97 protein-coding genes, 3 pseudogenes and 1 riboswitch are annotated in these 115343 nt (G+C 43.5%); of the genes and pseudogenes, 55 read left to right on the top strand and 45 right to left on the bottom strand.

Annotation, left to right across the window (positions count from 1 at the left end):
• Positions 1 to 611: 611 nt before the first annotated feature.
• The 7 genes from ABMY45_RS08115 (at position 612) to rmuC (ending at position 9027) form a co-directional block, all read left to right on the top strand.
• Positions 612 to 1844, top strand: coding sequence for an AAA family ATPase (locus ABMY45_RS08115; RefSeq protein ID WP_102058137.1), 1233 nt, complete (start codon positions 612 to 614; stop codon positions 1842 to 1844).
• Positions 1845 to 1857: 13 nt separating this feature from the next.
• Positions 1858 to 2820 carry a ParB N-terminal domain-containing protein gene (locus tag ABMY45_RS08110; protein WP_102058138.1) on the top strand — a complete coding sequence of 321 codons (963 nt, stop codon included), beginning with the start codon at positions 1858 to 1860 and terminating at the stop codon, positions 2818 to 2820.
• 170 nt (positions 2821 to 2990) lie between these two features.
• Positions 2991 to 6083: a DEAD/DEAH box helicase gene (locus ABMY45_RS08105; protein WP_174169153.1), complete on the top strand. Its 3093-nt coding sequence runs from the start codon at positions 2991 to 2993 to the stop codon at positions 6081 to 6083.
• 264 nt (positions 6084 to 6347) lie between these two features.
• Positions 6348 to 6569: a hypothetical protein gene (locus ABMY45_RS08100; protein ID WP_081489954.1), complete on the top strand. Its 222-nt coding sequence runs from the start codon at positions 6348 to 6350 to the stop codon at positions 6567 to 6569.
• Positions 6570 to 6587: 18 nt separating this feature from the next.
• Positions 6588 to 6791 (top strand): hypothetical protein, encoded by a 204-nt coding sequence (locus ABMY45_RS08095; RefSeq protein WP_010376203.1) that lies wholly within the window; start codon positions 6588 to 6590, stop codon positions 6789 to 6791.
• 5 nt (positions 6792 to 6796) lie between these two features.
• Positions 6797 to 7483 carry a response regulator gene (locus ABMY45_RS08090; protein WP_174169152.1) on the top strand — a complete coding sequence of 229 codons (687 nt, stop codon included), beginning with the start codon at positions 6797 to 6799 and terminating at the stop codon, positions 7481 to 7483.
• 62 nt (positions 7484 to 7545) lie between these two features.
• Positions 7546 to 9027, top strand: a complete 1482-nt coding sequence (gene rmuC, locus ABMY45_RS08085) for a DNA recombination protein RmuC (RefSeq protein ID WP_174169151.1) — start codon at positions 7546 to 7548, stop codon at positions 9025 to 9027.
• 75 nt (positions 9028 to 9102) lie between these two features.
• Here the strand turns inward: rmuC and ABMY45_RS08080 are convergent, their stop codons facing one another.
• The gene (locus tag ABMY45_RS08080) at positions 9103 to 9588 is read right to left on the bottom strand and encodes a hypothetical protein (RefSeq protein ID WP_174169150.1); all 486 of its coding nucleotides are present in this window, start codon (positions 9586 to 9588) and stop codon (positions 9103 to 9105) included.
• Between the two features lie 356 nt (positions 9589 to 9944).
• Here ABMY45_RS08080 and ABMY45_RS08075 point away from each other — a divergent pair, with 356 nt between their 5' ends.
• Positions 9945 to 12488: a TonB-dependent receptor gene (locus ABMY45_RS08075; protein ID WP_174169149.1), complete on the top strand. Its 2544-nt coding sequence runs from the start codon at positions 9945 to 9947 to the stop codon at positions 12486 to 12488.
• Positions 12489 to 12537: 49 nt separating this feature from the next.
• Here ABMY45_RS08075 and ABMY45_RS08070 read toward each other — a convergent pair whose 3' ends face one another.
• Positions 12538 to 14586: an ATP-binding protein gene (locus ABMY45_RS08070; RefSeq protein WP_174169148.1), complete on the bottom strand. Its 2049-nt coding sequence runs from the start codon at positions 14584 to 14586 to the stop codon at positions 12538 to 12540.
• A gap of 488 nt (positions 14587 to 15074) precedes the next feature.
• The gene (locus tag ABMY45_RS08065; RefSeq protein WP_174169147.1) at positions 15075 to 16679 is read right to left on the bottom strand and encodes an isocitrate lyase; all 1605 of its coding nucleotides are present in this window, start codon (positions 16677 to 16679) and stop codon (positions 15075 to 15077) included.
• 247 nt (positions 16680 to 16926) lie between these two features.
• On the opposite strand from ABMY45_RS08065, the gene ABMY45_RS08060 reads away from it, so the two are divergent.
• On the top strand, positions 16927 to 19104 hold the full coding sequence (locus ABMY45_RS08060; protein ID WP_349288723.1) for a malate synthase G: 2178 nt from the start codon (positions 16927 to 16929) through the stop codon (positions 19102 to 19104).
• 130 nt (positions 19105 to 19234) lie between these two features.
• Here the strand turns inward: ABMY45_RS08060 and ABMY45_RS08055 are convergent, their stop codons facing one another.
• A complete protein-coding gene (locus tag ABMY45_RS08055) occupies positions 19235 to 19750 on the bottom strand; it encodes a cysteine hydrolase family protein (protein ID WP_349288722.1) in 516 nt (171 codons plus the stop codon).
• A gap of 103 nt (positions 19751 to 19853) precedes the next feature.
• Between ABMY45_RS08055 and ABMY45_RS08050 the strand changes: the two genes are divergently transcribed.
• The 11 genes from ABMY45_RS08050 to ABMY45_RS08000 all read left to right on the top strand — a co-directional run bounded on the left by ABMY45_RS08050 (position 19854) and on the right by ABMY45_RS08000 (position 30217).
• Positions 19854 to 20765, top strand: a complete 912-nt coding sequence (locus ABMY45_RS08050; protein ID WP_349288721.1) for a helix-turn-helix domain-containing protein — start codon at positions 19854 to 19856, stop codon at positions 20763 to 20765.
• Positions 20766 to 21070: 305 nt separating this feature from the next.
• Positions 21071 to 21571: a hypothetical protein gene (locus tag ABMY45_RS08045; protein WP_239421520.1), complete on the top strand. Its 501-nt coding sequence runs from the start codon at positions 21071 to 21073 to the stop codon at positions 21569 to 21571.
• Entirely contained in the window at positions 21564 to 21776 is a 213-nt protein-coding gene (locus ABMY45_RS08040) for a helix-turn-helix transcriptional regulator (RefSeq protein WP_349288720.1), read from the top strand. Before ABMY45_RS08045 ends, ABMY45_RS08040 begins: the two co-directional genes overlap by 8 nt.
• 214 nt (positions 21777 to 21990) lie before the next feature.
• Complete coding sequence (locus tag ABMY45_RS08035) at positions 21991 to 22842, top strand: transporter substrate-binding domain-containing protein (RefSeq protein ID WP_349288719.1); 852 nt, start codon at positions 21991 to 21993, stop codon at positions 22840 to 22842.
• A gap of 299 nt (positions 22843 to 23141) precedes the next feature.
• Complete coding sequence (betI, locus tag ABMY45_RS08030) at positions 23142 to 23732, top strand: transcriptional regulator BetI (protein WP_102058151.1); 591 nt, start codon at positions 23142 to 23144, stop codon at positions 23730 to 23732.
• A gap of 1 nt (position 23733) precedes the next feature.
• Positions 23734 to 25197 carry a betaine-aldehyde dehydrogenase gene (gene betB / locus ABMY45_RS08025; RefSeq protein WP_239421518.1) on the top strand — a complete coding sequence of 488 codons (1464 nt, stop codon included), beginning with the start codon at positions 23734 to 23736 and terminating at the stop codon, positions 25195 to 25197.
• A gap of 9 nt (positions 25198 to 25206) precedes the next feature.
• On the top strand, positions 25207 to 26874 hold the full coding sequence (gene betA / locus ABMY45_RS08020) for a choline dehydrogenase (RefSeq protein ID WP_239421517.1): 1668 nt from the start codon (positions 25207 to 25209) through the stop codon (positions 26872 to 26874).
• 151 nt (positions 26875 to 27025) lie between these two features.
• Positions 27026 to 28243, top strand: a complete 1218-nt coding sequence (locus tag ABMY45_RS08015) for a BCCT family transporter (protein ID WP_239421516.1) — start codon at positions 27026 to 27028, stop codon at positions 28241 to 28243.
• Between the two features lie 12 nt (positions 28244 to 28255).
• Positions 28256 to 28957: a TorF family putative porin gene (locus ABMY45_RS08010; RefSeq protein WP_206473723.1), complete on the top strand. Its 702-nt coding sequence runs from the start codon at positions 28256 to 28258 to the stop codon at positions 28955 to 28957.
• A gap of 106 nt (positions 28958 to 29063) precedes the next feature.
• Positions 29064 to 29447 (top strand): VOC family protein, encoded by a 384-nt coding sequence (locus ABMY45_RS08005; protein ID WP_102058155.1) that lies wholly within the window; start codon positions 29064 to 29066, stop codon positions 29445 to 29447.
• Positions 29448 to 29908: 461 nt separating this feature from the next.
• A complete protein-coding gene (locus ABMY45_RS08000) occupies positions 29909 to 30217 on the top strand; it encodes a cupin domain-containing protein (protein ID WP_102058156.1) in 309 nt (102 codons plus the stop codon).
• A 12-nt stretch (positions 30218 to 30229) separates the two neighbouring features.
• Here the strand turns inward: ABMY45_RS08000 and ABMY45_RS07995 are convergent, their stop codons facing one another.
• Positions 30230 to 31165 carry a LysR family transcriptional regulator gene (locus tag ABMY45_RS07995; protein WP_102058157.1) on the bottom strand — a complete coding sequence of 312 codons (936 nt, stop codon included), beginning with the start codon at positions 31163 to 31165 and terminating at the stop codon, positions 30230 to 30232.
• Between the two features lie 122 nt (positions 31166 to 31287).
• On the opposite strand from ABMY45_RS07995, the gene ABMY45_RS07990 reads away from it, so the two are divergent.
• Genes ABMY45_RS07990 through ABMY45_RS07980 form a run of 3 tightly spaced genes read left to right on the top strand, consistent with a single transcriptional unit; the run spans position 31288 to position 35203 of the window.
• A complete protein-coding gene (locus ABMY45_RS07990) occupies positions 31288 to 33282 on the top strand; it encodes a ligand-gated channel protein (protein WP_239421599.1) in 1995 nt (664 codons plus the stop codon).
• Positions 33282 to 34373, top strand: a complete 1092-nt coding sequence (locus ABMY45_RS07985) for a PepSY-associated TM helix domain-containing protein (RefSeq protein WP_010605556.1) — start codon at positions 33282 to 33284, stop codon at positions 34371 to 34373. The genes ABMY45_RS07990 and ABMY45_RS07985 overlap by 1 nt, the downstream gene beginning before the upstream one ends.
• Before the next feature lie 2 nt (positions 34374 to 34375).
• A complete protein-coding gene (locus ABMY45_RS07980; RefSeq protein WP_010605557.1) occupies positions 34376 to 35203 on the top strand; it encodes a DUF4198 domain-containing protein in 828 nt (275 codons plus the stop codon).
• A 129-nt stretch (positions 35204 to 35332) separates the two neighbouring features.
• Here the strand turns inward: ABMY45_RS07980 and ABMY45_RS07975 are convergent, their stop codons facing one another.
• From ABMY45_RS07975 to ABMY45_RS07965, 3 genes are all read right to left on the bottom strand, one after another.
• Entirely contained in the window at positions 35333 to 36868 is a 1536-nt protein-coding gene (locus ABMY45_RS07975; protein WP_349288718.1) for an ATP-binding cassette domain-containing protein, read from the bottom strand.
• Positions 36869 to 37481: 613 nt separating this feature from the next.
• Entirely contained in the window at positions 37482 to 38237 is a 756-nt protein-coding gene (locus tag ABMY45_RS07970) for a DUF3307 domain-containing protein (protein WP_174169137.1), read from the bottom strand.
• A gap of 38 nt (positions 38238 to 38275) precedes the next feature.
• Positions 38276 to 38884, bottom strand: a complete 609-nt coding sequence (locus ABMY45_RS07965) for a hypothetical protein (protein WP_235367134.1) — start codon at positions 38882 to 38884, stop codon at positions 38276 to 38278.
• A gap of 315 nt (positions 38885 to 39199) precedes the next feature.
• On the opposite strand from ABMY45_RS07965, the gene ABMY45_RS07960 reads away from it, so the two are divergent.
• Complete coding sequence (locus ABMY45_RS07960) at positions 39200 to 41329, top strand: winged helix-turn-helix domain-containing protein (RefSeq protein WP_239422321.1); 2130 nt, start codon at positions 39200 to 39202, stop codon at positions 41327 to 41329.
• A 13-nt stretch (positions 41330 to 41342) separates the two neighbouring features.
• Positions 41343 to 41570, top strand: a complete 228-nt coding sequence (locus tag ABMY45_RS07955; RefSeq protein WP_239422320.1) for a hypothetical protein — start codon at positions 41343 to 41345, stop codon at positions 41568 to 41570.
• A 56-nt stretch (positions 41571 to 41626) separates the two neighbouring features.
• On the opposite strand, the gene ABMY45_RS07950 is transcribed toward ABMY45_RS07955, so the two are convergent.
• From ABMY45_RS07950 to ABMY45_RS07940, 3 genes are all read right to left on the bottom strand, one after another.
• On the bottom strand, positions 41627 to 42001 hold the full coding sequence (locus ABMY45_RS07950) for a PH domain-containing protein (protein ID WP_010605565.1): 375 nt from the start codon (positions 41999 to 42001) through the stop codon (positions 41627 to 41629).
• 146 nt (positions 42002 to 42147) lie between these two features.
• On the bottom strand, positions 42148 to 42516 hold the full coding sequence (locus tag ABMY45_RS07945; protein WP_010605566.1) for a nuclear transport factor 2 family protein: 369 nt from the start codon (positions 42514 to 42516) through the stop codon (positions 42148 to 42150).
• Positions 42517 to 42541: 25 nt separating this feature from the next.
• Complete coding sequence (locus ABMY45_RS07940; RefSeq protein ID WP_130165607.1) at positions 42542 to 43177, bottom strand: glutathione S-transferase family protein; 636 nt, start codon at positions 43175 to 43177, stop codon at positions 42542 to 42544.
• Between the two features lie 112 nt (positions 43178 to 43289).
• Here ABMY45_RS07940 and ABMY45_RS07935 point away from each other — a divergent pair, with 112 nt between their 5' ends.
• The 4 genes from ABMY45_RS07935 to ABMY45_RS07920 all read left to right on the top strand — a co-directional run bounded on the left by ABMY45_RS07935 (position 43290) and on the right by ABMY45_RS07920 (position 48713).
• The gene (locus ABMY45_RS07935) at positions 43290 to 43649 is read left to right on the top strand and encodes a MerR family transcriptional regulator (protein WP_102058166.1); all 360 of its coding nucleotides are present in this window, start codon (positions 43290 to 43292) and stop codon (positions 43647 to 43649) included.
• A gap of 280 nt (positions 43650 to 43929) precedes the next feature.
• Positions 43930 to 44502 carry an NAD(P)H-dependent oxidoreductase gene (locus tag ABMY45_RS07930; RefSeq protein ID WP_349288717.1) on the top strand — a complete coding sequence of 191 codons (573 nt, stop codon included), beginning with the start codon at positions 43930 to 43932 and terminating at the stop codon, positions 44500 to 44502.
• Between the two features lie 102 nt (positions 44503 to 44604).
• Positions 44605 to 45555 (top strand): cytochrome c peroxidase, encoded by a 951-nt coding sequence (locus ABMY45_RS07925; protein WP_349288716.1) that lies wholly within the window; start codon positions 44605 to 44607, stop codon positions 45553 to 45555.
• Positions 45552 to 48713, top strand: coding sequence for an EAL domain-containing protein (locus ABMY45_RS07920; protein WP_239422316.1), 3162 nt, complete (start codon positions 45552 to 45554; stop codon positions 48711 to 48713). The genes ABMY45_RS07925 and ABMY45_RS07920 overlap by 4 nt, the downstream gene beginning before the upstream one ends.
• A 136-nt stretch (positions 48714 to 48849) precedes the next feature.
• On the opposite strand, the gene ABMY45_RS07915 is transcribed toward ABMY45_RS07920, so the two are convergent.
• Together ABMY45_RS07915 and ABMY45_RS07910 are read right to left on the bottom strand one after the other, a co-directional pair.
• Positions 48850 to 49137 carry a hypothetical protein gene (locus ABMY45_RS07915; RefSeq protein ID WP_019647463.1) on the bottom strand — a complete coding sequence of 96 codons (288 nt, stop codon included), beginning with the start codon at positions 49135 to 49137 and terminating at the stop codon, positions 48850 to 48852.
• The gene (locus ABMY45_RS07910) at positions 49134 to 49781 is read right to left on the bottom strand and encodes an HAD-IA family hydrolase (RefSeq protein ID WP_239422315.1); all 648 of its coding nucleotides are present in this window, start codon (positions 49779 to 49781) and stop codon (positions 49134 to 49136) included. The genes ABMY45_RS07915 and ABMY45_RS07910 overlap by 4 nt, the downstream gene beginning before the upstream one ends.
• Before the next feature lie 144 nt (positions 49782 to 49925).
• Between ABMY45_RS07910 and ABMY45_RS07905 the strand changes: the two genes are divergently transcribed.
• Positions 49926 to 50681 (top strand): DeoR/GlpR family DNA-binding transcription regulator, encoded by a 756-nt coding sequence (locus ABMY45_RS07905; protein ID WP_010605574.1) that lies wholly within the window; start codon positions 49926 to 49928, stop codon positions 50679 to 50681.
• Between the two features lie 64 nt (positions 50682 to 50745).
• Here the strand turns inward: ABMY45_RS07905 and ABMY45_RS07900 are convergent, their stop codons facing one another.
• Positions 50746 to 51237 carry a GNAT family N-acetyltransferase gene (locus ABMY45_RS07900; RefSeq protein ID WP_349288715.1) on the bottom strand — a complete coding sequence of 164 codons (492 nt, stop codon included), beginning with the start codon at positions 51235 to 51237 and terminating at the stop codon, positions 50746 to 50748.
• A gap of 570 nt (positions 51238 to 51807) precedes the next feature.
• On the opposite strand from ABMY45_RS07900, the gene ABMY45_RS07895 reads away from it, so the two are divergent.
• Positions 51808 to 52227, top strand: a complete 420-nt coding sequence (locus ABMY45_RS07895) for a nuclear transport factor 2 family protein (protein ID WP_010605576.1) — start codon at positions 51808 to 51810, stop codon at positions 52225 to 52227.
• A 37-nt stretch (positions 52228 to 52264) separates the two neighbouring features.
• Positions 52265 to 52501 carry a helix-hairpin-helix domain-containing protein gene (locus tag ABMY45_RS07890; RefSeq protein ID WP_010605577.1) on the top strand — a complete coding sequence of 79 codons (237 nt, stop codon included), beginning with the start codon at positions 52265 to 52267 and terminating at the stop codon, positions 52499 to 52501.
• Between the two features lie 62 nt (positions 52502 to 52563).
• Here ABMY45_RS07890 and ABMY45_RS07885 read toward each other — a convergent pair whose 3' ends face one another.
• Both ABMY45_RS07885 and ABMY45_RS07880 read right to left on the bottom strand, forming a co-directional pair.
• Positions 52564 to 53073, bottom strand: a complete 510-nt coding sequence (locus ABMY45_RS07885; protein WP_102058171.1) for a hypothetical protein — start codon at positions 53071 to 53073, stop codon at positions 52564 to 52566.
• Between the two features lie 213 nt (positions 53074 to 53286).
• Complete coding sequence (locus ABMY45_RS07880; protein WP_349288714.1) at positions 53287 to 54159, bottom strand: LysR family transcriptional regulator; 873 nt, start codon at positions 54157 to 54159, stop codon at positions 53287 to 53289.
• 94 nt (positions 54160 to 54253) lie between these two features.
• Between ABMY45_RS07880 and ABMY45_RS07875 the strand changes: the two genes are divergently transcribed.
• On the top strand, positions 54254 to 55627 hold the full coding sequence (locus ABMY45_RS07875; RefSeq protein WP_349288713.1) for an MATE family efflux transporter: 1374 nt from the start codon (positions 54254 to 54256) through the stop codon (positions 55625 to 55627).
• A 40-nt stretch (positions 55628 to 55667) separates the two neighbouring features.
• Here ABMY45_RS07875 and ABMY45_RS07870 read toward each other — a convergent pair whose 3' ends face one another.
• Complete coding sequence (locus tag ABMY45_RS07870; protein WP_239422310.1) at positions 55668 to 56201, bottom strand: dihydrofolate reductase family protein; 534 nt, start codon at positions 56199 to 56201, stop codon at positions 55668 to 55670.
• An 86-nt stretch (positions 56202 to 56287) separates the two neighbouring features.
• Here ABMY45_RS07870 and ABMY45_RS07865 point away from each other — a divergent pair, with 86 nt between their 5' ends.
• Complete coding sequence (locus ABMY45_RS07865; RefSeq protein WP_102058175.1) at positions 56288 to 56845, top strand: TetR/AcrR family transcriptional regulator; 558 nt, start codon at positions 56288 to 56290, stop codon at positions 56843 to 56845.
• 58 nt (positions 56846 to 56903) lie between these two features.
• On the opposite strand, the gene ABMY45_RS07860 is transcribed toward ABMY45_RS07865, so the two are convergent.
• The gene (locus ABMY45_RS07860) at positions 56904 to 57698 is read right to left on the bottom strand and encodes a helix-turn-helix domain-containing protein (protein ID WP_349288712.1); all 795 of its coding nucleotides are present in this window, start codon (positions 57696 to 57698) and stop codon (positions 56904 to 56906) included.
• 144 nt (positions 57699 to 57842) lie between these two features.
• On the opposite strand from ABMY45_RS07860, the gene ABMY45_RS07855 reads away from it, so the two are divergent.
• On the top strand, positions 57843 to 58223 hold the full coding sequence (locus ABMY45_RS07855) for a DUF3224 domain-containing protein (RefSeq protein WP_211865420.1): 381 nt from the start codon (positions 57843 to 57845) through the stop codon (positions 58221 to 58223).
• Positions 58224 to 58242: 19 nt separating this feature from the next.
• On the opposite strand, the gene ABMY45_RS07850 is transcribed toward ABMY45_RS07855, so the two are convergent.
• From ABMY45_RS07850 to ABMY45_RS07840, 3 genes are all read right to left on the bottom strand, one after another.
• Positions 58243 to 58860, bottom strand: a complete 618-nt coding sequence (locus ABMY45_RS07850) for an HAD-IA family hydrolase (RefSeq protein WP_010605585.1) — start codon at positions 58858 to 58860, stop codon at positions 58243 to 58245.
• A gap of 159 nt (positions 58861 to 59019) precedes the next feature.
• Positions 59020 to 61521, bottom strand: coding sequence for an FtsX-like permease family protein (locus tag ABMY45_RS07845; RefSeq protein WP_349288711.1), 2502 nt, complete (start codon positions 61519 to 61521; stop codon positions 59020 to 59022).
• Positions 61511 to 62224, bottom strand: a complete 714-nt coding sequence (locus tag ABMY45_RS07840) for an ABC transporter ATP-binding protein (protein WP_010376092.1) — start codon at positions 62222 to 62224, stop codon at positions 61511 to 61513. The genes ABMY45_RS07845 and ABMY45_RS07840 overlap by 11 nt, the downstream gene beginning before the upstream one ends.
• On the opposite strand from ABMY45_RS07840, the gene ABMY45_RS07835 reads away from it, so the two are divergent.
• The gene (locus ABMY45_RS07835; protein WP_010605587.1) at positions 62223 to 62843 is read left to right on the top strand and encodes an arylesterase; all 621 of its coding nucleotides are present in this window, start codon (positions 62223 to 62225) and stop codon (positions 62841 to 62843) included. The two genes, ABMY45_RS07840 and ABMY45_RS07835, sit on opposite strands and share 2 nt — an antisense overlap.
• 101 nt (positions 62844 to 62944) lie before the next feature.
• Here the strand turns inward: ABMY45_RS07835 and ABMY45_RS07830 are convergent, their stop codons facing one another.
• The 6 genes from ABMY45_RS07830 to ABMY45_RS07805 all read right to left on the bottom strand — a co-directional run bounded on the left by ABMY45_RS07830 (position 62945) and on the right by ABMY45_RS07805 (position 69520).
• Entirely contained in the window at positions 62945 to 63685 is a 741-nt protein-coding gene (locus ABMY45_RS07830; protein WP_010605588.1) for a reprolysin-like metallopeptidase, read from the bottom strand.
• Positions 63686 to 63701: 16 nt separating this feature from the next.
• Complete coding sequence (locus tag ABMY45_RS07825) at positions 63702 to 64403, bottom strand: hypothetical protein (RefSeq protein WP_349288710.1); 702 nt, start codon at positions 64401 to 64403, stop codon at positions 63702 to 63704.
• A 334-nt stretch (positions 64404 to 64737) separates the two neighbouring features.
• Positions 64738 to 65331: a 1-acyl-sn-glycerol-3-phosphate acyltransferase gene (locus ABMY45_RS07820; protein ID WP_206471867.1), complete on the bottom strand. Its 594-nt coding sequence runs from the start codon at positions 65329 to 65331 to the stop codon at positions 64738 to 64740.
• Between the two features lie 278 nt (positions 65332 to 65609).
• Positions 65610 to 66497 (bottom strand): hypothetical protein, encoded by an 888-nt coding sequence (locus ABMY45_RS07815; RefSeq protein WP_010605591.1) that lies wholly within the window; start codon positions 66495 to 66497, stop codon positions 65610 to 65612.
• Between the two features lie 111 nt (positions 66498 to 66608).
• Positions 66609 to 67097, bottom strand: coding sequence for a DUF6702 family protein (locus ABMY45_RS07810; protein ID WP_010605592.1), 489 nt, complete (start codon positions 67095 to 67097; stop codon positions 66609 to 66611).
• Positions 67097 to 69520, bottom strand: a complete 2424-nt coding sequence (locus ABMY45_RS07805; protein WP_349288709.1) for a M1 family metallopeptidase — start codon at positions 69518 to 69520, stop codon at positions 67097 to 67099. The genes ABMY45_RS07810 and ABMY45_RS07805 overlap by 1 nt, the downstream gene beginning before the upstream one ends.
• A 458-nt stretch (positions 69521 to 69978) precedes the next feature.
• Here ABMY45_RS07805 and ABMY45_RS07800 point away from each other — a divergent pair, with 458 nt between their 5' ends.
• From ABMY45_RS07800 to ABMY45_RS07785, 4 genes are all read left to right on the top strand, one after another.
• Positions 69979 to 70218 (top strand): hypothetical protein, encoded by a 240-nt coding sequence (locus tag ABMY45_RS07800; protein WP_010376069.1) that lies wholly within the window; start codon positions 69979 to 69981, stop codon positions 70216 to 70218.
• Positions 70219 to 70299: 81 nt separating this feature from the next.
• Positions 70300 to 71499 carry an exonuclease subunit SbcD gene (gene sbcD / locus ABMY45_RS07795; RefSeq protein ID WP_010605594.1) on the top strand — a complete coding sequence of 400 codons (1200 nt, stop codon included), beginning with the start codon at positions 70300 to 70302 and terminating at the stop codon, positions 71497 to 71499.
• 4 nt (positions 71500 to 71503) lie between these two features.
• Positions 71504 to 75163: an AAA family ATPase gene (locus tag ABMY45_RS07790; RefSeq protein WP_349288708.1), complete on the top strand. Its 3660-nt coding sequence runs from the start codon at positions 71504 to 71506 to the stop codon at positions 75161 to 75163.
• 10 nt (positions 75164 to 75173) lie between these two features.
• The gene (locus ABMY45_RS07785; protein ID WP_039495434.1) at positions 75174 to 75839 is read left to right on the top strand and encodes a class I SAM-dependent methyltransferase; all 666 of its coding nucleotides are present in this window, start codon (positions 75174 to 75176) and stop codon (positions 75837 to 75839) included.
• Between the two features lie 301 nt (positions 75840 to 76140).
• Here the strand turns inward: ABMY45_RS07785 and ABMY45_RS07780 are convergent, their stop codons facing one another.
• Positions 76141 to 76683, bottom strand: coding sequence for a hypothetical protein (locus ABMY45_RS07780; RefSeq protein WP_349288800.1), 543 nt, complete (start codon positions 76681 to 76683; stop codon positions 76141 to 76143).
• A 173-nt stretch (positions 76684 to 76856) separates the two neighbouring features.
• On the opposite strand from ABMY45_RS07780, the gene ABMY45_RS07775 reads away from it, so the two are divergent.
• The 3 genes from ABMY45_RS07775 (at position 76857) to ABMY45_RS07765 (ending at position 81240) form a co-directional block, all read left to right on the top strand.
• Positions 76857 to 77393 carry a lipocalin family protein gene (locus tag ABMY45_RS07775; RefSeq protein ID WP_102058187.1) on the top strand — a complete coding sequence of 179 codons (537 nt, stop codon included), beginning with the start codon at positions 76857 to 76859 and terminating at the stop codon, positions 77391 to 77393.
• A gap of 196 nt (positions 77394 to 77589) precedes the next feature.
• Complete coding sequence (locus tag ABMY45_RS07770) at positions 77590 to 79518, top strand: alkaline phosphatase PhoX (RefSeq protein ID WP_206471871.1); 1929 nt, start codon at positions 77590 to 77592, stop codon at positions 79516 to 79518.
• A 66-nt stretch (positions 79519 to 79584) separates the two neighbouring features.
• A complete protein-coding gene (locus tag ABMY45_RS07765; protein WP_227387981.1) occupies positions 79585 to 81240 on the top strand; it encodes a hypothetical protein in 1656 nt (551 codons plus the stop codon).
• Positions 81241 to 81725: 485 nt separating this feature from the next.
• Here ABMY45_RS07765 and ABMY45_RS07760 read toward each other — a convergent pair whose 3' ends face one another.
• From ABMY45_RS07760 to ABMY45_RS07750, 3 genes are read right to left on the bottom strand one after another with little or no spacing between them, the layout of a single operon-like run.
• The gene (locus ABMY45_RS07760; protein ID WP_010605600.1) at positions 81726 to 82058 is read right to left on the bottom strand and encodes a DUF3325 domain-containing protein; all 333 of its coding nucleotides are present in this window, start codon (positions 82056 to 82058) and stop codon (positions 81726 to 81728) included.
• Positions 82058 to 83641 (bottom strand): PepSY-associated TM helix domain-containing protein, encoded by a 1584-nt coding sequence (locus tag ABMY45_RS07755; protein WP_349288707.1) that lies wholly within the window; start codon positions 83639 to 83641, stop codon positions 82058 to 82060. The genes ABMY45_RS07760 and ABMY45_RS07755 overlap by 1 nt, the downstream gene beginning before the upstream one ends.
• Positions 83638 to 83943 (bottom strand): hypothetical protein, encoded by a 306-nt coding sequence (locus ABMY45_RS07750; RefSeq protein ID WP_349288706.1) that lies wholly within the window; start codon positions 83941 to 83943, stop codon positions 83638 to 83640. Before ABMY45_RS07750 ends, ABMY45_RS07755 begins: the two co-directional genes overlap by 4 nt.
• 200 nt (positions 83944 to 84143) lie before the next feature.
• On the opposite strand from ABMY45_RS07750, the gene ABMY45_RS07745 reads away from it, so the two are divergent.
• Positions 84144 to 84710 carry a uracil-DNA glycosylase family protein gene (locus ABMY45_RS07745; protein ID WP_239422301.1) on the top strand — a complete coding sequence of 189 codons (567 nt, stop codon included), beginning with the start codon at positions 84144 to 84146 and terminating at the stop codon, positions 84708 to 84710.
• Positions 84711 to 84909: 199 nt separating this feature from the next.
• Positions 84910 to 85272, top strand: coding sequence for a hypothetical protein (locus ABMY45_RS07740; RefSeq protein ID WP_239422300.1), 363 nt, complete (start codon positions 84910 to 84912; stop codon positions 85270 to 85272).
• 50 nt (positions 85273 to 85322) lie between these two features.
• On the opposite strand, the gene ABMY45_RS07735 is transcribed toward ABMY45_RS07740, so the two are convergent.
• Positions 85323 to 86168, bottom strand: a complete 846-nt coding sequence (locus ABMY45_RS07735) for an SDR family oxidoreductase (protein ID WP_239422299.1) — start codon at positions 86166 to 86168, stop codon at positions 85323 to 85325.
• Positions 86169 to 86271: 103 nt separating this feature from the next.
• On the opposite strand from ABMY45_RS07735, the gene ABMY45_RS07730 reads away from it, so the two are divergent.
• Complete coding sequence (locus ABMY45_RS07730) at positions 86272 to 87168, top strand: LysR family transcriptional regulator (protein ID WP_349288705.1); 897 nt, start codon at positions 86272 to 86274, stop codon at positions 87166 to 87168.
• A gap of 473 nt (positions 87169 to 87641) precedes the next feature.
• Complete coding sequence (locus ABMY45_RS07725) at positions 87642 to 87905, top strand: DoxX family membrane protein (protein WP_349288704.1); 264 nt, start codon at positions 87642 to 87644, stop codon at positions 87903 to 87905.
• 65 nt (positions 87906 to 87970) lie between these two features.
• On the opposite strand, the gene ABMY45_RS07720 is transcribed toward ABMY45_RS07725, so the two are convergent.
• The 3 genes from ABMY45_RS07720 to ABMY45_RS07710 all read right to left on the bottom strand — a co-directional run bounded on the left by ABMY45_RS07720 (position 87971) and on the right by ABMY45_RS07710 (position 90243).
• Positions 87971 to 88696 carry an ABC transporter permease gene (locus ABMY45_RS07720; protein WP_174169110.1) on the bottom strand — a complete coding sequence of 242 codons (726 nt, stop codon included), beginning with the start codon at positions 88694 to 88696 and terminating at the stop codon, positions 87971 to 87973.
• A 2-nt stretch (positions 88697 to 88698) separates the two neighbouring features.
• Complete coding sequence (locus ABMY45_RS07715) at positions 88699 to 89586, bottom strand: ABC transporter ATP-binding protein (RefSeq protein WP_349288703.1); 888 nt, start codon at positions 89584 to 89586, stop codon at positions 88699 to 88701.
• Positions 89587 to 89733: 147 nt separating this feature from the next.
• Entirely contained in the window at positions 89734 to 90243 is a 510-nt protein-coding gene (locus tag ABMY45_RS07710; RefSeq protein WP_010376030.1) for a DUF2141 domain-containing protein, read from the bottom strand.
• 348 nt (positions 90244 to 90591) lie between these two features.
• Here ABMY45_RS07710 and ABMY45_RS07705 point away from each other — a divergent pair.
• The 3 genes and pseudogenes from ABMY45_RS07705 to ABMY45_RS07695 form a co-directional block, all read left to right on the top strand.
• Positions 90592 to 90801 (top strand): annotated as a pseudogene (locus ABMY45_RS07705) (pirin-like C-terminal cupin domain-containing protein); the annotation flags it as partial.
• Between the two features lie 9 nt (positions 90802 to 90810).
• On the top strand, positions 90811 to 91794 hold the full coding sequence (locus ABMY45_RS07700) for a glutathione S-transferase family protein (protein WP_349288702.1): 984 nt from the start codon (positions 90811 to 90813) through the stop codon (positions 91792 to 91794).
• A gap of 154 nt (positions 91795 to 91948) precedes the next feature.
• Complete coding sequence (locus tag ABMY45_RS07695; protein WP_349288701.1) at positions 91949 to 95347, top strand: ATP-binding protein; 3399 nt, start codon at positions 91949 to 91951, stop codon at positions 95345 to 95347.
• A 46-nt stretch (positions 95348 to 95393) separates the two neighbouring features.
• On the opposite strand, the gene ABMY45_RS07690 is transcribed toward ABMY45_RS07695, so the two are convergent.
• Positions 95394 to 95969 (bottom strand): DJ-1/PfpI family protein, encoded by a 576-nt coding sequence (locus ABMY45_RS07690; protein WP_211865402.1) that lies wholly within the window; start codon positions 95967 to 95969, stop codon positions 95394 to 95396.
• A gap of 238 nt (positions 95970 to 96207) precedes the next feature.
• On the opposite strand from ABMY45_RS07690, the gene ABMY45_RS07685 reads away from it, so the two are divergent.
• Positions 96208 to 98373: a M3 family metallopeptidase gene (locus ABMY45_RS07685; protein ID WP_349288700.1), complete on the top strand. Its 2166-nt coding sequence runs from the start codon at positions 96208 to 96210 to the stop codon at positions 98371 to 98373.
• A gap of 62 nt (positions 98374 to 98435) precedes the next feature.
• Here ABMY45_RS07685 and ABMY45_RS07680 read toward each other — a convergent pair whose 3' ends face one another.
• From ABMY45_RS07680 to ABMY45_RS07665, 4 genes are all read right to left on the bottom strand, one after another.
• Positions 98436 to 99113 (bottom strand): LiaF domain-containing protein, encoded by a 678-nt coding sequence (locus ABMY45_RS07680; RefSeq protein WP_349288699.1) that lies wholly within the window; start codon positions 99111 to 99113, stop codon positions 98436 to 98438.
• Positions 99114 to 99556: 443 nt separating this feature from the next.
• A complete protein-coding gene (locus ABMY45_RS07675; RefSeq protein ID WP_349288698.1) occupies positions 99557 to 100120 on the bottom strand; it encodes a manganese efflux pump MntP family protein in 564 nt (187 codons plus the stop codon).
• 19 nt (positions 100121 to 100139) lie between these two features.
• A riboswitch (yybP-ykoY riboswitch) is annotated at positions 100140 to 100298 on the bottom strand.
• A 93-nt stretch (positions 100299 to 100391) separates the two neighbouring features.
• Positions 100392 to 101693, bottom strand: a complete 1302-nt coding sequence (locus tag ABMY45_RS07670; RefSeq protein ID WP_349288697.1) for a HAMP domain-containing sensor histidine kinase — start codon at positions 101691 to 101693, stop codon at positions 100392 to 100394.
• On the bottom strand, positions 101680 to 103056 hold the full coding sequence (locus tag ABMY45_RS07665; protein ID WP_349288696.1) for a sigma-54 dependent transcriptional regulator: 1377 nt from the start codon (positions 103054 to 103056) through the stop codon (positions 101680 to 101682). Before ABMY45_RS07665 ends, ABMY45_RS07670 begins: the two co-directional genes overlap by 14 nt.
• 175 nt (positions 103057 to 103231) lie before the next feature.
• On the opposite strand from ABMY45_RS07665, the gene ABMY45_RS07660 reads away from it, so the two are divergent.
• The 3 genes from ABMY45_RS07660 to ABMY45_RS07650 are packed head-to-tail and all read left to right on the top strand — an operon-like array spanning position 103232 to position 107610.
• Positions 103232 to 104479, top strand: coding sequence for an HlyD family efflux transporter periplasmic adaptor subunit (locus ABMY45_RS07660; RefSeq protein ID WP_349288695.1), 1248 nt, complete (start codon positions 103232 to 103234; stop codon positions 104477 to 104479).
• Positions 104480 to 104501: 22 nt separating this feature from the next.
• On the top strand, positions 104502 to 105191 hold the full coding sequence (locus tag ABMY45_RS07655; protein ID WP_349288694.1) for an ABC transporter ATP-binding protein: 690 nt from the start codon (positions 104502 to 104504) through the stop codon (positions 105189 to 105191).
• Complete coding sequence (locus tag ABMY45_RS07650; RefSeq protein WP_349288693.1) at positions 105184 to 107610, top strand: ABC transporter permease; 2427 nt, start codon at positions 105184 to 105186, stop codon at positions 107608 to 107610. The genes ABMY45_RS07655 and ABMY45_RS07650 overlap by 8 nt, the downstream gene beginning before the upstream one ends.
• 44 nt (positions 107611 to 107654) lie before the next feature.
• Here ABMY45_RS07650 and ABMY45_RS07645 read toward each other — a convergent pair whose 3' ends face one another.
• Positions 107655 to 109115: a dihydrolipoyl dehydrogenase gene (locus ABMY45_RS07645; RefSeq protein ID WP_349288692.1), complete on the bottom strand. Its 1461-nt coding sequence runs from the start codon at positions 109113 to 109115 to the stop codon at positions 107655 to 107657.
• 293 nt (positions 109116 to 109408) lie between these two features.
• Entirely contained in the window at positions 109409 to 110137 is a 729-nt protein-coding gene (locus ABMY45_RS07640; RefSeq protein ID WP_069021877.1) for a glutathione peroxidase, read from the bottom strand.
• 186 nt (positions 110138 to 110323) lie between these two features.
• On the opposite strand from ABMY45_RS07640, the gene ABMY45_RS07635 reads away from it, so the two are divergent.
• The gene (locus tag ABMY45_RS07635; protein ID WP_010605623.1) at positions 110324 to 110857 is read left to right on the top strand and encodes a DinB family protein; all 534 of its coding nucleotides are present in this window, start codon (positions 110324 to 110326) and stop codon (positions 110855 to 110857) included.
• 137 nt (positions 110858 to 110994) lie between these two features.
• Here the strand turns inward: ABMY45_RS07635 and ABMY45_RS07630 are convergent, their stop codons facing one another.
• From ABMY45_RS07630 to ABMY45_RS07620, 3 genes and pseudogenes are all read right to left on the bottom strand, one after another.
• Positions 110995 to 111258, bottom strand: a complete 264-nt coding sequence (locus ABMY45_RS07630; RefSeq protein ID WP_045989826.1) for a hypothetical protein — start codon at positions 111256 to 111258, stop codon at positions 110995 to 110997.
• A 529-nt stretch (positions 111259 to 111787) separates the two neighbouring features.
• A pseudogene (locus ABMY45_RS07625) lies at positions 111788 to 112045 on the bottom strand (hypothetical protein); the annotation flags it as partial.
• A gap of 1911 nt (positions 112046 to 113956) precedes the next feature.
• Positions 113957 to 114859, bottom strand: a pseudogene (locus ABMY45_RS07620) (phage late control D family protein); the annotation flags it as partial.
• Between the last annotated feature and the right edge of the window lie 484 nt (positions 114860 to 115343).

Raw genomic sequence — 115343 nt, 5'->3', positions numbered from 1 at the left:
AACTTTTTTTGTTGGGATCATTGTTTTACTAAGTAAGGCTCATTTTCAGATCAAGTTTTTACTAACAAAGGTAAAATGATCGCTGAAAAACCTTTGTTTAAGGCATATTTAGCGGATTTACAACGGCAAATCCGACGCCCTTGTGGAAAACTAGGTCCTTAATTAGTAAAGATCTGATCTATGCTAGGTAGAGATCAGATCTATACATACCTTAAAGCACTTGATCTTATATCACCTGTGCATAACTGTTTGATCTTACTTGGTAAAAAATCGATCCCAACCACCATACCTGTGAGTAATTCTGTGTATAAGCTGTTTATATATAACTTTTTGAAATAGTAGTTAGTAAAATTTCGATCTGGGAGTTATAAGAGATCAGATCTTAACCTAGTAAAAAGTAGATCTATGAAAATTAAAAAAAGTTATGTAAAACAGTAGGATATAATATAATTTCTTGGCCTTAGCCTTTAATACCTATATATCTAACCATATCTAAACTTTCTTATTTATACTTAGATGTAAATCAAAATTACAAATGTCTTTGTTTTTTTGTGTTTACAGCAAAATATATGGACATTATAATAATCGTTATCAAATAAAGGATAATGTGTATGTCTATAAATAACAATGCGCTATCAACGTACCGGCTGTTGAAAGCTACAGCAGAAGTAGCAGAACAATCACTTGCTGGTCGTATTCAACATTATAGAGCTCATCTTAAAACTGAAGAAAAAGAGCTTAGAACTTACACGCAAAAAGCTGCTGCAGATCTACTTGGTGTGAATAATAGAACACTCAAAAGACGTCATGACCAAGGTGACTTTGATACCATCAATATAAAGAAAGGCGCAAACGGTCATTATGCATACACATTAGCAAATATCTTTGCGATGGCAGATGTTCTGGGTGTAAATGCTGATCAACGAAAGCCTAGCGATAAATTACAAGTCATTGTGATTAATAGTTTGAAAGGCGGTTGTGGTAAAACAACAAGTTTGGTGAATATTGCAGCAGCTCTAGCTACAACGAATATTAAGCGCTATCGCATCGGGATCATTGATCTTGATCCGCAAGGATCATCATCAAGCTTTTTTCCATCTAATGATCATGAACCGATCACAGTTGGTGATCTGATGAGAGATTGCATCGAATTAGATGAAGGTGAAACATGGAAAGATCTTGTCTCTAATTCATTCCAAGAAACCCACATTCCAAATATTCGCGTATTACCTTCTGGTATGGATGACTTTTACTTTGAACACGAAACAGCAACAGAGTTAAAAGAAAGTTCAAGCTACGAAAAGACACGTCATTACCATAAGCTTAAAGAGAAGGTTATAGAGCCCGTACAAGACGAGTTTGATATTATCCTAGTAGATACCGCGCCTTCACTTAATTTTATGTTCTATAACGCATTGATGGCGTCTACGGCTATGTTAATACCTGTACATCCAGAGGCCGTAGACTTCGACGCTAATAATAAATATCTGAAACGTCTTGGTGAGATATACCATACCGTTGCAGCTCTTGGTCACGAAGGCTGGGACTTTATGCAATTTTTAGTCACTAACTATGTTAAAGGCAATCATTCTCAGCGCGATATCGTTAAAGATGTACGTAGTGCTTTTGGCCGTCAAGTAATGAGTTATCCAATTAATCACAGCTCTGCAATTACGGCGAGCTCTTCATCGTTTAACACTATTTTTGATCAAAAGACTTCTGATAGCTTAGCAAGTCGCGAAGCATTGCTAAAAGCGCAAGAAAATATCAAAGACGTGGTTGATGAATTAGAAATGCTGATCCGTTCAAATTGGCCTTCAACACAGTCTTCGCTAGCAGAATAAAAGGGTATTAATAATGGCTAGAAAACGTAAAAATGACACTCGAATAGATCCTTTTGCTACTGCGGTTGAAGGCAGTAGCCTCGACGATCTTTTAGATCAGGCGAAAGTAGGTGATGTGGTTACTATGCCTGCGCCAAGCGATCCGACAAAAACCATAGTACTGACCTGTGAAGTGGTACCGTTTAGCGAAATTGAGAGTAAAACCACAGTTTATGGGCAGAATCGTCGTGAGCAATCCCTATTAAGCGAAAAAGCGGTCGCAGATATATTACCTGCCATTAAAAAAGATAAACGTAATCTCCACCCTGCCCTATGTTGGCAGCACAATGGCAAACTTCACGTTTTATCGGGTTCTAGACGCCGTAAAGCCTGTATGCTGGCCGAAGCGGATTATGTGGTGTTGAGCTCGAAAGACTTTAGTGATGAAGATGCAAAAACATTAGCGGTATCTTCCGATCAATACATCGCCCCGAGCCTTTGGGAATTGGGTAAAGCCTATTTTGATACTAAGCATAACTTGATCAAACAGGGCCAAAAAGGATCGTATCGAGAAATCGCTGCCGTGGAAGGTGTTTCTCACACAGCTATCGCAGACGCGTTGAAAGCTTATGAAAGTATTCCGGTCGAAGTATTGCAGTTGTATCCAACGGCAAATCATTTAGGCCGTGAAGCAGCTAAAAAGCTCATCACAGCAAAACAAGAACAGCCTGAGCAGTTTTCAGAGCAAATTGCTGCACTAAAAGCGCAAGACTTTATGACAGAAGAGATGTCGGACGAGAAACGTGCTGTTCAGATCACTAAATTCTTGACCACATTCGGAAGTAGCGATTCACGTGTCGAATCCATGCTAGAGAACGACTACATTCGAGTACAGAGAAATCTAAAGAGTGGTGATGTTACCGTGAAAATAGATAATCGAGTATTGACTGATAAGCGTCTGGAACAATTGCAAAAGCTGCTAAGCAGTTATAATTAAGGTTCGTTCAAAAATTGCCGCGTTGGTTGAATTATCAAGCAACTCGGCGCTTTTTCTAGTCAGTTGACCTCCAACCAGTCCTTTTTTAGCGAATTTCTTACATTTCTCTCTTTAGCTCAAATCACTAATTTCATATACTGGCTTTTTATTTTAATTTTGACGTGCACTTAATGTCTTCGCAGTTATCTAAAGAGCAACTTTTCGCCTTATTTGAAGAGATCAAACAGGAGCAGGCTAATCAATTTCCTTTGTCTGAACGTTTTCTTCGTCAATACTTCAATTCAGCTTTACTTGCGAAAGCTAAGGAGTATTTGAAAGACGAGCAAGTCTGTTACCTTCAACACAGCGAAAACTTCGCGCAAATTGATGCACAGGTATTGGGAAATTACGGCAATACCTTCACCCAGCACATCAAAATAAACCAAACGCAAAGTAGCGTTTCGGTCGAAGCAAACTGCTCGTGTTCAAATAATCCTAAATGTCGGCACATTGCTGCGGTATTACTCAAACTTAAAATTGAACATTCTGGCGGCTTTGGTGAGGCTTATTTAGTTAATGACTGGTTTAACGAACTAGGGCAGTTGCAGCAAATTGATAAAGCAGATGCAGAAAACGTCTTACTCTTCGTGTTAGAGCCTCGAGCAAACGAAATCCTTGTAAGTCCAAAGGTATCGCCAAATCGGCCCGACGGTGTTTACCCCTTAGGCCGAGTGTTAACCGAGCAACAGCTCAATAGCCAGGTCGCTCCAGCTGGTCTATTAGAAAACGATTTTCGCTTATTTAGCTGGATCCGCTCGCAAAATACACCGGGTCATTTTGAGTTATTTGGCGTCTGGGGCTTTAATGCACTCACACAACTTGTGCATACCCATCGCTGTTTTTATCGTAACCAGCGCCAACCTTTGGAGCTAGGGCATAAGCAAACGCTTGATTTTTACTGGCATCAAGAAGGCAATGAATACCAACTTAAAAGCCGTCTAGCGAATGTTGAACACTGGCGCTTGATTAAAACCGAACCTCCGGTGTATCTAGATACTGAAAACTTGGTCGTTGGCAGAATTGAGTCAGAGCTTACCGCGCAGGAAATCGCCCATCTTCATACTATGCCTACCATCACGGCTGAAAAGCTAGAGCAGGTGATGGCGCGTTTCCAAGATATCTTTACGGATGATGTCATTGCGCCTCCTGCTGGGTTTTCGCAGTTAGCGAGTAAGCAATCTAATGTTGCTAAGCTTATAAAACTAGATAGGCCAAATAAAATTCGCTTTGCAATTGAGCCGCTTGGAAAAGGCGCGACGAAAAAGCAATTAGCAAGGCTGGAGCAGGTACTCACTGGTCTCGGCTTTATCCATGAGGGCGACGAATTTTTATTACCAACTGAGGATGGCGTTGAAGTCCATTGGTTTAACAGGGAGATCAGGCCGCTTTTGCAGGGTAAACGTTGGATTGTTGACGAGCTGCCAAGCAATGGCCTCGTTGTTACACCAAAAGTGCTGTTAAGCCTTAAGAGAGATAAGCAACATCATGTGCTTGGAAAGGTGATGTTAGATGACAAGCCCGTTACGCTCAACTGGGATAAGCATCCGGTTCATGAGCTTAACAACCTCGCCCATGAATATCGCTACGTCGAAATTGGCGAGCAGTTCTATGCCATTAGCAAATCCATATTTGATGAATTGCTGGAGCTGAAATCTCGTTTTAGTTATTACCTTTCGAGCTCACAATTTAAATTTCCGTTGTCGTATGCCAAAAAGCTGTTTGAACTGACGCATATTCATGCTGACTCAGACGATCAAAAGCTACTTGAGTATCTCGCTGAGCTAGATAAACCGATAGAAAATCTTGACGTGATCCCTGCCAGCGAAGGACAGAGCTTCACCCTACGAGATTATCAAGTGCAAGGTGTTAACTGGCTTAAGTTCCTTAATCGTCACCAGTTAGGTGGCATTCTGGCCGATGATATGGGCCTTGGAAAAACGCTTCAGGTTATTGCTTACTTTATTTCTCAGCATAATACGCTAGTGACACAACCAAGTTTAATTGTCTGTCCGACGAGTTTAGTGGGGAACTGGCGTGACGAATTTAAACGTTTCGCACCGCATCTACCTCTCACTATTATTCATGGTTCCAATAGAGAGGAAGCACTCACTAACTTGTCAGGTGCACGATTTATTCTAACGACGTATCCGCTACTTAAGCGCGATGTGGCGTATTATAAAGGGCTAGATTTTGATTCTATTGTGTTGGATGAGGCGCAATATATTAAAAACGAAAGCGCACAAATATCTAAATGCGTAAAGAGCCTATCCGCGCGTTTTAAACTTTGTTTAAGTGGCACACCGGTAGAGAACAATTTACTCGAGCTTAAATCGCTGCTCGATTTTGTCATGCCTGATGTGCTGGGTACTAAGCAGCAGTTTAAGCAACACTTCCAGATCCCAATCGAAAAAGAACAAGATCGCCCTAGAGCTCGAGAACTCAGATCGCTGATCGCACCTTTTATTCTTCGTCGTACCAAAGCTGAGGTAGTGAAAGAGCTACCCAATAAGACAGAACTCATCAAAGAATTAGAGTTCTCTGATGAACAACATAAGCTATATCAAGGTGTTCAGCACCAAGTAGAAAGCAAATTGCTCAATCTATTTCAGGAGCAAGGCGTTGAAAGAAGCAAGCTGGCATTTCTCGATGCCTTGTTAAAGTTACGTCAGATCTGCTGTCACCCACAATTGGTTGATAAATCACTGACCGACCAACATGGCGCTAAATTTGAGTGGCTTGCACAACACCTGCCTGTGCTACTCAGTGAGGGCCGTAAGATAATTATCTTCAGCCAGTTTACCAGCGTGTTAGATCTCATTGCTGAGCAGTGTCAACAGCAACAGTTGAAATACACTATGCTGACAGGGCAGACCAGACAACGGGATAAAGCCATTGAGGCGTTTACTCAAGGCAAGTGCAATGTCTTTTTGATAAGCCTAAAAGCAGGGGGAACTGGTTTGAATTTGACTCAAGCAGATACGGTTATCCATTTCGACCCTTGGTGGAATCCTGCGGTAGAAAATCAAGCAACAGATCGCGCCTATCGTATCGGACAAGATAAGCCGGTGTTCGTGTACAAGTTGATTATGGCGAATTCTATCGAAGAGAAAGTGTTTAAGATGCAGCGCGATAAGCAAGCCCTTGTTGACGCCCTATTTGCAGACTCTGGAGTCAATCTTGGTCAGTTTGATGAGTCGCAAATGCTAGCGCTGATAAAAAATTAAAAATAATTTGGAACTAATCAACAAAGGTGAAGGTCTATGATAGTGCTTGTTGTGACATTGTTGAAACAGTAGGCATATGTTGATTTTCCCCCTTTGTTACTGATTGTAATAAGCCAGCTTAATTAAGTTGGCTTTTCTTTTTTCTGGCTCTAGGGCCTGTTTATCTTTCAAGTTTGTTTTTGCAGCAGTTTGACTGGTGTTTATACAAGGCAGAGCCTGCGTAGCATAGTCATTCTATGTAAGTCTGGCGATAACATAGTAGAAATGCCAATCAAGCGCTGCCCTTTGGGTTCACCTGAGTGCGCTTTGTTCATTGTTGCTCAACTTTTGCCTAGATTACTAGGCGGCAAGTCGAGCGTCGCGATCAAAACACACTCAGAAGAACAAAAATCAAACAGCAAAGGTCAACAGGCCCTAAAACATCTTTCACTCCATTTTTATTCCATAATCTCGCGCTTTAATAACTACAACGGAGAAACGCCATAGACCAATTAGGATAACGTTATGCTTTGCTACGACGCGACAATTTCACACTTAAACTTTATTGAGACGCAATCAGAATCTGACTATGATCTACTTAATGAAGTTGCGAGTTCAGAAGACTTGTCTAGTATACTTACCATGTTACTGTTCGATGACACGCTTTCAGATAAGTTAAAGCGCCAAGTTAGACAACAATTGAAGAAGTTAAAAGCAAAGAGTAAATAAATCCTATGTCTACCTCATCAAGAATTTTGCTTGTCGAAGACGACCAAGATATTGCAGAGCAGGTGCTGTTGTTTTTTAGAGCATCCGGTTTTGAAATGTTTCATATTGCAGACGGTGCCGAAGTTGTACCTTGGGTAAAGTTAAATCAACCAGATGCAATCTTGATGGATATCATGTTGCCGAACCAAGATGGCGTAGAGTGTATGCGTCAAATTCGAGCATTTTCTGAAGTACCAATTGTGATGCTGACTGCCAAAGTGGCAGAAGCAGACCGTTTAAAGGGCTTAGAAGTCGGCGCAGATGATTATGTATGTAAACCTTTTAGCGCCGCTGAATTAGTGATGCGCATGAAAGCGATCTTACGTCGTTGTGTGAATACCAATGCGTATCAAAAGCCTATCGAAGTAAATCGGGAAGAATTAACGGTTAAACTGAATGGCAGTACATTAGGCTTAACCAAAGTTGAGTTTGACGTCTTTGCGCTTTTATATGACGCACCAAACCGTGTCTTTTCAAGACAGCAAATTCTTGATTATATTCAGCCGGATAACTTTGATATTTCGGATCGCGTAATCGACAGCCACATTAAAAATATCAGAAAGAAAATCAAAGGATTAGATTTATCTCCGAAAATTGTAGAGTCGGTATATGGCGCCGGATATCGCTACAATGGTCAACAGATCACTGAATGACTAAGTGATTGAAATTTATATCTAAGGTATTATCAAAGCAGAAGAACCGATGAGATCTCAATATGCTTTGGTCAATGCTCTCCAATACGCCTGCATGGTATAGTCTTGCGCTATTTGCAGGCGGTGCGGCTACCCTACTCCCCGTCGTTTGGGTTATGCGCAGCACTTTCAAGAATCAACTCAATAATCAACTCGCCTCCGAGCAAGCACTTAGGTCGCAACTAAGCCAAGCTGAGCAACTCACTGAGCAATTAAGAGCACAGCAACTACAAAGTCATGGCCAACAGCAGCAATTGCAAGCGAGATTAGCTGAGCGTCAACGGCAAGCCGCTGAATATCAGCAGCTGTGGCAGCGAGAGCTCGATGCCAAGGAAGAAATTCAAGTGCATGCTCATGAGCTAGAAGTTGAAATGGCCAATCTGCAAACCTTGCTGGAGCAAAAGCAACTGAGCTTTGAGCAGCAGCTCGCGCAGCTTGAGCAAGCGAAGGTCCAGCTGAAAGAAGAGTTTCACAATCTCGCGAATCAAATATTTGATGAGAAAAGCGAGCGCTTTAGTCATCAAAGCAAAGAAAAAATCCAGCAGTTGCTGCAGCCAGTACAAGGTGAATTAAAGGGCTTTAGAGATAAAATGGAAGCCATTCATAGTGAAGAGCTGAAGCAACGGGCGTCATTAAAAACCGAATTGCTGCACTTACAAGCCAACAATAAAGCCATGACCGAGCAAGCAGATCGTTTGACCACGGCGTTACAAGGGCAAAAGAAAGCACAAGGCAACTGGGGCGAACTCATGCTCGAAAATGTGCTAGATAGCGCTGGGCTACGTCCGGGTTACGACTATCAGCGAGAAGTCAACTTTAATACCGACGAAGGCAAGTTTCGCCCTGACGTCGTGGTTTACTTACCGCAATCTCGTCACCTGGTAATTGACGCTAAAACCTCATTGAATGCCTATACAAGGTATATTAATGCCACAACCGATAGTGAAGCGAATCAAGCCATTGTGGCACACACCGAAGCCATCACTGCACGGATCAAAGAGTTGGGTAGTAAATCTTATGAGCGCTTACCAGGTCTTAACTCCCCAGAGGTGGTCATCATGTTTATCCCTGTGGAATCTGCATTTGTTGAGGCGGTTAAGCATAAGCCAACGCTTTATCAGGACGCTTTACAAAACAATGTATTGGTGGCAACGCCAACAACGCTTTTAACCAGTCTTAATATCGTTAAACAGTTATGGCGTTTTGAAGAGCAAAGCAAGCATACCAGAGAGCTGGCGCTTCGAGCTGAGAAGTTTTATAACAAGCTCAATAGCTTCCTACATAGTATGGAAGGGGTGGGTAAACAGCTTGATAAAGCAAAAGAGAGCTACGAGCGAGCGTTTTCTCAGTTATATATGGGTAAAGGCAACTTAATTAAGCAAGCTTCTGAATTTAAAGAACTAGGCGTTGCCGTAGTCAAGGAGCTACCCGAAGAACTCGAAGAAAAAGCTAAACTTGAGCTCGAGCCGGTAAGTCAGCTTGGCAACCACGATAGCTCGAAATAACGCTTGAAATCCAAAAAAACAAAAAAGGCCCATTGGGCCTTTGAACGAAAGATAAAAGAATTTAACCTGAAATGATTAAGGTGTCTTGCACTTGGCATAGTCACTGTGGCGTGGCGTATCCGAATACAAGTGCATATAAAGCGCAAACTGGCTGACATCACGCCAAACATTGCTATTGGCCGGTGGGCATAGTGACTGCTCGATATAACCCTTCAGTGCCTGTCCCGTTAATGTTAATTTAGTCGGGATACGGATAAACACATTGATGTCATCTTTACTGGTTTTTAAATGTGAGAACTGCCAGCTTCCAACCATATACTGTTTGGTAAAGTAGCGGTTGATACGCATTTGGGATTCTTTACTAAGCTGCTGAGTGGGTGCCTCAGGCGTTTCGGTAACAAATGCCCATGCACTTATCAGTGAAATAATAGTGGCTAGTACAAAAGTCCAAATCACAGCTGGTGATAGTTTATTTTTTGGCTTTATTTGAAGTTGCTGCTGGTTCGCTCTAGATTCAACAATTTTCAACCATTCAGCATGTTTTAGCGTCCGTTGTGTCATTGGTACTCTCCGTTTCTGCATATTGGTATTTAAGCGCTTCAATGTGGAGTAAAGATGGAGTGAGTAAACATCAGACCAGTGCCCTTATGAGGTATAAGTTAGATCTAAAAATTCTTTATTGTCGATGAAAGAATAATTCTAAAATTCGCATCTTTTCTGATGAGAGTTGCTTAATCTTAGGGTGGTATTGAATTAGTAAGTACCAACATTTTAGTCTTAAGTCTAATGGGTGTCGTACCGAATTTGTGTTATTTACTTGGGTACCTATTCAGTCTTGATTTATCTTCATATCGACTAAATTAAGTAATAATCGGTCTTTTACAGACTCTGCGTTCAACATATTCACGGGACAAACTATGCAATTTATTAATAACAAGCTGGAAAACGCTGTTCGCAAGCCAATCTCGTTGGCTGTCGGTGCTGCGCTTCTTTCAACTATTTCAATTCATGCGCAAGCAGAAAGTAACAACACTGAAGCCAAAGAAAGTGTTGAAGTCATCGAAATCACTGGTACGCGAAGAAGTCTTCGTAGTATTGCCGAGAGCACGGTGCCGGTAGATGTGATTTCTTTAGAAGATATGCAAAGTACCGGTCAGCTGGAGCTGAGCCAAGTACTCACTACGCTCGTGCCAAGTTTTAACTTCCCAAATTCAACGCTGGCGGATAGTACGGATCACGCCCGTCCGGCAGTGCTTAGAGGTTTAGCACCGGATCACACCTTAGTGCTGGTTAATGGTAAGCGTCGTCATGCTGGCGCATTATTGAATTTAAATGGTACCGTTGGTCGTGGTTCAACGGCGGTTGATTTAAATACTATCCCAGCTGCCGCGATTAAGCGTATAGAAGTACTGCGTGATGGCGCTGCTGCTCAATACGGCTCAGATGCCATTGCTGGCGTTATTAATATTGTGCTTAAAGATGCCGAAGAAGGCGGCAGTATTAGTGTGACCTATGGTGAGCACGATACACAGATGGCAGGTGTCCCTGACTTATTACAAACCCGTGCAAACGCTGCGGGCGATTTAGATTTTGTGCTTGGAGATGACCGCAAGCGCAATGATGGCGGTACTACAACAATTGGTGCCAACGTTGGTTTTGCTTTAGGTAATGAAGGTTTTATTAATCTGTCTGCCGAATATAGAGATAAAAAACCGACTAATCGTTCAGGCTTTGATCCAAGAGAGCAATATACTCGTGATGAAAATGGTCAACTTGACTCAAGAGAGTTTTCATTCGATCGCTACAACCACCGTTTTGGTAAAGCTGAAGTGGAAGACTTTGCACTATTTTATAATGCGGGTTACAACCTAGATGCGGAAACCGAACTTTATTCATTTGGTAGCTACTCAACACGTGAAGGTAACTCCGGTGGTTTCTATCGTCGCGCAAATGACAGCCGCAACTTAACTGCGGTATACCCAGATGGTTTCTTGCCTCAAATCGTCAGCGATGTAGATGATTACTCTTTTGCGGTTGGTGTAAAAGGCACTCAAGGTGAGTGGGATTACGATATCAGTACAAACTATGGTGTGAATGACTTCGCTTTGGGTGTCGTAAATAGTTTGAATACTTCGATGGGGGTAACAAGTCCGACTGAGTTTAATAACGGCGCTTTAGTCTATTCACAGTGGCTTGTGAATGCTGATGCTAAAACGGCATTGGATTTGGGCTTACCGGATGACGTATTTTTCACGATTGGTGCAGAATATCGCCGCGAAACCTATGAAATTGAAGTCGGTGAAGAAGCGTCTTACCTCACCGTGCTTGATGCAGAAGGCAATCCCGTTGCAGCTGGTGGTGCGCAGGTGCTCGCTGGTTTCTCACCAGCAAGTGCTGTCGATGAATCTCGTCATAACATCGCTTTATTCGCAGAGTTTGATACCTACTTAACGCAGGACTGGAATGTCGTCTTGGCGGGTCGTTTTGAAGATTACAGTGATTTTGGCAGCACTTTCACCAGTAAACTGGCATCGCGCTATGTGGTGTCGGATAACTTTTCACTACGTGGTGCAGTAAGCACAGGTTTTAGAGCGCCTTCATTGGCTCAAACGTCCTATAAATCAATTGCTACGGTATTTGAAAATGGCGTACCGAGTGAAGTTGGCCACTTCCCTGTTGATACGCCAGCTGCAAAAGCGCTGGGTGCTCGAGAGCTTGAACCGGAAGAGTCGGTCAATATGACGGCGGGCTTTGTCTACACACTAGACGCGTTCTCATTTACTGTGGATGCCTATCGAATTGACATCGACGATCGCATCGTCCTTTCTGAGAACTTGGGCGGTCCTGAGGTCATTAATATTTTGCAGCAAGCGGGTGAGCTTAATACGCAAAGTGTAAGGTACTTCACTAATGCTATCGACTCGCGCACTCAAGGTGTGGATATCGTAGCAACGTACAGTTTTGATCTTGCCGACTACGGTAATCTGCGTTTAAGTGCCGCGGTAAACATCAATGACACTGAAGTGACGCATGTAAAAGCAAATCCTGCTGAGCTTGAAGCCCTTGGTGACAGCTATGAGTACTTTGCTCGTCGTGAAATTGCACGATTTGAAGATGGAACACCAAAAGATAAGTGGAACTTAGCTGCAATTTGGCAATTTGGCGATTGGCAGACGACATTACGTGCCACACGCTATGGTGAAACGGTGGACTCTTCTAGCGCAGTAGAAGGCGATGAAGTATTAGACGCTAAATGGATCACTGATTTAGAAGTGGCTTATAACCTAGGTGACAACTGGAAGTTTGCTGTAGGCGCTAACAATTTATTTGATCAATATCCTCAAGATACTGTTAGTAATATTGGTTATACAACGTTTAACCAGATCTTCCCTTACTCTGCGTTCTCGGCATATAACACCGATGGTCGTTTTGTGTATGGCAATATCAGCTACCGTTTCTAAGCAAGCTCAGAAAGACAAAAGGCCAAGCATCTGCTTGGCCTTTTGTACTTTATGCTGGCACATCTACCGCGTGAGGTAAGTTTATCTGAATACACAAACCGCCATACTTCCCTGACTTCACTGTGATTTTTCCATTCATCGCTTCAATTAAGCTCTTACAAATAGATAAGCCAAGACCTGAGCCTCCTGTTGCACGACTTCTCGATGCCTCGACACGGTACAAGCGTTCAAACAGTTTGTTCTGCTCGGCCTCAGATACGCCTGGTGAGCTATCATCTACTTGTAGGAATAGTTCTTGTTTATTGACCACAGCTTTAAACCTTACCTTGCCGGGTTTATCTGTGTATAAACATGCATTCTTAGCAAGATTATCGATAACCCTATCTAGCTTTGGTTTATCAATGTAAATACTCATATCATCGACGTGAATGTCGGCGATAAATTGCAGCTGATTACTTGTTACTAATCTTTCAATATCGTACACATAGCTTTGGATAACCGTTTTCGCGCCATGCTGCTGGGGATGGATCACTAGCGCGTCATGATCTGCTTGAGACAATTGATATACGTTCGAGATCAATTCATTTAGCTGATTTATCTTGTTGTTGATCTTGGCATACGCAAGTGTGCTGTCATCAATAAGATTGTGTTCCATCGCTTCTATATGGAGTTTTAAGACACTGAGTGGCGTGCGTAACTCGTGGGAAATATCGGCCAGCATTTTATCTTTATGCTCAATATTCAATTGATACATTTTTGCTTTTAGCGCCGCATTTCTATGCTTGACGACAAAAAATCCGACTAGAAATAATCCAGCTAAAAAGGTCGAGATTGCAGTGATCACCCACATTTGTGTGGATAGCTTGGCGTTTTGTAAGTTAACCTCGGTTATGGCTTGTGCAGAGCGTGCTTGCTCCAGTTGTTGAGATTGAATAAGCGCGTCAATACTGGCTTTATAGGTACTTACTTGTTTTTCTAGTAATGTTTCATGAAGTTGAGTCTGTAGCTTTGAAGTCGACTTCATAAATTGAAAAGCTTGGGCGTATTCATGATGTGCAGCAAGCGTTATCGCTTTAAGGCGATGATATTTTTCGAGCAGCACCTCTGCCGTTTCTATTTCGGTTAGGGCGTCCAGCTTGGTGAGTAGTGTTTTTGCTTTGGCTAATTCTTTACGTTTTAGCCTAACTTCTAACTCCGTCAGGTAGGCGTAAAATTGTTGCAGTGTTGAACTAGTTTGAGTGGCATATTCAATGCCTGCAAGTGCATCCGACAGGGCATTGTCTAAGTCTGCCTTGGCTATATGGATCAATGCGGAGTTTCGATATGCCCTAGCGAGTGAAACCCTAGCATTGAGTTCTTTTAGAAATTCAATGGCCTCTTTTGTTTGCGCTAATGCTTCGTCCGTTTTACCGTTCTTAAACTTCAGCTCTCCCAAGCGAAGGGCCGTGCCTGCGACGTTGCGTAATTCTTTTGAAGCTTTATCTGCAACGAGAGCTTGTTGAAAGAAATACTCTGCATTTTCCTCATCCCCCATACGCACAGAAATATCACCGAGATTATAAAAGTTAGCCCCTTGCTTTTCGTACTGATCAGTTCCTTTTAGTAATTCATAGGCTTTTAAGTGATATTGCATAGATTGCGCAAGCAGATTTCTATGGTCGGCAACAACACCTAGATTATTATAGGTTTGCGCCACTAAATTTGATTTATCCATTGCCTCGGCTGAAGCGAGCGCTTTTAAGTAAAAAGACTCGGCCTGCTCAAGCTGGCTTAAGTTACGATAGTTAATGCCTATCTCTCTGTATAAATCATACTTGCGCGCTTCGGTAAGGAAAAACTGCTTTTCGATATAGCTAAGAGTAGATATTGATTTCTCATATAAGTCTTGCTTTCGATAAATCATGGCCTGCAAATAAATCGCTTGATATCGCGTTTCTTCTTCTTCACTGACGCTGGCCGTTTCAATTTTAACTAAGGCTTCGGTGTATTTTCCTGCCTTTTCTAAATCTTCTATTTCCTTGATAACTGTATTCCCGGCCTGGCAATGCATCGCTGTAAGCAGTGCTACTGCTTTTATTAAGTTCTTAATGGGGGTCATGTATCAACTTCAATGTACTGTAATCAGTTTTATAGTTTTACATGGAAAAGTGGGGTAAATATGGAAAGTGTAAAGGGGGTTTACAGCAGAATGAAGTGCTTATAAATCTGAGGTTAGTCATATTTTTATTTTTAGTCAAAATAAACTCAGAACAAAATTTTACTAAGTAAGTTAGTAAAAATGTGACCTGTCGCTGGTTTAGTTAGTAAAATTTTGGTTTGTGAAAGTGAAAAAAGTCACAAATGCGCTCTTTTTTGTCTGGATCTTAGATCTTTACTGTAAAGATCGGGATCGTTAGGTATTGAGTTAATAAAATTCTGATCTCAAATAGGTCTAGGTTAGTAAAAATATGATCTGAATAACTGGCGTTGGTAAATACGTGATCTCAGTTACCAGTGGCTAGTAAAAATCTGATCCACAATAGATAAAAGGGCCTGACGGCCCTTGCTGATTAAGGAACTATATAAGTCGTTATCTAAATCCAGTGTTTAGAACTGGTTCATGGTGTTGGCTTCACCGCCTGCTTTGAGTGCGTTCTCACCAGAGAAATACTCTTTGTGCGTGTCACCGATATTAGAGCCCGCCAAGTCTTGGTGTTTAACTGATGCTTGTTCGCGACGGATTTCTTGTCGTTGCACATCGCGCACATAGGCAAGCATACCCGCGTCACCAAAATAGCCTTCAGCCAGAATATCAGTGCTGAGCGCTGCTGTATGGTAAGTTGGCAGTGTAATAAGGTGATGGAAAATTCCCGCTTCTCTTGCCGAGTCACGCTGGAAGTTTTGCACCAGTAAATCGGCTTCGGTTGCCAACTCGGTTGCGTCTAACTCTGGCGCCATCAATACTTTTGCATCCGCGCTTGGATTTGGGTATGCCGATAAGTCTTTACCTTGCTCCTGCCATTGTTGGTATACCTGTTCACGGAATTTTAATGTCCAGTTGAACGATGGCGAGTTGTTGTATACAAGCTTAGCGTTAGGCACTTGTTCGCGAACTCGGTTAACTAGCTCGGCAATTTGCTCGATATTTGGCTTTTCGGTTTCAATCCACAATAGATCTGCGCCTGATTGAAGACTGGTTACACAGTCTAGTACCACACGATCTTTTTCTGTGCCTGCTCTGAACTGGTATAGACCGTTGTCTAAGCGAACTGGCTTTTGCAGTTCGCCACTCAATTTAATTGCCATCTCACCTTCTTGTAAGTCAGCGGCCGAGGTAACTGGCGTAGTGTCTAAATAGCTAGTGTATTGGCTCGCAAGGTCGCCTGGCGCTTTTGATACTGGCACTTTTTGCGTCAAACTTGCACCCAATGAGTCAGTGCGAGCGACGATAACGCCATCTTCAACACCAAGCTCAAGGAAAGCATATCGTACAGCGTTAATCTTGGCTAAAAAGTCTTCATGAGGAACCGTTACTTTACCTGCTTGGTGGCCACACTGTTTTGCGTCCGATACTTGGTTTTCGATTTGAATTGCACAAGCGCCCGCTTCAATCATTTGTTTAGCTAAAAGGTAGGTCGCCTCTTCGTTACCAAAACCGGCATCAATATCAGCAATGATAGGCACTACATGGGTTTCGAAGTTATCGATTTTGTTAAGGATTTCAGTTGTGTCTTGGCCTTTTGCTCTCGCTGCATCAAGATCTTTGTAGAGATGATCTAGCTCTCGCGCATCGGCTTGCTTGAGGAAAGTGTAGATCTCTTCAATCAAAGCTGGAACCGCTGTTTTTTCATGCATACTTTGGTCTGGTAGTGGGCCAAACTCTGAGCGCAGCGCAGCAACCATCCAGCCACTTAGGTAGACGTAAGAGCGTTTTGTGGTTTTATTGTGACGCTTCACTGCCATCATCATTTGTTGCGCGGTAAAACCGTGCCAACAACCAAGCGATTGCGTGTATTGGCTGCTATCTGCGTCGTACGCTGCCATGTCTTCACGCATCACTTTTGCCGTGTATTTTGCAATGTCCAAACCGGTTTTAAAACGGTTTTGTAGGTGCATACGGCTGGCATACTCAGGACTGATAGACTGCCAAGTTTTTCCTTGGCTTTGGCATAGACTAGAGAAATGATCTAACTGAGTTTGATACTGAGACATAATTAGCTTCCTTTGAACGGGTACTATAAATCAAATTAAATTCTGGTTGTTTGTTACACGAAACCAACCGGTGTGAGAGTGGTTGGCTGCGGGCTTAATTAAACACTAGGCCGATAAATTAGATTTTTTAAATTTATAGTTATTATTACGAGTATATTTTTTGTGAATGGGAAAAGGGGTTCGTTTTTCCAAAAATTGTTTTATGTTTGACCTATCCCGTTCAAAAAATGTTAATCAAGGACTCTCCATGAGCAAGTATGTCACTCATTCAGGCTTCCAAATTTCGACTCCACTGGCGCACTTTGTTGAGCAATCTCTACTTCCCGGTACGGGGATCGCGGTCAATCAATTTTGGCAAGGCGTAGTGGATATTTTTTCGGAACTTGGGAAGCAAAACCAAGCGTTACTCAACAAACGCGATACCCTGCAACAGCAAATTGACGATTACCATCTCTCTCATCCTGATTGGCAATCGGCAGAATATCGGACATTTCTTGAATCTATCGGCTATTTGCAGCCTGAGCCTGAAGATTTTGCCATCGAAACCGAGCATGTGGAGCCTGAAATTGCGAGCGCAGCCGGTCCTCAGTTAGTGGTGCCTGTCAGTAACGCAAGGTTTGCGCTCAATGCGGCGAATGCGCGTTGGGGCTCTTTGTATGATGCGCTCTATGGAACGGATGTTCTTGGCGAAGAGGATGGTGCTGAGCGTACTCAAGCCTATAATCCGAACCGTGGGTTTAAAGTCATGGCTTATGCTAGGCAATTCCTCGATAAAGCACTGCCGTTGGCAGAAGGCTCTCACATAGAAAGTACGAACTACGCGATTCTAGACGGCAATTTGGTGATTACACTCAACGATAGTACCCAAGTTGCACTGCAAAAGCCTGATCAGCTGGTGGGTTATCAGGGGGAGGCACAAAATCCAAGCGCGGTATTGCTGCGCCACCATGATCTGCATATTGAGATCCAAATTGATCCACACCATCCGATCGGACAGGCAGACAAAGCCGGGATCAAAGATGTCGTCCTTGAGGCTGCACTTACGACAATCATGGATTGTGAAGACTCAGTTGCGGCGGTGGATGCACAAGACAAAGTATTGGTATATCAAAATTGGTTAGGCTTGATGAAAGGGAGCTTGAGCGAAACCTTCGAAAAGTCAGGTCAATCGCTGACTCGGACGCTAAATTCCGACCGAAGTTACGTAGATACACAAGGCCAGCGTATGACACTAAAAGGTCGCTCTATGATGTTTGTGCGCAATGTTGGCCACCTAATGACAACGCCAGCGGTACTGGATGCAGAAGGAAATGAGCAGTTCGAAGGGATCTTAGATGCTATCATGACAAGCACGGCTGCGCTGCATGATTTACAAGGCAATAGTCCGTTCAAAAACTCGACGGCAGCAAGTATCAATATCGTGAAACCGAAGATGCACGGGCCTGAAGAAGTCGCTTTTACTGATACCCTATTTAGCCGAGTTGAAGCGCTGCTCTCGCTACCCAAAAATACCATTAAAATGGGGATTATGGATGAAGAGCGCCGTACTTCGGTAAACTTAAAAGCGTGTATTGCTGCCGCTAAGCAGCGTGTAGTATTTATCAATACTGGCTTTTTGGATAGAACAGGCGATGAAATTCATACCTCAATGCTGGCGGGCCCTGTATTGCCCAAAGTGGCAATTAAAGGGCAGTCTTGGATAGCGGCCTATGAAGATCAAAATGTGGATATTGGCCTTAAAACCGGTTTTAGGAAAAAGGCACAAATAGGCAAAGGGATGTGGCCAATGCCAGATAAAATGGCGCTGATGATGGAGCAAAAGCAAGGCCATCCTGAGTCTGGTGCTAATACTGCATGGGTGCCCTCTCCTACCGCAGCAACGCTCCATGCGATGCACTATCACTATGTGGATGTGTTTGCACGCCAACTTGAGATAAAAACACGTCAGCAAGCATCGCTCGATAACTTACTTATGCCCCCGTTGATGTTAGAAAACGATTTGTCTGCGGAGGATATTCAAGCCGAATTAGACAATAATGCGCAGGGCATTTTGGGCTACGTGGTGCGCTGGATAGATCAAGGTGTAGGTTGCTCAAAAGTGCCTGATATCAATCACGTTGGATTAATGGAAGACAGAGCAACGCTTAGGATCTCAAGCCAGCATATCGCTAACTGGTTATATCATGGTATTTGTAGCGAAGAACAAGTAGAAAAAACTTTTAGACGCATGGCGGCTGTAGTAGATGGTCAAAACGAAGGTGACAGCCTCTACCAACCAATGCTCAATGACCATAAACCGCTTAGTGAAAACCTTGCCTATAAAGCGGCGTTGTCTTTGGTATTTGAAGGCCGAGTACAACCCAATGGTTACACCGAGCCGCTACTTCACGCCTATCGACAAGCCTATAAGCAGCAGGCTAATTAGTCTCTTTTCATTTCGATGTCACTCAAATCAAGGCTGGTCAATCCAGCCTTTTTGGTTTTTATGCTTGTGTCGAGGTAAACCTCGACCTACGTTGGGTTTGTAGGTCGTGATTTATCACGACGAGCATAGGCTATATTTGCGATGCGGTGATTAACGGAATTCGTGTTGAAACACCGTTGAGCGCAATTTTGTGGATCATTTCATCTATGGTAGTACAGCAATCACTGAGAATGTAGACATTGTACTGCTCCGCCGATTTCGATAGCGCGGTATGGGTTACACAGTTTTGTGTCATCATGCCGCAGATATATAAAGTGTCGATACCTTTAGATTGGAGCAAATCGTTTAAGGAGGTTTGCTCAAAGCTGTCGGCATAGGACTTTACGATATGGTGGCCGTTTTCTTGCGCTTGGCGTAGGCCATTATGAAGCTCGACACCGCTTGTGTCGGCATTGAAAAATGGTGCTTTTCCTTGCTCTGGATTAGCTATGTGCTGGACATAAATGACTTCCATGTTTTGCTCTGCTGCTTTTTTGATAGCTGTATTGATGTTTGCTAGTGTATTTTCGCTATTCCATAGCGGGAAAAGCCCTCCAAGAAAGTAGTCATTTTGAATGTCGATCACCAATAGTGCGCTGTTGTTCATTTCTTTTACCTCGTTGGTTAATTTGCAGAGGTATTGTGCTGGAGTTGTAACTTTGACTGGAGTGTCTAAAATGACATTTTTGAGTTCAAATTCGACAATGTAGATGAAACCAATCAAAGTGGCGATTTGTCACTATCCTCATGCGATGAAGTCGGCTGTGTATGGTCTAGAAGAGCTGTTTTTTCTAGCAGATAGAATTTGTATCGAAGAGTCACAGGATACCCGCTTTACAACACATGTTGTCACCTTTAGTAGTGCTGTAAAGGGGGATTACAATATTGTGTTATTGCCGCCGAGTGTTAGTTCTGATTATTACCTCAAACCTGAACCTCAATTACTTGCTTGGTTAACCGAGCAGCACCAACAAGGTGCAGTTATCGCCTCTGCCTGTGCGGGGGCTTTTATACTTGCGGCCTCGGGGCTAAGTCATCAGCGCTTACTTACCACGCATTGGGGGTTAACTGAGGCATTTAAACGGCACTTTCCTAACCAGCCTATTGATACACGAAAAATTTTAATCGATCACAATGATATTATGTCGGCTGGCGGCATGATGTCATGGCTTGATCTTGGATTAGAGCTAGTCAAAAAATATAGCAGTCACTTAGTCATGCGCAAGTTAGGCAAAACGCTTGTCGTAGATACGGCTCAGCGGGAGCAGAGCTACTATCATCAATTTCAGCCAAACTTTCAACATGGTGACGATGCTGTGCTGCGCGCTCAGCAATATATTAACACCCGTTATGGTCACAATATTTCAATTACAGAACTAGCTGATATCGCTCTACTTACGCAAAGAACCTTACAGCGACGTTTTGCTAAGGTGCTCGGACTCAATCCAAATCAATATCTGCAACGGTTTCGGGTGCAGAAAATGTGTGATTTATTAGAAAGCACGAGCAAGCCATTTGATTGGATTGCGCACCAGGTAGGATACGAGGATACGACAGCCTGCCGTAAGGTGTTTAATAAATGTATGGGCTTAACACCAAGCGAATTTCGAAAGCGTTTCTAGTTAACCTGAACCCGGGATAACAACTTGTTCTCTAGCAGCTGTTACCCCTTACTACTGCGTTAAATTTGCTTGCAATAGGCCAGCTATTGACGCACAAATTTGCCTTGTATTAAGAAATAACTTCTGGCTAGAGTGATATTACACTTTTGAGCTTAGGGATTTTAGTTTAATAACTAACTTCTTACCCCGAGTTCAGGTTGGTTATTTAAACTTTACTTAAAGTAAAAAAATATTTGACTTGTTGTTGAGCAAAGTTTACGCTTTCAATGTAAAAAATACTTAACCTTGAGTAAAGTGAGGATAACATGGAAAGCAACAATAAGATTAAAGCGTTTTTAGACTCGTTGAGTTTCCGTGACTTAACGATTGCGATAGAGTTTTTGGTAACAGGTTATATCTTGTATTTTTATTTAGGCGAAATAACAGCGGCTACAGAGCAGTTACGTCAAGATCCTAGTTGGGTATCAGGATTGTTGCTTAAGGTGATTGTTATTTCTATCGTGACATCTATAGCAGGTCAGTTGCTACTGAGCTTTGTTAGCGATAAAGATATGGATAAGCCGTTAGATGAGCGTGAAAAGTTGATTGCGCTATCTGGGTGCAAACCTGCCTACTGGGTGCTTCAGGTTGGTGTGTGTATCTCTATTTTCCAGTATTCTGCCGAAGCGCAAAATTGGCCGCAAGCGCTTCCTTTTGAACTACCATTTGCACCACTTCATATTTTAGTGATTGCATTTTTGCTGGCTGAATTGGTCGGTTATGGAACCCAGCTTGTCAAAGCTCGTTTGGGAGCTGTGTATGGCTGATTTACCAATAAAAAACAAAATCAGAATGCTACGCTTTATGAGCGGTGAAATGACGCAAAAAGAGCTTGCTGAGCGAGTGAGTGTTACGAGACAAACGATTATGGCGATCGAGGCTGCAAAATACTCCCCTTCGCTCGAAGTCGCCTTTAAAATCGCTCATGTATTTAATGTCTCTATTGAAGAAGTATTCGAATATCAGCCATAAAATGCCAAAACAAGCGTGATGTAAAGGGGCTTTACGTCACGCTTTTTTGTTTCTGTGAGCACCGATACGTTTTTTGACTTAAATAGTTTAATAATTAGGCATTGTAATCTAGGCTTTAGGTAAATATATTGTTACTACTAAAGATAGTGCCTATGCAATGAACTGAGTCGTCATGTTATAAGGCCGATTGTCATAGACTTGCTCACGAGGTGTCATGGTTAAGCAGTACATATCAGTGAATAACTTGATTGGCATGGCTATATTAGTGTGGGGTTTGGTATTTCCCCCTGTCAGTGCGAGCGAATGCAGTAAAACGGTGAATATTGGCGTTGTTGCCGATTGGCCGCCATTAACTGTGTTTGATGAGCTTGGACCTTGGGGCCTAGACGTAGACATTGCCGAAATGGTGTTCCAGCATGTTGCCGTGTGTACCACCTATATTCGCCTCCCTTCCAGCGCTCGCACTTTTGAAGAAATGTCAAAAGGAGTGATAGATGTCGCAGTAATGGTTAGCTACACTAAAGATAGAGAAGCATACGGAGATTTCTCTCTGCCCTACCGTTTTGAACGTATGCGATTATTTTCGTTATCACCTCCCACAGCGCTTGCCGATTTAGCTTCATTACTAAAGCAATCGAAAACCATAGGGTTGAGCATCGGATCTTACTATGGAGAGGAACTTGATAAGCTTAAACAAGATCCCCGCTATAAAGATCAATTTGTGAGTATTGCCAGTGCGCAACGGCGGGTTGAAATGCTAATGAAAGCGCGCGTTGATTTTATTGTGGATGATGTGATCACGGGGAACTATTTTATCAAAGAGCGAGGGCTTGACGCTGCGCAGGCTTGGTCTTACGTGGTACATGATAACCAAGTACACTTTTTGCTGCGTAAAAATGTTTTTAGTGCGAGGCTGAAAAGTAAAATTGATGAGGCGATCTTAGCGCTTAAACCTAAGATTGAATTGTTAGTAGCGAGTTATCAGTCAAACGCGTCTTTTGGGGTTTCCACTGTCTCAAATAGGTTTCCTAGTTACCAACCGTTACTGCTTTCAAATCTTGACTAGCAAGGATGTTTAGTCGTACTCAGTTCCATCATTTGGTTCGGTTTTGGTTGTTTTATAGCCAAACCAAACTTAATCAAATTGTCACATCAAAACGGTAAATTATCGCAAATACCTGCAAAATCTCAGATTTTTTAAAATTTTTTAAGATTTTTTGTAATCCTTTAAAACCCCTTAGCTATCATGGGATTAACCTAGGTACAAACGTCAAAAATTTGGCTTTTTACAAAAAGTCAACCTTGAAGTCTCATCTTTATCACCCTAAGCTTTATTTTAATTGAACGGTCAATTAATAAAAAGCTATGCCAAAAGTCGGAATGGAACCTGTTCGTCGTCAGCAGCTAATTGACGCCACTTTAGAGTCAGTTGCCGAGTTAGGATTACAAGCAACCACTATTAATAGTATCAGTAAAAGAGCGGGTCTCTCATCGGGGATCATCAGCCACTATTTTGGTGGTAAACAAGGCTTGATCGAAGCAACCGTGCGCTATCTATTAAACAACTTGAAATACAGTTTGTTGGACAAAACCTGCGGTGGTTGTAGTGCCGAGCAGCGACTCATGTATATCGTAGAAGCTAACTTTGCCATGGTACAGCAGCAGTCAAATACGACGCGTACCTGGTTGAGTTTTTGGGCGCAATCTATGCACGATGATGAACTTCACCGACTACAGCGCGTTAACAGTCGCCGTCTGCAGAGTAACCTAGCGACTTCGTTTGCTGCTTTTATGCCGCGAGCACAGGCAAAAGAAGCGGCTGAGCTTGCCGCCGGTATGATTGACGGACTTTGGTTAAGAGCGGTGCTAAGCAAAGCTGACCATCATGCGTTTCATCACAGTGAAACGCTCGCAAAACGCTACATTCAATCACTTATTAAGCAGTTTGGAGGATAATGTGACAGTCCCTGTATATCAAAATTTTATTCATGGCCAGTTCTTGGCAAACCACTCAGGCGAAAAGTTTGCAGTAAAAAATCCAGCAACGGATGAAGTGATCTACGAGGTAGAGGTTGCCGATAGTCATGTTCAGCAAGCTGCGATTGAAAGTGCCAAAGCGGGCTTTGCATTATGGTCAGCGATGGCGCCAATTGAGCGTAGTCGTGTTTTACATAAAGCGGTATCTCTGCTGCGCGAGCGCAATGATGAGCTTGCCAAGATTGAAGTGTTAGATACAGGTAAACCTTGGCAAGAGGCGGAATGTGTAGACATTCAAACAGGCGCTGATGTAATTGAATATTTTGCAGGGGTGGCTCCCGCTCAAGTTGGCACTCAGCAGCCTGTGGGAGGGGACTTTTTCTATACTCGCAAAGAGCCTCTAGGGATTTGTGCAGGCATTGGCGCGTGGAATTATCCACTGCAAATTGCGTGTTGGAAATCAGGCCCTGCACTTGCCGCTGGTAACGCACTCATTTTCAAGCCATCGGAAGAAACACCACTAGGCGCGATTAAGCTGGCCGAAATATTTATTGAAGCCGGTATCCCTGCGGGCGTATTCAATGTGGTACAAGGTGCCGCTGAGGTGGGCCAATGGCTAACTACCAGCCCTGATATTGAAAAAGTATCGTTCACCGGTGAAGTGGGTACTGGCAAAAAAGTAATGCAAAGTGCGGCAAGCAATTTAAAAGAAGTGACGATGGAGCTAGGCGGCAAATCACCGCTTATCGTTTTTGAAGATGCTGATATCTCTCAAGCGATAAGTGCCGCGATGTTGGGCAACTTCTACACCCAAGGTGAAGTGTGTACCAACTGCACACGCGTATTTGTGCAGCGTAAGGTTTACGACGCCTTTTTAGCTGAGTTAAAGCAGCGTACCGAACAAAATATCATCGCGGGCGATCCGCTCGATCCAAACGTAAATCTTGGTGCCCTAATCTCAAAGCAGCATCACACACTGGTGATGGATTACATTGAAAAAGGCAAAGCTGAAGGTGCAACCGTACTGACCGGTGGTGAGGCACTTAGTCCTGAAACCGCGCCAAACGGCTACTTTGTCGCACCGACCGTATTTATCGACTGTCATGATGACATGACCATAGTGAAAGAAGAGATCTTTGGCCCAGTGATGTCGGTATTGGTATTCGATGACGAGGAAGAAGTCATTCAACGTGCAAACAACACCCACTTAGGTTTGGCCGCGGGTGTATTTAGTAGAGATATTCAACGTGCACACCGTGTCATCCACCAGCTAGAAGCTGGCATTTGTTGGATCAATAGTTATGGCAACTCACCCGCTGAAATGCCCGTTGGAGGCTATAAGCAGTCGGGCATTGGCCGCGAAAATGGCATCGAGACGCTAGATCAATATACCCAGACTAAGTCTGTGTATATTGGTATGAGCGATATTGAAAGTCCATTTTAATCGAGGAGTATGATGACTGATTTTGATTATATTATCGTAGGTGCAGGCTCTGCAGGCTGTGTGCTTGCAAACCGCCTATCGGAAAATCCAGCGCACAAAGTGCTACTACTCGAAACTGGCGGTAGTGATAAGAGTATTTTTATTCAGATGCCAACTGCGCTATCTATTCCAATGAATACCGATAAATATGCTTGGCAGTTCCATACTGAGCCAGAGCCGCACTTAGACAATCGCGTTATGCATTGTCCTCGCGGCAAGGTGCTTGGTGGTTCATCGTCAATCAATGGCATGGTGTACGTTCGAGGTCATGCTAAAGACTTTGACGAGTGGCAAGACAGTGGTGCACAAGGTTGGGATTATCAGTCTTGTTTACCTTACTTCAAGCGCGCTGAATCTTGGTATTTAGGTGGCGACGAGTACCGTGGTGAGCAAGGTCCGCTTGGCACCAATAATGGTAATGAAATGGCAAACCCGCTCTATCGCGCCTTTATTAGCGCCGGTGAGCAAGCGGGTTATGCGTTTACTAAAGACTATAACGGTGAGCAGCAAGAAGGCTTTGGGCCAATGCATATGACCGTAAAAGGTGGTAAGCGTTGTTCATCAAGTCGCGCCTATTTAGATCCAATTAAACATCGCAGTAACCTCACCATAGTCACGGGTGCCTTGGTACAAAAAATACTGTTAGATGGCAAAACCGCTACAGGCGTTGAATACAGTGTGAAAGGAAACCTGAAAAAAGCGAATGCAGCGAAGGAAGTGATCCTAAGTGCAGGTTCAATCGGTTCACCGCACTTATTACAATTATCTGGCATTGGCGATAAAGAAGCGTTGACTGCCGCAGGCGTTGAAGTAAAACACCATTTACCCGGAGTGGGCAAAAACCTTCAAGATCACTTGGAGTTTTATTTCCAATACAAGTGTAAGCAGCCCATCACCTTGAATGGCAAGTTGGGGTTAATTTCTAAAGGCTTGATCGGTGCAAGATGGTTACTTGATAAGTCAGGTCTTGGCGCGACCAACCACTTTGAGTCTTGTGCTTTTATTCGTTCGAAAGCGGGCGTTGAGTGGCCAGATCTTCAGTACCACTTTTTACCTGCAGCCATTCGCTATGATGGTAAAAGTGCCTTTGATGGTCATGGGTTCCAAGTTCATGTCGGCCACAATAAACCAAAGAGCCGTGGTGAAGTAACGATTAAATCAGCAGATCCAACGGTGGCGCCTAAAATACAGTTTAATTATCTGGCAGAACAAGAAGACATCGAAGGGTTTAGAGCATGTGTCAGGTTGACTCGTGAAATCATCGAGCAAAGTGCGTTTGATGACTTTAGACAGAGCGAGATCCAACCTGGTGAGCATATCCAAACCGATGAAGAAATTGATGCTTTCGTGCGTCAAGCGGTAGAAAGTGCTTATCACCCTTCTTGTTCATGCAAAATGGGTGAGGATGAAATGGCGGTTGTAGATTCACAAACCCGTGTGCACGGTGTAAAGGGGCTACGCGTTGTGGATTCATCTATCTTCCCAACCATTCCAAATGGCAACCTCAACGCGCCGACTATTATGGTCGCGGAAAAAGCAGCGGATATGATTTTAGGCAATTCACCACTTGCCGCTGAGGGAGCAAACGTTGCTATGACACAAAACTGGCAACAGGTTCAACGTAGTTCGGAGATCTAGTTTCGCCACTCGTATGGGAAAGTTCGTGCCCCATATGAGACCTGCAGTGGCACGCAGTGCAAATCGTTTGCACTGCGTTAATGCGGGAATAATGTAAATAAAAACAACGGAGAAAAAATGAGTTACTTCTATCAATTTTGGGAGGGTGACAATGACAGTATGGCTTAGTGCAGGCATCATTTTCACCCTATTGGCAATTGCCTTTATCTTATTGAAGTGGGGGAATTTACAGTGCGTTGGTGTTACACCGGTTAGAACGTTCACTTTTATTGCAATCTTATTTACTTCTGGCCTAGATGTTGGCCTCATCATGTTTCCGCTTACGGAGTTTGCGGGTTACGCAGACATAAAAGCAAGCCCAGAGTATGCATTTACTAATCCGCTGGCCATAGAGTTTGGTTTTTGGGGATTTTTAATCTGGGGGTTCTACTTTCTTACGTGCTTTTATTTCTGCGTAATAGAGCCCAAGGTAAAATTCTTTGAAATTCCTTGGGTTAAATTCATTAATAACCTAGTTATTATCGGTACTTGTGCGTTTACTGCATTCTTATTGTTGTCTAATCTACCTTGGTATTTACCCAGTTTAGGCGACGGTGAGTCGATTATTCCTAGTTTCTATCTGATTGTGTTTGCGGCGATTGCTTTTGCGGTTTACTCAAGCACTAGCCTTAAGTACGTGCGTTTTTTAAGCATCACGACAACATGGGTCTTTATCGGTTTAATCGCCTTTATGTGGGCGTCAGCGTTTGTCTTTGGTGACAGTGCAATGTCGAGCTATACCAACAACTTGGCACTGATCGGCGGTTACTTTACCAATTTAGATCAGTTTGTGTTGCCACTGAATGACTATCACGAGTTTTATCTGTTTTGGTGGTTTGCGTGGAGCATCATGATAGGGCAATTCACATCGCGTTTTGTCGGGGGCTTGAAAACCTATCAAGTGCTAGCGGCGATGTTGATTTTCCCGTCTATTCCAATCGCTGCATGGTTTAGTGTGCTTTATCACTACCATGAGGCTGGGATCCCTACTGCGGGTATTAAAAACTTTGCAATGGTCTTCGTTGGCGTGGTGTTTGTAATTAACTCACTCGACTCTTTGATCCGCCTATATACAGACAACCTAAACCTTACAGTTAGCCGTTTAGGAAAAAGAAACTATATTTTATTTAATATCGTGGCGTTATCACTGCTTACGCTGTTATTTAAACTAAACTTTTTACAGATCCAATGGGTTGGTGCGTTAGTTATAGGCTTGTTCTTCTCATGTTTTGGTTACATTGCTTATAGCAAATACAAAACTGTGAGCAAGATTGATAGCTCGCCAAAAGACAACCTTATCGACTTTAGAAAAATTGAATCAGTAAACTAGGGATACAACTACATGACAACCTTAAAGAAAACACTTTGTGCACTACCACTTTTACTCGCGTCTAACTATGCGGCGGCAGACTGGTCTGCAACCCTAACGGGTGTATCTGATTATACCTTTAACGGTGTGAGTCAAACGCAAAATGACCCAGCCCTACAAGGCAGTATAGATAAAGCCTTTTCAAACGGTGTATATGTTGGAAGCTGGGCGTCTAACGTCGATTTTGGTGGTGACACAGATCTAGAGTGGGACTTTTACGTTGGTCGCTTCGTCGAGCTGAACCAAAGCTGGAGCGTTGACTATGGTATTGCTTACTATTCTTATCATGGTGGTGACAACTCAAGCGACGGTAACTATCCAGAGATCTATACTAAGTTTGGTTACGCCAGTGAATTTGGCCAAACCGAATTTAATTTCTGGTACAGCTGGGATTATTTTGGTACCGAAGCGGGTCACACTATTGCGATGGTAGCACATACTTTTGAAATTGCAGAAGGTCATGCACTAAGAGCAAGCTTTGATATCTCCAATTCATTGGATGGCGATAAATATACGTGGGATGGTAACGATAAATCTTACAATCACTATCGCCTTGCTTATCAAACTGCATTTAAAGGGTTTGATATTGAAGTGGCGGCTGAAAATACGAGCTTAGATTGGGATACGGCAGATGAACGTATTGTACTTTCTGTGTCGAGAACATTTGCTTTGTAACTTGCATTAAGATGTGATGATTGTAATACCAGCCTAATCTAGGCTGGTATTTTTTTACGTTTAAGGCAAAATGTTTAAAAAGTGCACTGTAGTAAGAAAAACAATCATGAACCTCAATCAAGTTACGCTGCCTGTCGATGATATGACTGCAGCTTGTCAATTCTATCGAACGCTCGGCTTTACTCAAATTGTTGATACGCCGCATTATGCTCGATTTGAATGTCCTGAAGGTAATGCAACCTTCTCCTTGTCGCTAGAAGTGCCCCCTATCAGCAATGGTGCAGTTATTTACTTTGAACATGAACAGTTAGATGAGTGGGTCTCAGAGCTAGAGACTCGAGGTATTTTATTTGAGCAGCTCCCGACTGAACAGCGCTACCTGTGGCGAGAAGCGATACTGTTTGATCCTGCAGGAAATAAGATAAAATTGTACTGGGCTGGTGAAAATCGATTAGACCCTCCTTGGCGTGTGGAACTCAAGGGATTTTAGAAAACTCCAAACTCATTCATTTAATGTTAAATTATATTTTACAAATATTGTTAAATTATGTAACTTTAATGGCGACTGTACAGCTAGGCAAGAGGTCCGAGTGGAGTCGCTAAAGTTGGGTGGTTTTCATACCAGTTGTATTAAGTAAATGATCTATCTTGAAGCGGGGAAATAGCTTTAGTAGCAAGGCAAAAATTTTTCTATTTAGTTGTTCTAAATGAGAAATTTTTAACGAAGCTAATATGCTATTTCACCCTTCAAATTGATTAGAGAATTAATTCAATTGGTATCACTAATCGCCTGATGGATTGTTTTGAAAGATTGAGAGCGATGTATTGAACATTTCTATCGATCAAGTTGTACCATTCTCCCAATTTGCCGCTACTAGATAAATGGATGTGCTTGTTGCGGCAAATTATTTCTCTATCCTTGACTAATTGCTAGGCCCTAGTTTCAAGCTTATGAACTTTCTAAAAGATATTCCTGCTGATTTAACTGAAGAAGTTTTTGAGACGGTACTTTCTCATTCAAATATTCGTATTGAACGGATAGTATCAAACGGCCATACCTCTCCTAGCTCTGGATATTATGACCAAGATGAAAACGAGTGGGTGCTGGTGTTGCAGGGCTGCGCTGAACTAATCTTTGGTGACGGTAAAACGATAACCTTAAAAGCGGGTGATAGCCTTAACATTCCCGCACACCAAAAGCACAAAGTAAGCTACACAGACACTTTAGAGCCAACTATTTGGCTTGCTATTTTTTACTAATCAAAACTTAGGTTAAATAAAACTAAAGTCGCCAACAAAGACTTGGCTGTCGTTGGAAACTTGGGTAAACCACTCTTTTAGGCTTTCAATTGCAGCGGTTGTTTTTGCTGCAACAGTATTGCGGTGTGGCGTCACGGCATAAACACTATATTCTCTTAATGACCACTCAGTACACAATCTTTTTAGTCTACCTGATGAAAGGTGGTGCCTAATTTCTGGTTCAGGTAAAACACCATAGCCGATGCCATCTAGCGTGAGCTGAATGCAAGCCTGCATATTATTCACCATAAAACGTGCTGTTGGCAGCGCCACTTGCTGATGAGTTTGTTGATGGCTCAAATGATAGGGGTTTTGTTTGCTACTCGAATGACCAATCAAAGCGTGAGGCGCTAAGCTTTCTGGGTGCGATATATTGAGTTGTGCCAATGGATGGTGGCAACTAACGCAGGGGATAAGTTGCCAGTCAGCAAGATGACGAGCAATGAGGTTTGAGTCCTGTAAAGGGCCTATACAGATAGCCAAGTCGACACCTTCAGTAATGATGTCAATGGGCTCGTCAGTCAGGATCAAATCGACTTTTATTTGTGGAAACTGTTCACTCAAATAGCGCAGTGGCATACTGAGTAGCCCTCCTCCAAACCCGATGGGGGCAGAAATCTTCAATATGCCAGATGGCGTATGTTGTAATAACTCAAGTTCATGCTCTGCCTGTTCTGCGGTTTGCAGTATTTGTATCGCGGACTTGTAATAGATAGTACCAGCTTCAGTGAGTGTTAGGCTGCGAGTATTACGATTAAATAAACTTAGGCCTATGTCTTGCTCTAATTTACTGATCTGCTGGCTAACGGCTGAGGTGGTCATGTGCAATAAGTCAGCGGCTTTGCTCATACTGCCCGCTTCTACTGTTTTGGCGAACACTTTAAGTCCGCGAGTCAATTTTTGATTCATTGTTAAGCCTTGCTTAAAATACCTTTAAGAAAAATCGCATTGCTCCAAAATACGCAATCATCATAACATTACAAATGAAAATAATTGTTATTTATCTTGTATTCTATCATGGAGGTTTCTCGATGTTGATGGCCTGTCGTAGTTTGGCGCCACTCTCTTTAGCTGTTGCAGCTGCCCTGCCTTTTTCCTCACTTGCACAAAGTGATGCAAAATCAGAAATAAAAGAAGAGATGGAAGTGATCGTCGTATCCGCTTCTGGATTTGAGCAACTGCTAAAAAATGCGCCGGCGTCTGTTAGCGTTATCAACCAAGAGGAGCTACAGCAGCGCTTTTATCGAGACCTTACCGATGCCATGACAGATGTTCCCGGAGTTGTAGTAACTGGAGGCGGAGACAGGGAAGATATTAGCCTTCGCGGCATGGGCAGTCAGTACACGCTTATCTTAGTCGACGGGCAAAGACAAAGTTCGCGTGAGACTCGGCCAAATAGTGACGGTCCAGGTGTTGAAGGTGCATGGACGCCTCCTGTTGCTGCCATCGAACGTATCGAAGTTGTACGCGGGCCTATGTCTTCGCTGTATGGCTCTGATGCAATTGGCGGCGTAATTAACATTATCACTAAAAAAACGCCTGACGAGTGGCATGGAGAAGTCAGAGTTGACGCCACCAGCCAAGAAAACAGTCGCTCAGGTGATATTTATCAGGCTAATTTCTTTGCAGCAGGCTCGCTAATCAAAGATACCTTAGGGGTACAAATTTACGGTCAAACTACGCACAGAGATGAAGACGAAATCGTGTCTGGCTTTAGAGATCGCGATGCAGATACGCTGAAGGTAAAACTGGCCTATACACCATCAGATGAACACGAATGGTTATTGGATTATGGTATTGCTTCACAAACGCTTGATGCAACGCTAGGTAAAACGGTAGCACCGCTTGCGCCAGGTGAGCCGTGTGGCCGCCGTGGTTGTCCTGAGTCCACTACAACCGAATACGATAGTGAGTCAATCTCTTTGACGCATAACGGTTATTGGTCATTTGGTAGCTCTCGTAGTTACCTAAAACATGAAGAGTTTGATAATAAATCCCGCGAGATGACGGTCAAAAACGTAGACTTCCAGTCTCTTTGGACGTTACCGCTTGGCGAGTCTCATACTAGCTCAATCGGTGTTGCCTATCTTAATGAAGATTTGACCGACAAAACCAGTAACCGTATTAGTGATTTGCAGCAAGTCGACAACGATCAGTGGTCGGTATTTGCTGAGGATGAGTGGCGCATCGTTGAGCCATTTGCCCTGACTATGGGCCTACGCTACGACAAAGACGGTAACTTTGGCGGCCACGTTAGCCCGCGCTTATACGGTGTTTATACTGCATCAGAGGCGGTGACGGTTAAAGGTGGGATCTCAACCGGCTTTAGAGCGCCGAACTTGCGTCAAAGTACTGCGGCGTGGGGCCAAGTGAGTCGTGGTGGCAATATTTATGGTAATCCAGAGTTAAGCCCTGAAACCTCAATTAATTACGAGGTAGGTGTATACGTTGAGCTTGCTAAAGGGATCAGCACCTCAGCAACGGTATTCTATAACGAGTTTGACGATAAAATTTCACGGGTTTCGTGCCCACTAACTCAATGCACGGACGGCCCTAACGAGTTTGGCTCGTTACCGACAACCTATGTCAACGTTGATGAAGCCGTAACCCAAGGTGGTGAAATTAGCTTCTCGGGTCAATTGACGGAAAAACTAAAGCTTAACGCAAACTATACCTACACAGATTCGGAGCAAAAAACCGGAGTGTATGCTGGTAGCCCGTTAAACCAGTTACCTAAACATCTGTTCCAAACTTCGCTTAATTATCAGTATTCTGATGAGCTGAGCACGTGGTTACGCTTCCATTATCGTGGTGAAGAAAGCCAGCCTGTAACAGGGCCTTCGCAAAGTAGCTTGGTCGCACCTTCGTATAACCTAACTGATTTAGGTGCAAATTATCAACTGAACGAAGCAACTAAGCTTGGATTTGGGATTTACAACCTCTTCGATGAAGAAATTACTGAAGCAGAATACGGCTACTTTGAAGATGGTCGTCGCTATTGGGCTTCATTGGCGTGGAGCTTTTAATGACACGAGCTCGCTCAGCGGCTAAGTCGTCGAATCGGCGACTTAAAAAGCTGTTTGATTGGCGCACTTGGCATTGGATGAGCTCTGCCGTGTGTTTGGTGGGAATGCTGCTGTTTGCCGTGACTGGGATCACCTTAAATCACGCAAGCCAGATAGAAGCTGCACCTACTACATATGCTAAAGAAGCGGTGCTGCCAAGCGCTCTGTTGACCCAGCTTAACGCGGCGGCAGAGCAAACAGCGCTGCCACACAGCTTTCAATCTTGGTATCAGTCACACACAGGCTCGGCGTTACCTGCACTACAGCAAGTGCAGTGGAGTGAGTACGAATTGTATGTTGCGCTGCCAAGAGCTGGTGGCGATGGCTGGTTTAGCATCGCCCTTGATAGCGGTGAGTTTTATCAAGAGATCACGGATCGTGGTTGGGTATCATACCTTAACGATCTTCACAAAGGACGTAATACAGGATTTGCATGGCGTATGTTTATTGATGTGTTTTCAGTAGCTTGTGTAGTGTTTTCACTCACAGGGTTATGGCTTTTATACAAGCATTCTCGAGGAAGAAAGTCGACTTGGCCGCTCGTAGCAGCAGGCTTTGTATTACCTGTTTTAGTGCTGATGGTACCCGCGCACGCTAAAGCTGATGAAGTTGAAATCACTATCCCGCGCTTAAACGTTGCGGAATATCACCCACCTTATGTAGCAGTATGGCTGGCAGACAGCAAACAACAGCGAGTTGCCGATATTGCCGTTTGGTATGACGTTAACATGGCCGATAAAGAGGGTGAAAAGTGGTTAAAAGACTTACGCCTTTGGTGGCGTAGAAGCGGTCGTAGCCTATCCATGCCTGTGGATGGCGTGACTGGTGCTACAAGGCGTCCTGGTACGGCAAAGATTGATTTAACCCCTTGGCGCGATGAGTTTAAAGCCTTACCTGCGGGTGAGTACACGCTGTTTGTAGAGGCTGCTCGTGAGCTTGGAGGTCGTGAAGTATTGAAACTGCCAGTGACCTTACCTATCACTGCACCTGTCACTGTGATTGCAGAAGGTAAATCGGAACTCGCTACAACAATTTTAACAATGGAGCCTTAATCGTGAAAATTTCAACGTTAGTTTCTGGTGTCTTAGTTGCCTTAGCCGCATATAGCCCGTTAAGTGAAGCACACCGAGTATGGATAAAGCCAAGTACCACCGTGGTATCTGGTGACAGCGAATGGATCACGTTTGATGCTGCCATCGCCAACGGGATCTTTAACCCAGATCATTATGCTTATCCACTAGAGCGCCTATCTGCACTGTCTCCTTCTGGTAGCAAGGTTGAGCTTAAGAACGCCGCAAAACTTAAGTATCGCAGTGTGTTTGACATTGAGCTCAATCAGCAAGGCACTTACAAAGTGTTTAATCAAAGTCGCTCGCTGGTGGCGCGCTGGACTGATGAAAACGGTGAAAAGCATTACTGGCCAGGACGCGGCAAAGTTGGCTCAGTAGAAGCCTTTAACAAAGAAGTACCAAAAACGGCAAAAGATTTAAGTGTGACCGACGTTGCAAGACGATTAGAAGTATTTGTAACTTTGGGCGCACCAAATAATACCGCGCTTAAGCCAACCGGCAAAGGGCTAGAACTAAACCCGGTTACTCACCCTAATGATTTGTACACCGGTGAACCAATTACCTTGCAGTATACGATGGATGGTGAACCTGCCAAGGGTGCAGAAGTGATAGTGGTACGTCAGGATGAAAAGTACCGTGATAACAGTCAACCAAGCAAATATACAACGAATGCCAAAGGTGAAGTGACGCTAACACTATCTGAGCCAGGCATGTATTGGTTTGAAGTGGAATATGAAGACGACAAAGCACAAGCACCCGCCACAAAGCGTGCCGGCAGCTATGTCACTACCCTTGAGGTATTACCGCTTTAACCCATCGTCCCCATGTGGTTTGAGACGTGCAGTCGTCTCAGCCCATTTAATTTAGTGGTCATAACAGAGACGCCACTAAGTGCCCAAAGGGGGAGGCGTTCCTTCCTCCCCCTTTTCTTCCTTCTATGACTATTGATCACGCAGCGGTAGAACTTTTATGTTGGTAAGCTGACTGCAAAAATACTCATTGTGAGAGACCAGTATAAATCCACAAGGAAGCTGATTGAGCATGGCAGCAAGCTCTTCTTGTGCTTCAAGGTCGAGATGGTTATCTGGTTCGTCAAGCAGTAAAAAGCCTTGCGTTTGCACGGCCAGCACGATGGCCGCTTTCATTCTCTCACCACCACTGAGACTCGTGATAGGTCCTGAAATCTTATCTAGACTCAGACCAACGCTTGCAAAACTGGTGATTATATTTTGATGTGGCGTGTCAAGTAAGCGCTCGGCAATGTCTAAAACGCAAGGGCCCTGTTCAAGCCAAGCGCAGTGCTGGTCTAAGTAAACAGATGTTGTAGGGCGCTGGATTTCTCCGCGCTTTAACTCTAGCTTACCTGCAAGGGTTTTAAGCAAGGTCGATTTTCCGATGCCATTTTCTCCAATTATCCTGAGCTTTTGTGTTGTATCCGCAAAAAGGTTCACTGTCTTTTCTGGTCCAAAGCACAATTCGGCTTCGCATAAGCGGATCTTTTCTTTCGCTCGCAGAGCTGAATTAAAATGAAACTGCTGTTTGTCTTCTCGATAGTAAACTGCATTTTTCTTAACCCTATCTTGAGCTTGCTGAATTTTATGGGTTTGTCCGGCATGACGCTTACTTCCTCTGTCTGACTTAAAGTCAGTAACCAGTTTACTTTGGCTACCAGCGCGCACTTGTGCTTTTCCTTTACTGGCCTGCCGTTGATGTTGCAGATCCGCTGCAATCATGGCTTGTTTAAGTGCTTTTTGTGCTGCGCGATTTGCCAAATGTTGTTGTTTTTGTCGAGCTTGAGTTTGAAGGAGTGTCTCTCTGAAGGCGTCAAATCCAAGCGAGTGATGAGTTAGCTCCCCCTGTTTTATGTGCAGTATATGGTCGGCTGCATCCAATAAAATAGGATCGTGTGTGACGGCAACCACACAATGTTTGTGGTGCTTTAGCTGCTCAGCTAGCCAGTGCTTATTGACGCTGTCCATGTGGTTACTCGGCTCATCCAGTAATAGGATTGCAGGCTGAGATTGTAGTATCTCAATATAAACACGCATTCGCTCTCCTGGACTAAGCCTTGTAAAGGGGGTTTCCAAAGTGAGTTCTAGCGGTGCAAGTGTTGCTTGCCAACTTGATTCTAACTGCCAATCATCTGAGATTAAGTCAAAATCGTGCTCAGAGGCTAACCCCTGATGGGCTCGATGCAGTGCTACTAGCTTCTCTTTAAGCCCGAGTAGTTCAGAAACGGTTGTAAAGCGGTTAGTCTCATCTTGTGGGAGATAGAAGCATTTTCCATGGCTTTGTCGCTCGCCCGAGGTTAGAGGCTGTTCACCGGATAAGACTTTGAGTAAGTGTGATTTGCCCGCCCCATTTGGGCCCGTTATCGCAATAAATTGCCGCTCTATTGTTAAGTCGACATCGCTAAATAAACATTGACCATTTGCAAGCGTCAAGTTTGCTTGCTTTACTTGTATCCAAGGCATCATTACTGCTCCTAGTTGCAGCAGTGCAAAAGGCTAAAGGCACAAAGACTCGTAAAAGCGGTAAAAAGTAAAATAGAAAATGAGAGTCTATAGATTGGTCTGAGAAGCCTCAAAGATAACCATAAGCCTTGCACTGGAAATTAATAATAAGTTCGTCAGTTACAAAGGGCTTAGTTATTCATTGTGATGGCAACTCCTAATGAGGTAATAAAACGAATAGAGGCAAATAATTAGCGATAAATCGTGCCTACGTTTATTTTGCAGGCACAAGGGCCTGTTGATCTTTGCTGTTTGACTTTTGTTCTCCTGAGTGTGTTTTGGTCGCGACGCTCGACTTGCCGCCTAGTAATCTAGGCAAAAGTTGAGCAACAATGAACAAAGCGCACTCAGGTGAACCCAAAGGGCAGCGCTTGATTAGCATTTCTACTGTGTTGCCCCACAAGGATGTGGGGTAAGGTGACTTTGCAGGAGCACAAAGTCTTTATCGCCTGACTCACATAGAATAACTATGCTACGCAGGCTCTGACTTGTATAAATACCAATCAAACTGCTGCAAAAACAAACTTGAAAGATACACAGGCCCTAGATTAAATGTCAAGGCACGTAATTGATTAAATCACAATTGAATAGGCATAAATGGTTTGATTAAAACGCCGACCACAAGGGCCAGCAACACACTGACAAGCGTGCCCAACATCACGTATTCGGTGAGCTTTCTGTCTTGGCTTTGGGTTAGATCGCCAAAGCGAAATACCGATTTAGCGGCGAGAATAAAGCCGATAGCAGCCCAGCTATCCAGTAACATGCAGCTCAGTAGTAATACACGTTCAAGTTGACCAATTAAACTTCCTGCTTGCGGCAGGCTATCAAGAGCTGAATTATTGAGTTGCCAACGCTCAAGCAGCATGCTGGTGAATATCGATGCAGGATGCAATACCATTAAATAGCCCACAACCAATATTAGCAGCTGGACATTAGCAAAAGGCTTTGCAAAGGCACTGAGCGCAATTTCAGGCTCAGCAATGTGCCAAGTGACGGCCACTAATATGGCAATATGTGCACATTGGTCTAGCACAAAAGGAATAACGCCTTTGCTAGAATAGGATTTAGCTAAGTCGATACAATAGTGGCTAATACCTACCGCTAGCGCAAAGAGCAGCGCATTCCACTGTGCTCCCCAAAACAAAGTCGACTGCCAAAGTAGGATGATTGCAAGTGCAGCCCCGCCATGCGCGACACTATGCCACAACAACTTGATGGACTTATAGTGACGGGTATTTCTGTCATGCACCCAGCTCATAGGTTGGAGGTAAAAGTCAGTGATTGTGTGACCTATTACTAACCACAATAACAATACTTGCCATTCGTTCATTAAGTCCACCTCGTGATATTTAAGTGTTGAGCATTCGACTATTGGTGTGAGCGTGCAATTGCTAAAAATTGATCTAATAAAGCGTAGTGTGCGCTATTGAGTAATTTAGTTACGTTCACCCGACTGGTGTTGAGTTGTTTTGCAATATCGGCATGGCTCAACTTAGGGTGTGAAATATGAATAAAAGCGGCCTCTGCTTGTTTTTGGGTTAAGTTCGAAAGTAATAAATCCACAAATGCCAGATTTAGTGCAAAGTGGGCATTACTGTCATTGTTATACCTGAGTCTTGCTTGTCCAATTGCGTCCAATCCTCGGCCCGCAAGTACCAGCGCAGCACCTGTCGCGGTTGATAAATCTGCTGCTGTGATATTAACTTCACCGACCGCAAGGCTGAGTCTGGCATCGCTATGTCGGCTAATTAAAAACAACCGTAGCTGTAATGCCACATTGAACAGTTTCGTAGCATCTGGCAACACAAGCTGAAAGCCGTCGCCGCGGTAAAAACTATAATAGCCCTGCTCCGCAGTCGCTATTTCAGCTAAGTAATCCTTTAACTCGCTTTGCAGCCTTGTAAGTTGTAGTTGTGACAGCGACTGTGAGCCGACAATGTCTGCTGTGATCACCGCACCTTGAGGTATTGATATCATAAAGGTAACTTAATTTGGTTACATTTAAGTAAGTAACTAATATTGGTTACATTGATTTTGGTATGAAGCTGGATAAAAAGCAAGCAGTCGCTAAGGTTTGTTCGCTTTGGTAGTATTTTACCAAAGCGAACGCAGGTATGGAGGTAGACAAAGCTCCCGCATATGTGAGAAATAGACGTTTATTAACTGTCCTTAAGCTTACAGGTCGCTAAATCTTAAGTTTTTGATTTTGTTTATTTTTACCCTGTTTGTCCTTATACTGATAATTATAATAATTGGCATTGTTAGCGCGTGCGCTAGGCATACTGGGGATTTATGGTAGAACAATATTGGGTTGGTGATTTTTTTGTCGATTTATCACGTAACCAGATTTCACACCAAGGTGAATGTCAAACGCTTGCACCAAAGGCTCTGGCGGTGCTCACTTGCTTGGCTCAGAATCAAGGCAAAGTGATGAGCCTCGATACCTTGCTCGATACAGTATGGCCAGATACGGTGGTCTCTCCTAATACTTTGCAGCGTAGTATTGCGCAATTGAGAAAGGCGCTTGGGGACGATGGTAAGGTGCAAGGTTATATCCAAACGCACGCTAAAAAGGGGTATAGCTTAGAGTGTGAAGTACGTTGGGAGGGGCAAACGAACGAGTTGACGAATACTGAGCCGCAACTTGAGGTGATGCCAGCCCCTGAACCTGAAATGCAACAAGATAAACACCTCACTCAAAGTCGGAATAAACACCTTTATGTGTTTGTTTTACTCGCCTTCACTATTTTGCTTGGGGCTATTGGCTATCAATATTTTTCCACCAAAAAACCTTCACCACTGTTCTTTGATACTTTGCGCTCATTGACCGCAACAGACGACAAAGAATTTGATGCAAGCTATTCCCCAGATGGTCAGTACATTGTTTTTCACCGCTATTTAAATAAGTTTTGCGATAATAAGATATGGGCAAAAAAGGCGGATACCCAACAAGAGATCCTGCTCACAGAGCGCTTTGGAGCATACGGCAGGCATAGTTTCTCAAAAGATGGTGAGCAGTTGCTGTTTTTGGCCACCGACGCTTGTAGTGGCGAACCAGTTACACAAAAGCGCTGCTACGACCTTGTAACTCTCGATTTTACTAAGGCATTGGAAAGCCCTCAGCAGCCAAAAGTTATTCTCCAGTGTAAAAACTCGGTGGTTGATAAGCCTATCTGGCTGAACGATGGCAATGTGGTATTGAAGCAAAAACAAGGCGAGCGCTGGAAGCTGATCAATTACTCCATTGACGACGACAGCGGTGTCGATCTTTATATCGTAGAAGAGGGGACGTTGATTGATTACGCCTATTCTCCTCAAGATGATTTAATCGCGGTCAGTAGTATTCATGCCGATGGCCTACATTATATCGATATGCTAAAACCTGACGGTGAGTTGCTCTCTAGTCATCAGATCCAGCGGCCGCCGGAAATTACTAAATTTCACGATATCTACCCAAGTTTTGACCCACTCAATCAGCAATTGATTTTTAGTACCGGACGTCAGCTATTTAGTCTGACGTATGAAGGGCTTGTGAGTAAAATTCAATTGCCGTTTTCGGATCGAATGAGGCAGCCTGAATTTCGCCCTGATGGCAAAAGTATACTGATGATCAAAGGACCTTACGACGGTGATATCGTAAAATTACCACTGACACAGTTAGCACAAGGCGCTCAAACATACACCAGCTTTGCACGAACCAACCTTGGTGAAGATCAGGCTGTTTTTCAGCCTGATGGAGACTTAGTGGCATTTTGGTCGGAGCGTTCAGGTACTGAACAGGTGTGGCTAAGCGATGGCAATAACACGCGACAACTGACTAACTTCCCGTTAGATACTTTTATTCGCGGGATCCACTGGGCTGAGGATGGCCAAAGCATATTGGTCAGTGCCAGTGGTGTACTGACACAAATTGCTTTAGATGGTAGCTTGACATCTTACCCGCACGCCTACCCTGTTTTACGCTTATATCAATGGAAAAGTGCAACACAACGTGCACTAACACAGATTAGGGTAAAGGGAGAAATGAAGTTAGCTGCTTATGATTTTGCTCAACAATCGTTTCAAATATTGACGCAGCAACCTGTGCTGTGGGCACTTGAAAGTGAACACGGTAAAGTTGTGTATAAGGATAGACTTGATCAGTTTTGGCAAATAGGCGCTGTTGAACCTCAGCGGATCAGTGCACTAAACAATCAAGGCGGCAGAGGAAAATCTTTTGTAATGCGCGGCAATGGGATATATGGCGTCAATGAAGACAATCAACTTTGGTCCTATGATTTAGACAAAACGTCGTTTACCATACTCGGCGAAGTGCCTACCAGTGTCGACTATCTCACCGACATTAACGACAACGATGTGCTTTTGATAAATCGAATATCGGCCAAGAAAGAAGTGGTAGAGCTTACGGTTGCGAATCAATAACTGGAGTATCAAAATGAGCAAATTAGCTCAATATCAGCGTTTTAGGCAAGAGCTAGGGCTATTGCTCGCACAATACAAAGGCTATGGGTTTGTACTTGGTTTTCTGCTAAACCTCAGTATTTGGCATATTGCATCTCAGTTTGTAGCTGATCCCTTTGTCTCTAACTTTTGGAATCAAGTATTTGTTTCCTTGCTCTTTTCTGTGGTTTTTTGCCTGCGTGCAGAACGAAAACCAACTTAATTTACTTACTGAAAAGAAAGGCACAACACGCATGTGCCTTTTTACAGCAAGCGCGGCTATAAACAATATTGTGAAATGATCTGATATACTTGGTTGATATTGTCGCCCGCTTTAAATTCTTTACTAATTGGTGTTGGGTCTGAGCCAATCCAGATTTTTAATTCCGCATCAAGGTCGAAGTGACCCGCAGATTCTTTGCTGTATTTTGTGATTTTGCTATACGGAATGCTGAGCATTTCTACTTTGCTGCCCGTCATGCCTTGCTTGTCGATTAAAATTAGACGCTTGTTGGTAAAAATAAACAAGTCGCGGATCACCTTGTAAGCTTGTGCAACTTCTTCTCCAGCAATTAATGTATCTGCTAATAACTTATCTACTTCGCTACTGTCTACTTCGCTTGCATTACCGAGCAGACCACTTAATAGTCCCATTGTTGTTCTCCGTTTTATTTCAATTCGTCTTAGGCTGATCTCAAGATAGTGCTTAGGTCGAAATGAATTAATGATGAAAGTGCAAAACCAGCATAGAAAAGCGCGCTGATTTTGCCAAATAAATAACCTGAGTTTGGAGTAAGGAGTTAGCTTATATCTCTTATCAAACAAATTTTTCCATCGCGAAATGCAAACTCTGAGCGGCCCTGCAAGGAGATGCTTTGTCCTGCTTTCATGCCATTGGCTAAGTCTTGGGCTAATTTAGCTTTGTAGGTCACATGAACAATAAACAGATCATTGTCTTGCGTGGCAGCGGTTAAAGATTGATTGCGTTCTGAAAATAACTTAGCAGACTGATTTGCTAATTCTGCAAATTCCATTTTACTGGTTGTACGCGTTGTAATTTCACCATTGGCAAGATTCTCAAACACGACATCATCCGTGAGCTGAGCTAGCATTCCCGGAATATCAAAATGATTGTAGGCAGAGATATAGTTTTTCACTAAGGTTTCCATTTTTTCCTCCTTGGTGTAATGGATGCTAATAAAAATTTAGATCGGTTTGTTCAATTTCGCACACTCTTTTTACCACTTTTTGCTGTGCCATCATTCGCATAAATCGGCCCAAATGTGCATAGTCTTTTGGCGCAGTATTAAACCCACTTGCCCAATGGGCCAGCATAAATAAATAATAATCACAAAGCGTGAGATGTTCACCAACTAAGTAGGTGTTTGTTGCTAACTGCTTGTCGATAAGTGCAAACATGTCGCTGACTCGTTGCTCAGCGGCTTGAAACATGGTCTTGCTGCTCTCTGGTGACAGCTGATATTTTTCAGGATAGAAATACAACATGAGTTCTGGCTGAACCGTCGTGGTTAAATAAAAAAGCCACTGATAAAACGTGGCTCTCTGTGGGGTTGCTGGTGCTGGGATAAGTTTTCCTTCAGGGTGCTTTTCGCATAAATGCAAACAAATTGCTGCACTCTCGAAGATGATTTGGTCACCGTCGACCAATGTCGGGATCCGCCCTGTTGGATTGAGTTCTAAATAGGTCGCAGACTTTTGTTGTTGCGTTTTTCTATCGATCAAGAGCAGTTCTTTTTCTAGTTGTAGGTGCTCAAGTACGAGATGTGGTGCCCAACTGGCATTACGAGGGTAGTAAAACAACTGATACATCTTTTGCTATTCCTTGACGATACTTTTTGTTAGCGTGCAATTGGTATTAGATGGTTGCAACTTTTATGGAGGCTGTAAACCGTTATTTTGCTTTTAGCTGGGAGAATCAAAAATGTATATTGGCAAGCTGTCGAAGCAAACTGGGCTGTCAGTCAAGGCCATTCGCTTTTATGAAGAGAAAGGGCTTATTCCTACCCCGGAGCGTGTTGGTAAATATCGCGTCTATTCTCAAGTAGATGTCGATCTGCTGTTATTAATAAAAGAAGCAAAATCGCTCGGTGTGTCGATTAAGCAATTACAGCAAGTGATTGAAATTAAAGGGCGGCAAGTCAACTGGGTCGAAATCAACACATTTTTAGTCGAACTCAAAGCATCCTGCATAGAGCAAGTTGCGCAGCTTCAGCAAAAAATACAACGTATTGAACATTGCATCGCATCACTTGATGAATGTCCACAGATAAAACTATCCTAACCTGAGGTTTGGATAAGGAATGTTCCAACTCATTGTTGCTAAAGCACAACTTAGTTTTTTCCTTGTCTAGCCAGCAAGATTTAGGGAAAACAAGGCGAATTTACGCACCAATAGCTGGCTATTGGAAGTGAATTTAACGCAGTTAGCGCTAAAACTGGCTGCTAGAAAGGCATTAATTATCCGCAGCTCAGGTTATCCTAGTCTCAGGTAGAGTAACTTGACTCTCCCGTTAAGGGGAGACAGTACACTCGTTTCTCAGTCATGTGATAAGGAAACGACGATGAAAAAAATACTGCTACTAAACGGTAACCCCAAAACCAAAGGCCTGTGCCACGCTATCACCACAAGTTATGAGCAAGCTGCAAACACCCAACATCAAGTACGCAGAATGGATCTTAGTGAGATGCACTTTGAAATCAATTTGATGTATGGTTATGAAGCGAGCCAACCATTAGAGCCATGCCTTAAGCAATTCCAAGAGAACTTACTGTGGGCGCAGCACATTGTGATAGTAAGCCCAATTTGGTGGTTGGCGTTACCAGCCAAGCTCAAAGGGCTAATAGATAGAGCATTACTTCCAGGCTTTGCTTTTAAATACAGTGAGGCCGGCACTGAAATTGAAAAGCTTCTACCGCATAAAACCGCAAGAGTCATTCTCACCTCAGACACGCCGCAAACTTATTTGGAAGAAGTTGCTGCTGGGCTTATGGCTCAACTAGAACATGGGACACTAGGATTTTGTGGTATAGAGCCAACTCAACATACGCTATTTGGCCCTGCGCACTTAGCAACTCCTGAGGTAATTGATAACTGGCTGAGTGAAGTGACAAGTCTAGCCGTGCGGGGTGAGTGAATAAAAACACATAACTTCTATTGCTAAGCTTATTTTAAATCAAAATTTGCAATGCCGAATGTTGCTATCTTTTACACCAAGATGGCAACTTGGGCGGAGTGTATGCGAATTTGGAGTTTATTACTTTTTGCGTTTCCATTATTGGGAGCTGCAAATGAGCCAATTCTGCCACTTGAGCCTGCAATAGGGCTTGATGCCGATAAAGTTAGCTTGGGCAGATCACTTTTTTTTGATAGGCGGCTTTCCCGAGGAAACCAAGTCAGCTGTGCGTCATGTCATCAATTACTCACTCATGGCGCGGATGTAAAGCCCCTTTCCAGTGGTGTTAATGGCGCACTCGGTGAGCTAAAAACTCCAACTGTTTACAATGCGGCTTTAAATATTCGTCAAGCGTGGGATGGCCGTGCGCAAGCGCTTTATGATCAAATCGACTCACCCATCTTAAACCCAAAAGAGCATGATATGACGTGGCCAGAAGTCGTTGCCAAGTTAAATCAAGATAAAACGCTGGTCGCGCAATTTACTAGAGTGTACTCGCAGGGAGCAACGAAACACACGGTAAAAGACGCAATAGCGACTTTTGAAGGGTCGTTAATCACGCTTAATGCGCCGTTCGATTTATGGCTTAAAGATAAAAGCGTAAAACTGCCTAAGTCGGCTATTGCCGGTTATGAGTTATTTAAACGGTATGGTTGCATTAGTTGTCATCAAGGACGCAATGTTGGTGGCAATATGTTTGCCAAAATGGGCACCTTTGGTGATTATTTTGGCGATAGAAATACACCAATTCAAAAAGCGGATTATGGCCGTTTTAACGTTACCGGCAACGAGCAAGATCGCTTTGTGTTCAAAGTACCGAGCTTGCGACTTGCTAGCAAACAAGCATACTTTTTTCACGATGCTAGTCATAGCAGCCTAGAATCCGCCGTTGCGACCATGGCCAAATACCAACTTGGTCGCAATATCTCAGACTCCGATATAAACCAGCTAGTTGCCTTTATTGACAGTCTAGCAGGACATCACCACGAAATGGATTTGGAAAACCACGAATGAAGAATAAGGCCTTCATTGGTGTGCAAGCGTTACTGCTGTGCGCGCCAATTGCGCTTTTTGCGTATTTTTACTCGCAGCAAGAGCTCAGCAGTCAAACACACCAAGCACGAGTTACCCTGCTCTTTGAAGCCAAAAGTATTGATGCCAAACTGGATGCCGCGGTGTTACAAATGCTTAGTGCACAGCTCAATCAATATGATGAGTTAGCGCAATTAGCGCATGCAATTGATGCTTTGAATACACCACAGCGAGATGCATTATTTGCAGAAGCCACGCCTGACATTCGACAGCAATTTGATGCTTATCGTCGGCTACTCAGTAATAAAGTATTGCAAGTCGAGTCCATTAAAACTGCGGCGGCAAATATTAAAAATAGCCTGCTTTATCTTCCCGAGTTGCTAATCGAGCTGGAGCAGAGTGAGCCCGAACTGGCAACCCACGCCAATAGAATGCTTGCTAATTTAATGTTGGGTCAGCTCTACGAATTTGTCGCAGAGCCTTTAATGACCATCAACTCTGAAAGTAGCTTAGAGCAGCTTATCTATCAGCATTTTAATGTTGCCCTTGCTAACAGTGCAGAATTAAAAAAGGCAAAACAACGCTTTTTGTCTTTGCCGAGTGACCAAGCTTTTTCAGCACTTTACGCGGCATATAGCCAGCACCACAGTGAAACCATAGAAAAAACCAAGCATCAAAGTGAATTACTCTTACTGCTGACCATTGTGCTATTTTTGCTCTTGATTGTGTTTGCAAACCGACTTTATGTGGCCAAAAATAAAATTCTGAGCACCAGCCAAACTTTGTCTGATGCCGTTGCGCGTTTAACCGAAGGCTTTGCTCTTTTTAGTCGCAGTGGCAATTTGCTGCTCTGTAACAGTGCTTGGCGTAATCATTTTGCAATTGCCGATAGCGAAAAAATGCCACGCAAGTTAGAAGAGTGGCAGCAGCAGTTTGGAGAAATTTTTAACTCCGACGCCAATTTGCATCAAACCGAATCTGGCGCTTGGTTACAGGTAAAACAAACGAATACACACAACAATGGCCAAGTGTTTGTGAGTGTTAATGTTTCCCTTTTTAAACAAGCGGAAGAAGAGCTTCGCAAGTGGGGCCATGCCATTGAGCAAAGCCCCTCTTCTATTGTGATCACCGATCCTCGTGCTCGCATTGAATACGTTAACCCTAAGTTTGAACAAGTTACTGGGTATTCACTTGAGGATGTGAAAGGACAAACACCCAAAGTACTAGGCTCCAAACAAGGATTTACCGACTACAAAACGCTGTGGCAAACCATCAAACAAGGCAAAGTCTGGCGTGGTGAGTTTTACAATCGCCGTAAGTCTGGAGATTACTATTGGGAGTACGCGTCTATTTCCCCGATTAAAAACCAGCAAGGGGAAATCATTAACTTTATTGCGATCAAAGAAGATATCACTGCACAAAAAAGCGCAAGTGCACAGCTTAAAACCGCAGCGGCGGTATTTAATGCAACGCAAGAAGGGATCATGACCACCAACGCAAAACTTGAGATCACCGCGGTCAATCCAGCTTTCACCAAAATTACTGGATACGAAGAACATGAAGTGCTCGGTCAACGACCTAATATTTTAAGTTCAGGTAAGCATGACAAACATTTTTATGAGCAGATGTGGAGCACCCTCAACTCGCACGGACAGTGGGCAAGTGAGATCTGGAACAAGCGTAAAGACGGTACTTTATATCCAGAGTGGCTAGCAATCAGTGTCGTGCATGATGACAAAGGGCTGGTGCAGCAATACGTTGCTATATTGTCTGATATGACCGAGCGCAAAGCGCAAGAAGAGCAGATTGAATATCAAGCCTATTACGATGTGTTGACCGGACTGCCGAATAGAACGCTATTACTTGAGCGCATTGAGCAAGATATTAAACGCATGAGCCGTACTCATCATCAAAGTGCAGTGTTATTTATTGATTTAGATAGGTTTAAGCGTGTCAATGACACCATGGGTCACGAGGCCGGAGATGCCTTACTTATCTCCGTAGCTAAGCGCTTAAACGGCCTGCTGCGTAAAAGCGATACCTTGAGCCGCTTTGGGGGAGATGAATTTGTATTGTTATTGAGCCAAATTGCGCATCCGGATCATGCTGCTCAAGTAGCCGATAAAATTGTCAAAGCACTGAGCGAACCATTTGTGATCAACGGCTTTGAGGTATTTACCGGGGCAAGCATCGGGATCGCGATTTTACCAAGTGATGCAAAAGATCAAAAAGAGTTATTACGACTTGCCGATTTAGCCATGTATAAAGCAAAAGAGGCGGGGCGCAATCAGTATCACTTTTTTGCGCAAGAAATGCAGCAACAGGTGAATCGTCGAGTTGAGCTGGAGCAGCTGCTCCGAGCTGCGCTTGAACATCAGCGCTTAACCGTACATTACCAACCTATTGTCGATACGGTGTCGGGTAAATTATATGGTGTCGAGGCGCTCATGCGCTGGCCAACTGATTTCGGCCAGTATATTTCTCCTGCTGAATTTATTCCTGTCGCTGAAGAAAGCGGTCTTATTGCTCCTCTTGGTGAGTGGTTACTTGCTAAGGCATGTAATGATATTCGCAGATTAAATAAAGCACTTGGCATGAATTGTTATTTGACGGTAAATGTCTCGAGTCAGCAATATCGACTTGGCTTTAACGCCACTACCATTAAACAAATCATACAGCAATCAGGCTTTCTTCCAGAAAATCTAACGCTTGAAATCACAGAAAGCATCTTACTTGAAGATGATAAAGCCGTAACTGCTTGGCTGCAAAGCCTGCGGGCAACGGGGGTCAACTTAGCAATTGACGATTTTGGCACTGGCTATTCTTCTCTTAGCTATCTTAAACGCTTCCCCATCAATATATTAAAGATCGACCGAGGTTTTATTCAAGATATAGATCAAAACCAAGATGCTGCCGTTTTGGTCAACGCGATTTTGTCTATGGCGGAGAGTTTATCGCTCAAAGTGATAGCCGAAGGCGTAGAACAACAAGGACAACTAGATTGCTTAAAAGACCTTGGTTGTCAGTATGTACAAGGATACTTTTATGCCAAACCAATGGCGATTGAAGGATTAATCGACTGGGTTGAGCAATTTGCCATTGCATCGGAGCGAATACCTCCCAAACTGTGGTTGGATTGAAGTGTGTGGCTGTTAAATTGCAGTATGGGGTGTTGTGATCCAATTAGAGCTGATTTCTGGGCCCGTGAATGGGTTCCCAATCAAATGGCAATCCGTTCTAAATGGGTTGGCAAAGCTGTTTAGCTTTGCCAACTACTCAACGCAAAATCGCAGTTAGTAAAATTAAGATCTGTAAAAGTAGGCAAAGTACATTAGTAACAATGATTGCCATTCGCTGAAATCTCAGCCCATACATCAGCCAAAAACTAAACACCAATACATACCCGATTAAAAACGTAAAGGACAAGTTGGTTGGGCCTTGGCGCTCAAGTTCGCTAAGTAGCTGGCCGAATAATGCGATAAAACCGATACCGCCGAAGAACACACCGGCGAAATCCCAGTAGGTATCTTTCGTTTGATAAAAGCCTGTCAGCCATGTTTTCATTCGCTTACTTCCTCTGATAAGTAGATATCCTGATAGTGATTGATACGGGCAACAATATGGTCATGTTGAATGGTGCAAAAACGGTTAACTACGACTACCTCACAGCCAGCGCTAAGTGCGGATCTCACCCCTTGATCTGAGTCTTCAAATGCAAGACATTTAGAGGTTGCCACTCCCAGTCGTTTGGCCGCCAATAAAAATGGCTCAGGGTGAGGCTTACCTTGCCCAACATCATCTGCGGTAATTAATATTTCAGGAATAGGTAAACCTGCTGTGGTGAGTCGTGCAACTGCATTGTGACGATTTGCAGAAGTTGCAACGGCCCACTTGCGTTGCTGTGCTTTTATTTCGCTTAAAAACGATTTAGCTCCAGGAATGGCTGTGACGGTATGGGCAAGGTCGGCTTCTGCTTGTTCCAACAGCTCAACTTCATGCAGGCTATCTAAATGCGGAGTAAATTGTTCTATAAAGTCTTTGAAACGTGCACCTCTGCCCGTAGTTAATACCATTTCTAAATCGACATGATGTTTCTCACACCAAGGCGCGACGGCCTGTCGTACTGCAACTTCAGAATCAACAAGTGTGCCATCCATATCGAATATCAATCCCTGATAATGGTTCAGGTTGAGTGAATTAAGTGCCATTTTTACTCCTTATGATAATATTTCATGCATAAACAGGCGTTTGTTGATATTAAATCGGCTTTATCGTGCATGTGTGTGCAAATAATACGCTTGTATCTCGATCTTTTTCAAGTAAAATTACGCAAAAACATGCAGGAACATGCAATGCTATTGGCAGAACGTCATCAATTCATTCTCGATCAGCTTAATTTACAAGGGCGGATCACCTCAGTGTCCTTGGCGCAAACACTTGATGTGAGCGAAGACACAATCCGTCGGGATTTAAACAAACTGGCTGAGCTTAAGCTCCTGCGGCGTGTTCATGGTGGCGCTTTAGCGCTGCAGGATAATACTCCTGACTATATCGAGCGTTTAGATAAGCCCGATACCAGTAAAATTCGTTATATTGAACCTGCCTTAGCGATGCTCGTGCCTGGACAAACGATAGTAATTGATTCTGGCGAGACGTGCCGTTATTTAGCACAACACTTACCTAAAAATATGCCGTTGACTGTGGTTACGGGTTGTCCGCTAATCGCCAAAGAGCTGGCCTACCATTCATTGGTGGATGTGATTGTGTTAGGCGGTCCTATGTTTAAACCTGCGATGCGGGTGGTAGGCATGACGGCGATCGAAATGGTGAAACGGATCCGTTTTGATATTGTTTTTATGGGGATTTGCTCGTTCCATATTCACCACGGTTTTAGCGCGAGCTATATAGAAGAAGCGGAGATCCTTTCTGCTACTATTCGTCAGAGCGATCACACTGTGATTATGGGACCGAGTCATAAACTAGATAAAGTCGCTACTTATCAGATTGTTACAGCTAACGAAATTGACACAATTATTACCGATGAAGAAATCAATCCAAGCTTAAAAAAGCAGATTGAGTCGCTAGAGATAGCGCTTACTTTGGTCTAGGTTAATACGGAGCTACTGGGTTGCTTGAGTAGCCTACTTACGGTTGAACTAAGCAACCGCCCCTTTAAGGCTTTAATAAGGCAAAAATGTGATTGTTGTAGAAACGCTCATTTTTAAATATAGCGCGTTTTAACACCGCTTCTTGCTCAAAACCTGACTTCTCTAGTAGCTTCATTGATGCATGATTGTCGTCAAATACGGCGGCAAAGATCCGTTCAATATTGGTCTCGCTAAATACCTCTGAGGTAATGTGCAAAATGGCTTTATGAGTAATTCCCTTGCGCCAATGGCTTTTTGCAAGCCAATAGCCTATTTCGCCAGAGCGCTCATATTCAAATTCGCCAGGGGTAACACCTATACAGCCGATAAGCTGCTGACCATCGCAAATCGCTCGGACATAGCCGTGTTTACTGCCTTCATTTACCCACCACATGGCATCCTGCTCGGTGTAAGGTTGCGGAATTTTTGTTGATAAATACCGAACGACATCGGAATCGTTCAAAATCACGACCATATTGTCAACATCATTGGCTTGGAACGGTCTTAGCTTGAACATCGGACTCCCTTTCAATAGATTTAAACGTAAATTCATCAATAAGTTACCATTCCCTTTCGAGGTATACAATGCGTGCTTTGTGTAGAGAAAAGCAAGCTGGGGCTGGTTGTCGCCATTTGATGTTATTTTGCGTATTTTGATTGCATTAAATAACGTTAATTATTTTATAGACGAGGAATGCACAATACTAACTTCAAGCCTTGCACCGCAAATTCTTCAACTGAGATTACCTAACCTGAACTCGGGATAAGAAGTTAGTTAACCTGAGCTGCGGATAATTAATGCCTTTCTAGCAGCCAGTTTTAGCGCTAACTGCGTTGAATTCACTTCCAATAGCCAGCTATTGGTGCGTAAATTCGCCTTGTTTTCCCTAAAACTCTCTGGCTAGATAAGGAGAAAACTAAGTTGTGCTTTAGCAACAATGAGTTGGAACATTCCTTATCCAAACCTCAGGTTAGTTAAGTTACTAAAATATCTAAGTTCAGGTTACCTATATTGTTTTTATTTTGTTTGCCCTAATAAAGAGAGTGAGATTACAAATTAATTGCAAAGGATTAGGAAGAAAAAACGATGGATAAAAATACCTTAATTGAATTGGTGACTGAGTACTTTAAAAAGATTGATGTTGGAGATTCAAGCTATTTAGACCTATTTCATGATGAAGTGACTTTCTTTTTTCCAAAGTTTGGTGACGCTGTTGGTAAGCAAGCATTACTTGAGTTTGGCGATAAAATTGGCAGCTCACTCAACAGCATTTGGCACGATATTGCGCATTTTAATTTCATTGTGTCTGGAAAAACAGTTGTTGTTGAAGGGCGCGAAGGCGGTGTGATGCGTGATGGGACGCACTGGCCTGATAATCAAATTTCATCTGGCCGTTTTTGTAGTGTGTTCGAATTCTCTGATAACTTGATCACAAGAATGCATATTTACGTTGATCCAGACTTCTCAAGCCAAGATAGTGATAGGATTTCAATATTATCGCGCTAATGTTGACTGTTTTGATAAAGAAAAGGATAGCTGATCTATGGTTTTCTCTGAAAGTGAAAAGAACACCTTACTCGCCCTCAAAGGAGTCGGCCCTACGGTAATAAAGCGTTTTGAAGAAATCGGTATTTGCAGTTTGAGTGAACTTGCGACTTATGAAGTTGAAGAAATAGCTGAGCGGGTCGCTTCTATGTTGCAAACAACTTGTTGGAAAAACAGCCCGCAGGCAAAAGCTGCCATTCAAGCTGCAATCACGAAAGCACGTAAGATGAACTAGCGTGTAAAGCCCCTTTACGGGGCTTATTCAAAGTAGTCTGGAAAACATATTATCTAGGCTTACTAAGCAACAGCTTCTACAAAGTTGAGGTCGAAACGTCCGTCCGGATCTTCTACTTTGATAAGCTCGTTAAGCGGTTTGTTTTTTAATGCCTTATTTTCAGCAAAGATGTCTAACAATAGTGGTTTTACTGCGTTTCCGCATAGCGCCTTGGCGAGTGCTTCATGAGAAAGCTTGAACAACAGGTCCATATTCTCGTCCTCGTCTTCAACGAGTTCTATATCTTCCCAGCTCTCGAAAATGTCTCTCAGTTTACTGACTTCTGCGCAGTCATCTTCAAAGTCAGATAAGATGATAAACTCGTCTGAGGCAACGTTTTTATGTTGTTCAAAACGGCTTTCTGGCAGGCTATAGATATTCCAATTTACATCGTAATGCCAAAACTCAACAGATAACGACATATGAGAATAAGCGCTTTGATTTACATAAAATTTTAGTTCGTTGATGCGCCTTTTAATAAGTGTAATTAAAACGTTTTCGTAAGCTTCAATAAGCGTATTTTTATCAAACATAATGTATCCTAACTGCGGTCTTAAATGCTAAGACTACGTGCTCCTATATTTGTTCTCAGTATTAATTCCACTCTACTATGTAAATGTGAACTTTTGTTACTGGCGTTTGCTAAAAGGTAATTTATCCAAAACAGGTTAATTTAACCACCAGTGTAGAAAAAATGCCAGTCTCTGCCGAGCCAATATGGCTTTAAATTGACAGTGTACGTTTAGTCAAAATAAGCTTGCTGTTTCGTTGTATAGCCATCGCACGATAGGGCCTTTGCTTTGATCTCTGCGTTGCACGATACCCATTTCGACGACCAGCGGGTTAGGAATATGTTCGGTTGATAGCTCGACCAGTTCGTTCATGTACCATGGCGTGTTGACAACATGTTCAGGTACTAATGCCCAACCAACCCCTCTAATGACTAAACCCATGATGTAATAGTAACTGTCAATATGCCAGTGGCTTGTAGATATGGCTTGTGACTGAGTATTACCAATGCGGTCACGTATAACGAGCTGCCGATGTTGGTTTAGCTCCTCAATGCTTGGAGCAGAATGTTGTGCAAGCGGGTGGTGAGGGGAGCAGATCAAGATTTGTTTAAAGCTGCTAATTGAGGTGAAATCCAGCGATTCTGGCAATGGTTTTTGGTGAAATAAAATGCCTATTTCAGCCCTTTTTGCGCTCACCCATTGTGCAATGTCGTCTTGGGAACCATTAATAATGGCTAATTTCAATAGCGGAAATTGCTGAGCTAATCGTTCAAACAATGATTCAAATGCGATGATGGGCACTGCTTCATCCATGGCAACAGTGAGAGACACCTCTTCGCCACTATTAAGAGAATTGGCTCTTGATTGCAGGCGCTGACACTGCATGAGCACCGCTTCAGCTTCTTTAAACAGATCGAGGCCAGCTTGATTTAACATTGGCAGTCTGGCGGAGCGGTCAAAAAGTGCAAAACCTAGATCGGCTTCCAAATTGGCAATTGCGGTGCTGACCCGAGATTGTGCCTTCCCCAAGTGTCTTGCTGCAGCTGAAAATGACCCCAACCTGACGGCGGTAACAAAGGCTTCAAGTTGATCGAGTGTCCAATGCATAATGATTAACCTATCCGAATTTCGGATGGATACTAACTTTGACCAATCTCAATTACAAGGATAATAACGGTTTTTATTGCTTAAGGATTTCATCATGCTGTTAGATTCAGCGAGCAAAACCCCCACAAAAGACACCAACGTTACCCGCACTTTTTGGCGTTATACCATCCCTGCCGTTGTCGCAATGATGGTCAATGGATTGTACCAAATCGTCGATGGTATTTTTATTGGTCACTACCTTGGTGCTCAGGGGTTGGCTGCTGTAAACCTTGCTTGGCCCATTATAGGGATCATTATTGGTTTTGGCGTTTTAATCGGGATGGGATCTGGCAGTTTGCTGTCGATTTATCGTGGCGCTGGCGACAATACCGATGTGCAGCAGCTGATGGGCACTAGCTTTTGGCTCATCGCTATCTTGACTGTGGTTGCAATGACTGTCCTTGTATTATTCGGACCTACTTTGCTTGAGCTTCAAGGTGCATCGGGTGAGCTTTTACATTCCAGTTTGGCCTATTTACAGGTATTGAACTGGGGAGCTGGGGTTACCATTGCGGCAGGTGCGTTGCCGTTACTACTAAGAAACAATGGTAAACCAGAAATGGCAACGGCTTTGCTGATTGTAGGGGCGCTCGGCAACATAGTGCTCGATTATTTTATGATTGTGGAAATGCAATGGCAACTTCCTGGTGCTGCACTTGCTACGCTGATTTCACAAGGGATAGTCGCACTTGCAGCGCTCTACTTTTTACTCACTTCTGGTGAAGAAAATAAACCCAAAGGTGCGTTTAATCAGCCCCTAGCCCTAGAAATACTAAAGCAAGGCGCAGCAGGATTGGTGATGTTTTTGTATTTTGGCTTTATCGTTGCGTTACATAACAAGCAGTTGCTGATATTTGCCAGTGAAGTTGAGGTGGCGGCCTTCGCTGTGGTTGGTTACCTTGGCGTTATTTACTATTTTATCGCAGAAGGCGTAGCGAATGGTGTCCAGCCGCCTATCAGTTATTATTATGGAGCAGGCCTTTACCAGCGCATTCACACTATGTTTAAGCTGGCGCTCAAAGTGAGCTTGGGTTTTGGTGTGATGATGGTAACTATGTTTTATCTGTTTCCGAAGGATGTACTTGGGCTCTTCAGTGAGGATTTTGCTTTGCTCAACGCGGCCGAGCGTGGTTTGCAGCTGCATCTATCCACGTTATTCTTGGATGGTTTTATATTTCTTACCTCGATGTACTTTGTTGCGGTAGGTAAAGGCGGTAAAGCGTTGGTTATTTCACTTGGAAACATGTTGGTGCAATTGCCGTTTTTATATTTATTGCCTTTCTGGTTCGGTGTTGATGGGGTGTGGCTTGCGGTGCCTATCTCAAACATCACGTTAACCGTTATTATCATCCCTCTGCTTTGGCGTGATTTATATCAGTTAAAGCATGCAGATATGGAAGCTACGTCAGGTGATAAGCAGTGCGCTTAGTTGTATACTGCAGGCGCTTATTTTAAGCGCCTTCTTAGGGTTATCTTTGGCGTACGTAGTAATTTTTTACCACGCAATCTAAATATCTCACAGCATTCACATGTCTAAATTTAAGCGGTTCGTTTAATTCTCCGAATAAAGGTATTCCGCCACCTAAAATAGTTGGAATGGTCGTGATAATTAGCTCATCAATGAGATCTTGTTGAAGAAAGCTTTGTATGGTTTTTCCGCCATCAATGTAAAGATTTTTAAAGCCCTGCTGAGCCAGTTGTTCGGCGATATCTGTCAGTTCACCCCGTACAAGCGATACCTTATCTGAAAAAACTTTTGGCACTTCTTTAAGCGTATTACTTAATACAAAAACAGGTTTATTGTATGGCCAGTCGCAATCAAATCCTTGGATTGTCTCAAAGGTATTACGTCCCATGATGATGGCATCTATGCGGGCCATAAAATCGGCGAACCCCAAGTCTGAACCTTCAGGGTTGGGTAAATCATGTAGCCAATCTAAGTGGTTGTTTTTATCCGCGATAAAGCCGTCTAGGCTTGCCCCAATATAGACGATGTTTGCCATTTTATACTCCAATTGAACCCTAAACTATTTCAAGATAAAATAAATTCTACACTGTAGAATTTATTTTATCTTAGCGAGAGTAAACAATGAGTGTCAAGGATAAGAAGCGTGGCCGACCGTTAGCGGAAGGTAAAGCACTAAGTCAGGAGCTGATCATACAAGCAGCCAAATTGCAGATGAAGGAAAGTAGAAAAGTGCCTAGTATTCGAGCGTTGGCGAGCAGCCTAAATGTCGATGCGATGGCAATTTATCACTACTTTAAAAACAAACAGGCTTTGCTCGAAGCTTTGACCTGCTCTTTAGTCGATGAAATATATGAACCTAGCTGCGATGAACAGTGGCAAACAGAGCTACAAAAGCTCAGTGTAAGTTATTTACAGCTACTCGACGACTATCCAGGGCTGTTAACTGTGCTGCTATCAATGGACTCAGTAGGTCCAGCTGAAGTGTTTCAAACCCGATTTGAGGTGATCACTCAAACGCTTGAATTACAGGGGCAGGCACAACAAGATGCGATTTGCTTACTGGTTGATTATTTACATGGTTTTGCACTTGCTATGGAGTGTCACCCAGATAGAGAAGCGTTAAATGTCTCGATGACAAACGGTACAATTGCACTAATTTGTAAAGCGATTGAGGCTTAATGTCATTGCGTTGTGGCGTTGTAAAGGGGCATTACAACACATAGAGGCGAAGTACCTGTTAGGGACGCTTGAGATAACGATTGGGAGTGGTGCCGATTATTTCTTTAAAATCTCTAATAAGATGTGACTGATCGGTATAGTTCAACTGAGCAACAATGTCTGCCATTGTAGTCGCATTGGATTCAAGCAGTGCAAGTGCTTGGTGCAAGCGGTACTTTCGAATTAGCCATTTAGGACTAAAACCGATGTAGTGTTGGCAAAGCCTTTGTATTTGTCGTATTGGCATGTCGCATTGTTTGGCAAGTTGCTCAACCGTAAAAATATCGCTGTGATCTTGCAAGGTGTTGAGAATACCTTCGGCCATAGCAGCACCTGTGCTTTGAGGGAGTGTAAACGACATTAAAAATTGTGATAGCACTTTTACCCGCTCTGCATCATCACTTGCCATGGTTAATGAAGAAACAAGCGAACTCGATAGTATATCGCAAAGATGCTGCAAAGAAAAGGTTTTATCGACACATGCCAAAGGAGTGATATCAAATTGTCCTACTAGGGCACCGACCCTAAATTTAACCCCCAAGAGCTGCCCTTTTCCATGCATTGTGTAATCGTATACTTTGCTTACAGGGCCAATAATTTTTATCTCATCGGTACTTAGCAGTAAATGAAAGTTGGGATCTGGTAAGTTTCGTTGTGTATGGGTTTTATTATCCGGCAAACACCAGTCGACAAACCAAAATTGCTCGACAAGACCTTTTAACTCTGTGCATGGGAAATACCGTCTAAGCTGGTAGTTTGGAGCGCTTTGTTGTTGGTGGAGTACACCGGTGACTGGACTAAGGTTAGATTTCATCGTTGCCTTGTTATGGATAGAACTCATTGTTTGTTGTCGCGTTTTTACAATACCAATTTTAAATTGCGTGCTAGATTTAAAACAAGCTGCATGAAACTGCAGAGCAAGATCAAACTCTTTTACTATAAAATTAAGGGAAATGCGATGCAACTAACAGGTGTGTACGAAATTATCAATTGGCAAGAAACCACAGAAAAACAATTTGATGATGGTGCCAAACTCTCCAAAGCCGTGGTGAGCCTCAGTTACGAAGGCGAAATTGAAGGCAGTAGCGAAGTTTATTATCAGCTTCACTATGCCGAAGAAGGAGATGTTGAGTTTAATGGCTTTGAAGCAGTAATCGGGTACTTTTCTGGGCAACAAGGCAAGGTTGTATTGATGCACGATGGTCGTTTTAAGCACGGTAAAGCACATAGTAATTTTACAGTGGTACAAAGCGATGTTGATGCTATTGCTGTGGGTGATAAAGGGTCGTTTGAGTCGACTGAGGGAAAAAAGGCAAACTACCAAATAACACATAACTGATAGCTTCAATGTTATTGCGCTAGGCTAAGTAGCGGTGTCTTCTTATGTCTAGCGTGTACAGCGCATCCACTAACTCCGCAAAGTGACTAATGACAACATCTGCTTGCTCTGCGTAGTGAGGTTTGTCATTAGGGGCAAACAAGCATGACGGCATGTTGGCGTTATGTGCCGCCTCTATATCGTAGAGGTAATCGCCAACATAAACACATTGATAAGGTGGCACTTGCCAGGTCTGAGCAACTTGCAGCAGCGCGGCTGGGTCTGGTTTGGCTGGCGCATCGTCTCTTGTTAAAATCAATGGAATTGGCAATCCCGCTGTTTTAAGCTTCAATCGCGCCGCTTTTGCAAAGTTTCTGGTCACAACGGCAAGCGGGACCCCCATTCTCGAAAGGTGCGCAACAGACTCCTTAACCCCAGGAATAACTTCACAGTGCTGTGCGTCACATAATTCATGTTGGTGGACGATGTTCATAGCCTCTTCACGCATGTAAGGTGAAGGCAATGTACTGATAAAACTGAGTAAGTCTTGCCCTACCGGACAGCCAATTTGCGCCCGAATAAGTGAGAAGTCGAGTTCAGATGTCACTAGTGTGCCATCTAGGTCAAAAATAATGCCTTTAACCGGTATCCTATCCATTTTTAATATCCTTTGGTTTCGCATGTGTACTGCGTAGCCCTACTTAAAGGTAGGTACGTAATTGAAGTTTGTAAAGATCAAGACGATGGAGTTTTGCTTTTGCGAGATGAGTGGCTCACTGATGGTAACGGTGAGCCACTTTTTAGTCTTTTCGAAGTTTTATGCGAGTTTGCGTAGTAGCCCTTGCGTGTTTTGTTTCATGGTGTTCGCCACCATAAAGTAACCAATCACAGCGACGAATGTTGCGCCAGTTGCAGGCCCTAATAGCCAAATATAGGGGTGCAAACGGCCATCCACATCGAATGTTTGAACTTGGATCACCAACAGTGCAATGTCACTGACCACGGCAGCTACCAGTCCTGCTAATCCGCCAAGTAATAAAAATTCATAAAGCGTGGCGAGTTTTATCAAACGACCTTTGGCACCGAGTGTGCGCAAGATAACGATTTCCTGCATACGTTCGGCAAGGCTTGCCTGAACCTGAGAAATGAGCACCAAAGAACCGCTGATAAGCACGATACTAAGTACAAAGCTAATCGCCAGTGAGACTTGAGAAATCATCGATTGTGCCTGTTTGAGCTGGCTCTGAATGTCGATCATACTAATTGTTGGATACGCTTTCAAAAACTGACTAATAACCTTAGTGTCTGCTATTTCAAGCTTGGCGGCAGTAAAGTAAGTCACAGGGAATTGGCCGGCGATTTTATCGTTGAATATCATCACAAAGTTAGGTTTCAGTGAGCCCCAATTGACACTACGTAAACTCGTCACTTTGGCTTCAATTGTTTGACTATTGATTAGGAAGCTAAGCGTGCCCCCCACTTTTATCCCTACCCGCTCGGCAAGCCCTTGAGCGACGGAAACTTGAAGCGCATCAGAGTCATCAAACCACTCGCCATCGACTACTTCATTACCCGCTGGCAATTCATCTAACCAAGTAAAATTGAGCTCGCGCCCTACCCCATCACGTGCATCTTCGTCTTTTTCTTCACCCTCTTGCAGTGAGACCCTGCGTGCAAACTCTTCGCCATTTAGCGCATTTACACGACCCAAAAAGACGGGATAAAAATGTTCATGTTTGATGCCACTTTCATCGAGTTTGCTTTGCATTGGCTGAATTTCTTGTTCCATGATATTGATAAAAAACGCATTGGGTGCGTCTTCAGGCACTTGCATCTGCCAATCTGAGATCATGTCATTTTTCAGCACCACTAAAAACAACATTAATTTGATAGCCAGAGCAAAGCTAATAAGCTGTACCGCATTTGCATTGGCACGTTTTTGCAGTGTGGCAATGGCAAGAGACCAACTTGAGCCCGGACTCAACCCTAGTTTTCTGCCCGCTGAAAATAATAGTCGTGAGATCACGTATAGCACGGCCATGAGTAGCAAGGTTGCGCCGAATAAAATCGCGGTGATCTTAATATCGCGACTAAATAGCCACATTAACCCGAAAATTGTTAATACTGAAAGCGCCATATGAATTCGACTAATCGCGATGGTGTCTCCAAGGTTGCGTCTTAGGACGCGCAGCGGCGGGATGTCAAATAAATCTAATAGTGGTTTTAATGAAAACATCATTGCGCATACCACACCCACGGCAATGCTCAACAGCCAAGGCCTAAACCCTGCTTCAGGCAGGGCCGTATCCATAAAGTTAATCAGGTAAGCGGCCCCAACACTTTGCAGCCCGTAACCGATAGCAAGACCGACTACAACGGAAAAAAAGGTCACTAAAGAAAGGTGTAAAAGATAAATACGGCGGATGGTTTTGCGACTACCACCGAGAGTTTTCATCATGGCGACGGGATCATATTGGCGCTCACAGTAGCGCTTTGCAGAAACCGCCATCGCTACGGCAGCGAGCATGATCCCAAATAGTCCAGCAAGGAGCAAAAAGCTCTCCGAGCGAGCTAAGTTTTCACCCAAAGGTGATTGCCTGTCTTTTATTCCCTGCCAAGATTGATTACTTTTGAGTTGTGGCTTGAGCCAAGTGTAGTACTCTCTCAGCTGCTGCTCTGAGCCCGAAAATAATAGTCGGTAGAATACTCGGCTCCCGGGTTGAATGGCTTTAGTCACCGCAATATCATCATGATTAATAAGGACGCGTTTGTTCCCCGCCAGCGAGAAGAAAGGGGCATCAGGCTCGCTAATAAGCACCTTACTCACTGTAAACTGCCCTGCCCCTATTTCTACCACATCGCCAATTTTAAGGCCAAGGGAATAAAACAAGCCTTCGCTGAGCCATACATTGCCCTTTTTCGGAGCGGCTTGAACTTGGTAATTCTCGCCATTAAGGCTATCTCTTAAAGTAAGTTTACCTCTAAGTGGATATGTATCTGTCACCGCTTTTAGCGCGCCAAGTATTAACTCATCGTTGGCAAATAACATCGAGTCAAAATACACTTGCTTGGCGGTATTTAAGCCAAACTCTCGTGCTGTGGTCAGTACTCGGTCGTCGAAATCATGGTTGCTCGAAAGCCGCCTGTCAGCAGCGATAAAGTCTGCGGATTTTTGTTCTAGATTCAAACGGATCCGCTCGGTAATGGAAGACAAGCTAAACACAGTCAATACTGCAAGCGCAATTGCAGCTAGGATGATGGTGAGCTCGCCTCGTCTAAATTCCCTAGAGAATAAAGTAAGTGCTAACTTAAACCACATTGACAGCCGCTCCTTGTTTTATTACTTCTAGTTTTCCAGCTTCAATATGAATGATGCGATCACACTGTTGAGCGAGTTGCTCATCATGGGTAACAAGCACCAAAGTGGTGCCATTCTCTTTGTTTAGGTCAAACAGCAAACGCTCGATAAGATGGCCGTTCTTGCTGTCTAAATTAGCCGATGGTTCGTCGGCGAATAGGATTTTGGGTTTGCCAACAAAGGCTCTGGCTATAGCCACTCGTTGCTGTTCGCCACCCGAAAGTTGTGAAGGATAGTGCGTTAGACGATGAGACAAGCCAACTTTTTCTAATAACTCTGTCGCTTGATTTTTTGCACCTTTGTCCCCAGCTAATTCAGCAGGAAGCATCACATTTTCAAGTGCTGTTAAGCTTTGCACTAACATAAATGACTGAAATACGAAGCCGACTTTTTCTGCTCGCAGTTGAGCTCGAGCTTCTTCATCCATTTTTTGTAATGATTCGCCATCTAAATGAACTTCTCCTTTGGATGCGATATCTAATCCGGCAAGCAAACTAAGTAAGGTTGACTTACCTGAGCCTGAAGCGCCAACGATAGCCACGGACTCACCTGACTTGACAGTGAAATCGATATCACTAAGGATAGTGAGATTACCTTCAACGGTAGAGACCTGTTTAGTAAGGCCTTTTACTTGGATCATATTTAACTGAGAAAGCACTGACATGAAGTACTATTTCCTAAAGTTGTTGTTCATACTTGTTATTGTAATGACGCCGTTAAGCGCAAATGCCAAGCAAAAACTCATGATAGTTGGTGATAGCTTAAGCGCCGCTTATGGCCTGAAACAAGATGATGGTTGGGTTAAATTGTTACAAAATAAATACGAAACAGAACAAAATCCGATCGAAATTATCAATGTTAGCGTTAGCGGTCAAACAACAGGTAATGCTGTGGCAAAAATAAATCAGCAATTGAAAACGATTTCGCCTACTCATGTATTAATCGAATTGGGTGGTAATGATGGCCTACGCGGATTTCCTGTAAAAAGGTTAAAGGCAAATCTCACACTGCTGGTGCAATCTAGCCAACAAGCAGGCGCCAACGTTGCCGTAATGGAAATCCAAATCCCCCCTAATTTAGGTCCTCGCTATACCAGTATGTTTACCGAGAGCTACCAACAAGTGACAGAGCAAACCGGTAGCTACCTAATGCCCTACTTTATGCTAGAAGTGGCGGCCAAACCGGAATTAATGCAAAGCGATAACTTACACCCCAACAAAGAAGCGCAACCTCTAATCCGCGACTTTATGTATCAAGAAATCAATCAATGGCTGGAAAAATAAGCATACAAAACACAAAAAAACCCGCTAAGAGCGCGGGTTTGGGTGTGTTTTAGTTTGAAACTTTAACTTATTGCAGTAGTGCTTAATTAACTACATTGCGATTACTTGAAGTTTGCGATACTCGTTTTAGTCGCATCTACCGTTTTCCAAGCATATGATTGACCAACTACACCATAAGGCACGCCGCCAAGAGACCAGTTCGGGTTTGCAAAGTAGTCGTATTGTGTTGCATTACCAAATACATGTGGATAAGCCATGATACTAGCGAAGTTGTCTTGTACACCGTGGCCCATGCCATCAACGTATACACCACCGCTGGTGTCACCTTGTTTGCGTGAATGCGCTAGACCTTGGTTGTGACCAAGCTCATGTACAAAGGTTGTTGCACCACAATCGATACCTGTAATGCTGAACATACGGTTGCTCATGCTTGAATATAGGTTGCCATTGCTACCTTGACCTACCCAAGCTAGACCACATGTGATGTAGTTACCATTGCGCTCACCTGTACCAAGTACCGCAACCATATCTGCACGCCAAGTATTACGAAGATTAGCTACATAGCTACTGTTAGTCACAGAATCTAACCAAGCACTCGTTGGTGTGATGTTGTAGTTACCTAAGTTTTGTGTACCTGCAAGACGTAGTTGCAGATCGATGCCATTTTGGCTGTAAACTTGGTTTGTAAACGCAATCAGCTGATTGATTTTAGTATTAATGTTTGATGTAGCAGCCGCAGATTGATCGGTATAAAGAATGCCGATATCGACGGTTACTGCTGATGCGCTTGCAGATAGAGCGAGTGCCGTTGCCAGCGATGCTGCCTTTACTGTTGTTTTCATTGTTTTTCCTTTCTTTTTAGTTAACGTTACTTTTGGGTTGAAAAATATCTTTCTTCACAGAAACTGAGTTATGGTCTGTTTCGTCATGGCTATCATGCGGATGTAGTTCTTCTTCTTTGTGGGAGCGGTATAAGTCTCGCTTGGCAGCAATCCAGCCAAATTGATCTTTTGATTCAAATACATAGTTGCCACTTGGGGCGGTAAGTTGACCATATACGGCGTCTTTGCCTACGGTTAAAACGGTGGTATGGAAACGACCATCAGCACCGGTTACCTTACCAAAAACACTTTTATCGCCGTTTTCCGCTAAAGATATGCCTGTCACTTCTGCTACAAATGACTCTTGTGTTTGCGGAATTAACAATTCAAAGTTATCACCGCCTTCTAATTCTCTTAGTGTAGGTAAGTCAAACTCAATATACGCTTCGTTGCTTAAATCTTGTGGTAAAACCTTTGCGGCTGAAAGCACTGCTTTTGCTTTATTTGATACCTTATTCACAGCGTAAAAGTCATTGCCCTTTTGTATTGGCGTCGCTGTAGGGGTGACCTGCTCAGGGCTCGATTCAAGCGTCTCATGCTTTGGAGTTGCCTGGTTATCAGTTTCTAAGTTGTGTGAAGCTTGAATTAAATTTACCTGTGAAGGTTGAGCTTCTGGCATCATTTTCCAAAAGGCAATTCCAATAAAACCCATAAGTAATGCAACAATGAGCACTCGCATAATTCACCACGATGACGTTAATAAGTAGTGAAATACTATTCATGATGCGGTCTTCTTATCAACTTTTAATTTACTGAATGTTTTCATTGATGATGGTTAAAATTAAATATCTTCATGATATATATGTATAAATGTCATTAACAAATCTTTACAATGTGAGCGTGTTAAGTGTGTTATGGCTTGTAATTGTCAAGCTAATGTAATCAAAGTGTGCTGTTTCAAAGTGTTTGATTGGATTAGCTTTATTTTTTGAAATAGCTGATAGTTTTATTATTTTTTGTCTGAAATAATGGTATTTCAATTTAATCTTTTTGATCTTCATCGATATTTTTATTCATAGTCCTGATGCGTGTGCAGGGTATTTTGCCATTTGTTTTGAAAATTGTAGTTTGACTTGATTAAGTAACTGATCTGGCGTGAGCTCTGTTGTATTGTCGATCGCAGGCATAATAACAAAAGTTTTACTGCGGTAGTCTATTGCCATAGGCACAATGGGGACTTCGGCGGATTGCGCAATGTAGATGAAGCCTTTTTTCCATTCTGGAGTGTATTTACGAGTTCCTTCTGGAGCTAAGCCCAAAATCAATTTGTCGCTGGCATTAAAAATATCGCGAACCTGCGTGACCATACCATGCGGTGTATCTCGCCTAACCGGAATTCCACCCCATTTGCGTAATAACCAGCCAAATGGTGGGGTAAAAATGGTGTGCTTGCCTAAAAAACGAATTTCAACATCAAGTGCAAGCTTGACAGCAATGCCAATAAAAAAGTCCCAGTTTGACGTATGCGGCGCGACGGCTGCTACAAACTTTTCTTCACTTGGGAAGGTGCCAGCTATCTTCCATCCCATCATCTTAAGCATCAAGCTACCAAGCTTTCGACCAATCGGGCTGTTTGAGCGTGGGATATTGGGTGGAATATTGATCAAGGTAATGGCCTTCTTTATTTGTGTTATTTGTTGGTGGTGAATTCATTCTAGCTGAAAGTTCTAGGGCCTGTTGACCGTTGCTGCAAAAACAAACTTGAAAGATAAACAGGGCTTAGGCACTAAGCGCTGGTGTGCGATGTTATCGTATAAAACGAATTACTGATTAGGCTGATAAATCTACAAAAAACTAGATATCCCTTACTTACACATACCAATCCCAAATTAATTAACCAAAGCCGATAATTCAAGTGTCAGTAGCTTATCACGCTGGACTGGGCCTAGTTGGGCGATATGCACTGGTGGATAGGTTGCCAAGTATATTTGGCGTTAAACAGGGTATCCCTTGTGTGACCACTCAAGTTTGGGTTTTGAAGTTTTAAAGCTTTCCTATCCTCAAATTTGGCTTTTGCAATGGCTTCACGAGTAATTGGATGATTGAAAAATAGTCTATCAAACGAGCCGTCTTCTATTGCTTTGTTGAGGCCATAGCTAAGGCGTTCTTTGAGTCGACTATTATTTTTATTGACGAAAAAGTACATAGCAGTGGGATAACAAAACGCGAACCTAGACTCTACTACTGTGCTATCCATGCTTTGTAACTCTGTCCATGGTTCGTGAAGTGCGCGAGGGAAGAGCTCAAAGCGTTTTTCTTCTAACATCTTTGGTAGCAAAGAAGCCATGCTAGTGACTACAACAAAGCCATTTTTTTCGTAGATTGAAGTATCGGGCCAGTCGATACCACTACCAAGCGTGAAACTCATTAATTGGGCGGGAGAGTGAAGCAAAGAGAGTCTTTCTTCGGTATCTTTGTGGATGAGAAATAAACGCGCGCCCATCATTCCTTTTAGTAGCGGCACATATACCGTCGCTAAACTCTTTTCTCTTTTGATGGATGTCATACTCCAGTGAACATCTAAAAGCTTCCCTTGCTCCAAAATTTCTAAGGTGCGCCCTTGAGGGGTATGATCGAAAGAGTTTTCACTGAGTTGGTAAGCGCCATATTTATCGCGGCTCTTATTTAGAGCCAGCCTTAATAACGCGATGTAGTAGTCTTGTTTTGGATCTGCAAATTCTTTAGAGATGTTATAGCGCACTAAATCGTTTGCACAGACGCTAAATGACGTCAGTAATATGCAGGTCAACACCAGCTTTATTGAGGCTATCATTCCTTTTCCTCATCGTGCATTAAAAAGTATTCTTTAACTTTAGCGCAGAACTTGAGTTGATAAAGTAAAAAAGGCACCGGAGTGCCTTTTAACTTTAGCGAGTTAGATAACCTAAAACGTGACGCTTAGCCAATCATCATTACCATCAAAGTGCAACGACCTGACTTTTCCTTTGCCTTCAAAGTTTACTAAATTGACTTGTTCTGACCACACATCTCTGAGTGCATTATGGCGCATTTTAAGTTCATTTATTGGTGAGAACAGTGGCGTTTCTTGATATACCCAAAAAAATTGGCCATCAATTTCCGCACCAACCAAATTTAAGGGCAGCACTTTACCTGCGCCTGTTTTTAATTCAACGCGCTTACTGACATAATTCGCAAAGCTTACTCTATCAGCAACATTGTTAAATATATCGGCATTGTGACTAAATAGGCTCTCTACCGCATGCTCAGTATCATGGAGATAGAATCTGTGCATGATTTCGATATTACCACTGCGTTCGTTAAATAACACCGTGGTGACCGCTGCTTTTAATTGGTGCGCTTGACAAAGCGGTGAAATCAGCACAAATAAACAGGCTAAGCGCCAGGTTTTCATTAGTTATCCTTTTTCTCTTCAAGTGGTTTTAGCTCGGCTTTAACGTCTTGCATGATATCGCGATACACTTTACCTTCACGTTCTTTCTTTTTATAGAGCTCTAGGCGAGATTCTATAATGCGTCTTGGGTAATGGTTATTCTCAATATCAACGTCAGCAGTTTCCCACCGCGGGTCAACGGTCACGGACGCAAGCGGTTTATCTTTATCTGTAATAATTAGCTTGCTGACGTTACGGGCATTACGACGCCAAATCTCGGCAGGGATAGTCCGCTCTTCTTTGCTACCATCTTGGTACGTGAGCTCAAGTAAGATTGGCATCACGAGTCCACCGACATTACTAAACTTAAGTACGTAATAGTTTTTGTCTTCTTTTACCGCGCGCTCAAGAGTACGTTTTTCCCAAGGTTTAAGCTCAGATAAAAACTCACGATACTCATTTCGTTCTTCATTGGTTACCGTAAACTGGTCATTATTATCGTAAAAGTCTGTTATGTCTTGGTTTTTATCAATCCAAAGTGCGCGCCCTTGTTCTTGATTGCGTTTGACGAATAACGACATTGGTTTGTTCTTTTCAAACTCACGTAGGCGACCAAAGTCGATGTCTGGGTTTTTGGTGTCCAACCGCAATTGATAGATTTTATCTAGTGAGATATCGACATGATCAGTGCTGTAAAACCAGCCACGCCAGAACCAATCTAAATCGACCCCAGAAGCTTCCTCCATCGTTCTAAAGAAATCAGCTGGCGTTGGGCGTTTATATTTCCAGCGTAGGGCATATTCTTTAAATGCAAAATCGAATAGCTCACGGCCTAAAATCACCTCGCGCAGAATATTAAGCGCTGCAGCAGGTTTCGTGTAGGCATTTGGGCCTAAGTGCAATACGCTGTCTGATTGCGTCATGATTGGAGACTGATCTTCAGATTTCATGTAGGCAGCAACATCTCTTGGCTCAACGCCCCAAGGAATGGTGGGATCCCATTCGCGGCCAGCAACGCCATCTAAAAAGCTATTGAGGCCCTCATCCATCCATGTCCACTGGCGCTCGTCTGAGTTGACTATCATAGGGAAGTAGATGTGCCCTACTTCGTGAATGACAACGCCGATTAAAAAACGTTTCTCGGCCAGTGAATAGGTGCGAGAGCCATCATCTTGCAATTTCGTACGCGGACCATTGAAAGTGATCATCGGATATTCCATCCCACCGACAGGACCATTTACTGATTGCGCGGTTGGATAGGGGTAATCAAACGAGAAGCGTGAATAGACTTCCATTGTATGAATAACGGCTTCGGTGGAGTACTTTTTCCACAAGTCACCCCCCTCTTTGGGGAAAAATGACATGGCTATCACGAGAGGCTGCTCGTCACCACCTTGCTGATAGCCTTTAGCATCCCACATAAATTTACGTGATGAAGCCCAAGCAAAATCTCGCACATTCTTGGCCTTAAAGCGCCACGTTTTGGTGTCGTCTGTACCCGCTTTTTCGTTCTCTAGTGCTTCTTCTTCAGTAACGACGAATACCGGGCGTTTTGCTGTTTTTGCTTGCGCTAGTCTGTCACGCTGGGTTTTGCTCAGAACTTGCTTTGGGTTATCTAACTCACCGGTTGCAGAAACGATATGATCGGCCGGCACCGTGATTTCAACGTCGTAGTCACCAAACTCGAGCGTGAATTCACCACTGCCAAGAAACGCCTTGTTGGTCCAAGCTTCATAATCTGTATACGCCGTTAGGCGAGGGAACCATTGCGCGAGCAAAAAGATGTCATTACCGTCTTTTTCAAAGTGCTCATAACCCGAACGTGCGCCAACGGCATCTTCTTCAACAATATTAAAGGCGAAGTCCATACTAAATTGTAGATCTTTACCTGATTTGAGTGGTTCGTTTAGGTCAACACGCATCATGGTATCAACAATCGTGACCTTGAGCGGTTTACCGCGACCGTCCTTGACATTATTGATGATAAAACCAAGCTCAGTGTCATCCATAAACTGCTGGCGTCTGAGTTGATTTAGTGAAATTTTTGCATGTTTTGTAACCGGATTACTCTGTAATTCGTTCCCAAAAGTTGCAGTGCGTTCAGCAATTGAATCATTTTTGAAGATATTTTGGTCTAATTGTAGCCATAAATATTTGAGGGTGTGAGGAGAGTTATTTTTGTAATGTATGGTCTGCGTAGCGGTTAACCTTTTGGCTTTCTCGTCCAAGTTTACATCAATATCATAATCCACCTTTTGTTGCCAATAACGCTCTCCGGGCTCACCGGCTGCGCTGCGGTAGATATTAGGGGTCGGTAAAGTCTCATCTAATTGGCGAAACTTATCTTCAAAATGCCCTTTGGTTTGCGAAATGGCGCTGGCGTGTGCGACACCGGATAGCGCTAGTGCAACCAATAAAGGCATGGCTGGTGTTGATTTTTTCATTGTTATTTCCCATTTTATCGTGCCAAAGCATTGACCAATAAACATTTTTATTTCAGTTTTTGCTCGGAGTGAGTAGAGGGGATTTGCATGGTGACAAAGGAAGACAAATAAAACCTTCTACGTGTCAATAAACTGACAAATAAAAACACATAAATCAAAGTTTTGAGATAAAGTAACAAGATTTAGGCACGACTGAAATTACGCTGTTTTGAGTGTTTTTTAATCTGTTGTTTTTGATAGAAAAAATACAATGCTCAAAAAATTAATTTGTATGCCAAAAAGGTATTTTGCTGGGTTATTGTCTACATTTTATAAATAAATAAAGAAAACAAAATTAGTTGTTGATATTGACCCAAGTTTGTCTTTAAAATCGCGCACTTTACAATCTATGGGTAAAACTGGCGTTAGTTTTGCTCTGTACTAAATACCCGTTTAGCGAATCAAATGTGGTGGGCAGTATGGATTTCTACATACTAAAAAAACAAGAGAAGTTTGTTGCAATTCCTGCAGACGAACAAAACTGTAAAGATTATTTAGATGACGGCTATTTTTATGTTGATAAAGTAGCTGCCTGTAACGAGAAATCGGCGATTAAACGCGTGCAAGATAAGCATAGTCGTGTTTTCAAGTTACCTGCTAAATTCTTTTTACTGGCATTACCTATAATCATTTTTGCTTGGTGGCAGTTGACTCACTAAGCTGTTAAAGCGTCAATATTCACAAGACGAATATTGCTCGACGATGCTATATTAGCGTTTCTATAGGAAAAGGAACGCTAAATGAAGGTTTTACACACGTCTGACTGGCACTTAGGGCAATCGTTTTACGAGCATGATCGCAGTGAAGAGCATCAGCTGTTTTTAGACTGGCTATGCGATGCGCTGGTTGAACAGCAAATTGATGTACTGTTGATCAGCGGTGATATTTTTCATACCGCAACACCGCCCGCGAGTGCTGAAAAGCAACTGTATACCTTTATCCAAAAAGCATCTCAACTGTGTCCTCAGCTGCACATTATTCTGATTGCAGGCAACCACGATTCCGCTAATCGCATTGAAACCGCAAAACCACTCTTAACCTTATTCAACACCCATGTTATTGGACGCTTTAACAAGCAAGCGCCTGAACAAGTTGTTATCGATTTACCCATCGCCGCGCAGCATATGCATGTTGTGGCAATGCCATTTTTGCGCAGTGCTGATTTACCAAAACCGCTAGATGACGAGTTTGACTATCAAACCGGGGTACAATTAGCTTATCAGCATGCGCTAAGCACGATAGAAGAAGTGAAAGGTCCTATTGTGCTAATGGGGCATCTGCACGCCAAGGGTGGAACGATTTCTGAAGATTCTGAGCGTAACCTCAACATTGGCGGCTTTGATGCGGTGTCTGCCGGCGTGTTTGGCGAGCAGTTTGACTATGTTGCACTAGGCCATTTACATAAAGCGCAAACCGTCGCTAAGCAAAGTGCTATCAGATACTGCGGCACACCTTTGCCAATGTCATTTTCCGAACGCAATTATAAGCATCAAGTATTGCTCGCTGAATTTAATGAGCAAGGTCTGGTCGATGTAAACCCCCTTTACGTTCCCCGTTTTAAAGATGTGTTATATATCCCTGAAGATGGTGCAAAGCGCTTGGCTGAATTATGCGAAGCTATCGCGGCGCAGGATTTTAGCAAGTTCGATAGCGCTCCCTATGTTCGCTTAAAATTATCTGCAGCTGAAACCAATAGCCGCTTTCGAGCCGAGATTGATGAAGCGCTAAAAGGAAAGGATATTAAGTTTTGTGGTATTGAGCGGGTGTCTAAAGGCGCAGCTGCCAGTGAGTGGTTGTTTGAAGATTTGGGCAAAGTTGAATCGTTATCGCCCAATACCTTGTTGGATATTGCCTATCGCGAAATTGAACCTGAGCAGGAAAAAGCACCCGCGACATTACATGAAAAGTTAGCAGAAGTGATCGCGAGCATGGAGGAGTAGGACGATGAAACTTGAAAAAATATTAATCACCAACCTTGCCTCTATAGAAAGTGCAGAAGTCGACTTTACTGCGGCACCACTCAAAGACACCGGTCTTTATGCCATTACTGGTGATACAGGGGCGGGAAAAAGCACTTTACTGGATGCGGTTTGTCTCGCGTTTTATGGCAAAACCGCACGGTTAAAATCGGACGACAAAGAGAGAGTTGCCTTTAATGGCGATAACATTAAGTTAAACGACCCGCGAAACCTATTGCGTCGGGGCTGTGTTGCAGCATCTGCTAGCGTGGTTTTTATTGCTCAAGATAGCAAACGTTATCAAGCTAGTTGGTCGGTAGAGCGCGCTAGAAAAAGCCCTAAAGGTAATTTAAAAACTGCCACTATTGAGTTGTTTAGCCTACCAGATATGACCCTAGTCTGTGAGAAGAAAAAAGAAACAGAACAAAAAATCGAACAGCTAGTCGGGCTTAACTTTGAACAGTTTACTCGAGCTGTGTTGCTTGCTCAGCATGAATTCTCCGCGTTTTTGAAGGCAGGGGGAGATGAACGGGCTCAGTTACTAGAATGTCTTACGGGCACCGAAAAGTTCAGCAATATCGGTAAAGCGGTTTTTGAAGCGCACAAGCAAAAGAAAACTGAGCTGCAATCTCAGCAAGATAGGCTAGGTCAAATTGTGCTCTTGTCACCAGAGCAGCAAGCCGAACTTGAAGCACAGAAGTTGGGATTGCTTGATACAAGAAATCGACAACAAGAAACAAGTACAAAGCTGCAAGCTCAGCTGCAATGGCTCGCGGATGTCGAACTAAGAAAGCAAAAAATAGCTGAGGTGGAACACTCGCTACAAACGCTTGAGCAGCAAATAGAAGAGGGAAAGCCACAGCAGGAATATGCGCAGCAAGTCTTAAAAGCCAATGAGATGCGTGATAACCGTGAGCAGCATGAGCTGGCGGATAAACGCGTTGCGCAGCTATCTCAAGAGCGGCTAGCACTGCAGCAACAAGATTTTGCATCCGCCATTACAACGCTCAAAGCAAAACAGCAGCAACTGGAACAGCAGCTTATTACGCAGCAAGCCAATTTTGTAAAGTTAGAACCAAGCTTTAACAGCATTCGTATATTGGATGAAAAGCTGAGCCTACATAAAGCGCAAGAACTAGAAACTAAGCCCTATCTAGATAAACACGCCAATCTTATTGCGCAACATGAGGCTGCAATACAGAAGTATCAAGTGCAACAAGGCGAAATCGATACTGAATTACAGCAGTTAGAGCATGAGCAAGCGAATTTGCACTCAGTTAGCAATATTGCCGGGCAATGGAACGTGGTTCAACCTCAATTCGATGATCTGCAAAAGTACCAACAACAACGCAATGATTATGAAGTCCAGTTGCAAAAATTACCGAACGAACAGCAAGCGCTAGGTACACAATTGAGCAAACATGAGGCTGAGGTACAGCACCTACAAAAGGTTTACGACACCGAAGCCAGCGCGCTCTCCGCATTAAAAGAAGCACTCGCACCTTTGACTCAACAAGACCTAAATTTGGCATTGCAGAATTGGTCTCTATGCGTGCAGGCTTATCGTAGTATCGAAGAAGGAGATGCCTTGCTGCATCAGCTACGATCGCAACAAACTCAACATCATATTGGCTTGGAAAGGCTTGAGATACTGATCCGAGATACCAAGCAGCAAGATGAGTTGTCTAAGCAGCGCCTAGCCCTAACTCGTGATAACTTGGAGCAAGTGCAGTTACGCGCAAGTGAGCGGATCAGCGATTTACGCGCTCAATTGCGAGCAGGGCAAGAATGCATGGTATGTGGCTCAAAAGAACATCCTTATGGTGTAGAGCACATCGATGCCCATTGGGAGCAGTTACTATCGGATTTTCGGTCTCAGTATCAAGCTGCTGAGCAAGCTCGTGAGCAAGTGTTGCAGCGTTATAATCAACAAGTCGGTGAAAAAGAGCGTGAAAATGCGCTATGGCAGTCAGTCACTCAGGAAATTGCTCACTGCACTAAGCAAATAAATGAGAATCGCGCTCGACTAGATGCGTTGAGTGATGAGTATAAAGTTGGCAGCGCTGAGCAAGCTGAATTGCAACTTGTGAGTATTCAGTCACGGCTAAATGAACTATCCAAGTTACGCAATAATATCGACCGCCAGTGGCAATTGGTTCAGCAGGCACAACAACACCTCGAGCAGGCTAAACATAAAGGGCAGGCACTTCAGCAGCAGCACCATGATTTAGGCAATCATATTGCCTTTTTGCGAACCGAATATGATCAGCTATCACAAACAGTGGCTGCCTTACGCAATCGGCTTAAAGCGTTAATTTCCGATAAGTCGTGGTGGCAAGACTTTGATTCATCTCCTCAAACTGCCATTAGCCAACTTAAAACAGGAGTGCAAACTTGGCTAAAAACCACCGAGCGTACAGATGCATTAACGGCGAATAAAGTTCAGCTTGAGCATCAATTACATCTTGTCAGTCAACAAAAACAAGACGAGGCGCAGCGGCTTGAAGAATTAGAACATACGCTTTTACAACATCAGCAGAATATTGAACGCCTCAATCGCGAACGTGCTGAATACTTACCACAGCAGCACACCAGATTGGATGATTGGATTGCAGAGCTTAAGCTGCAAGAACAGCAAAGCCGAGAGCAGATCACACAAACCCAGTTGGCGCTGAGCCAAACCGAAGCACAACGTGAAAAGACTCAGCACAGCCTGACGCAGCTAGAAAAGCAAATTGCCGAGCAAACATCGCGGTTGCAGCAACTTAATGCGCGTTTTGAACAATGGTTGCTCGACCAGCAAGGGCAGCTAGACAAAGTAAAAGTATTAGCGTTACTTGAGGTTTCTTTGGATGAAGCTCGAGCGAATTTAGAAAAGTGTGCGCAAGTTCAACAAGCCTTTCAAAACACTAAGCTGCAGCTTAGTCATCAGCGTGAAGAACTCAGCCAACTTGAAAGTAAGTACCCTGATGGGGTTGATAGTGAACAAGTTAAGCAAAGTCATGCCGAGACGACGCAAGCACTTGAACAAACTCAAAATCAGTTACTACAAGTGCAAAGTGCATTAGAGGTTGATGCTCAGAATAAACAACAATTCTCTTTGCAAGCGGCAAATCTCGCTCAGTTGCAACAAGACTACGAACAATGGCATTTGCTAGACAAGTTATTAGGCGACGCAACAGGCAAAAAGTTGCGTAATTGGGCGCAAACACAAACGTTAAAAATCTTATTGCAGTATGCTAACCAGCAATTGCATACGCTTTCTAGACGTTATCTGCTTACCAATATCGAGCAATCTTTGGAAATTGCGGTTATAGATAAAGATATGGCTGACGAACAACGTAGCGTCAACACCTTATCTGGAGGAGAGTCCTTCTTGGTATCTTTATCTTTAGCACTTGGACTTGCCGCGCTTTCATCAAATAAAGTGCAAATACATTCATTATTCATTGATGAAGGGTTTGGTACGTTAGACCCCGAGACGCTAGGTGTCGCAATTGATGCACTAGACGCGTTGCAATCACAAGGCCGCAAGGTTGGAGTGATCTCGCATGTTGCTCAGATGAGCGAGCGGATCGCCACCCGTATCCATGTGAATAAACAGCCGGGAGGCTACTCATCTTTAAATTTAGTACCACAAACATAAGGAAATTTGGATGCCGACTTTTACGGGCGAAGAAGCCCAAAACTACGACTCTAGGATCACAAAACTGGTGCCAGGTTATGCGTTAATTCACCAACTTACCGGGGCGCAACTGTTAGCACTTTACCCAGATAGCGCAACCATTTTGGTTGTGGGTGCAGGGACAGGCAAAGAAATTGTAGAACTTGCTCAGCTAAACCCGAGTTGGCGGTTTATAGCGCAAGATGTATCTGCTGATATGTTGGCAATTGCAGATCAGCATTTTACTAAGTTAGGCCTACAGGAGCGTGTGCAGATCCATCATGGCGCGATTTCACCACAGGCCTACCAAGCGGATGCAGTACTATGCTTGCTGGTAATGCACTTTGTAAAAGATAACGGCGATAAAGCAAGCTTGTTTAAACAAATGAGTGAGCAGCTAAAGTCGGATGGGCATCTTTTTATTGCCGACTTAGAAAAACCTGCGACAAGCTTTGAACGTGAAGCGCAATTAATCGTGTGCAAACAACTTGGGCTGACTGATGTTGGCGAGCAACGTATGAGGGTGAATTTAGAGCATGAGTTTTACCCCGTGGATAAAATGCGCCTTGCTGAACTGCTAGACACCGCAGGTTTTGGCATTGCTAAACCTTTCTTCAAAGCCCTTGGGTTTGCAGGCTTTGTGGTAGATAAACAGTAGTTTTTATCTAAATAACCTGAGCTTCGGATAAATAAGCCAGACCATATTCGGGTGTGGCTTTTCCTTTCTTACTCTTTCAAAGTAGCTTGTATTAAGTTAGTAAAATAATGATCTATCCAAACCAATTGCTGCCCCGCCACTGACGTCACCGCGCTTCATCTAAACCTCATGTCATTTACTTCTAAAAAGTTAGTAAAACTCTGATCTCAATGACATGATACGGAAATGTAGATCAGTATTTTACTTAGTAAAAATTTGATCTCTTCACAACTTGGCATGCAGTTTAGTTGCCGCCTAATATCTAACCTTGTCTTATTATTTTCACTAACTTATTGATTTTTATATTACTAAGTTGGTGATAATCCAAAAATGGCGAAATAATAAGACGCAAGTTATAGTCAACGGCGAACTCATCATCCAGCCAAATTAGATTGTTAGTAAAAACCTGATCTCTGAGTAATGATTTCGCGTAGGTGCGTCCTGCAATAATATGCCAATCGTATGTTTTTGCTGAAAAATCAGGCGTTGAGAAGAGCAGGGCTTCTTGACTTGAAGCTTGAAGTAATGCGCTATCACGATATGACTGCCAAGTTGAATAGTTAGTAATATCGTGATCTGGCAGCTTTGCAGCAAATAAAAACTTGGCAAAAACATTGAAGATTTTCCTCCAACCATTGCCGCAATGCGCATTAATATGTTCGATCTCCCTATTGGCTAACGCACTGACTTGCATCAAATTATTATAAGGTTCTATGCGTGGTGGATGTTCAATATAAAACGCAACTTTACCCGTTGCTACACCCAAACCATGAGTTAGTATTTTTTTGCTCTGTGCTGTATTCATCATACTTTGCTGCGATCTATTCATTTGCACGTAAGTTTAAAATAAATAAGGTGAAATTGGCATGGCAAGGTTCTGAATTAAATTTTGCTTTTACTAGGTAAAAATTAAACCTGTCACTAATCTTAGTGCTTGGTTACTACGTATGACATCAAGATGGAATATGGAGAACTTATATGAAAGTACGACAGCTATTTTTCACAGCGATTTTAGTGCTTGCAGTTTCAGCATGCACAGGGCTGCCTGAGGGCATCAAACCAGTTAAAGACTTTAATGTTGAGCGATATACAGGCACTTGGTATGAAATCGCGCGATTAGACCATTCATTTGAAAGAGGAATGCAGAACGTCACGGCAACTTATAGCCAAAATCCCGACGGTTCAATTAAAGTCGTAAATAAGGGATATGTAACAGAGGAAGGAGAGTGGAAAGAAGCGGTTGGCAAAGCTAAGTTTGTTGCAAATGATGAAATAGCGCATCTGAAAGTGTCATTTTTTGGTCCGTTTTATGGCAGTTATGTGGTATTCGAGTTAGATGAAGACTACCAGTATGCATTTGTTACCAGCTACAATCGTGATTACCTTTGGTTGCTTTCTAGAGCACCTAAAGTGTCGGATACTGTAATGAACAAGTTTAAAACCATGTCAGAACAATATGGTTTTAACACCAATGAACTTATCTATATGAGACACGAAACCGTTCGAAAAGAATAGTGTAAACCCCCTTTACACTAAAGTTCCTTTTATGGGTATTTTAACTTGCTAACAGAAGGGAGGCTGTATGTGAGTTGAGTATAAGTGTCTTATTCCTGTAGGAAATGGTTAATAAATCATTCAGTCAACTGTAACAGGAACACTTCACACTGTTGCACGCTTTACAAAAAATAATACTTAGGAACTGGAGTAACTCATGAAGCGTGTAGCATATTCTCTTATTGCAGCAGCAGTTGCAATGGCACTTACAGCCTGTGATGGTGACGATGGAGCACAAGGTCCTGCGGGTCCTCAAGGTGAGCAGGGCACTGCTGGCCAAGACGGTGCAAACGGCACTAATGGATCGAATGGTACTAATGGCTCAAACGGCACAAATGGACAAAATGGTACTGACGGACAGGATGGTCAAAATGGACAAGACGGCCAAAATGGTCGTGATGGTAGTTACAGCGTACCAGGCCTTGTTCGCATCGCAACCGTCCCTGCTGGTGCTGAAGTAACTGGCCTATTTCTTTCTGAAGGGGGTGACTTGTTCTTCAACGTTCAGCACCCAAATGACACCAACACAGCTACTGATAAGTTCAATAGCAAGCCATTCAATACAGGTACTGTCGGTGTACTAACCGGTGTGAACTTTAATAATCTACCTGCAAATATCCCAAGCGCGCCAGTTCCAGCTTCGACCATGGAACAACAAACCGTGATTTCTGCAATTGGTCAATATCAAATTCTAGGCCAAACAGGTGACACATTCGCAAACCTTGGCACTAAAGGGGTAGCGGGTGGTTTGGGTGTACATTACAGCATCTCAACTGGTGAAGAAATCATTAAAAATGATAACCCTGATTTCAATGGTTATATTCCAGTCGATGCAAACACAGGTTATCTATTCACAAACTGGGAAGCGTACCCAGGTGGTGTCAGTCGTTTGAAAATGAGTAAAGCGACAACGGGTAAATGGTCAATCGAAGAAGCCATGATGGTAGACTTCGACGGTGTTAAAGGCACTGCTGCTAACTGCTTTGGTTCAGTATCACCTTGGGGCACACCGCTGACTTCGGAAGAATGGATTGTCTGGTCTGAAGTTGATTCAACACAAGATCCACAGTGGAATAATCCTGCTGAAACAGGCAATGACACAATGGAAGCGTTAATGGCACCTGATTTCCCTAACCCTTATCGCTACGGTTACATTGCGGAAATCAAAAATCCTACAACCGAAACGCCTGATGTTGTAAAACACTTCACAATCGGTCGTTATGAGCATGAAAACTCAGTTGTAATGCCTGACCGTCGTACTGTTTATTCATCACAAGATGATACCGGTGGCGTACTATTTAAATTTGTTGCAGATCAACCAGAAGACTTAAGTGCAGGTACCCTATACGCAGCAAAGCTAACTCAAGATGCGGGCCTTACCGATCCGGCTGTAACTGGCTTTGACATTAGCTGGGTTGAGCTGGGTAGCGGCAGTAATGCACAGATTGAAACTTGGGTGGCTGAGTACGACGGCATCAATGAGACTGACTATGTTGAAGGTCAAACAAGCTATTTGTCTGTTGCTGATGTAAAAGCGTGGGCGGAAGGCGCCGCTACTTATCCAACAGTTGCAAACGGTGGCGGTAAAGTAACGGCAGGTAAAGCGATGGACAACCGCGCTATCTTCCTAGAGTCTCGTCAGGCTGCACGCCAAAAAGGCGCTACGGCTGAATGGCGTAAACTTGAAGGCTTAAGCATCAACCATAACCGCGTACTTGAGGCGGTAACTGGTCAAGATGTTGTTGCCGGTGAAGTGGTAGATAAAGCCTATATGTATATCGGTATCTCTGATATCGACAACACCATGATTGATGGCGAAGGTGACATGCAGCTTTCTGCGCGTGTTAAAGATTGTGGCGGTGTATACCGTGCTCATATCGATAACAACTATAACCTAACTCGCATTGAGCCGGTTGTCATGGGCGCAACTTACCGCTCGTCACTAACTGGCGCTGAGCGTTGTGACGTCAATCAGCTTTCGCAGCCTGATAACGTAATCGTTATGGAAGATGGTCGCATCATCATTGGTGAAGATGGCTTCCAAGAAAACAACACGCTTTGGCTTTATGACCCTAAAGCAAAATAATTAAACAAGTAGCAGTGCACTGAATGGTGCGCTGCTTTTTTTTAGCAAAATTTTGGAGTCATAAAAATGAAATACGTTAGCCTAACTCTAGTGGCATTGACGAGCGTAGCCTTGTTTGGTTGTAATGATGAACAGACTCAAGGGCTAACCAATACCGCACTTATGTCGGCGCAAACTACAGCACCTTATAAACAGGGTGATGATATTCCTGCGGCCGCATTTATGCAGCACAATGAAGTCTATAACCCCGAATCAGTGATCCCTCCTCAGTGTTACACCAAAACGGATGGCGTGAATAACCCTTGTTATGCCTGCCATCAATCATATGATGAAAAAAACCGACCAAACATGATGCGCGATGCCAATTTACAAGGCGCTTATGAGTTTTCCGATCTTGGGTTTAAAAACCATTGGAAAAATTTGTTTAAAGATCGTTCTGAGCTTATCAAGGATATATCAGATCAAGATATTACTAACTGGGTCAACCAAGATAATTACACCCCTTTTATCGAAAAACTAAAAAATAACCCTGACTGGAAAGGTGAGATCACTCCACTTAACAACTTGGCATATCCAGAAAAAGCGTTCGATGAGCTTGGTATAGCAAAGGACGGCAGTGGCTGGGTGGCATTCAATTATAAACCTTTTCCTAGTACTTTTTGGCCAACCAATGGCTCGACGGGGGATGTCATGATCCGCCTTGCTGACGCCTTCAGAGAAAAAGGCGAAACGTATAATCAGGACGTTTACCTTGCCAACTTAAGCCTAGTTGAAATGGCTGTAAAGGGACTTGACGAAATATCAACGCCAGTGATTTCTGAATCGCGAGTTGGCGTAGATTTAAATGGTGATGGCAAACTCACGAAGATCACTAGCATGCTGCGCAGTGAACGTTACCTTGGTGATGCCAATACTATCGAGCTTGCTCATCAGTTATACCCACAAGACACCGAGTTTTTACATACCGTTCGGTATATTGGGGTGGATGATAATGGCCAAGTATTTAATGCGCCAAGAATGAAAGAAGTGCGCTACATGAAGAAGCACAACTTTAAATCCAAGCAGTCACTCGGTGCTGCTTACTACAGAGAAGCGAAAGAAAAGTCATTCGAAAATTACCCACAAACGCTTTATTTGGGCGACCAAGGGATCAATAACAACTTTGGTTGGACGATTAACGGTTATATAGAGGATAAAAATGGCGCACTTCGTCCGCAACATGAGCAAGAGCTTGCATTTTGTAATGGCTGTCACAAAACCATTGGCTCAACCTATGACCAAACCTTCTCGTTTGCGCGTAAAGTTGAAGGCAAACTGGGTTGGGGTTATATCAATTTAAAAGAGATGCAAGACGTACCTAACAAAGGCGAAGAGCAGGGCGAATTCTTGACCTATATGATGCGTGTTGGCGGCGGTGATGAGTTTAGGCAAAACCAAGAGATGCTAATGCGCTGGTTTAACGAAGATGGCACGGTAAACAGCAAAAAAGTGCAGTCTGCGAAGAACCTTTATGAATTGATCACACCATCAAAACCACGTGCGCTGGCGCTGAATAAAGCCTACTTAACCATTGTCAAAGAGCAAAGCTACCTGTTCGGTCGTGACGCCACCATAGTAAAAGCGCGTAATGTGCTTGAACAAGTCGATGATTCTCAACAGCCTCTAAAGCCAGAGCACCGATATGTGTGGGATATGCAGCTGGATTGGAATAAAGCCGAGTAAATCGTGTTCAGGGTAGGGGCGCTTCCTACCCTGAGTTGATAAAGGCTCAAAGATAAAGGGACTGGCACTGATAAACTGCCATCATCCTAAGAGGTAGTTTCAAATTGAAATTGCACGCTAATCTTCTTATCACATAGACCTTGAAGGTAAGATAAAGCTTAAGCTCGGATCTGAGCAGAATTACTCTTCTCGTTTTCTGGATCAGAATTTAACTAACCAACAGATTTCCTTTGGCACTTAGATCAGAATTTTACTAAGTTAGTCCGAGAACAAGACTACCAGATCATATTTTTACCAACAGATTAAGCTAATTGAGCTCATGAGATCATGATTTTACTAACCTAACTTAGTTTGAGTTAGTAAATTTGCGGTGTATAGCGTCATTATTGCTGATATTTTATGCTAAATGATGTGGTTTCAAAGAGTTAACAAAGGAATGTTAGTAAAATTGTGATCTAAAAAAGGCGCCATTAGTGGCGCCTTAGTTAAAATATGATCCAATACAGCGTACTGAGCAGCATAGTGATAATGACTAGGTAAAATAGTGATCTGAAGTAACTAGGTTTGGTCGCAAAGATAGCGATAAGTAGTAATACTGCTAAGGTCATATAACCAATAAACTCTAAGCTACCGTAGGTCCCCTGAGTTTTAAGAGCAAGTGCTAAGCTGCCGCCGAGGCAGAGCCAGCCGGCAATGGTTAATTGACTTGTTACGTTACCTTTTGGACGTGTACCAAATACTTCTTTATAGTGATTGGGCTTTGCTACTGCAAAACCCATAAATGCTAGCAGGCAAAGTAAAAACGTTAGCCATTCCATTAGGCATTTACCTCGCGTTTTGCTTGGCGACGCGGTGTCGCTGGTGCTGCTTTGGTACTGCCGAGCTTTTTGGCTTGAACCAAGAAACCGAATGCGATACCAAGAGCCATCACATCAAAACCAAATAATACCCACTGACCATTAATGAAATAGCTCACGAGGCTGCCATCAGTCGTTAGCATGTTTACGACAGGCAGTAAGCCCCATATGATTGCATTTACTTTCGCAGATAGCATCCACGCGAGCCTATCCGACTTAAATATAGCGGCCAGAGTGAATATTCCCCACGTAACAAAGAACGCCAGAACTTCTTTGTCTGCACGCCCAGTTAATTCTATTGGAAGCAAACGGTTTGCATAAAAGAACATTGCTGTTGCGGCTGGCAGCCCCATGATGGTGCCTAAATTGAGCGACTCCACAAGCCTAAGGCCTACACCCGGCCTGTCATCACCCTTGAGCTTTTGGCGTAGTCTTTTTGCCCACATAACAGCACCCGTTGCAATCATGGCACAACCTGCTAATCCGGCAACAAAGTATAGCCAACGTAACAGTGGCTCCGCTAAACGCCCGGTGTGCAGTGCTATCATTCCGCCGTAGAGATTTTCAGCGCCAGACAGCGTCACATTGTGTGTTTTTAACAACTCACCAGATGCTGCGCTATACATCCAACTGGGCGGATCATCCTGCACTGCGCGTTGAGCATTGGCATAAAGCTTAATCGTTGCACTTGCATCCCCTGGCGATGAGATCACAATGCGGCGAAGCGGTGCGTCACCAGAGTTAGTAAAATAATGATCTAACGCTGTATTTAATGCGAGCCCCTTCAGTGGTTGTCCCGCCTCTTGGGTAGGGGCCAGAAATGGGTAGCGTTCGGCTCTAAGCGTTTTTGTATCTTCAAAGCGCTGCTCGGCGGGCTGTGGCAGTAACATAAAAATGAGCGTCACTAGGCCGGTGTAAGTGATCATAATATGAAACGGTAATGCCACCACGGAAGAAACATTATGAGCGTCAAGCCAACTTCTCAGCCCTTTCCCATTTCTAAATTGGAATAGGTCTTTGAAAATGCGTTTATGGATCACCACGCCAGAAATAAGCGCAATCAACATAAACAGAGTTGCAAAACAGACTATCCAACGCGCGGTGATCGCGTTCATGTAATGCAAGTCAAAATGCAGACGGTAAAAAAAGTTACCGCCTCTAGTCTCCCTAAACTCAGGAAGCGCCTCCAGCGTTACTGGGTCAAGATACTCAGAGTGACGTTTTCCGCGCCTTTCTCCTTCGGCTGGCTTTTCGGAGTACATCAATAGCAAGCTCGGGCGACGCTCTGTTGGCATTTCAATACGCCAAGACTCGGCGTTTGGCGCTATCTCTTGAAACCGTTCGATACTCTTTTTGACCGTTTCATTTTGTTGGGCACTATCATAATGAGGTAGATGGTGTGTTGCAGGTTGCGCCCACAGACTGATTTCATGTCTGAAAAAGCTCGCGGTACCGGCAAAAAAGATTAAAAACAGCAACCAACATACGAGTAAACCAACCCAAGTGTGTAGCCAAGTCATGCTGCGGAAAAATGACTCTCTCACAGGGAGCCTCCAAAATGCGTCAAAGTGCCGTAGAGAATACAAAGTAGTCCGATCATGCCAAGAAATACCTTTTTAAAAGTGCGGCATCCAAACACCCAAATAAAGACAATGGCGTAAAAGACGATGCCGGTTGTTAATGCATATAAAAGCGCATCTAGGCGCGGAGTAGGTAAAGTTAAAGCCAATAAAGATGAAGCTAAAACGGTCACGTAATAGCCGCCGAAAATAGCGATAAAAAAGCGTGCTAGTACTTCAGCTCTATATAAAATAGCCTTATGATTTGTGTTATCCCGACTAGGCATAGCACCCCTTTAAAAGACAGCAAACGTAATAGAATATTATCCAATAATTTGCATCTAAATGATAGTGATTCGCACTTGTTTTAAGTTGAGTGGAGGCGTTTTAACGACTAAGTACTTAAGTTCGGCCGGTTGAGTAGGGATTTGAATATGGCTATGCCATAATGGCCCTCGTTGATATGGGCGAAATTAAATAAGAGAAGATGGAAGTTTTTGAACGGGTTAGGCAATGCAAGCTGTGTGATAAAGCGCTTCCTATGGGGGCAAAACCTATTATCCAAGGCAGTTGCAAGGCTAAGGTGTTGATTATTGGTCAAGCGCCGGGATTAAAAGCACATCAAACCAGCCAGCCGTTTAATGACCCAAGTGGAGATAGATTGCGCGATTGGCTCGGTGTTAGTCGAGCACAGTTTTATAACCCAGATTTATTTGCCATAATGCCAATGGCGTTTTGCTACCCGGGTAAAGGGAAGTCTGGAGATTTACCACCCCCGAAAATTTGCGCGCCAACTTGGCACCATCAGGTATTAGCTACGCTCAATCAGGTGTCGCTGACACTACTTATTGGGCAATATGCGCAAAAATGCTACTTAACGCAATATTCATCAGTAACTGAGATGGTTAAAAATGCTGACTTTTCTAACCAAAGTCATTTGCCATTACCTCATCCTAGTCCCCGCAATCAGATCTGGTTAAAAAAGCACAATTGGTTCGAAAAAGACAGTGTACCGCAGTTAAAAACAAGAGTTTCAGCAGCGCTATCATCTTGATAATGTGTTAATTAAATATTTGCATAATACTTTAGTGTTAGGTTCTGAGCTTGAGGCAATTAGATAGGTTTAAAACTAAGGAATAAAGGTCATATCAGTTAATATTTATCATCATTTAGTTGCGTAATTACGAGTATTACCTCATACTCCAGCCTGTTTACATAACGAACATTTATTAACATTTTCAAAGGACTTGATAATGATATACAAAACTACCGGTTGGGCTGCTGTCTTGCTCTCGCTCGTCGCATTTTATCCTAGTATGCAACCTGGTGCGTTTTCAGTAATGGGCTTTTATCTGTGCCTGTTTTCCCTCATTATCGCAGCATTTGCGAGTCACATGGATAAACCGATTTATTTTCGCAGTGTGATCTCATTGTCGCTTATCAATATCTTATTATTTAATGACGGTACACGTGCAAGTCTGTGGTTTGGACAAAGTGACTGGGTTTACATGGGATCTATGTATGGCATCTTTTTAGTCGTGGTAAGTATTTGCGGCTTTTTAGTGAGCCGAGACCTCTTTGTATCGACGCTAGAAGGCAAACCTGAGGCCGAGTAAAATAGGTGCACACGCAAGAGCCTGTGCACTGGATTAGCGGTAAAGTATGCTTAATTTTTTGCGAGCGACTGGGTTACCGTTGTAGTCGGGCGACCAATCAACTGACTGAGCGCATTACTTTGGGTTGCCAAATATCCTTTTTGTGCTTGGGTCTCAGCGTCAACCAATAGTGCGGCAAAACCTGCAGGCACACCGAGAGCAACCAAGTAGGCCAGATACTCTTCGTCAGATACAAACTTTGCTTTTACTTCAATTTGAGTATGTTTTGACACGGCTTGTGCCAAACCTTCTATTGTAAATGCATTGTCGCCAGCCAATTCATAAACCGAATTGTCGTGGCCAGCGCTACTTAATACGGTAGCAGCAGCCAGTGCGTAGTCTGCACGAGCCGCGCTATTGATCTGAGCCTGCGGCGCGATTGAGGTAATGGCATTATTTGCTGTAAATACAGGTACTAAATCAGTGTAGTTCTCGTTATACCATCCATTTCTCAGCATGCTATAAGCCACGCCGCTTGCTCTCAAATACGCCTCTGTTTCTTTGTGCTCTTTAGCCAGCTCCAGTGGTGAGTTGTCCACATTCAAAATACTGGTATAGGCAATTAAACGCACTTGGTTTTTCACTGCGGCGTCAATAACTGCTTTGTGTTGAGGTGTGCGGCTTCCGATCTGATTGCCTGAGATCAGCAGCAGCTTTTCAACACCTGCAAGTGCTGCATCAAGTGTATGCGGTTTGTCGTAATCAGCTTGCCTTACGGTGACCCCTAAATTGGTGAGTGCCCTTCCTTTATCGAGATCTCTAACTAGAGCCACGATGTGCTTGGCTGGGATCTTCTGTGCCAAAAACTCGATAACTAATTGACCTAATTTGCCTGTTGCGCCTGTGATTGCGATCATGATGTATACCTCTTTTTAAAACGAGAATGTATTGGATGTGGCTATTATGGGTGGTAATTTTTGTTATCATAAGTGGGTTAATTTGATATGGTGAGTTCTGAAATTGAGTACAATAGACTTAAATGCATTAAAACTCTTAGCAATATTTGCAACGGTTGTGGATATGGGAAGCTTTGCTCAAGCTGCGCGAAAGTTGGCTACTAGCCGTTCTAGAGTGAGTGAACAAGTGTCCCAGTTAGAGACTATGCTAGGCGTTCGACTACTGCAGCGTAGCACGAGGCAACTTACGCTAACGCGGGAGGGACGTGACATTTTGGCTCAAGCGCATTCATTGCACGCTATTTTGGATGATGTTGAGGTGCTGCTCGATAACAAAGAGCCTCATGGTATGGTCTCAATAACCATGACACACGACACTGCACATAAGTTTCTGTTACCAAAACTTTCTGAGCTCACGGCGCGATATCCGAAGATCCAATTAAATATCATCGTTGATGATGACAAGCGCGATATTATTAACGACCAAATAGATCTCGCCATCAGGGTTGGCTTTCCTAAAGACAGCGCACTGGTTGCAAGGCAATTACATCAAGAATGTTTTAAGCTCTATGCAAGCCCTAAACTGATAGCATTGCATGGTTTACCAAGCAAAGACACACAGCTAAACCAGCTACCTTGGTTACTGTTAGAGCAGGCTAAATCAACGGGGATGACGCAGTTTTATCGTGGCGGTGAAGCCGTAAATTTTACACCAACTCAAGTGCATTGGTGCAATTCCCCTATGCTGTTACAACAAATGACAGTATCAGGGTTAGGAGTTGCGCAATTATTGCCTTCTACTGTGAAGCAAGAAGTTGAACGCGGGGAGTTACAAATGATCTGTCCAGAGCTAAGTAGCGAGCAACTGGTGTTTTCTCTCGTTTATCCATCACGTAAACAAATTCCGCCTAGAACACGGGCGGTGATTGACTACCTATTGGAAGCGAATCTGTTTGGATAGCTTTAATTCTTTTCAATAGAATGATGTATGATATTTTTACTAATTTAATTGTTTTAAAGCGAACATATACTTTCTTCCAACGGCTCATCACCGAGAGCCAATCCAATACCGTCTATATTTATCGAGGAAAGTATCATGAACCTAATTAACCTGAGCTTCGGATAATTTATGCCTTTCTAGCAGCCAGTTTTTGTGCTAACTGTGTTGAATTCACTTCCAATAGCCAGCTATTGGTGCGTAAATTCGCCTAGTTATCCCCAAAACTCTCTGGCTAGATAAGGAAATAATTTAATTTGAGTTTAAAAATAGCCAGTTAGAACATCCCTTATCCAAACCTCAGGCTAATTAACATCATTAAACCGAACAGTACAATGGCATCAGTATTATCTTTATTTGGCCGAGTAGGGCTACCAGCCATTTTTATACTGGCTGTGATTAATAAAATCTAATACTTCGAAGGTAATGCTGCATACATGGCTTCAAGCGGATTACTAAGCGAGCTGCTGCCATTGGTTATAGCCTTTGAATTGATAGGAGGGCTTTTCATTCTTGCGGGGGCATTTACTCAGCTGACAGCAATTGCATTTGCAGGATTTAGTATTGTTAGTGCGTTGCTATTTCATTTTGATCTGGCCGACCAAATACAATTCTTTTTTTTTTTAATATTGCAGTGGCTGGTGGCTTTCTCGCACTCGCCGCGTCAGGTGCTGGTAAATTCAGCATTGATAGTAAGCTAGTAGAGAGTAAGTAATTACAAAATAAAAGCGCACAAGGTTGGGACCGTGCGCTTTTAGTTGTCCTGTTAAGCCTGCTTAAATTTAATTTGCGCGACAAAGAATAATGCAAGCGTTTGTGTAATTAGGACGGCCACATGGAGATAAACTGGAAAACCCAAGGTGGCATCAATGGTCGAAAGCGCCAATTGGGAAATATGGAAAGTGGGCAACAGCCAAGCAAACCATTGCATCGCTTCAGGGAATAACATGATAGGCAGCCACAGGCCAGAAAGCAACGAGAGTGGTAGGTAAATTAAGTTAACCACCGCAGGTGCCGCTTTTGCTGACACTGACAGCCCAACTAACAGCCCTAACATACACAAAGGCAAGGTGCCGAGCAGGGCAATGGCAATCACGAGTAACCATTGAGCTAAGCTTAAGGACACGCCGGAAAATAATGCCAGCAAGCTCATTAAGCAGGCTACGAGCAATGAAAAAGCCGTCGCACTCACACATTTTGCGAGCAGATACTGATAGGGAGAAACGGGAGAGAGCTGCTTGAGTATCAGCCAACCATTTTGCTTTTCAAGGGCGACGTTAACGCCAAAGGAAAATAGCGCAGGTCCTATCATGCCAAATATCAGATAATTGATATACATATAGTTATGGGAGTCATGATGACTGAACACCACGCCGAAGAAAAGATAAAACAAGCAAGGAAATAGTGTGGCAGGGATCACAAAACCCTTACTTCTAAATGTGCTCAAAAGTTCAGTTTTGCTTTCAAGTATAAAGGATGCTGTGTTTATCATGGTTAAGCGCTCCTAGCATTCATTAGGGATAAATAAGCTTCTTCGAGGCTCATTGGGGCTACATACAAATTGCGGATAGAAAATTTTTCTAATACCTGCTGCACAATATGGTTTGGCTCATCCGTCAATATAGTGAACTGATTGCCTTTAACATGCAGATCTATCATAGGAAATGCGTTAACCAGTGCAGCAGCGGGCAGGTCGCTGGTGAACTTGATTTGTGAGCGACGATAGGTGTTGGCAAGCTCAGGTATGTCGTTAATTTTGGTACATTTTCCTTCTTTTAAAACTAATAATTCATCCGCTAATGCTTCTGCCTCGTGAAGATAGTGTGTGGTAAGGAGTACCGTTTTATTTTGTTGTTTTAACGTCCGTACGGCCTGCCACAGTTGCTGTCTTGACTCTACATCCATACCAACACTAGGTTCATCCAAAAAAACAATGTCGGGATTGCCTGCTAGCGCAATGGCCATAAACAGCCGTTGCTTTTGACCTCCAGATAACGTGTCGAAAGTTTGTTCTAAAAATGGTGCTAATTGGCAGAGTGAAATTAATCGCTCCAATGGAATTGGGGTTTGATGGTAACTTGCAAATAACGCCAGAAACTCCCTCACCTTGGTTTGCAGAGGTAGCCCGCCTAACTGCATCATGGCACCCACGCGCTGGCGACAAAAATCAGACTCAGGCTGATGGCCAAAAACTGAAACTCGTCCTGATGTGGGTCTTAGTCTGCCAAGCATTATATTGATCAGGGTGGTTTTTCCTGCGCCATTTGGACCAAGAATGGAATAAACCTTACCCTGTTCAAGCGTAAGGTTTAGGTCTGATAATATTGGCTTAGTATTGTTGTATGCAAAACTGATATTTGATAACTCAATGGCGTTGCGCATCGTCTTCGCTCCTACTGAACTGTACGATTTGCAGTATGCGCTGCTATAAGATGAAGCGTGAGTGAGGGTTGTCAGAAAATAAAATGACAAATGTCAGAACTTAAAAGGTAACTCACAGGCATTGCAGCACCTGTGAGTATTCAAGTATTACAGCCCCGTCATTTTTGATAAATGCGTAGAGAGGGCAAGTTGGATCTTAGTGTCAGGGGCCTTTACAGTAAACAAAGCCTCTTCAAAATCGCCTTTTGAAAAGCTATCGTGAATGTTATTCGACAGTGCATAAGGCTCACTTGGCATGCCGGTAAATGGGAAGATCATCCGATCCATGCCGCCATCACCATCTTCGTCATGGATCACGTGGATCGCATACTGGCCTGCAGGCACGCCTTCAAAAGTGACCGTCGTGGTAGGAGTTTGTGGTGTGACAATCAGCTTGCGAAAAAAGTGAGCGTCTGGATCATTCACATTTTTATCGCTGTGGTAGTCAGCGCTATTGTCAAATAACAGTACTAGCATTTGACCATCGGTATTGGTCACATCAGTGATCTCAACCGTAAGATTCGTTGGGGGACCTGCAACCGTATTTACGCTTACCGGACTTGTTGAACTACACGCCGCAAGTAGTGCCAGCGCAAACAATAAACTTAGGGACCTCATCCTTTGCTCCTATTAAGGGTTAAATTGTAGCTCCACAAGCTTGTCAGATAATTGTGTAAATACTGTTAAAAATTGTTAGGTGAGAGCAATGTTAAAGACTGTTCTGACCAGTGTGACTACGCGTTGTAATAGATTGGAACAATCATTCGACGCAATAGAACGAAATAGCCAAATTTGACTAATTTTATTCTCGCGCAGGTTTGGTAGGCTAACTATTAAATAATTGCGCTGAACTGATTATTCCAAGTTCAGGTTAACCCGAGAGCTATTATGAACATTATCCGAACGAACAAAGCACAGGCAACACAAGATGGTGCTGGCGTAAATATTAACCGCATCGCTGGATTTGAAAACTATGGGGAGCAAACGTTGCTTGAGCTTGACCCAAGTCAAAACCTCGCTCTCCTCGCGACGGATGATGTTGGCTTTTTGATCCTTGCAGGGCAGCCGATTAATGAAAAAATAGCGCATATGGGACCATTTGTGATGAATACCCAAGAGGAGCTTCATCAAGCGGTAAAAGATTATCAACAAGGACGCTTCGGCGATATTGTATAGGGGGTTTACATGGGATTATTAATTGACGGTCAATGGCACGATAAGTGGTATGACACAAAAAGTAGCCAAGGCAAGTTTGAGCGTGAGTCTGCAAAACTAAGAAATTGGGTAACAGCAGACGGCAGTGCGGGGCCAACGGGTAAAGCGGGCTTTAAAGCCGAGTCCGGACGTTACCATTTGTATGTTTCCCTTGCGTGTCCTTGGGCTCATAGAACGCTTATTTTCAGACAGCTTAAACAATTAGAGGCGCATACTGATGTCTCGATTGTAGACCCTGATATGTTAGATCAAGGTTGGTGTTTTACCAGTCAGCGTCCAGAAGTCGGTGATAGCCTGTATCAGCTCAGTTTTATGCATCAGCTGTATACGAAAAACGACCAAAATTATTCGGGCCGAGTCACGGTGCCTGTCCTTTGGGATAAACAAACGGAGCAAATCGTGAGCAACGAATCGAGTGAAATCATTCGTATGTTTAATCGTGCCTTTAACCAGATAACGGGAAACGACACCGATTATTACCCTGAGGCGCTACAGCATGAAATCGATGAAATAAACGATTTTGTTTATCACAATATCAACAATGGTGTATATAAAGCAGGGTTTGCGACAACCCAAGATGCTTATCACAGTGCGGTAAGTGCGTTATTTAACGCGCTAGATAAGCTCGAAGCAAGACTCGCTGCGCAACGTTATCTTGTGAAAGGACAATTAACGGAAGCCGACTGGAGACTATTTACGACTCTCATCCGTTTCGACAGCGTGTACCATGGTCACTTCAAATGCAACATTAAGCAAATCGAAGATTACCCCAATATTTCTGCTTATGTGCGTGACTTATATCAACATCAAGGTATTGCAGATACGGTTGATTTTTACCACATTAAAAGGCACTACTACTTTAGCCATACGATGATCAATCCAACCCAAGTGGTACCTGAAGGACCAAGCATTGATTATCACTGTTTTCATAATCGCAAAGGCATTACGTTGTAAATAACCTCCGTGTGCAGGGTAAGTAATCTTTGTCTTTGTTTCTATTTGGACTAGATTTAATAATGCGTTTGCTTGTAGCTGCCTTTTGTGCTTAAGTGCAAACGCATTTTAGGTCTTTATGCCTAACAGTTAGGCCACTGTCCAAGGAGAAAATGTGTCTTCTTCCAATATTGCTAAGGGCGCTATTGTACTGCTGCTCGCCGTGATGGTGAGTGCCATCTTATATTTTGAAAATAGTATCCATCGCGACCTTAACGAAAGCTTTTATCAGCGCTTAGAGCAGGTACATTCGGCACAAAACAATATTTACTTGGGAGAGATCGACGATAACCGCCGGTTTCTTTATTTTCTGCTAGACACCCCGCCAATTCAGGGTATTGCAAGAGCGGAAAAAAACGATGGTATCGACCCTCAAGAAAACACTCCAATTGATGTGTGGCGAGCGCGACTAAGTACGATTTTTAGGTCAATGTTATATTCGTATGATGGCCTTAACCAAATCCGCCTACTTGACGCCCATTCTGGGATGGAAATGGTTAGGGTTGAGCGGCTGCTAGGGCAGGTAATTGCTGTACCGGATAGCAAACTACAGGATAAGAGCGAAAGTGATTACTTTATCCAAGCACTGCAACTGCCAGAACGCACTATCTATTCCACAACAATCAACTTAAATCGCGAGCACGGACAAGTCGTCACGCCTTTTCAACCAACCAAACGTTTTACTTTACCGACTTACGATATAGATAACGACTTATTTGGTATATTGGTAATTAATACCAATGCTGAAAAGATGATAGATAGAATTGTCTCTCAAGCGCCAAGTATGCAAAAAGTGATGCTCTTAGGTGCAGATGACTCGTTTATTTATCATCCTGAATTTTCGCTACGATACAGCAAAGATATAAACCCCGAAATCAACTTTCAAACATTATATCGCGTGACGCCATGGTCCAATAAAATCCAACTGGTGGAAGAAAAATCAACGGGAGAGCAGTTTCTTGCGCTCATTAGCAAGGTTGAAGGGGCTAACTTTAATAACCTAGAAGTTAAGCTCGTTAATCTTATCCCTTTTGCTGTTTATCAGCAAAGCCTCAATGAAAAACGATTAACCACCTATGTTTTACTCGCTATTGCCTGCGGTGTATTCGCTCTCGTCTTTTTTGCATTTTGGCAATATACGAGCAGTTTACGTGCGCTTGATTCAACGCGAGCAGAGTTTAAGGCGATTTTAGATGGTGCATCAGATGGTGTGCTTGGCTTTGATAGCAACTTAAAGCTCACCAGCTTTAACGAGTCAGCACAGCGCTTCTTTAAGCAGCTGAATGACAGTCGTTTAGGTAACAACCCACAGTTTTTGCCAGAGGCTGTGCATCAGTTTTTATTTCACTATGCCAATATGGTTTTACAGGGCGAAGTGGTGGAGTCTAAGTCATTACAACTAGACTTGAACGCCCATGAAAACATCTGGCTTTCGCTTAGCTTGTCTCCAATCTACGCAGGAAATGGACGCATTCAGGGGGTTGCACTATTTGTTGAAGACATCACTGTGAAAAAAGAAGCGGAAGCACAGTTAGTTGGTGCAAATGAACGACTGGAGCAAGAGGTGAAGGAGCGTACCAAAGAGCTGGTGGACGCTCGGGATAAAGCAGCGAAAGCGTCAGAAGTGAAAAGTGCATTTATTTCCACTATCAGCCATGAAATGAGGACGCCTCTCAATGGGATTTTAGGATCACTAAACTTGGTGAGAAAAGAGCCCGTTACTAAGCACCAACATAAGTACCTAGAAATGATGGAAACGAGCTCGACTACGCTTTTGTCGTTAATTAATGATGTACTGGACTTGTCGAAGATAGAAGCGGGTAAGCTGGATATCGATAATGAACCATTCAACCCGCTCTCTGTCATTGAACATGTCGCGCTGTCTATGTCGGCGAAAGCCAAAGAACAGGGTATCACTTATATTTTGGACCAAACTGGTTTAGCGCATATTGAACTGTGCGGGGATGCGGCGCGCGTTAAACAAATAATTTATAACCTCCTTAGTAACGCAATTAAATTTACTAAAAAAGGTCATGTGAAATTGACCGTTACCACCGAACAGTTAGACGACACGGTATGGCTGAAAGTCACAGTTGAAGACACTGGGGTTGGAATTGAAAAAGCTAATCAAAACAAGCTATTTCAATCGTTTAGTCAAGAATCTGCTAATACCTCGAACGAGTTTGGTGGAACAGGCCTTGGACTCTCTATTTGTAAGCAGTTAGTTGAAAAAATGCTCGGTCATATTCACTTTGAGAGTGAAAAGTTTAAAGGCAGCAAGTTTTGGTTTGAATTACCGTTTTCTAGTGCGCAAACTAAGCCCATCAACGTGCCTGAAGTATTGGCCGGCAAAACAGTCTCTGTGCTCAGTAAAACCAAATTGGAGTCAGACTCTATCGCTAAGCTTATCGCTAAATGCGGTGGTGAGTGCGTTGAGAAAGAGACGCAGAGTGATATATGCATCATTACGAATGAGCAAGATTATATGCAAATGAAATCAGCTCAAAATTATTTTGAGAAACTTATTTTAGTGGGGGATGAGCTTCAGAATATTAACGATGCTGATAACATAGTGCATATCTCTTCACCTCTTCGGGTTGGAGAATTTGTCGCGCTATTTGACTTAAATAAAGCAATTCGATTACAGCCTAGCTTGAAGAAGTCAGGTGAGACAGTCGCATTAAGTGGTAACTTGGTCGCGGGCTGTCACTTTTTGGTGGTAGACGACAATCAAATCAACCGGATTGTGGCAAAAGGCATGTTGGAAGGACAAGGAGCTAAGGTGAATTTTGCCGTTGATGGTCAAGATGCTGTGAATAAACTACTGTTATTTGAGCATCAAGAGGTTGATTTTGATGCTATCTTTATGGACTGTAATATGCCAGGAATGGATGGGTATCAGGCCACAAGAGCGATCCGTCAAGGTCAAGGTGGTGATAAGTATAAAGATGCGATCATTATTGCGATGACTGCCAGCGCCCTTGCGGGTGAAAAAGAACGTTGTCTCAATGCAGGAATGAATGAGTTTGTGACTAAACCTGTGGTCGTCGAACAGTTATTTGACGTGCTAGATGCGCTAGGTGTGCATGCTAAGGATGATGATTCTGTACTTATTCACCCAGTTGAAAGTGTAGCAGAAGAACAAACAGGCCTGCCGATAAACGAAGCAGACGTGCTTGAACGCCTCTCTGGGGACGAAGAATTACTTAAAAAGGTGTACACCTTATTCTTGAACGACTCTGAAAATCAAATGCAACAGCTTAGATTGAGTATCAAAAATAGTAATTGCGACGCATCGGCAAAATACAGTCACGCACTTAAAGGTCAAGCTGGTGATTTAGCCGCAGAAGCTCTCTTTGACTTGCTAGATAAAATAGAGATTTATGCGCGTGAACACCAAGCTGGGCAGTGTAAATCACACTTGGAACAAGCGCAAAGTGAATACGAAAAAGTCGTCGTATTTGCGAAAAAACGTGTGAGTGAGCTAGAGTTCGCAGATATCAACAATGGCTAGAGTGAGCGAGGCCTTCGTTTAATAATGGTGGGTTTACTCATCATTATTAACTTCTAGGCCAGTCATAATCCATTTGGGTTGCGGTCTTTCTTGCTACCGATTGCCCAAAGCGCTTTTTCACCAGTTCTAGACTCATATCGATACCTGCCGAAATACCCGCTGAGCTAGTAAAATTCTGATCCATTACAAACCTTACGTCCTCAACGACTTCTAAAGAGGGATATTGTTCTCTCAAATCGTCGATATCCTGCCAGTGGGTGGTGACTCGCTTGCCATCAATAAGGCCTGCTTCGGCATATAAAAACACACCTGTACAAACAGATGCGCACTGAGAGGTATGATTCGCTGTTTCTGCAAGCCAATTAAGTACGTTGTGATCACTGCAAATTTGGTGATGCAGTCCGCCGACTACGATGAGCAAATCAAACTTTGGGTGCGAGTAGATACTGTAATGGGGGTTTACACTCATGCCGCCACGCGAGGTAACAGGAACATGACTTGGCGCGACAAAGCTGACGTTAATTGGGGTTTCGATAAATCGCTTTGCGGTATTGAATACCTCAAATGGGCCACAAAAATCTAAACACTCCGCACCGTCATAGATGAAAATACCAACTTCCATTATTTTTCCCTACAGATCAGTTTTTTACTAACTTGGCTGATTTTAGTTAAATTTTCAAGGTAAATTGTAACAACCCATGAAAAAACTCCACTCACTATAGTTTGAGTGTCTTTAAGCTACTATGAGTACTAGCATTTTTGCCCTATCGCAGAGAACCTTGTTTCTCCCGCAAAGCGATTGCACTTTTAGAGACGATCCGTAATATCTATCCCACGATAACAACAAGCGATGAAACAATATGTTCAAACCTTCCATCACATTATTAAGTGCAGCTGTATGTTTAGCCCTTGCGGGTTGTGCGGGCACAGCAGACCAAAGCCAAGAACCAATAAAATCACTGCAAAGTAAGCAATATGATAACGTGCTTTTGCAGGAGTTTTCAGGTCCTTATCAAGGCGTTCCTCATTTTGACAAAATGAAGCTTGAAGATTTAGAAGCTGCGCTTGAAATTGGTATGGCTGATAATTTGAAAGAAATTGAAGCAATAGCCAATAATCCAGCTAAGCCAACTTTTGAGAACACCATTGTTGCACTAGAAAGAGCGGGTGCTCCTTTAGATCGTGTTTTTACCTACTACGGCCTTTGGAGTGCAAATATTTCAAGCCCAGAGTTTAGAGAAATCCAATCGCGAGTTGTGCCTAAGTTTTCAGAGTTCAGCTCTAAAATCACCCAAAACCAAGCGCTTTTTGAACGGGTAAAAGCGGTATACGAAGGCGCTGAATATAAAAAGCTAACGGCAGAAGAGCAGCGTATTACTTGGATGCGTTATAACGGCTTTGCCCGCAATGGAGCGACGCTAAAAGGTGAAGACGCTAAGCGTTACGCGGACATTAATCTTGAGCTATCAAAGCTACATACTAAATTTGCAAACAACGTCCTTGCAGATGAAGAAAACTATGTAGTCTATCTCACTAAAGACCAGTTGTCAGGTTTGCCTGAGTCGTTTGTTGCGTCGGCAGCGGCTGCTGCAAAAGCGCGCGGTAAGGCGGACATGTACGCGATCACCAACTCTCGTTCATCAATGGATCCATTTTTAACCTACTCAACAGAGCGTGAGTTACGCGAGAAAGTATGGAACAACTACTATAACCGTGGCAACAACGGTGGCGAGTACGACAATAAAGCGATTATCTCTGACATCCTAAAGCTTAGACATGAACGCGTTAACTTACTCGGCTACGATAATTACGCGCAGTGGCGTCTTGAAGACCGCATGGCGAAAAAGCCTGAAAACGCGATGGCGCTGATGAAAAAAGTATGGCCTGCTGCAATTGCGCGCGTGAAAGAAGAAGTAACAGACATGACATCTATTGCTAAGCTTGAAGGCAATGATATAAAAATCATGCCATGGGATTACCGTTTCTACGCTGAGAAGGTTCGCCAAGCTAAGTATCAATTGGATTCAAACGAAGTTAAAGCCTATTTACAGCTAGATAATTTGCGTGAAGCGATGTTCTATGTAGCAGGCCGTCTGTTTAACTTTGAATTCACTGAAGTGCCAAAGGGCTCGGTGCCTGTATTCCACCCTGACGTTCGTGTATGGGAAGTAACAGACAAAACCACTGGTGATAATATCGGCCTTTGGTATTTAGACCCGTTCGCACGTAAAGGTAAACGCTCTGGTGCGTGGGCCATATCATATCGTAGCCATACAACATTTGATGGTAAAACAAATGTGCTTAGCTCAAACAACTCCAACTTTGTGAAAGCACCAGAAGGTGAAGCGACCTTAATTTCTTGGTCAGATGCAGAAACCTATTTCCACGAGTTTGGTCACGCGCTGCATGCGCTTTCATCAAACGTGAAGTACCCAAGTTCAAACTCTGGTGTGCGCGACTACACTGAGTTCCAATCTCAGCTATTGGAGCGTTGGTTGGCAACGGACGAAGTGATCAATCGTTACTTAGTTCACTATAAAACAGGCAAACCTATGCCTAAAGCGCTAATCGAGAAAATCAAGAAGTCAGCAACCTTTAACCAAGGTTTCGCGACGACTGAATACCTTGGTTCGGCTATTATGGATATGCTTTTCCATACCACAGATCCTGACAAGATTGGCGACCCTGTTGCATTCGAAAAGTCTCAGTTAGGTGCGCTAGGCATGCCGGACGAGGTCGTGATGCGTCATCGTACAACTCACTTTGGTCACGTATTCTCAGGTGAAGGTTATTCAGCGGGTTACTACGGTTACCTGTGGGCTGAGGTATTAACTTCTGATGCAGCAGAAGCGTTTGCAGAAGCGCCAGGTGGCTTCTACGACAAAGACGTTGCACAGCGTTTAGTGGATTACCTATTCTCAGTTCGCAACTCAATGGATCCAGCAGAAGCGTATCGCAAGTTTAGAGGCCGTGACGCTGAAGTTGAAGCGCTTATGCGTGATAGAGGCTTTCCTGTAGAGAAGTAAAAAGTTTACTCTGCTATTCGGATAATAAAAAACCCCTGAACCAAGGGGTTTTTTATAAAGCTTTAGCTTTTGGATTTCGTGCCGTCACCAAATAGGGATTTAAGGCCGTCGGCAAATTGCTTTATTTGCGCTTTCATCGAGCGCTTTACGCTAATTTCAATGCTACCCAAAATCATTCTGCCGTGAATATAAATTTGTGGACGCTGTTTCACCTGCCCTGCAGATGCAAGCGTATTTCTTGTGTTTTCTACTGAACCCATAATATTACGAATATCGGTGACGACATCGACTGTGTCTGGTACAAAGATTTCGTCACTGCCTAAAATGCAATCTATATAAATATGTACTTCAGGGTGACTAAAAATTGCGTTGCTAAAATCTAGTTCCAAGCTGCCAAGGTAGTTTTTTAGGTGGATCTCTTTAGGTACGACCCACTCGCCACTGCGATGGTTGGAACTAAGTATAGAGGTAATGCTTATTGCCTCAGCACCATCTACGCTTGAGGTAAATTTTGGACCCAAACGAGCGGCTTTTTCGCTGTGATATCTTGCATCCGACTTTAGCGGTAAATCAGCACTAAGTGCTGCAATTTGTTCTTGTTCGTTCAGGTCGTATGCTTTATCCAATCGTCTCTCGAATGCATCAGCCGAAAGCTCACCGTGGCTGTAATTTAGAATTAACTGGTCAATCACCTCTTCCCTAACGGATTCGAGAGGCCTATCTTTTAATGGTACAGACATATGGTTGGTTCCGTTCTCTTGATTTATGCTTATAGAAGCAACAACCAAGCCAACATTAAATCATTTATAAAACAAGTGGTTAGTGTTTTTTAATATCAACTTACTCTATTTATTTACTAATATTTAGTTGTACAAAATAGTATTTGGTCAAAATTACCACTATTAGATGGCAGGCAACGCAGTAGCGCAGGTGTAGTTTGATATTGTCAGTCACTTTGCTATGGTAGTAGGTGTTCGCAAAACAACCAAAGGAGATTAGTTATGGCGAAGAAAAGCGATGTCAAAGCGCTTAAAAAAGAGCTGAAAGCGCGTAAAGCAAAGATTGAAAAGCATGAAGCAAAAATCAAAAAGCTGAAAAAAGCGATTAAAAAGGCTTAAAAGCCAAGTAGCCCTAACGTAAAGGGATAAGCAAGTGAGCGGTAAATATACCGCTCTTTTTGCGATTAAATCGAAAGATGGCTATATAGCAACCAAGTTCCCACACAGATTAAGATCACCCCACCAAAGGTTTCAGCTCGACTACCAAGGAACTTTCCAGCCGAATGCCCAATCATCACACCAATTGTTACCATCATGGTGGTGGCAAGGCCAATGAGCGAAGCGGCGAGCCATATATTCACATCAACAAATGCGAGACTGACACCGACAGCCATTGCATCAATACTGGTACCAAACGCTGTGATAATGGTTTTTAACCAAGGTTGCTTTGCGTGCTGTACTGGCGCATCGTCATTACCCTTAAGGCTCTCATAAATCATATGAGCGCCAAGTCCTAACAGTAAGATAAAGGCAATCCAGTGATCCCAAGCCTCGACATAGCCAGCTGCAGATTGTCCTATTAACCAGCCAATCAGCGGCGTACAGGCTTCAATAACACCAAAAATGAGGCCGATTTTTATGGCTTCGGTAAGCCGAGGTGATTTTAGGCTGGCGCCTTTACCGATTGCCGCGGCAAACGCATCGGTAGACATGGCGTATGCTAACAGTAGCAGGGTGACGAAATTCATTTACATTGCTCCGGTCGGGCGATTTGAGTCCACGACATATCCACACGCCCGACCACAGGCATGGATATATCGATGGTCTCGCCAACCGAGAGGTGTCCGCACCATGGCATTTTGGCCAATTATGTTGATACGAACTCTTCCGAGCATTGGAAGCAGGCTACTCCCCAACGAGTTGCGATAATATCAAGAATTGTTCTAAATAGAAATCTAAGTTTATAGCTAGCTCTACACGATATGGTGGATGAGTTGGCTCCATTTTTAGTTATTTATCTTACAGCAAGACACTAAAGCAGCTCCCTTTTCCTGCTTCAGAAGTCGCGCTGATCCGCCCTTTGTGGCGATGGATAATTTGTTGGCTGAGTGCAAGCCCAATTCCTGAACCATGAGGTTTTGTAGTAAAAAATGGTACGAATATTTTATCAAGTGCGCTGGGTTCTATTCCTTCCCCGTTATCAGCAACTTTGATCTCACATTTGCCGTAGCGATTAATCGTTGCTGATACAGTCACTATTTTTTCATGGTTGTTATGTTTCATGGCATCTTTGGCGTTATTTAGTAGATTGAGCAGCACTTGCTCTATCATTTTTCTATCAACATTAATGCTCAGCGCAGCGGGCGTCACATCAAAGTGTAGGGTGATATGGGCGTCACTAAAGTCGCTTTTTATCAGCGGCGTAATGTCGTCAAGTAAAGTCTGTACCGCAAGCGGTTGGAGGTCAAGTTCAGGAATATGCGTGAGCTTTCTGTAGTTATCAATAAAGCCAAGTAAAGACTGGCTTCTAATACCAATCGCTTGCAGGCTTTGTAGGTAGTCTTCAACGAGTTCTTGGTCTGTCACCGCTTCAGCTAACTGATTATTGGTGATATTAACTAGCGTATTTGAGAGTGAATAAATCGGTGCGACGGAGTTTCCTATTTCATGGATAAGCACGCGGATCAGCTTTTGCCAAGACTCGATTTGGGTACTCTCTAGCTGCTCTGAAATCGCGGTGAAAAGCCAAAGTTGGTACTGATTACCTTGATTGGAAAACGTAAAATATTTAAATAGTAAGTCTTTGGCGATGTGGCTACCTACTTTGGCTTGTTCAAGCTCTGGGTGTGCTGCAAGTAATGAGTGTCCAGACTCTGCGCCGCGAATATCCAACAATTGCTTTGCGCTGTTATTACAAATCAAAATGGTGTGGCCATTTTTGATAAGGATCAGACCTGCTTCTATGTGTTGTAGCATGGTTTCGTAAGTAGTGACGAGCTCTGCCTGTTTGGTTTTATCTTGCTGAGCTTTCTGAATAAGCTCGTTACAGGTTGTAAGTGCTTGCTTACTTATTGGGTGCTTATTATCAATTCTAAAGCTGCCATCTTGATACTTGAGCGCAGTAAACACCTCTTCGAATTGTTGTTTCTGTCTTTTCAGTGTGGCAATAGACAGCACTGTGAATAGGACTGCAATCGCAATGGATAAACCACTAAACAAAAAGACGTAGCTGTGGATAAAGCCCAGCACACCAAGTGTGGCGAATAAAATGGCTGCGAGTTGAAAAATGGCCATGCGAACGAGGCTATTATTCCACATCATACTTCTCCATTTTACGGTACAGTGACGCTCGAGTGATCCCAAGCGCTTTAGCCGCATGGCTGATATTTCCCTTAAAGTCTCGGACCGCCCGCTCTATGGTGTGCTGCTCTATTTTTGCGAGGTTATAGGTGTCAATAAAGCCCGCACTCTCCTCAGAGCTTGCCCCTGGACTGGCGAGCTGAAACTGCAATTGGGTTGAGTCAGATAAAATAACTGCGCGTTCAACCAAGTGTTGTAATTCTCGGATGTTACCGGGCCATTGATACTTGACTAAATTAGCCATCATTTTGTCGCTGACCGTTTTGCACTGTAGCTTGTACTTTTTGCTGTATAGATCAGCATAAAACTCAATAAGTAGTGGAATATCTTGGGGTCTATCTCGTAGTGCTGGAAGTGTGATCTCTACGGTATTAATGCGGTATAACAAGTCCTGACGAAAACTGCCTTCGCGCACCATGTCATACAAATTCATATTGGTTGCGGTGATAAGGCGCAGATCAACCTCTATTTGTTTGCTGCCTCCCACTGGTGTAACCACTCGATTTTGGATCGCAGTAAGTAACTTTCCCTGTAACTCGAGCGGAATATTGGCTATTTCATCTAAAAATAAAGTACCGGATTCCGCAAGCTCAAAGCGACCTGGCTTATTGGCTTTCGCATCTGTAAATGCGCCTTTCATATGGCCGAACAATTCACTTTCGAACAAAGAGCTGGCTATCGTGCCCATATCGACAGACATGAAGGTATTGTCTTTTCGTAAAGACTGTTTATGTAGCTCTCTGGCAACGACTTCTTTACCTGTGCCGCTTTCGCCTAAGATTAAGACATTGGCATCGGTTTTGGCGGCCTTTTCTATGGTTTGAAAAACTTGCTCCATTGCTGGACTCGAGGCAATTAAATGCTCGAATGGTTTGTTTTGCGCAGCCATTGAGATTTGTGCGATTTGCGTGAGCTTCTTGGACTTTTGCCGTTGTGCGCTCAACTCGATGCAATTGGCAACCGTTGCGAGTAGCTTTTCATTTTGCCAAGGCTTGAGGACAAAATCGTTGGCACCAAGTTTGATGGCATCCACTGCCATCGTTAGGTCGCCATAGGCAGTGAAGAGTACAACCACTGCATCTTCATCCAAGGCTTTTATTTGTTTTAGCCAGTAGAATCCTTCGGCGCCGGAGGTTGATTCTCGAGTAAAGTTCATGTCGAGCAATATCAGTGCAAAGTCCTGTTCCGACATTGTTTTAGCGATATCGTGGGGGTTCTCTAGCGTCACGATTTTTTTGTAATATTGTTTGAGCAACATTCTCGTGGCGACGAGAATTTCGCTGTTGTCGTCGACAACTAAAATTGCCTTATCGCTGATAGTCATTACATTTCCTTTTCTCATCAAACTGTACGATATCGTACACTAGGTGTTTAATTTTTTTACACTCTTTTGTTCCATTATTCCAAAAAATAATTTTATGCTTTTGATTTTTATTTGTTTTTTAGTTTGGCATGCAACTTGAGTTATTAGGCTAACCTGAACTCAAGAGAGTGACAAAATGGACAGAAAAATAACACCTAACAAAAGATTTCAGCTGTGGTGGCTGGCGCTACCTGTCATCGTGGTAGCGTATTTTGCATTTGATAGTGCAGCGAGTAGCAGCGGGGATCGTGTTAATCTGGCGATGGATAAAGTCAAGATAAGTGCAGTGACAAAGGGCGAGTTTCATGATCTTATTCCGCTTAGAGGCAGCATCATGCCGAGTAAGTCTGTGTATCTAGATGCCATCGAAGGTGGGCGAGTTGAAGCGCGTTTCGTCGAAGAAGGTGCGATGGTTAAAAAGGGTGACAAACTGCTCGCACTGAGCAACACGAGTTTGCAGCTGGATGTGATCTCCCGTGAGGCGCAGATCTCAGAGCAGCTAAATAACCTACACAATACCCGCTTAGCGATAGATCAAAACCGTTTAAACTTAAAACGAAACCTATTAGAGCTAGATTATCAGGTAAGTCAAAGTGAGCGAAAGCTTGCACAGTTCAAGCGCCTTGGTAGCGGGAATTTAGTTTCAAAAGATGAGCTACAAGCGGCCGAAGATGAAACTGAGTATCTAAAAAACCGCCGCAAGTTAATTATTGAGCAGCAGCAACAAGATGAAAAAATCCGTACGGCACAAATTGCACAGCTAGAAGATAGCGTTGAGCAGCTTAATAAAAACTTAGGTTTTGCGCGTAAAAACCTTGAAAATCTAATTATCAAAGCGCCTATGGATGGTCAATTGACTGCGCTAGACGCGGAACTAGGCGCGTCAAAGGCGAGAGGCTCACGTTTAGGGCAAGTTGATATTGTGTCTGAATATAAAGTGTCGGCCCAAATTGATGAATTTTACTTGGGCCGCGTGTATGCGGGACAAACCGCAAGGTTAACGCTGCAAGGGAGGCCGTATGAGCTAACGCTCGCAAAGGTCTATGCCGAAGTGTCAAATGGTCGCTTTGAAGTGGATTTAACTTTTAATGGTGTGCTGCCCAGCGACATTCGTAGAGGTCAAAGTTTGCAGTTGGAGTTGTTATTAGCAGATGCGAAAGCTGCGACTTTAATACCAAATGGTGGATTTTATCAAGATACCGGCGGCAAGTGGGTATTTGTACTAAAGCAGGGCAGCCAAGTGGCGGTGAAGAAATCGGTGACGTTTGGCGAGCGTAACAACAAATATATTGAAGTGCTTGATGGGCTGGCAGTCGGCGACCGAGTGATCACTTCAAGTTACAGCAGCTTTAAAGACATGCAGTCGGTCAGTTTGACTCGTTAATAGAATTAAAAGGCAAAAGAATATGTTACATCTAACTAAAATAAATAAAGTTTTTCGTACTGAGCTGGTTGAGACTTACGCCCTTGAGGATGTCACGGTGACCGTAGAGCGTGGCGAGTTTGTTGCTATCATGGGGCAGTCAGGTTCAGGTAAATCTACCTTACTCAATATCATCGGCATGCTAGACCATATTGATGGCGGCGAGTATGTTTTTGATGGCAAGGACATCAGCCAGTTAAGTGAAGGTCAGCTTGCTGATATTCGTAAAGACAATATTGGTTTTATCTTCCAAAGTTTTAACCTTATTGATGAGCTCACTGTATATGAGAACGTTGAGCTTCCGCTTATTTATCAGGGGATCTCTAAAGCCGAACGAGCACTGCGTGTGACAGCCGTGCTGGAAAAAGTGAACATTGCGCATCGCAAAGATCATTACCCACAGCAACTTTCAGGTGGTCAACAGCAAAGGGTTGCAGTTGGGCGTGCCATTGTCGCAAAGCCAAAAATGATTCTAGCGGATGAGCCAACCGGTAATCTTGACTCAAAAAATGGTGAAGAAGTCATGGGGCTGTTAGCACAGCTTAACCAAGAAGGGGTAACGATAGTCATGGTGACGCACTCAGATCACCATGCAAATTACGCGCATCGCACGATCCATGTTTTGGATGGCCATATTGTTTCGAGTCAAATGCTGGAGGTTCGTTGTGCTTAAAAATTACTTGTTAATCGCGTATCGCAGCTTACTGCAACAAAAGCTCTACTCAACAATCAATATTTTGGGTTTGGCGATTGGTTTAGCTATTTGTATCAGTATGGCCATCTTTGTTGAATCTGAGCTGGGTTACGACAAGTTTATTGAGGGTCACGAGCAAATCTATCGCTCGTCTGTAAAATGGATGCCGCCAAGTGCGCCTGAACAATACTATGCGCAAGGGCAAGTATTTAACGCAGAAAACTATCAAGCACACTTTGAAGAAGTGGTTGATGCTACTCGCTTTCGAGAAGTGAGCGTTGCGCTTGGGCAAGGCAAGGAAAGTTTTCTTCATGATGGTGTATTCCTCGCTGACCCCAACTTTGTTGATTTTTTCTCCTTAGATCTAATTGACGGAGAGCGTCAGTCGGCACTCGAGGCTCCCAACACCATTGTTTTAACCCAAGCAGCTGCAATGCTCTATTTTGGTCGCACGAATGTTGTTGGAGAATCTTTACTTGGTGCAGGAAAACTACCGTTAAAGGTGAGCGCTGTGATAAAAGACTTGCCACTGCGCACCCATTTAAACGTCTTTGCGCTGATCAGTATGGCAACGGCCACCACTTATTATGGTGATAACAGCTGGCAGCGTGACCCAAGTTTTAACTATTTCACTTACGTTAAATTAGCGGATGGGGTAACCGGTGAAGATGTTGAAGCAAAAATCCCAAGTTATTTAGAAAATCATTATGGTCCGGGAACTAGCGACACCCTTGGCTTTGAATTAATGCCTATCACCGATATTTATCTTCACTCACATCAGTATGGTGAAATGAAAGAAAATGGTGATATCAATACCGTTTATTCGTTTAGTGTTATTTCAGCGCTTATTCTCTTTATTGCGTGTGTTAATTTTATGAATTTGTCGACTGCCACAGCAACCAAGCGCGCAAAGGAAGTGGGAGTACGTAAGACATTAGGCGCTAAACAGCAGCATTTAGTTATGCAGTTTGTGGTTGAGGCGATGATGTTGAGTTATATCGCGTTGATCATTGCTGTAGCGCTGGTTGAGGCTGGTTTACCTTTGTTTGCGAGTTTTATCGGCAAGCCGCTCAGTTTTGACTTCTATTCAGAGCCGTTAGTGTTGACTACGCTGTTGCTTTTAGGGTTATTCGTTGGCTTAATCTCAGGCGCATACCCTGCCTTTTATCTAAGCCGCTTTAAACCTGCTAAAGTGCTTAAAGGAGAAGTGACACAGGGTAAATCTGGTGCGCTGCTGCGTAAAGGGCTGGTGGTATTTCAATTTAGTGTCGCCGTGGTGCTTATTATCGCCACCACGGTATCTAACCAGCAACTAAAGTACGCAAGAGCCATAGAGCTCGGTTATGACAAAGACAATACTTTTGTGCTGAGCCGTCTTTATACAGATATCGCCAGTCAACAGCGTAGCGCATTAAAAACACAACTGCTCTCTCACCCAAGTATTGTCAGCGTGACAGCAAGTTCAGCGGTACCAACAGAGACCATTGTCGATGCTTTTGGGATGGTTAATCCAAAAACACAATTGTCGCAGACCATGCCGACATTGGCAGTAGATGAAGATTATTTTAGCAGCTACAACATTAAGTTACTGAGTGGCCGAGGGTTTAGTCGCGATTTTCCTGCCGATAAGTTCGCGATGCCGAGTGCAGCTGAGCCAAATCCGCGTTTTTCGGTTGTGATTAATGAAAAGGCGGCGCAGAATTTAGGATTTAGTGCTGATGAAGCAGTTGGTAAAACATTTGAAGTACGATTAACTCGGCATTCAAGCGCTACGGCGACTATCATCGGGGTGACGCAAAACTACTATTTTTCTTCGCTTAAAACAGAGATAAGCCCAACGTATCACTTGCTAAGAGAGAATGAAGGCAATTCGATGGCGATAAAATTTCAAGGTGATACAGCGCAAACTCGCGACTTTATAGAGGCCACTTGGCGCAAGCTAGTACCAGAACAAGAAATGGAACTGACTTATCTACAAACTAAATTTGAGCAGATGTATCGCCAGGAAGACAAAGAAATCATTGTGTTTAATTTGTTCTCTATGCTGGCGATTTTCATTGCTTGTTTAGGTTTATTTGGTCTTGCCTCTTTTACTACAAAAAGGCGCACCAAAGAGATTGGGGTGCGTAAAGTGCTTGGTGCTTCGGTGATGGATATCGTGATATTGATCAACAAGGAATTCTCAAAGCAAGTGCTGATCGCAAACCTGATAGCGTGGCCGCTTGCGTACTTTGTGATGCAGCAGTGGTTAAACAACTTTGTCTATCGTGTTGACCTTTCAATCGTGCCATTTTTGATTGCAGCAAGTTTAGCGTTTGCAATTGCTTGGCTAACGGTCGGCTCGTTGACGCTAGTTGCCGCACAAGCGCGACCTGTAAAATCATTAAGATACGAGTAATTGCAACAAAACAGGCCTCACAATGAGGCCTGAACAGAGATAAGTTAAGCGCCTGGACCACATTCCAAGCAGTGCTTGATAATATCCGGGCCAAACTTCAAGTTTGCATTTAGATTTCGCAGTGCCGTTCTTAGGCCTTCTTCTATCACTGGGTGGTAGAAAGGCATTTCGAGCATTTGTGGCACGGTCATCTTGTTTTGTAGCGCCCAAGCAAGTAAATGCGCCATATGCTCAGCAGCTGGGCCGACAAATTCGGCACCTAAGAATAATCCGGTGCCTTGCTCAGCGTAGACTCGCATATGGCCTTTGTTTTTTAACATCACGCGGCTGCGGCCTTGGTTTTCAAAGCTTACCTCTCCGATGGCAAAGCAGCCACAATTGCCATATTGCTTTTCCAACTCTTTATAACTTGCTCCAACCATCGCAATTTGTGGGTCGCTAAATACCGCCGCAAGCTTTGCACGGCGCAGTCCCACTCTCACATCAGGGAAGCGACCGGCATTTTCACCTGCAATCGTGCCTTGATCTGCGGCTTCATGTAGAAGCGGGATCTGGTTGCTGGCATCACCTGCAATAAAAATCGGGGCGTTACCTGAGCCATCAAGACATTGCATGGTATGTGGGTCGGCTAGCGGTACGCCTCGGTCATCAAGCTCAAGCGTGGTATTTTCTAGCCCTAAGTTATTAACATTGGGCACACGACCTGTGGCTGCCAACACATAGTCAAACTGCTCGGTTTGTGGTTTCCCTTGTTTGTCAATGTAGGTAAGCTCGGCTTTGTCACCGACCTGTTTCATATCTGATACTTTGGCATCTGTGTCGAGGTAAAACTCATCACTGAACACAGTGGTGGCATAGTCTTTGACGATTGGATCGGTTAGTGGTCCAAGGCCACCGCCGACACCAAATACTTTGACCTTTACGCCAAGTCGGTGTAGCGCTTGACCTAGTTCTAAGCCAATCACGCCGGGGCCAAATACGGCCACTGAGTCGGGTAAATTGTCCCAGTCAAAAACGTTATCGTTAATGACTAAGCGGTCGCCAAAATTATTAAACACACCGGGGTAGCTAGGTCTTGAACCTGTAGCGATAACAAAACGTTTGGCTGTGATCTGAGTGTGGTCGTCCAACTGTACCGTATGGCTGTTGATAAATTTTGCACTGCCGCGTAGTTTATCTTGCTCAGGTAGTTCGTCGACAGCTTCGACGACAAAGCCAACGAAGCGATCTCGCTCACGCTTTACTCTCGCCATAACCGCTTTACCGTCAATTTCAGCGGGTTTTACATTAATACCAAATTTAGGCGCGACCTCAATTTGATGTGCAGCTTCAGCTGCGGCAATCAGTAACTTGCTCGGCATGCAACCAACCCGTGCGCACGTTGTGCCGTATACGCCAGACTCAATCATCAGTACTTCTGAGGTATATTTTTTGGCATTTCTATAGGCGCTGAGACCCGCTGTTCCCGCACCAATCACGACTACGTCGGTGTTTATCTTTTTCATTTTTTGCTCCGAAATCAGAAAGTGTGATACCAATTTACTTAATTAAGAGGTCTATTTGAGGCGAGAAAATCTTGTCGATAACCAGGCAAAAATTTTGCTATTTAGTTGTTCTAAATGAGAAATTTTTAACGCAGTTAGCGTCAGATTTGCTCCTTCAAATTGAGCAAGTATTAAGATAAATTGGTATACTCCCCCCATGACAGTGTCACTAGTCATTGTGTTTTGTTGTGTTGAGGGGGAACATTTTGACTTGGTGAGCAAGTTCACCAAGTCATGTTGTGGGGGATGAGTGATTAAGCGAAATATTCAGCTAAATCGTCTGAACCACCGATGTGTTTACCACCGATAAATACTTGCGGCACGGTTTCGCGACCAGACAGCGCTTTAAGACTGGTTAGCGATGCTTGTTGACCAAGTACCAGCTCTTCATATGCCAGTCCTTTTTCTTTTAGCAAAGCTTTGGCTTTTTCACAGAATGGACAGCCAATCTTGCTAATAACGGTAACCGGCTCTGGTTTGATTTGGCGCGGGTTAATGTACTCCAGCATAGTATCTGCGTCTGATACCTCAAACGGGTCGCCAGGCTTTTCTGGTTCGATAAACATTTTGTCAATCACACCATCTTTTACCAGCATTGAATAACGCCAGCTGCGTTTGCCAAAACCTAAATCGTTTTTATCAACTAACATGCCCATGCCGTCAGTGAATTCGCCGTTACCGTCAGGTAGTAGTGTAATATTCTGCGCTTCTTGGTACTGTGCCCATGCGTTCATTACAAACGTATCATTAACGGATAAACACACGATTTCGTCGACACCATTTTGTTTAAATACGCTAGCAAGCTCGTTATAGCGCGGTAAGTGCGTTGACGAACAAGTTGGTGTAAAGGCACCAGGCAAAGAAAATACAACCACAGTTTTACCTTTAAAAATTTCATCGCTGGTGACGTGCTTCCACTCTTCATTTTCTCTAATTGGGAATGTAACCTGTGGTACGCGTTGACCTTCAATATTCTTTAACATTTTGCTTTCCTTCTTAAGTTGATGGAGCCATTATGCCGCGCGCATTTTGATTTGTATAATTGATAGTTAAGATTAAAGTGTTCAATAAAATTGATTGTTTTCAACTTCAAATATTTGTATTTTTTAATCTAGCCAATGCTGCTAAGTTGAGGTTAGTCAATTTTTACGGGAACAGGGAATATTTAGATGAAAGCAAACTTTGAATTAATGGCGGATTACAATTGCTGGATGAACGAAAGATTATATGAAGCTGTTTCGGGATTGAGCGCCACGGAATTACACCAAGATCGAGGGGCTTTTTTTGGATCCATTATGGGATCGTTAAACCATATTCTTGTTGCCGATATTATTTGGCTTAAGCGCTATACAGAGCATAGCCATCATGCTGAAGCACTGAATGCTGTAGCAACAATGCCGCTGCCGACAAAGCTTGATGCGATGCTGTATGAAGATTTTGCAGCGTTGAGACAGGCAAGGGCTGAAATGGATAAGGTGATTATTGAGTTTGCGAATGAAGTCACTGAGGAGGCGCTTGCAGCCGATTTACACTACAAAAACACACAAGGTAAAACCTTTTCTCGCAAGTTTGGTTTTTTAGTGCATCATTTATTTAATCATCAGACGCACCATAGAGGGCAAATAACGACATTACTCAGCCAGATTGGTATTGATATGGGAGAAACCGATCTATTAGCGCGGATCCCCACATCATTTGGTTAGTGGTTTAGCTTTACCGCTTCAGTTATGTCTAGTGTTATCAGCAATGAGAAGGGTTATAAAGCTAGACATTAGCTCTACAGGCCTTTAAAAACCGTGTTCGGTAAAGCCTGCTAATAAGAATTTCACTCGCTAACTTTTCATAATAACTCTGAATAGAGCTCCTCTAGCCATTCATGAAGGTCCTCTATCGAGTCAAAATCTTCGTCTGTTAATTCTTCATACTCTGTTAGTGAAATAAGATTTAAGTCTATAACCTCCCGAAGTTGGGCTCTGACTTTAATCAAGTCATAAGGGTAGTCTTCTCCAATGCCGACAGCTCTTCTCAAAATACTGGGGTCATAGCTTTCGACATGACAATAAGTTTTTAAAATGGTTCTTAAAGGATCTTCAAGTTTATTCATCGTATATTTACTTCTTTAGTTCAGGGTATAATGTGTGCAATTTAATGTTACCATCTTCTATTAGATATATAGCTTTGGCGTTTCCGTTTGAAAAATCTGTAACCTCGTATCCAGTGGGGTTTTTCTTGGAACCTAGTCTAGTTATTCCGCGTACCGCATTTCTGTAGTTAGAGCCAAAAATATCTTCAAGTGGTATTTGTATCTCAACAAATGGTTCTTTATTAACTTTTGCTTTCTTTGTCAATAAATTAAATGATTTAGTACTTTTAATATAATTATCGGCACGAATGAGTGCTTCGTCTGAAGAAAACGCAGAGGCATTTTTTCCTACTCTGTGCAGTGCTGGAGACCCATCTGGATTCTTTCGGTAAGCATCATATATAGTGCCAGAGGCAGGGTCTTTCCCTCGTAGAGCTCTGTCTACTAATTGTTTTTTCGTGACTCTATTTGGCCCTCCATGCCTTGCAGGTGCATGTCCCTCCATATCAAGACGCTTTATTTGTTCAGAAACCGACTGACTATTAACTGTCCCGGGCAACTCATTCCCTTTTGGCGGTTCCAACTCATCGGCTTTGGCTTTGGTTGGTTTGTCGGTAACGCCTCGAATTGGTGGTTGGCCTTGATACTCATCCAGTGCTTTATTAACTCGCTGTCCGATTTCTTGGGCGGCTTGTTGCATATGTTGGTCGATTTTTGGGGTGACCTCGTCTAGGCGTTTAACCGTGGCTTGCATGCCTTCGATGGCGGCGTCTGGAAGTAGTAGGTCGTAGTGCCAACTGGTAGACATGTCATCGAGTGAATCGCGCAGGCCTTTGACGATGTTTTTAACTTCCGTGGCGGATTGTTTTCCTAGGTCTTGCCAGTTGATGTTTCTTAGGTATTTAACTGGGTCGCCTTTGCCGAGCTTGCGTAGTACGGCAAGCGCAGCCGAGAGCGATTCTCCAGTATTTTTTAAGATAACCTTGCCCACGCCTTTGACTGCTGAGCCCACAACTGGTACTAAACCAATACCCGTTAGGGTAAAAGCAAGCCAAGCGTCGGTGTCGTTGGCTTCATCATCGTCGGTCAGTAACATGACATTGGCAATGATATCTCGTAAATCCATGACTTGGTCGATAATCGGTATCATGGAAATCAAGGTGCCTACCACGATTTGTGACGTAGAGGGGTTTTGATTAAAGTCGCCTTGTAGTGTGCCCCATAACCAATCACCTGCTTGGGTTGCAATGCCATTGGCTTCTATCAGTGGTGCGGTATTGCCGCTGCGTACCATTTCAGCCGCTCGCGCTGGGGTGATTTTTCCATACAGTGGATTTTTAGGGCGATTATCTTCTGGCAGGTAATCGCGTTTATCCTCACCATATTGCACGGTATATTGACCTGGCGGGGCATTCTCAATTTTTGCTTTACCGCTGTCGTCTAAGGTACCAGTCAACTCTGTGCCGTTTGCAAATCGAATGGTATAAGGTGCGCCCATAATTGGGCTGCCATCTTGATAGGTGTAAGACAGCTCAATGGTACTGCTCATCATGGTGGCAATGCCATCGGCGGCAAGTGAGAGTCGAGCATTCTCAGAGAGCGCTTGAATTTGCGGCACACTCGGCATAGTGGCGCTTTGTTTACCACCAATATCTTGCTCCATGCTGCCGTCAAACACGGTCATGGCTTTGCCTTTTAAGGTCAGTAACTTGTCTGCAAAGATGTTGACGTTACCACTTGAGTCAATGCTGATTTCACTGCCACCATTGGCAAGGGTGAGGTTGCCAGAGCCACTGCCTTTAATCGTGATATTGCCTTGGCTTTGAATGATTTGACTTCCCGCCGGGGCGGTGATGGTGAGATTGTTGTCTGCCTTGAGGTTGATATCACTTTGGATAACACTGCGATGGCTGCGGCCCGCCTTAAGGGTCAAATCTTGTTTGGCGCTGGCGTCAATTTGATTGGCGGTGACGTCTAGGTTGGTTGCGGCATCGGCAATCACCGACTTTTTACTCTCCAGTGCCAATTGTTGTTTGGCGCTGGCAATAAAGGTTTTATTGGTGAGTAGTCGAATTGCGCTTTTAACACTGCCAAGTTGTATGTCTTTGGCTGCAAAAATATTCATTGCGCCAAGTTGCGCAAGCCAGTGAATATAAGGCTGCTTTTTATCCCCATGTAACACCAAGTGCTGGTTGCCCGCTAGGGTTTGCAACACAATATGCGGGGTTTTTGGGGTGTCATCAAACATCAACAGGTTTTGGCCGCGAGAGCAGAGCACGTTTTGGGCGTTATTGGCGCTAGTAACAACAGATGGTTGCGTGTCGTTAAGGGCAAACCCTAACAGGTAACTTTGGTCTGGGTCGTTGTTCATACAACCGATGAGCACATTACTGTCTGGCAGCAGTGGAAAGTGTAACCCTGTCGGTTGCTTTTGACCACGACAGGCATATTGTGTGAGGCGCTTTACCGATTCAGTCACCTGACTATCAAAATGTACTTGCGTGGCATATTGCCCTTGTGCATCTAAGTGAGGATTGGCCTTTGACCCCGACAGCGAGCGCACTGTGGCGGTAAACACCATCGGCTTGGGGCTATGCTCTGGGGGCGCGATACGTATTGGCTCACCCCGTGGTACACACACCGACTCGCTATGATGCGCAACTTGCTTAGGGTCATTGGCACTGCCTTGCTTATACACCTGTTTACTGCGAATACAGGTATAATCGCCACCTTTTGCTGTGCCCAATTTACCATTTAACGAAAACGAATAACCGGCATTGGCTTCGGCTACGTTCCCTACCAGCGTGACTTCATTTTTACCTTGTTGATAGGCAAGCTCTAGATTGCCAGTGCGCTCAAATTGCTCAGCAGGGTTTTGTGCAGCAGGCTCAAAATAACTGCGCTGGGCCGAGCTGACTGAGGTTGGTGGATGGGCATTCACATGCACTTGGGAGCCACCCATTCTAAAGCGATGGCGGCTTTGGCACTGCGTAAACCCAACAAAGCTGGTTTCATGCTCGTGCACCAGACCATCTTTATCTGTCACCGACAGCAAGCCTCGCTCAATATAGGGGCTTGCAAGATTCCCCTCGGCAATCACTATCGACTCAATAAAATCATGGCATTCAAACCAATAAATTAAGCCGTACTTTGCTAAGAGTCGGGTGAAAAAGGTGTAGTCGTTTTCTAGTGCTTGTACGCACTGCGGTAGCGTGGGTAAATCTTTAGTGACTCGCCATTTTATCCGGTCTTGTGAATAGCCGGCTTTTTGTATCAGCTTATTGAGGACAGACTGAACATTGGCTTGTACAAAGATTTGGCTTTTTTCTGTTTGCTTAAGTAACTCAAGGCGAGGCTTTAAGACCACTTCTGCACTACAGGTGTGCTCAGACACAAAACCAGATTGGATATCAAACAAAGTCCCAGTGAAATACGTCGATATTGCATCTGGTGACTCAATTTCAAACGTGAGCATATTGCCGACAAGTAATTCATCAGCAAGGTCAAATTGGGATTCTAGGTTCGCTTTGAGTAAAAAGCCGCTATTGATACAGGTCGTGAGTTCAAAATCGACGACATGTACAGGATGGTTAGTACCATACACCACAATCCTTGTTTGCATTTTTTATGTCCACTGTTGTTGGTTAAAGCCATTCCACCAATACGCGGTACTACTTCCTAGTGTGCTGCGATTGGTTCTTATTTGCGCGCTATTGTTACATAAAAGATAAGCATTTTTAACTCATTTTTTTATTCAGCATTCGGATGCTTATCTTTTGGCATAACGATGGTTTTGAAAACACCTCCCCGAAATCACACCGAATCCTCAAATCCAAGTCGATATATAATATAGCGTTGTGGGAGGCGGTTCACCCGCCGAGAAGTATGCTTTTCAGGTGAAGAAGAAGTGCCTTTTCTTTTGCGCAACGATTCTTTGGGCATCAAAGAAAAGTAAGTTGTAGCCCATGGATGGGCGTCCAAACCTGTCAGGAGGACATATTAGCCTTACCCTCCATGGCTCGTATCAAAGCGCATCCATGCGCTCCTCGTTCATTCTTTTTAAACGACGAAAAAGAACGAACCAAGAAAACGTCGCCCCAGCATCA

The organism is Pseudoalteromonas sp. XMcav11-Q (genome assembly GCF_040104525.1).
Classification (GTDB): Bacteria; Pseudomonadota; Gammaproteobacteria; order Enterobacterales; family Alteromonadaceae; genus Pseudoalteromonas.
This window is presented reverse-complemented; position numbering and strand designations above follow the sequence as displayed.

What these genes read in the sequence shown, in the direction of transcription:
- ABMY45_RS07825 (WP_349288710.1), bottom strand. Translation starts at nt 64,403, where the DNA reads ATGCGAGTGCTCATTGTTGCATTACTTATGGGTTTTATTGGAATTGCC.
- ABMY45_RS07765 (WP_227387981.1), top strand. Translation starts at nt 79,585, where the DNA reads ATGAAATACGTTAGCCTAACTCTAGTGGCATTGACGAGCGTAGCCTTG.
- ABMY45_RS07975 (WP_349288718.1), bottom strand. Translation starts at nt 36,868, where the DNA reads ATGATGCCTTGGATACAAGTAAAGCAAGCAAACTTGACGCTTGCAAAT.
- betI (WP_102058151.1), top strand. Translation starts at nt 23,142, where the DNA reads ATGCCAAAAGTCGGAATGGAACCTGTTCGTCGTCAGCAGCTAATTGAC.
- ABMY45_RS07790 (WP_349288708.1), top strand. Translation starts at nt 71,504, where the DNA reads ATGAAACTTGAAAAAATATTAATCACCAACCTTGCCTCTATAGAAAGT.
- ABMY45_RS08000 (WP_102058156.1), top strand. Translation starts at nt 29,909, where the DNA reads ATGAACTTTCTAAAAGATATTCCTGCTGATTTAACTGAAGAAGTTTTT.
- ABMY45_RS07880 (WP_349288714.1), bottom strand. Translation starts at nt 54,159, where the DNA reads ATGCATTGGACACTCGATCAACTTGAAGCCTTTGTTACCGCCGTCAGG.
- ABMY45_RS07680 (WP_349288699.1), bottom strand. Translation starts at nt 99,113, where the DNA reads ATGTCTGTACCATTAAAAGATAGGCCTCTCGAATCCGTTAGGGAAGAG.
- ABMY45_RS07655 (WP_349288694.1), top strand. Translation starts at nt 104,502, where the DNA reads ATGTTACATCTAACTAAAATAAATAAAGTTTTTCGTACTGAGCTGGTT.
- ABMY45_RS07985 (WP_010605556.1), top strand. Translation starts at nt 33,282, where the DNA reads ATGACACGAGCTCGCTCAGCGGCTAAGTCGTCGAATCGGCGACTTAAA.
- betA (WP_239421517.1), top strand. Translation starts at nt 25,207, where the DNA reads ATGATGACTGATTTTGATTATATTATCGTAGGTGCAGGCTCTGCAGGC.
- ABMY45_RS08065 (WP_174169147.1), bottom strand. Translation starts at nt 16,679, where the DNA reads ATGTCTCAGTATCAAACTCAGTTAGATCATTTCTCTAGTCTATGCCAA.
- ABMY45_RS08070 (WP_174169148.1), bottom strand. Translation starts at nt 14,586, where the DNA reads ATGACCCCCATTAAGAACTTAATAAAAGCAGTAGCACTGCTTACAGCG.
- sbcD (WP_010605594.1), top strand. Translation starts at nt 70,300, where the DNA reads ATGAAGGTTTTACACACGTCTGACTGGCACTTAGGGCAATCGTTTTAC.
- ABMY45_RS07735 (WP_239422299.1), bottom strand. Translation starts at nt 86,168, where the DNA reads ATGATCGCAATCACAGGCGCAACAGGCAAATTAGGTCAATTAGTTATC.
- ABMY45_RS08100 (WP_081489954.1), top strand. Translation starts at nt 6,348, where the DNA reads ATGCCAATCAAGCGCTGCCCTTTGGGTTCACCTGAGTGCGCTTTGTTC.
- ABMY45_RS08015 (WP_239421516.1), top strand. Translation starts at nt 27,026, where the DNA reads ATGACAGTATGGCTTAGTGCAGGCATCATTTTCACCCTATTGGCAATT.
- ABMY45_RS07970 (WP_174169137.1), bottom strand. Translation starts at nt 38,237, where the DNA reads ATGAACGAATGGCAAGTATTGTTATTGTGGTTAGTAATAGGTCACACA.
- ABMY45_RS07950 (WP_010605565.1), bottom strand. Translation starts at nt 42,001, where the DNA reads ATGGGACTATTAAGTGGTCTGCTCGGTAATGCAAGCGAAGTAGACAGT.
- ABMY45_RS07805 (WP_349288709.1), bottom strand. Translation starts at nt 69,520, where the DNA reads ATGAAAAAATCAACACCAGCCATGCCTTTATTGGTTGCACTAGCGCTA.
- ABMY45_RS08095 (WP_010376203.1), top strand. Translation starts at nt 6,588, where the DNA reads ATGCTTTGCTACGACGCGACAATTTCACACTTAAACTTTATTGAGACG.
- ABMY45_RS07715 (WP_349288703.1), bottom strand. Translation starts at nt 89,586, where the DNA reads ATGCGCAACGCCATTGAGTTATCAAATATCAGTTTTGCATACAACAAT.
- ABMY45_RS07690 (WP_211865402.1), bottom strand. Translation starts at nt 95,969, where the DNA reads ATGGAAGTTGGTATTTTCATCTATGACGGTGCGGAGTGTTTAGATTTT.
- ABMY45_RS07760 (WP_010605600.1), bottom strand. Translation starts at nt 82,058, where the DNA reads ATGGAATGGCTAACGTTTTTACTTTGCCTGCTAGCATTTATGGGTTTT.
- ABMY45_RS07725 (WP_349288704.1), top strand. Translation starts at nt 87,642, where the DNA reads ATGGCTTCAAGCGGATTACTAAGCGAGCTGCTGCCATTGGTTATAGCC.
- ABMY45_RS07740 (WP_239422300.1), top strand. Translation starts at nt 84,910, where the DNA reads ATGATATACAAAACTACCGGTTGGGCTGCTGTCTTGCTCTCGCTCGTC.
- ABMY45_RS07720 (WP_174169110.1), bottom strand. Translation starts at nt 88,696, where the DNA reads ATGATAAACACAGCATCCTTTATACTTGAAAGCAAAACTGAACTTTTG.
- ABMY45_RS07865 (WP_102058175.1), top strand. Translation starts at nt 56,288, where the DNA reads ATGAGTGTCAAGGATAAGAAGCGTGGCCGACCGTTAGCGGAAGGTAAA.
- ABMY45_RS08090 (WP_174169152.1), top strand. Translation starts at nt 6,797, where the DNA reads ATGTCTACCTCATCAAGAATTTTGCTTGTCGAAGACGACCAAGATATT.
- ABMY45_RS07990 (WP_239421599.1), top strand. Translation starts at nt 31,288, where the DNA reads ATGTTGATGGCCTGTCGTAGTTTGGCGCCACTCTCTTTAGCTGTTGCA.
- ABMY45_RS07925 (WP_349288716.1), top strand. Translation starts at nt 44,605, where the DNA reads ATGCGAATTTGGAGTTTATTACTTTTTGCGTTTCCATTATTGGGAGCT.
- ABMY45_RS08005 (WP_102058155.1), top strand. Translation starts at nt 29,064, where the DNA reads ATGAACCTCAATCAAGTTACGCTGCCTGTCGATGATATGACTGCAGCT.
- ABMY45_RS08055 (WP_349288722.1), bottom strand. Translation starts at nt 19,750, where the DNA reads ATGAACAACAGCGCACTATTGGTGATCGACATTCAAAATGACTACTTT.
- ABMY45_RS07895 (WP_010605576.1), top strand. Translation starts at nt 51,808, where the DNA reads ATGGATAAAAATACCTTAATTGAATTGGTGACTGAGTACTTTAAAAAG.
- ABMY45_RS07885 (WP_102058171.1), bottom strand. Translation starts at nt 53,073, where the DNA reads ATGTTTGATAAAAATACGCTTATTGAAGCTTACGAAAACGTTTTAATT.
- ABMY45_RS07700 (WP_349288702.1), top strand. Translation starts at nt 90,811, where the DNA reads ATGGGATTATTAATTGACGGTCAATGGCACGATAAGTGGTATGACACA.
- ABMY45_RS07850 (WP_010605585.1), bottom strand. Translation starts at nt 58,860, where the DNA reads ATGGATAGGATACCGGTTAAAGGCATTATTTTTGACCTAGATGGCACA.
- ABMY45_RS07830 (WP_010605588.1), bottom strand. Translation starts at nt 63,685, where the DNA reads ATGAAAACAACAGTAAAGGCAGCATCGCTGGCAACGGCACTCGCTCTA.
- ABMY45_RS07965 (WP_235367134.1), bottom strand. Translation starts at nt 38,884, where the DNA reads ATGATATCAATACCTCAAGGTGCGGTGATCACAGCAGACATTGTCGGC.
- ABMY45_RS07915 (WP_019647463.1), bottom strand. Translation starts at nt 49,137, where the DNA reads ATGAAAACATGGCTGACAGGCTTTTATCAAACGAAAGATACCTACTGG.
- ABMY45_RS07675 (WP_349288698.1), bottom strand. Translation starts at nt 100,120, where the DNA reads ATGAATTTCGTCACCCTGCTACTGTTAGCATACGCCATGTCTACCGAT.
- ABMY45_RS07840 (WP_010376092.1), bottom strand. Translation starts at nt 62,224, where the DNA reads ATGTCAGTGCTTTCTCAGTTAAATATGATCCAAGTAAAAGGCCTTACT.
- ABMY45_RS07640 (WP_069021877.1), bottom strand. Translation starts at nt 110,137, where the DNA reads ATGTTAAAGAATATTGAAGGTCAACGCGTACCACAGGTTACATTCCCA.
- ABMY45_RS07630 (WP_045989826.1), bottom strand. Translation starts at nt 111,258, where the DNA reads ATGAATAAACTTGAAGATCCTTTAAGAACCATTTTAAAAACTTATTGT.
- ABMY45_RS07770 (WP_206471871.1), top strand. Translation starts at nt 77,590, where the DNA reads ATGAAGCGTGTAGCATATTCTCTTATTGCAGCAGCAGTTGCAATGGCA.
- ABMY45_RS07665 (WP_349288696.1), bottom strand. Translation starts at nt 103,056, where the DNA reads ATGACTATCAGCGATAAGGCAATTTTAGTTGTCGACGACAACAGCGAA.
- ABMY45_RS08105 (WP_174169153.1), top strand. Translation starts at nt 2,991, where the DNA reads ATGTCTTCGCAGTTATCTAAAGAGCAACTTTTCGCCTTATTTGAAGAG.
- ABMY45_RS07635 (WP_010605623.1), top strand. Translation starts at nt 110,324, where the DNA reads ATGAAAGCAAACTTTGAATTAATGGCGGATTACAATTGCTGGATGAAC.
- ABMY45_RS08050 (WP_349288721.1), top strand. Translation starts at nt 19,854, where the DNA reads ATGAAACCAATCAAAGTGGCGATTTGTCACTATCCTCATGCGATGAAG.
- rmuC (WP_174169151.1), top strand. Translation starts at nt 7,546, where the DNA reads ATGCTTTGGTCAATGCTCTCCAATACGCCTGCATGGTATAGTCTTGCG.
- ABMY45_RS07855 (WP_211865420.1), top strand. Translation starts at nt 57,843, where the DNA reads ATGCAACTAACAGGTGTGTACGAAATTATCAATTGGCAAGAAACCACA.
- ABMY45_RS07670 (WP_349288697.1), bottom strand. Translation starts at nt 101,693, where the DNA reads ATGATGTGGAATAATAGCCTCGTTCGCATGGCCATTTTTCAACTCGCA.
- ABMY45_RS07920 (WP_239422316.1), top strand. Translation starts at nt 45,552, where the DNA reads ATGAAGAATAAGGCCTTCATTGGTGTGCAAGCGTTACTGCTGTGCGCG.
- ABMY45_RS07870 (WP_239422310.1), bottom strand. Translation starts at nt 56,201, where the DNA reads ATGGCAAACATCGTCTATATTGGGGCAAGCCTAGACGGCTTTATCGCG.
- ABMY45_RS07785 (WP_039495434.1), top strand. Translation starts at nt 75,174, where the DNA reads ATGCCGACTTTTACGGGCGAAGAAGCCCAAAACTACGACTCTAGGATC.
- ABMY45_RS08080 (WP_174169150.1), bottom strand. Translation starts at nt 9,588, where the DNA reads ATGACACAACGGACGCTAAAACATGCTGAATGGTTGAAAATTGTTGAA.
- ABMY45_RS07930 (WP_349288717.1), top strand. Translation starts at nt 43,930, where the DNA reads ATGAAAAAAATACTGCTACTAAACGGTAACCCCAAAACCAAAGGCCTG.
- ABMY45_RS07955 (WP_239422320.1), top strand. Translation starts at nt 41,343, where the DNA reads ATGAGCAAATTAGCTCAATATCAGCGTTTTAGGCAAGAGCTAGGGCTA.
- ABMY45_RS07845 (WP_349288711.1), bottom strand. Translation starts at nt 61,521, where the DNA reads ATGTGGTTTAAGTTAGCACTTACTTTATTCTCTAGGGAATTTAGACGA.
- ABMY45_RS07815 (WP_010605591.1), bottom strand. Translation starts at nt 66,497, where the DNA reads ATGATAGCCTCAATAAAGCTGGTGTTGACCTGCATATTACTGACGTCA.
- ABMY45_RS07745 (WP_239422301.1), top strand. Translation starts at nt 84,144, where the DNA reads ATGGAAGTTTTTGAACGGGTTAGGCAATGCAAGCTGTGTGATAAAGCG.
- ABMY45_RS07910 (WP_239422315.1), bottom strand. Translation starts at nt 49,781, where the DNA reads ATGGCACTTAATTCACTCAACCTGAACCATTATCAGGGATTGATATTC.
- ABMY45_RS07890 (WP_010605577.1), top strand. Translation starts at nt 52,265, where the DNA reads ATGGTTTTCTCTGAAAGTGAAAAGAACACCTTACTCGCCCTCAAAGGA.
- ABMY45_RS07775 (WP_102058187.1), top strand. Translation starts at nt 76,857, where the DNA reads ATGAAAGTACGACAGCTATTTTTCACAGCGATTTTAGTGCTTGCAGTT.
- ABMY45_RS07685 (WP_349288700.1), top strand. Translation starts at nt 96,208, where the DNA reads ATGTTCAAACCTTCCATCACATTATTAAGTGCAGCTGTATGTTTAGCC.
- ABMY45_RS08010 (WP_206473723.1), top strand. Translation starts at nt 28,256, where the DNA reads ATGACAACCTTAAAGAAAACACTTTGTGCACTACCACTTTTACTCGCG.
- ABMY45_RS07810 (WP_010605592.1), bottom strand. Translation starts at nt 67,097, where the DNA reads ATGAAAACCTGGCGCTTAGCCTGTTTATTTGTGCTGATTTCACCGCTT.
- ABMY45_RS07875 (WP_349288713.1), top strand. Translation starts at nt 54,254, where the DNA reads ATGCTGTTAGATTCAGCGAGCAAAACCCCCACAAAAGACACCAACGTT.
- ABMY45_RS07835 (WP_010605587.1), top strand. Translation starts at nt 62,223, where the DNA reads ATGAAGTACTATTTCCTAAAGTTGTTGTTCATACTTGTTATTGTAATG.
- ABMY45_RS08115 (WP_102058137.1), top strand. Translation starts at nt 612, where the DNA reads ATGTCTATAAATAACAATGCGCTATCAACGTACCGGCTGTTGAAAGCT.
- ABMY45_RS08110 (WP_102058138.1), top strand. Translation starts at nt 1,858, where the DNA reads ATGGCTAGAAAACGTAAAAATGACACTCGAATAGATCCTTTTGCTACT.
- ABMY45_RS07710 (WP_010376030.1), bottom strand. Translation starts at nt 90,243, where the DNA reads ATGAGGTCCCTAAGTTTATTGTTTGCGCTGGCACTACTTGCGGCGTGT.
- ABMY45_RS07750 (WP_349288706.1), bottom strand. Translation starts at nt 83,943, where the DNA reads ATGCCTAGTCGGGATAACACAAATCATAAGGCTATTTTATATAGAGCT.
- ABMY45_RS08035 (WP_349288719.1), top strand. Translation starts at nt 21,991, where the DNA reads ATGGTTAAGCAGTACATATCAGTGAATAACTTGATTGGCATGGCTATA.
- ABMY45_RS07780 (WP_349288800.1), bottom strand. Translation starts at nt 76,683, where the DNA reads ATGAATACAGCACAGAGCAAAAAAATACTAACTCATGGTTTGGGTGTA.
- ABMY45_RS07860 (WP_349288712.1), bottom strand. Translation starts at nt 57,698, where the DNA reads ATGAAATCTAACCTTAGTCCAGTCACCGGTGTACTCCACCAACAACAA.
- ABMY45_RS08040 (WP_349288720.1), top strand. Translation starts at nt 21,564, where the DNA reads ATGGCTGATTTACCAATAAAAAACAAAATCAGAATGCTACGCTTTATG.
- ABMY45_RS07935 (WP_102058166.1), top strand. Translation starts at nt 43,290, where the DNA reads ATGTATATTGGCAAGCTGTCGAAGCAAACTGGGCTGTCAGTCAAGGCC.
- ABMY45_RS07995 (WP_102058157.1), bottom strand. Translation starts at nt 31,165, where the DNA reads ATGAATCAAAAATTGACTCGCGGACTTAAAGTGTTCGCCAAAACAGTA.
- ABMY45_RS07960 (WP_239422321.1), top strand. Translation starts at nt 39,200, where the DNA reads ATGGTAGAACAATATTGGGTTGGTGATTTTTTTGTCGATTTATCACGT.
- ABMY45_RS07660 (WP_349288695.1), top strand. Translation starts at nt 103,232, where the DNA reads ATGGACAGAAAAATAACACCTAACAAAAGATTTCAGCTGTGGTGGCTG.
- ABMY45_RS08075 (WP_174169149.1), top strand. Translation starts at nt 9,945, where the DNA reads ATGCAATTTATTAATAACAAGCTGGAAAACGCTGTTCGCAAGCCAATC.
- ABMY45_RS07940 (WP_130165607.1), bottom strand. Translation starts at nt 43,177, where the DNA reads ATGTATCAGTTGTTTTACTACCCTCGTAATGCCAGTTGGGCACCACAT.
- ABMY45_RS07645 (WP_349288692.1), bottom strand. Translation starts at nt 109,115, where the DNA reads ATGAAAAAGATAAACACCGACGTAGTCGTGATTGGTGCGGGAACAGCG.
- ABMY45_RS07900 (WP_349288715.1), bottom strand. Translation starts at nt 51,237, where the DNA reads ATGTTCAAGCTAAGACCGTTCCAAGCCAATGATGTTGACAATATGGTC.
- ABMY45_RS07945 (WP_010605566.1), bottom strand. Translation starts at nt 42,516, where the DNA reads ATGGAAACCTTAGTGAAAAACTATATCTCTGCCTACAATCATTTTGAT.
- ABMY45_RS07800 (WP_010376069.1), top strand. Translation starts at nt 69,979, where the DNA reads ATGGATTTCTACATACTAAAAAAACAAGAGAAGTTTGTTGCAATTCCT.
- ABMY45_RS08060 (WP_349288723.1), top strand. Translation starts at nt 16,927, where the DNA reads ATGAGCAAGTATGTCACTCATTCAGGCTTCCAAATTTCGACTCCACTG.
- ABMY45_RS08045 (WP_239421520.1), top strand. Translation starts at nt 21,071, where the DNA reads ATGGAAAGCAACAATAAGATTAAAGCGTTTTTAGACTCGTTGAGTTTC.
- ABMY45_RS07905 (WP_010605574.1), top strand. Translation starts at nt 49,926, where the DNA reads ATGCTATTGGCAGAACGTCATCAATTCATTCTCGATCAGCTTAATTTA.